This is a genomic window from Aureivirga marina (genome assembly GCF_015767265.1).
In the GTDB taxonomy this organism is placed as follows: domain Bacteria; phylum Bacteroidota; class Bacteroidia; order Flavobacteriales; family Flavobacteriaceae; genus Aureivirga; species Aureivirga marina.
The window spans coordinates 1-115,343 of the sequence record NZ_JADPIB010000006.1 but is presented as its reverse complement, the minus strand read 5'-3'; the positions used below and the strand labels follow the sequence as shown (position 1 = coordinate 115,343).

Below are 115,343 nucleotides of genomic sequence, written 5' to 3'. Positions count from 1 at the left end.
AAATAATATTCCAGGAATTTCTTATGGAATTGTTGTGGATGATTCTTTGGTATTTTCTTCTGTTAATGGATTTTCTGATTTAAATAATAAAACACAAGTTTCAAGTAAAACTTCTTTTCGAATTGCTTCTATGACGAAAAGTTTTACTGCTATGGCAATTATAAAATTGAGAGATGAAGGGAAATTATCTCTACATGATTTCGCTATAAAATATATTCCTGAATTAAAAAAAATGAAATATCTAACAAAGGATTCTCCAGAGATTACAATTGAAAATTTATTGACAATGACAGCAGGTTTTCCTGAAGATAATCCATGGGGAGATCGGCAATTAGATTTGTCAGAAAAGGACTTTTTAGAACTTGTAAATAAAGGATTTTCGTTTTCAAAACCTTCTTCTTTAGAATATGAATATAGTAATACAGGTTATGCTTTACTTGGTTTAATAATTTCTAGAGTTTCAGGAATTCCTTATCAAAATTATATCAAAAAGAACATTTTACTTCCTTTAAATATGAAAAATACTCATTGGGAATTTTCAAAAGTTTCTGCTAATAATCTAGCACACGGATATCGTTGGGAGGATGAAAACTGGAAAGAAGAAAAATTATTACATGATGGAAGTTATGGAGCAATGGGGGGATTGATTACGACAATGGAAGATTTTAGTAAATATGTTAGTTTTCATTTGTCTGCTTGGCCAGCAAGAAATGAAAAAGAGAATTCTATTTTAAAAAGAAGCTCATTACGAGAAATGCATACACCGAAATTTAATTTTTTAAATTCTTGGAATCGAGATTGGAATGATGAAGAATGTGCGAGTATGATTGGGTATGGATATGGATTAGGGATTTCAATGGATTGTAAACGAATCAAGAAAATATCTCATAATGGATCTTTACCTGGATTTGGAAGTAATTTTACGTTTTATCCTGATTATGGAATTGGAATTATTGCTTTTGGAAATGTAACGTATAAATCACCTTTTCCAAAGAATAAAATTGAACAATTACTTTTTGAAACATTAGAATTACAACCTCGTAAAAAAATGGTTTCAGAAATATTAAAACAGAAAAAAGAACAAATATTAGATTTAATTGTAGAAGGAGAAATTGATTTAACCAGTGATATTTTTGCAGAAAATTTCTTTTTAGATGAATCCAAAAATAGGAGAGAAGCTAAATATCAAGAAATTTTGAATAAAGCAGGTTTAATAAAAAATGTCGAGAAAATTTATCCTAGAAATCAGTTGCGAGGTGATTTTGTCATGGAATGTGAAAATGGAAAAATTTTAATGTTTTTTACATTAACTCCAGAAAGTATGCCAAAGATCCAGAAGTTAACATTGACTTTTTATCCAAATAAAAAATAAAAAGAATTAAAAAAGCTAATCAAATAAATGATTAGCTTTTCTTTTTTATGTTGGTGCGATTAAATAATTTCTTTAATTTCTTCGATAATCCTTTGTGCTAAATTATCTGCATTTTCTTGTGAATCACTTTCTGTATAAATACGAATGATTGGTTCTGTATTCGATTTTCTTAAGTGAACCCATTCTGTTGGAAAATCAACTTTAACTCCATCAATTGTAGAAACATTTTCGTTTTCATATTTCTTCGCCATGTTTTCTAATATCAAATCTACATTAATTTCTGGCGTTAATTGAATCTTATTTTTGCTCATAAAATAGCTAGGATAAGATTCTCTTAAAGCTTTACAAGAAACTTTTCTTTCTGCTAAAAGTGATAAGAATAATGCAACTCCAACAAGTGAATCTCTTCCGTAATGTGCAGCAGGATAAATAATTCCTCCATTTCCTTCACCACCAATAATTGCATTTGTAGATTTCATTAATTCTACAACATTTACTTCTCCAACAGCACTTGCTTGATAAGTTCCTCCGTGTTTTTCAGTCACATCTCTTAAAGCTCTTGAAGAAGATAAATTAGAAACGGTATTTCCACCATTATTTTTCTCTAAAATATAATCTGCACAAGCTACTAAAGTATATTCTTCACCAAACATAGAACCATCTTCACAAATTAAAGCTAAACGATCTACATCAGGATCTACAACAATTCCAAAATCTGCTTTTTCTTCAACAACTAAATTAGAAATATCCGTCAAATGCTCTTTTAAAGGCTCCGGATTATGTGGGAAATGACCATTTGGAGTACAATAAAGTTCGACACATTCTACACCTAATTTTTTTAATAAAGCAGGAATAGCAATTCCACCAGTTGAATTTACTCCATCTACAACAACTTTAAAATTAGCATTTTTAATTGCTTCTAAATTGATATAATCCAATTTGAAAATTTCTTCAATATGTGTATCAATTCCTCCAACGGCTTTATTATAAGAACCTAAATCATCCACTTCTGCAAAAGAATACGCATCATTTTCAGCGATTTTTAAGATTTTAGCTCCTTCCTCACCATTTAAAAACTCTCCTTTTTCATTTAAAAGTTTTAAAGCATTCCATTGTTTTGGATTATGACTTGCAGTAAGAATAATTCCACCATCCGCTTCTTCTAAAGGAACGATTGTTTCTACTGTTGGCGTAGTAGAAAGTCCTAAATCAATCACTTGAATTCCTAACCCAACAAGTGTATTAGCAACTAATGAACTAATCATTTTACCAGAAATTCTGGCATCTCGACCAATAACAACTTTAATTTCTTCTTTATTTCCACATTTATCTTTTAACCAAGTTCCATATGCAGCTGCAAATTTTACAGCATCCACAGGCGTTAGGTTATCATTCACTTTTCCACCGATTGTTCCTCGGATTCCAGATATAGATTTTATTAATGTCATTCTTTTTTGATTTTTTGATTAATCACATCTAAACTTTTTAAAAATCTAAATGAGCTCAGCAAATATAAGTTTATTTGAGAAAAAATTATCCTTTTGAATCCCAAAGATTCTTAGGTTTAGATTAGAAATAATTATTCCTTAATTTTAGTTTAATTCTAATAAGTTTTTTCCATTTTATGTTCCAATCCGAACTTCACAGTTTTCCATTCTGAATTAATAATGGAAAAAACAACGGTATCTCGTAAAACACCATTTTTTGAAATAGAGTGATTTCTTAAAATTCCATCTTGTTTTGCTCCAAGTCGTAAAATGGCATTTCGAGAAGCTAAATTATGCCAATGCGTTCGAAATTCTACAGCAATACAATTCATTTTTTCAAAAGTATATTGTAAAAGAAGATATTTACATTCTGTATTTACACCAGTTTTTTGGAAAGATTTTGCATACCATGTGTGGCCAATTTCCAAACGAAAATTTTCTGGTTCCATATTCATAAAACGAGTTGTTCCAATTACTTTGTTTGATTTTTTATCAATGATAACAAAAGGAATTTGTTCTCCTTTTTCTTTGTTTAATAATGCGGTTTTAATAAAATTTTCAGTAGTTTCTTCATTTGGAACGGAAGTATACCAAAGTTTCCATAATTCACCATCTTTAGCAGCTTCGATTAATTCTTTTTTATGTGAAATTTGAAGAGGTTCTAAACGAACAAGATTTCCATCTAAAATAATTTCTTTTTGCCAATTATTTTCCATTCATCATATGTTTTATAAATTACAATTTTACAAAATGAAGTTTTAAAAGTATGGATATTTTCCAAATTTTTATATTTGAATAAAATTAATGTTATGTCCTATTATCTTCAGAAAATTAAACGATATAAAAGACATTTTATTTGTGTAGATTGTCGAAAAGGTTTTAAGAAATCAAATGAAAAAGATTTTGCAGAAAAAAATGGTGAATTGTCCTTATTATTAAATGCTTTTTATTTTTCAAAACCTAAAAAGAAATTATCTAAAAAAGAAAAAGATGCTTTAAAATTAAAATATTTTGAAAGAGTTGAGGATTGTCCGCAATGCAATCAGAAAATGAAAGAAGTTTCGATGTCTTTTAAAGCACCAGCAAAAAATAAATTAAAAGAATGGAAAGAATTAATGAAAAAATAAAGTTTGAAATAATGAATTCCATTTTAATGATTCCTAAAAATAATTTTGTTTTTGTAATTGATCATTTTCTTTTTTTTAAATTTTGCTTATAATATATAGAAAATTAGTGATAATTTATAGGTAGATGTTAAATTTTATTGAGTATTTAAAATAAAATATAGATAAAATAGTTATTTTTTTAGAATAGAATTCGAAATGCTTTTGATTGTAAGAACAAGGTTTCTTATGAAAAAAAGATTACTCTTATCTTATGCCTTCTTTTTAAAGAAGGCTTTTTTTATTCATAATAAAACTAAATTAGCTACTTTTTCTTATAAAATGTTAGGATTTTACTATTATTGCTAAAAATTGAAAAAAATGACTAGGAAAGAACACTTACGTTTTTGCGAGAGATGCATAAAACGTGAATTAAACATGAAAATTGGTTTGGTATGTAATTTAACTGGAAAACATGCTGATTTTGAAAAAGAGTGTGAAAATTATGAATTAGACACTACGGTTGTTGAAACCAAAAATGAAACAGAAGAATTAGATCATGAAGTTGCAATGTCTAGATTATCTGAAGAGAATATTGAAAAATTTAAAGAAGAGCAAAATTTCTCTTTAGGTTTGATGACTTCTATCATTACTGGAACTATTTGTGCGATTCTTTGGGGAATAATTACAGTTGCTACAGGCTTTCAAATAGGGTATATGGCAATTGCAATTGGTGCAGCAGTCGGTTTCACGAATAGATTTTTTGGAAAAGGGATCGAACAAGTTTATGGGATTTACGGTGCTATAATTGCAATTTTAAGTTGTTTTTTAGGTAATATTTTAAGTATAATTGGTTTTGCAGCTCATGGTGCAGATTTAGGATATTTTGAAGCATTTATTCTGATAGATTTTGGTAAATTATTTGATATTGTGGGGGATACATTTGGTTTTGTAGATGTGTTTTTCTTTGCAATTGCAGGAATTGAAGGTTATAAATTATCTTTTAGAGCTTTTTCAGAAAAAGAAATTTTTGAACTGAATGAAGAGGAGTCTTAATGTTAAATTTTTTTAAAAAAAGAGTCTTAATAATAATATTATATTAAAAAAAGTGATTTTTAGTAGATTACTCGGAATATTAGTTTACTTTTGCACTTTATTTAAAACATACTTATGAATACAGGAACAATTAAGTTTTTCAACGACGAAAAAGGTTACGGATTTATCACTCCAGATCAAGGAGGAAGAGATGTGTTTGTACACATTAACGGATTAGTAGATGAAGTAGCTCAAGGAGACAAAGTTTCTTACGACGTTGAAGAAGGACGTAAAGGATTAAATGCAGTAAATGTAAAAGTAATTAACTAGTATATTATACAACATTTGAGCTAAAAGCCTACCAAATTATTTGTTAGGCTTTTTTTTTGCTAAATACGTCAGAAATGATTATTTCAATTAATGAGGAAGATTTAAACTTTGTAAAGTATAAATTTGAATCCTTCCATCTTCTAAGTTGACGTGAGATTTCTAGTTTTAAAACCTCAATATTTGTATTATCGGATTTAAATTTCAATAATTCATCATAGATTATATTTAAATGAATAGAATCCATGTGTTTATTTTCTTTCAGTAAATTCCCAAATTTTACTATCTGATTTACATCTTTTCTTTTAATAGCTATAAAAAAATTATACCAATCTGATTCAATTGTTTTTTTATGTCTTTTTGAAATTCTACTATTCTTATAAAATACGATACACATTAGGATAACAGGACTTATAAAAATTGATAATAATACAAAAACGTTTAAATTTGATGATGTATCCATACTTTTTCTTTTAAAATGTAATCTGTTGTAATTTTTTTAAATGATTTGTAAAATAAAAAAACAATCAATGTAGTTTATTTTGTAATTATGATTTTTCCCATTTAATTTTAACCGCAGAAATAAAATCCAATTCCAATTTTGTTTCAAATACACCATAAATAGAATCAAGATTTAAGTCAAGAGCTAATCGATTAATTTGTTTTTAGCATTTTTTTATTTAAGTTTTCAAATCTAAATCAATCGATAGAAGAAACCAAGAAAAATTCTTTAGATTTAAAAACTTTAGGAATTATATTTACAATAACACAAATTGTGCTTATATATAAGATTATTTAATTTCAATTTTACTTAAATCGAAATAACATTCTCTTACAGGATTTAAACCTGTTAATCCTTCATTACATGGTGTCTGTTCCTTTTTTCTTTCTTCAATTCCAGAATTAAAAAAGTCTTTTAATTCATATTCATTACTTATAGGATAAATATTTCCGATACCAACTTTATTTATATCTATATCTAATAATTCAATTTTCTTATAATTTTTTAAATCTTTAATTTGGATATAAACGAAATCTAATAAATCTAGACAAGTAGAATTAATTAAATTTTGAGGAATTTGTCTTCCGAATAATTTATTTTCGTTAATTGGGCATAAACCAATCCAAACTCCTGATTCATCTTCATTATAATCTAAAACAATAGATTTAATTTCAATATTCTCAATTTCAATAATTTGACCAAACTTTAAAGGCATTTTATTACTTTCTATATTTTGCCACTCTGGCTGCATATTAACTGGAATGTTTTGTGCGTTTTTTGATTTATTACATGAAATTATACTCAAAAAAAGAATAAAGATTAATTTTTTCATTTTAAATATCAATATAAGATTAAATTTATTTCCAATTTACTTCCTCTCCCTACGCTTCATACTTCCTTTAATCGCTTCTTCTTCCCAAGGTTTTTCTGGCCAAAAATGTTTTTTATAGCGCATTCTTAAATCTTTTCGAACCTCAAAATAAGCATTATCCCAAAAACTTTTAATATCTGAAGTAATCTGTACAATTTTAAAACCTGGAGAAAGTAAATGCATCAAAACATTTATTTTTCCATTGTTTACAGTAGGCGTTTCTTGCATTCCAAAACATTCTTGCAAACGAACAGCTAAAACAGGTTCACTACCATTTGCTTGATATTTTATTTTGATAAAAGAACCACTTGGAACTTCAATTTTACTTGGAGTAAGTGTTTTTATTTTCGACTGTAATTCTGGTTCTAAACTATATTCTAAAACCTCTTTTAGATTAATTTTCTTTAAATCTTCGGGTTTATTAATATCTCTCAAATACGGAGCTAACCATTTTCCATTTGTTTCCAATAAAGTTTTCATGCTCACATCTGGAAAACCAGCTTCTGGATTCCATTTTCTTAAAGATAAAACCTTATTTTTCCATTGTTCTACTTCTTCAGTCCAATCTAATAAATGTGCTCCTTCTTTTTTAATTACATTTGTAATTGCTTTTAAAACCAAATCTTCATCAGCATCTGCAATTGCCGTACTTTTCAAGACAATACTTCCAATTCGTAAATCTTCCGTAGCGATTAATCCTCCTTTTTTTGTATTCCAAGTAATGATTTCTTTTGTTTTAACTAAAGGCATCAAATCTCTTGGGTTTAAAGGAGAAGCCATAAATATTTTTCCAACACCATGTCGGTCGTTTACATGTGCAATTGCTAACCAAGATTCATGTGCTAAATCATCTCGATGTCCTGCGGTTGCAGATTTTCCATTCGCCATTTGAAATTGTGCATTATTTCCAGGTCTCGCACAGGCAATTCTTTCTGGATAAGCATAAGCCAATAAAATTCCAGTTTCATAATCATCAAATGTAGAATTATCAACAGGAATGTTAAGCATTTTTCGATATTGTGCTGCAATTTTTTCTATACGAGCTAACCGCTTTCCGCCAACTTTTTCACTTCTAAATCGTCTCAAAGCTTCAATTCTCAGATTGATATTAATTCCAATTTCTGTCGAAAGTGGATCTTTTTCTTCCAAAAGTGGAGCGATGTCCGTTGCTAAAGCAAGTTGTTTGTTTTCTTTTGCCTTAATCAACATATGCGCAATTCGAGGATGCGTCGGCAAACGATGTAATTCTTTTCCATGTTCTGTAATTTTATCCTGCTCCAAAGCTTCTAATTCATGTAGAAGTTCCGAAGCTTGTGCAATATGACCTTTTGGCGGAGGAGTAACCCAAGATAAATCTTCTGCATTTACAATTCCCCACTGTGCCATATCCAAAACTAAAGACGTCAAATCTACATCTTCAATTTCTGGTTTTCTTTGCTCATCCAATCTAGATTGTGTTGCAATAGACCACATTCGATAACAAGTTCCTGCACTCAATCTTCCAGCTCTTCCAGCTCGTTGATCTGCCGAATCTTTTGCTATTTGTATCGTTTCCAAACGTGATAATCCTGTATTTGGATTAAATTTGGCTGTTCGTTCAAAACCAGAATCAATCACTACTTTTATTCCTTGAATCGTCAAACTTGTTTCTGCAATATTCGTAGCTAAAACTACTTTTCTTTTTCCATTTTTATTTGGAATAATCGCAGCGAATTGTTTCTTTGCAGGAAGTTGTCCATACAAAGGATGAATCATGATACCTTTCAAACTTTGTTTTAAAATCTCCTCACATTTTTTGATTTCTCCTTGTCCTGGAAGAAAAACTAAAATATCTCCTTCATGATTTTTTATAGCATCTTTAATCACTTTTGAAGTAAGTTCAGGTAAAAGTCGCATATCACTTTCTCCTGTATAATGAATATCCACAGGATATTGTCGACCTTTACTTTCCACAATCGGAGAGTTCAACATCTTCGAAAGTTCAGGCATATCCATCGTTGCAGACATTACTAAAACTCTCAAATCTTCTCTCAAAATTGCTTGTGATTCTCTACAAAGTGCCATTGCAACATCTGCATGAATACTTCGCTCATGAAATTCATCAAAAATGACTATTCCTACATTTTCTAAAGCATTATCTTCATGAATCATTCGAGTTAAGATTCCTTCTGTCAATACTTCAATTTTAGTATTTGGCCCAACCTTACTTTCAAATCGAATTCGATATCCAACAGTTTCTCCAGCTTTTTCTCCCAATAAATCCGCCATACGATTTGCAATCGTTTTCGCAGCCAATCTTCTCGGTTCCAGCATCAATATTTTCTTGCCTTCCAACCAAGGTTCGTTTAATAAAGCCAATGGCAGCAAAGTACTTTTTCCAGCTCCAGGAGGCGCTTTCACAATTAAAGTATTAGAATTCTGTAATTTCTGCTGAATCTCAGGAATTACTTCTTTTACAGGTAAATCTATATTTTGGTATTCGAATATCAATTTTTTCTGTTTTATAAATAAAAATAATAAGATATCAATTGGTGACTGAGCGAAGTCGAAGTCACACATTGCGTTTCCAAGGATAATCCGATTTCGAGAGCCTCGATCTCCGAAATATCACACGGTGGTTGAGGTTCTCGAAGCCACACAATATTAAGAACTACAAGAAAGCATCGAACAGCCAGGTTTTACTCTTGCCCATTCTGGACGTTTTGCAAACCACTTTTCCGCACTTTTTTGTGTGTCGTAAGGTTTTTTTAGAAGTTCAGCTAATTCGTTTATGATGCTATAATCTCCTTTGTCTGCTGCTTCGATGGCTAATTGTGCCATATAGTTTCGCAACACATATTTAGGATTAACAGCATCCATTTTTTCTTTTCGTTCTTTGTCTGTTAAAGTCTCTTTTTCTAATCGGTTTAAATACATTCCAAACCAATCTTTCCAAGCAGTTAAAATATCTCCTTTAAGTTCTTCTGGTTTATAAAAAGCATCTTTAAAAGTCACTAAAAATTCATCAGAATTATCTTCTTCAATGTTTTGATTTTTAGAAATGTCACTCAAACGTCTAAAGAAAATAGTCATATCTGTTTCTGTCAGTTCTAAGAGATTTTCTAATTGTTGGATGAAAGTAAAATCATTTTCTAGCGTTTTTTCTAGACCTAATTTCGCATTCATCATCTGAATATATTTTTCAAAGAATTGCTCTTGATAAGCATTTAATATTTCCTCCAAAGGTGCAGCATCTTCAATCAGCGGATATAAAGCATTTGCCAATTTTACCAAATTCCAAAGTGTAATCTGAGCCTGATCTCCAAATTGATAACGTTTATGTTCTGCATCGGTAGTATTTGGTGTCCAGCCTCTCTCAAAAGGTTCCAACCAACCATAAGGACCATAATCAATTGTCAAACCAAGAATCGACATATTATCTGTGTTCATTACACCGTGTACAAAACCAACACGCTGCCAATGAATCACCATGTCCAATGTTTTCGTACTTACTTCTTTTAATAATTGAATATAACCTTCCTTATCACAAGAAAGTTGTGGATAAAACTCTTTAATGGTATAATCCACCAATTTCTTTAAAGTTTCAGTTTCTCCTCTAGAAGCAAAAATCTCATAACTTCCAAATCGTAAAAAAGAAGGAGCTACACGACACACAATTGCACCTTTTTCATAAGCTGCATTGCCGTTGTAAAACATATCTCTCAAAACTTCATCTCCTGACAATGCCAAAGACAAAGCTCTAGTAGTTGGAACTCCTAAATGAAACATCGCTTCGCTACACAAATACTCTCGAATAGAAGATCTCAACACTGCAAGACCATCTGCAGTTCTAGAATATGGAGTTGCTCCAGCACCTTTTAATTGTAATGTCCAGCGTTTATTTTTGTGTTCTACTTCTGCCAAATTAATTGCTCTTCCGTCTCCCAATTGTCCTGCCCAATGCCCAAACTGATGTCCTCCATAGCACATTGCATAAGGTTTTGATTCTGAGATAAGCGCATTTCCTGTAAATATATTCAAGAATTCTTCTGACTGTGTTTCCTTTTCTGAAATTCCCAATAATTCCGCTACTTCTTTAGAATGGTGTAATAGGAGTGGAGCTTTCGTTTTTGTTGGTTCCACAAAAGAATAACAGGCCTGACGTACTTGTCGTCTGGTATTTTCTACAATCGAATCACTTGGTAATGTGTCCGTAAAAGAATTATTGATCTGAAACTTCATTTTTGGAGTTTTGGTTCTTCGCAAAAATAAGGATTTCCATCTAATTTATTTAAAAATGAAGAATAGCTAGTTATATGAAAAATCAAAATTGTTGAAATTTCAATTAAAATGATTTTTTGACAGATAAAGGTGTAAAAAAATGTTAAAAAAAGTTAAATAATTTATTTTAATTGTTAAATAATGATATAATATTTAGTATTGTATAAAAAATTATTATTATGAATATAAAAAAAGAAGAAGTCGACTTAAATGTTGAAACAAAAAATGCTATTACGAAAACATGGCAAGATATCAAAGGAAACATTTTTACATATCCAAACATTTTAAATGAGTTACAAAATGGATTATTTTTTATAGATACTATAAAAGATTTAAAAATTGAAGGAGATTTTATAAAGGGAGAATTAGGTGTTTTAAATGATAAAATTGTTATTATTTTTGAATTAAATGATAAGAGTTTTAGAGCTTATGAGTTAAAAGAAAGTAATGAGAAATTTACAATATATGTAAAAAAAGTTATTGTAGAAATTGATGAATATGTTGTGGATGCAAATTTTAAAAATATAAATCATTTAAATAAAGTTTATTCTAATTCTGGATTAAAAGAACCTGATATTGATGCTTCTAATGCTATTAATCAGATTCAATTATGGAAAAGAAATTGTAATAATTGGTTTAATAATACTGAATCAAATGAGATTCCTAATTATTTTTTAATTCCAAATAGTGATATTAAAGAAAATTCTCTTTGTTTTTTTGGGTTTAGAAATGATTCAATTCTTAATAAAGATATTCCATCATTAATTTTTGTTGATAGAAATATTGAGGAAATAAATGTAGATACTAAAAGTTTAATTAGTTCAAATACTTCTGATTGGTCTATGCCTTCTCCTCCTTATGAAGAAGATTCAATAGAATAAAAATATTAAAATGAGTATGAAAAAAATAGCTCAAAGTTTTTTTCACTTTGAGCTATTTTTTAAATTATTTATACCAAAAACTATTTCTGTCCTGATTTCTTCTGAAACTTCTTATAAAGCTATATATGATGTGAGTCTAAACTAATATCACAACCAAAGAATAATTAAATTTGAATAATAATTAAAAAACTTATTTATAAATTGTAAGCCCTTTTAAAAATTCTTCAAATTTTCCAATGTTTATATCATAAGTTTTTGGAGTAGCAACAAATTGAATAAAAAGATATGCCGTTTTTGTTTTAAGCAGAACAAATTGATGATGGTAAATATTATTTTGCCAAAAAATAAAAACTTTTTGTTTGATTCCATTATCAATCTCAATGATATCTTTTTGCCCATACCATATATGAGAATCACTAAATAATGTTTTTTGTCCAAAACTATTTCCTGTAGAATAAGTGTGCTTAAATTCTTCAAAAGATTTAAAACTAGATTTTGAAAACTCTTGTATTGAGACAGCATTATAAATTCCTTTAACTTCACCATCAACTTTAGGCATAATCCCACCAATAATATTAGAATCTCCTGTTTCTTTTAAGGTTAACCATTTTGGAATAATAACTTCATAATTAAAGTTTTTATTTGCATATTTTAATTCTTCAATTTTATTTTCTTTAACTTTTTCTTTTAAATCTTTAATGTTATAATACGTCCTTTGAATTGTATCATTTTTTTGAGAAAAAATAAATAGAGATTGAAGAAATAAAATGGTAAAAAATAAGATCTTTTTCATAATTATTAATTGTATTGATAATATACATAGAATTGGATTCAAAAATAAACAAAAAACCTCGATATTATATTTAAATATCGAGGTTTCTTAGAAAGAAATAACAAGTCTATTCCTGTCCCAATTTCTTCTGAAACTTCTTATAAAGCTGCGTATGATGTGATTCTAAACTAATATCACGACCATCGATAAACGCTTTATAAATATCATTTCCGATAATATCTAGAGCATCTCCTTTTGAGATGAATAAAGTAGCATTTTTTCCAACTTCAATGCTTCCAACTTCTTTTTCAATTCCAAGAATTTTCGCAGTATTAGAAGTCAACATTTTTAAAGCTTCTTCATAAGGAACACCATAATTAATTGCAGTTCCAGCGTAGAAAGGTAAATTACGTGTTTGCATACGTTCCATATCTCCACTATTTTCAAAACCAACTAAAACTCCAGCATCCAATAATTTCTTTGGCAATTCAAAAGGTAAATCAATGGCATCATCTTCCGACATTGGAAGCGAATGCACACGATATAAAAGCACAGGAATATTTTTCTCTTTTAAAAGAGGAGCGACCTTATAAGTTTCATATCCACCAACAATTACCATATCTTTTACACCAAAATTCTCGAAGAAATCAATTGCTTCTGTCATTTCTTCTGCACCATGTACATGAATAAATAACTTTGCTTTTCCTTCTAAAATTGGTTGTACAGCTTCATAAACCAAATTTCTTTCTTTCGAATTCTTTTTATAATCTTTCGCTTTTGTAAAGAAATCTTTTAATTTTTTCTTATTTTTTTTATAAGCCGAAGAAGGTTCAATTTTATTTTTCTTATTCGCATAAGATTTTCCCCAGTTTACATGAATTCCATCATTTTCTGTGATAATCGCATCTTCATAATTCCAAGCATCTAACTGAACAATTGAAGAAGTTCCAGAAATCAATCCACCTCTTGGAGTTACTTGTGCAATTAAAACTCCGTTTGGACGAACAGTTTCCGTTACTCTAGATTCTGTATTATAAGCGATAATACTACGAATATGTGGATTAATTGCTCCAACTTCTCTTTCATCATCACTTGCAGAAACAGCATCAATTTCAACCAAACCTAAAGTAGAATTTGGCGAAATAAATCCAGGATACACATGATGTCCTTTTGCATCAATTACTTTTTGAAAATCATTCGGATTTGCTTTTGAAAGTTCATCTACAAACGTAAATTTCCCATCTTGAAATCCAATAGCGCTATTTTCAATTACTTTTCCATTTCCTAAATGTGCAGTTGCACCAGTAATCAAAATCGTTTCTGATTGCTTCGGAGCAGGAGTTTGTTGTGCATATATAGAATTGATACTAAGAAAAAGTATCAAACAAATCATTTTTAATTTTAGCATCTTCATCTTAGTGTTCTTCTGAATTACAGTGATACAATGTTTTTTTCTTTTGTACAGGCTTTTGTGTTTCTTCTCCTTTACCTTTTGCATCCAACATTTGCTGGATGATTTGTTTCTTTTCTTTCTGAATTTCTTCTCTTAATTCTTGATCTCTTTCCATATCAAAATAAAGAACTCCTTCGATAAACGTTTTTTCTGCTTTCGCATAGGTAGATAAAGGATTATGACTCCAAAGTACGATATCTGCATCTTTTCCAGCTTTGATACTTCCTAATTTAGCATCTAAATGTAAAAGTTTTGCAGGGTTTAAAGTCACAAATTTCCAAGCATCTTCTTGAGAAACATTACCATATTTTACTGCTTTTGCTGCTTCTTGATTCAATCTTCTTGACATTTCCGCATCATCCGAATTAAAAGCAACAATAACTCCTTCGTTATGCATTAAAGCTCCATTATAAGGAATTGCATCATTTACTTCATATTTATAAGCCCACCAATCTGCAAATGTAGAACCTCCAACTCCGTGTTCTTTCATTTTATCTGCAACTTTATATCCTTCTAAAATATGTGTGAAAGTGTTGATTTTAAAATCAAATTGCTCTGCAACACGCATTAACATTGTAATTTCGGACTGCACATAAGAGTGACAAGAAATAAAACGCTCGCTATTGATAATTTCTGCTAAAGTTTCTAATTCAATATCATGGCGCACAGGAATATTATTCTTTTTCTTAAAGTCATATTCTTTTGCTCTTTGGAAATAATCGATATAAACTTGCTCAACACCCATTCTTGTTTGTGGGAAACGAACTGAATATTTCTCTCCCCAGTTTGTTTGCTTCACATTTTCTCCTAAAGCAAATTTGATAAACTTTGGTTGATTTTCTACAATCATTTGATCTGGAGTTTCTCCCCATTTCAATTTAATAATCGCAGATTGTCCACCAATCGGATTTGCAGAACCGTGTAATAATTGTGCAGTTGTAACTCCACCAGCTAAGTTTCTATAAATATTTACATCATCCGAATTTACAACCGAATGAATCGCAACTTCCGCTGTGCTATTATGTCCAGATTCGTTTACACCATTTGAAATTGCAATATGCGAATGCTCATCAATAATTCCAGTTGTTAAGTGTTTTCCAGTTCCATCAATGATTTTTGCTCCAGAAGCTTTTAAATTCTTTCCAACTTTCGAAATTTTTCCATTTTTAATGTAAACATCTGTGTTTTCTAAAATTCCGTCTTTTTCATTTGTCCAAACTGTTGCATTTCTGATGATAAAATCATTTTGCTCTGGTTTTTCCTCAAACCCATAAGCCATATTTGGATAAGAAACTGCAACTAATTCTGGATTTTTCTTTGCTTTTTTCTTTTTATCCTTGTTTTTATGCTCTTTTGTTTTCTTAAAGTTTAAAGCAAATGTTTCATTTTTTGAAATATAATTTGCCATTGGCTCTTTTGCATTTCCAAAATAAACTTTAACTGCAACTTCTTCTTTCTTATTTGGTTTAAAATTGATGTATAACCAATCGTTTACCATTTTCGTAGTTGCTTTCACTTTCTTAGAACCTTGCATTATTTTCGCAGAAGGTTTTTCTTTTGTTCCAGCAATTTCAGCAGTATATTTTTTCTTTCCAATCTGAAAAGCATACGTTCCACGAACATCTTCTTTTGTGATGTCTTTGATTACATTTTGCTTTCCTTGAATCCAGTTTTCATAAATGATTGTTCTTTCTTCAAAAATATCTCCGTCTGTGATTAAAAAATTAGCCAAAGCTCCTTTTTTCAACGTTCCGATTTCATTTTCTAAGTTTAATAACTGCGCAGGAACTGTTGTCAATGCTGCTAAAGCTTTTTCTTTACTTAAACCATAAGAAATTGCTTTGCGAAGATTCTTGTGGAAATCTGCTTTTGATTTTAAATCAGCCGTTGTAAGCGCGAAATTGATTTTATTTTTCTCTAAAACATTTAAATTATTTGGCGCTTGATTCCAAGTTTTTAAATCTTCTAAGTTTACAATTTGTTGCACTTTTAAATCGCTAACATCATAAGCTTTTGGGAAATTAATTGGAATGATAAACGTTGTGTTTAAATCTTTAATTTCCGAAATTCTTTCATATTCATCTCCAGCTCCTTTGATGATGTAAGTTTCACCAAATTCGTTGGCAATTTTGTTTGCTCTAAAAATTTCTAATTTGTTTTTTACTTCAAAAACCTTAGGTAATTCTTTATTTTCGATAAAAGCTTTTAAAGAAAAATCAGCAACTTCTTCGTTTTGTTTTCCAAACCAATCCGCATCATGATTCATCTGACGAAGCAAAGCAATTGCTCCCATTTGCGAAGAAGGATATTCCTGTTTTGAATTTACACTTCTTTTAAAAGAAAAATGCTGTGCAGCTTTGTCCGAAAGAAGTCTTTCGTTGTTTTTTGCATCTTGATTTAAAGTTGTAACAAAAGAAGTTCCTCTTGCAATTCCGTCTTTATAATGTGAATTTACGGTTCCGAATCCAAGTTTGATTAACTCATCCGCATTTTTAGAATTAAAAAAGAAAAAATCTACACTATTTGTTTCTGGTTTTATATGTTCGTTCCAATAAAATCCGTTTTTGTGCGAATCATATTGTGGTGCTCTACCATGTTTGTGCTCATTTTTCGGAGCTTTCACACCAAAATCCGAATACATATCAATAAAAGAAGGATAAATATATTTTCCTTTTAAGTCTACAATTTTGCTGTCTTTCGGAATAGAAATATTTTTTCCTACAGCAATAATTTTTCCTTTTTCAAAAACCAACGTTCCGTTTTTAATTACTTGTTGAGAAGATACATATATTGTAGCGCCAGTAATTGCGATTTTTGAATTATCGGAGTTTTTTACTCCGTGATTTGTGGGGAAATACTCTTGAGCATGCAACAGACTTGCAAACAAAAAGAGTGTCAAAAAGATGATTTTTTTCATTCTTGAGTAATAAATGTTAATTGTTTTTGTTGTGAAGCTACCAAATTTAAGAAAATAATCGAATTGTAGGAGGGAAGGTGGATTTTTAACAGAATGTTGGGAGGGGAGAAAGTTGTTTAAGTAAATAGTTGGTTTTTTGAAAAAAAATAGAATTATTTTTTTGATTTTACGGAAAGTCGTAAAAATTGTTAAAAATATAGTGTTAATTTTGTTGAAAATTTTAAAATTATGATATATCATGAAGGTATTCCTATTTGGGAAGTAGATTTATTTATTATAGGATCTATCACAATTGATTCTCCAATTAGTTTTGATATAAGAAAAGAATTGGAACATAATGAACCATTTTATAGTAAAATTAAAATAAGGAATAATCAAAATGGTTTTAAGATAACTTTGACTGCATTTGCAAATAATTCTGATTTAGCTGAAAAAGCAGCTGTTCTATTTATTAGTAGGATGTTAGATGTTTTAGTTTTAAAATTAAATATACCAATAAGTTTAAATATTGATGGAAATTATTTTGTTTCTAGAAAAATACAAAATTCTGTCAGAAGGAAGGTAGATAAAAATATTTTTAATGATGCTTTTAAAGAGTATAGAAAATTACATTTAACTGATCATAAAACATATTTAAGAGCTTTGAGTTGGTTTAGAAAAGCAAAATGTACACAAGATCCAATAGATAAATTTTTAGCATTTTGGAATTCAATAGAAACAGTTTCTAATAAATATAACCCTTATAGAGAGAATTGTTCGGGAAGAGGTACTATTTGTCACATTTGGGAATGTTTTAAAAAAGTATGGGGAGATTGTGAAAATTGGGAATTTATAAATGGTAATTCTAATTGGATAGATGAATGTAATGAAATTAGAAGGAATATTGCTCATGGAATTATACCAATTGAAATACAAGAGATTGAAAAGATAATAAATAAAATTAATGAAGTTGAAAATGTTTCTCATAAATTCTTATCTGATTGGAGAAATGAATTATTGAATACACAAAATTTATCTTATGAGTTACAATCTCGTTTAGATTAAAAACAAATAAAAATATGTTTGAAAATTATAAAAATCATATTAATAAATTACTTCAAGAATCACTTTTTAGAGAAGAAGATATTTACTTTATTGATGGAGTCCCAAATGAACCAGAGTTTTTAGAATTATTTACATATTATTCAAAAGCTTTAATTATTGAAAACAAATATTATGATTTTGAACCCTTTTTTCTTTTTTTTAAAAATGATATTTCTGTAAATGCAATTGCGGGTAAAAATGAAAAAGTATTTTTTTTGGGTATAAATTCAGGGTTAATAATGCATTTAATTATTAATGTCCGTAATAAAACCTTCAAAATTAATGAAGAATTAATACCAACTTCTTTTATTAAAAATTTAGATACAAATCTAAATATGATTTTATATCAATTTTGTATTCATTTTACTTTTTATCATGAATTAGGTCATTTAATTCAATTTTCATGTAAAAAAGAAGAGAAAAGGAATTTTAATATAAATTATCAAGAAGATATTAAAAAAGAATTTAATCTAAGGAATCATTTTTTAGAAATTGATGCAGATGAATATAGTTCTCTATGTTTGGCAAATCATGTAATGAATTATGTTGAGAATAATTTAGATAATACGATTGAAAATTATATTTTTATGACAAAACTTTGTATATCTTCAATTATGATGTATATACAAAGTTTTTTTAATATTAACCAAGAATTTTATTTAAGAAAAAATAGTCATCCACATCCTGTTATTAGAATAATTAATGCAGCATCAGTTGTAAAAGCTTATATAATTAATGCATTAAAATTAAAAGGAATGGAAATAGAGAAAGAGCAATTCGACTTTATCTTTGATTCAATTATTATTGCAAGTCAGATGCCAATTAATAGATTTAATCCAAATAATTATAAGCAAATTTTATTGGAAAATAGAAATGATATAGAAAACTATTTAAAAGAAGTTAAAAAATATAACTCAAAATGTAGTGCAGTAAATAGAAGGAATGAATCTCTTTTAAATAATTAGTGTAATTTATTTATGATGTATAGAAAATTTTTTGAATTAGTTCTGTGACAAATAAATATAATTACTTATTATTTTAAAAAGTTTAAAAAACATAACCAGTTACCTAAAATTTTATATATTTGCATAACTAGTTAAGTAAATTAAAAATGGAAAACGATATTTTCAGAGAATTAAAGTATTTGGCATTTACAGCAAGATTAAAGCGAATCAGTGATAATATGCTTTATAATGCAAAAGATTTGTATAAAGAATTAGAATTGGATATTGATCCGAATTGGCATTTGATTTTTATGATGTTTAAAGAAAAAGACACTTTAACCATGACAGAAATTGCAGATGCTTTTCAGATTTCGCAACCTGCGGTGATTAAAATCATCAACAAAATGAAGCAAAAAGAATATTTGATTTCTACCAAAGACGCAACGGATAGTAGAAAACAATTATTACAGCTTTCTGCCAAGGCAAAGGAGAATTTGCCAAAATTGGAGAAAGTGTGGGAGGCAGGACGAAAATCGATTATGGAAATTTTGGAAGGAAACGAAACTATTTTAGAACAATTGGACGAAATAGAAAATCAGATTTCCAAAATGAATTACAAACAAAGAGTTTTAAAGAATTTACAAGATGATTAGAAAGGCAACTTTAGAAGATTTAAATGCTGTATGGAAAATATTTCATGCAGTAATTCAAACAGAAGATACACATGTTTTCTATAAAAATACACCCAAAGAAGATTTGCAAAAACATTGGTTTGCAACTTATATGTATACCTATGTTTATGAAGAAAATGAAGAAATTTTAGGTTCTTATTTTGTTAAACCAAATCAAATAGATTTAGGAAGTCATATTGCAAATGCGGGTTATATCGTGCATCCGGAAGCACAAGGAAAAGGAATCGGGAAGAAGCTTTGTGAACATTCTTTGGCTTTGGCAAAAGAAATCGGATTTATAGCGATGCAGTTTAATATTGTGGTAAGTACAAACAAAGTTGCTGTTGCAGTTTGGAAAAAGTATGGTTTTGAAATTATAGGTACAACTCCAAAAGGATTTAAGCATCCAGAATTTGGTTTTGTAGATACCTATATTATGTATAAAAGTTTGCTTGATGATTGATAGTTTTGCCTATTTAGCAATCGCAACAGGATTATATGCCATTTCGAAAAAAAAGATGCTTTCATTTCGTTTATGGCATATCGTCTCTTGTATTTCCTATATTATTTATGGAATTTTAAAACCAGCAATACCACTGATAATTTCTGGATTGTTGTTTTCCGTAATTCATTTGTTTCAGATTTATAAATGGAAAAAACAATTCGAAAAAAGAAAGATTTAAAGAACTTGTTTATCATGAAGATCGTTCTGGATTATTTTTTTGCGATTGTTGATTAACAATTGTAAGATTAAAAGAGCAAATAATAATGGAGCTATTATAAATGATAAAATATCCTTAAGATCAATTATACTAATTCCTTTTATGTTTGGATTAAATAGATATCTATCCAAAACAAAATAGACTGTTGTTAATATTATTAAAGTTAAAATAACAATTAATATTTTTCGTGTTTTTTTCATCTTTTTCTTTTTAATATTTCAAATTCTAAAATTTATAACGCAATTTTTTTCATCAATATCTACATCAAAATATTTTGTTTGAAAATAGAATTTCAGAGCAATAGATGCGCAAATATAGAAGAGAAATTAATTTTTAAAAACAGAATTTTCAGATTTAACGTTTTTTTGTAAATTCAAAAATCTTAATTAAACACAAAAGCAATTCAAGTTTCCACTTAAATCGCTTTTGCGCATTAGTTTACTCTTTTGAATGCAGTCCAATTGTATTTCCTTCTGTATCTTGTAAAATAGATACAAATCCAAATTCTCCAATTGGTGCTTTGAACTTAATAATTTTTCCACCTGCTTTTTCCACTCTATTTTCCTCAGTAATACAATCATTAGAAGTAAAATACACTACAGTATTATTTTCATGAGCAACATAGTTTTCTTTTTCAACAAGAGCTCCTGTTGCATTCGTTCCATTGTTTTCAAAAGGAAATGTAGATTGTTTTCCCCATTCAATAGGTAAATCAGTTAGCTTTATGTCAAAAACAATTTCATAAAATTTCTTAGCTCGTTCTAAGTTGGATACATTAATGTCAAACCAACAAACAGGATTTATAGTATTCATTTTGATAAAATTTAAATTTATACAAAGTTGAAGTTTGACCTGTATCTAAAATTGTAAAAATGGGACAGCGCTATTTTTTAGAATCAAAAATTAAAGACATTTTTAAATCTTCTCCGTAAAATTCTTTTGGTGTAATTCCTGTAAATTCTTTAAAGTCTTTGATAAAATGAGCTTGGTCAAAATATTCATTTTCGTAAGCCAAATTAGTCAATGATGTTTTTTCTTTTTGTAATAATGATTTTAGTGAATTTTGTAATCTTACAATCTTTGAGAGTTGTTTTGGACTTAATCCAACATCCGATGAAAACTTACGAGCTAACATTCTACGATTTGAATTAACTTGTTTTGAAAGTTCATTAACAGTAAGTTGTCCTTTGTGCTTTGAAATAATTTCTATCGTAGAACTTATAATTCGATCTTTTACTTCTTTACTTTTTAATAATTCAAGTAAAAAAGTTTCCGCAATATTTATTCGTTGACTTGTAGTTTGGGCATCTAAAATTTCTTGCTCTAATTTTACTCCTTTTTCACTAAACAATTCTTTTAAAGGGATAGGTTTATTTTCCATTTCTTTTAAAGGAATATTTGTAAAAGGTAAAAATCCATTTGGATGAAATCTAATGATAAAAGTTCCTGTTTTTCCAGTAGGTTCAACAACATAAGGTTTAGTTAATTGACCGATTAAAAAACTTCTTGGTTGTAAAAAGCTGTTTCCATTTTCAGGATGATGCCAATATAAATCGCCATAATGAAAAATCATTTTCATGGTTCCATCTGGAACAATTGTGTTTCTTTTAGGAGTTTCTTCTATAGAACTTTCCAATGTCCAAAAACATTTCACAAAGTTTGCTAAATCACTGTTTGGTTTAAATATTTTTGGATTCACTTAGTTTTATTTTTTGATTTAATGCCAAAGGTAAAATGTAAAATTCTCTTTCTAGTGCTATTTTGTAAATCGCGCTTAATTATTTTTTTGTATTTATGATGCTAATTGGAATTTTCATTAAATCTTGAGAATGTAAAAATTTAAATATTGTAGAGTTTTAAAATTATCAAACAGTGATTTTTAAATATTATGACAATAAGGTTTTAGTTTCTATTGTTGTAGGTTGTTTTTATTTATCGATATTTATTTTTTCAAAAGAAACTACACTAGCTCCAAAATATTGACCAATATCCTTTTTATAATGATGAAATTCCAACATCAACTTAATTTTATCAGGATTTTCAACTTTTCCTTTAAAGTCATAACCTCCATTATCGTTTAATTTCAAAAGCGAATCTTTTTTACCAGTATGGAATTTTACTATAGATTTTTCGTTGTATCCAACAAATACAAACTCCCCTTTGTATTCACTTCCAATTTTTTCTATGGAGTCTTTATCTACAATTAATCTAATAGAAGCATTATCAAAAATATATTTTGTGTTTAATGTGTCAATAATTGTTTTTAAGGAGTCTCTTTCTTTTTCTAATTTTTGTATTATTTCAAGATTATTTCTATCAGAATTACAGCTCAATAATAAGATAGAAGCTAGTAATAATATAATTTCTTTATTTTTCATTAATTATATGTTTAAAAAGGTGTATTAATTCATTTTCAATTGTTATTCTGTTTGGTACAAAATTTTTTCAATTTTTTCTTTAACGAAACCTTAATTTTGGCTAAAACTACTATTTTGATGGAAATAAATCAAATATAGAGGAGTTTTTAAATGAAATTTTTTTCTTAATCTGAGGTTTTAAAAAGTTGAGAAAAAATCAAAAATTTGTACCAAGATTGTCAAGCTCCCCTCTTGAGAGGGGCTAGGGGTGTGTTTTAGCTGAAATAAAATTTTTCATAAGACTTTAAACGTAATAATGTCTTATACAAAAACTGATTTTTTATTATAGAAATTCGCTAAGTGAGGAATTTTATATTCTATCAAGTAAACTTTTTTCATAGCTTGATGCAAAACCTATATAAGTTATTTTATCAATATTTATTTTTTCAGTTCTAACCCATTGAGCATTTTCATTCAACAATTCTAATTCTACATCATTCTCTGAAATATTTTTAATTTTCCCTACAAAATATGTTTTATCATGATGAAGGTCAAGATAGCAGTTTTTCTGTTTCTATAAGAGCATCTTTAAATTTATAAGGTCTTGAATTTGAATTTAGATAACTATTTTTACATTTATCGATCATTGAATTGATAGAATACAAATCTTCATTATTTTCTTCTAATTCTTCTTTTCTTTTGTCAAGTATTGATTTTACATTATTAAACTTTTCTTTAGAAGTAGAAATATTTGCGATATAATTAATTAAAAATTCTCTGTATATACCAGATTCGATATCATCAAAATTATTATTAAATATTAATTTGATAAGTTTTTCTAAATTATCAAAATTTTTAATTACGTTGTAATTTAAGTATTTAGTTCTCATTAATGATGGTACATTTTTCTTTTCTAATAATTCAATTAAAAAATCAATAACACTATGGTCATTAAGCTCGAATAATATATTTATTGCTTCATGACGATGTAATTCTTTTCCAGTTTTTAAATAGTCAATAGCCGATTTTCTACAAAATTCTATATATAAGTTCTTTTCAATCATTATACTAATTATTGACCAAAATTTATATTTTTTAAAAGCTTTACAACAATCAAGTAATAATATTTGATCACCAGTTAGTTCAATGTATTTTTTGATTTTTCTAATATCATTAGAAGTTGAATCAGAGCTAATGAATAAACTTCTTATTTTTGGGAAAGTAGCTTCTAAATTATTATTTAAAGCGTAATCGATATGTTTGGAAAGAGCAAAACTTGTTAATTTTTCATTATTAATGTTATGAATTATTTTATTATTAAATAATGTTTCATTATTAATTAATTCTTTGAATCTTAAAAAACTTTCATCGACTTCATAACTTCTGTCAAATTCATAGTATTGTATATAGTTGACGAGGAAATTTTGAGGAAAACTAAATTTAAACTTTTTTTGAAAGAAAAAGATTAAGTCAATTAATTTATAATTTTGACCATAATGAAATGTGTTTGGTTTGGAAATTATGACAATATTATCAAAGTCAATTTGTGAACACTTTAATAAACACCATTTTTCAATAATATTTACTTGCCTTTTTGAAACTTTAAATGATCTTTCATCCTTTTCATATTTAGTTATAACATCTCTGATTTTATTAAAAATTAAGTAATCATTCTCAAGATTTTTTTTTATAATGTCATATGAAATTGATTCATTTGGATATTCATATAAAAGAGTTTGAACAAGATTTAAAGATGTCTCAATTATATTTCCATGACCATTTTCTTTGTACCAATTTTGTGAAATTTTGTAAAATTCTTTTTTTCTAATTTCTGGACCATTTTTTCTAAATACCTTCTTTATTCTTTTTAATAATCTTCTTTTCTTAAAAAGAATATTCAAATTATCTTGAAGTCCTTTTTCATATTTCTTTTTGATTCTTTTTATTTCTCTTTCTGTGAATGCAGGTTCTTTAAATTTAATTCCTTTTCGTTTTATTAATTTTTCAAATTTTACACCTAATTTTCTATTGTTTAGATTGATAATAAAATTTCTGAAACGCTCAATTTTATCATCTGAAATATCTTTTTCAATTAATATATTTACTAAAGTAATTATTTCTGTTTCTGTAATTATTTCTGCTATAAAATAATCTACTTTTTCAAATTCATGATTATTTATTAAGTGAATTATTGCTGTTTTAATAGTGTCACTTTCAATTATTAAAATTGATAATAATTCATTATGGAGATTATAATCATTTTTATCAATTACGTTGTCAAAAATATTATAAATAAATTGAGGTTCTTGTCTAATAAAACCTGACATTTTTGAAATAACTTTTTGTAAATAATCATCACTTTTATAAATAGTAGAACTATTATTAAAAAAATATTTAGCAACCTCTAAAAAATTGTCTGCAGATGTTAATTTTAAAATTAATTCATTCGTGAGGATTTGATTTCCTCTAATAGTTTCATCAGGTATAAGCCTCTCTTTAATTTTATGTGCTCTTAAAAATTCTTCTTTTAAATAAACATAGAACGAATCAATATTGTCATTTTCACTTAATAAAAGTAATAGTTTGTAGTTTAGATCTTTGTGAGTTTCGTTTTTAAAAAGCTTAAAAATGGATTCTAAATACGTTTCGTCTTCATTAGTTATATTTTGATTTTTAATTAAATATAATATTTCAGATTTTATAGAAATGTGTAAATTTTCGTCATTTAATTTTTCAAATAATAACTTTTTTAAATCAGATAAAGAATCTTCAGGGATATTAAAAAAAGAAAGAAGACTTATTGCAGAAATTGTAGCTCTTATATGATAATCAGTACTGTTGGAAACTATATTAAATAAGAATTTGTAATTTTCGAAACAATTACCAAATTGTGCTATTTCTTTTATTTCAAATGTTCTATTTGTATTAATCCATAAAGTTTTTTCGACACACTCATTTTTAAAATAAGTTTGAAAAACTTTAATTTTTATTTCTAAATCGATTCTATTATAATCTGCTTTAAATAATAATTCAAGTTCATTTTCAATTAACCAATTAACCAATCCTTTGTATGTATCTGAATTATTATCTAGTAAATTAATAAGAAAAGTAATAGTATTAAAAAGAGAAGGGTGTGTTTTACCCAAATCTTCAATTTGTATGAAATTTAATATTTCATTTATACTTCTTTCTGAAATAGCTTTTGCTGCAAAATACTCTTGAATATTTCTATGTTCAAAAAAATATTCTTCTGTTTCCTTGTTTTTATCAATTAAAGGGTTGTTTTTAAAGTTTTTAAAGTCTAAAGAATTAGAATTTGCAATCTCAAATAATTCTTCATTTGAAATTGTATTTCTTTGCATTAATTCATTTATTAAAGAAGTTTTTATTGAAAGCCTTTTAATAAGTGGAATATTTAAACTTTTCTTTATTAATTTATGATTGTCATCATGTTTTAATCTTATGTTTATATAATTCTCCCATAATTCAGAGGAATTGAATGGTAATTTCTGATTTTCTTTTATATAGTCAGCTAATATATTTACTTGAAAAGGATTTTTTAAAAATTCTATAAATGTATTATCAAATGAAAGTTTATCGATAATACTACTTCCACATTTTAGCTTTAATAACTTTATACTTTCATTGTAATATAGATCTCTTAAATAGTAAACCTTGAAATCTGAAATGTTTTTAATTAAGCTTTCATAAACATTTGTTCGACAACTCAAAATGAATTTAAACTCAATTTCGTTAGTGTCTAAATAATAAATGAACGTTTCAAGTTTTGAATTGAAGTCTTGAATATTTTGAATTTCATCAATTCCATCGAAAATAAATATCAGATTTTTATATGATTCCCAATTTTTGAATAATACAGATGATTCGATATGATCGCTTGATGTAAAATTTTTTAAATTCCTATAAACAGGAATCAACTCATTATCTTTATCATTTATTAAATTTATTGCTAATTTTTTTAATTCAGTAGTTTTCCCTAGTCCTGGATTTCCTAATAAAATTATTTTATTTTCAGTTGAAATACATTTTTCCAATGTATCATCCAGAACTGTTTTTCCTATAAAAGAACTTAATAATTTGTTTTGATTTTTATTTGATTTAAAAATTTCCCTTTGGATTATATCTTTTTCATTTTCAATATTTCCAATAAGTATTTGAATATCCTTTTGAGTTAAATCTGTTTTTTCAACTTTATTTTGAAAAAGTAGTTTCTGAAAATCTTCACTTGAATTAATATTTACATTTTCAATTTTAGTAATCTCAACTTTAGATTGTTGATTTATATTTTTTACTTCAATTTTGTCACCTATAAATAAATTTCTCAAAAAATTACCCATTTATCTTCTCCTTACTTTAATTTCTGAATCATCCTTAATATCTGAAATATTAATATTACTATTGTCAGTAGACTTAACATCTATATCAACTTTTGATTTTGATACTTTTGAAATACCAATATTTGATATTTTTGATTCAAAAATTAGAGTAATTAGAACTAAAATTTGACTAATCATCACAATAAGAGGTTCAGGGCTTTTTTCTGTTATTAACCAATATATAGCAACTCCAAGTGTTATAATATTAAATGTAATTAATATAGTTTTTAAAAGTTTATTCATTTTATTCGGTATACATGTTATTTGTATGGTTAGCAATTTGTGTATAACTAGAATTCTGTTTACATTTTTTAAAGAAATCATTCCAAAAACATCTGTTTCATAATATATGTACTTTGTGAAAAAAATATTTAAAAAAAGTGTTAGATGCTCAAAAATAAAAGGTTCTTTATTTAAAAGCAAAAAATATTGTTGAATTTTATTTTTTATAATGAAGAAAAATAAGAATATTTTCGACTTCGCTCAGGCACCAGATGAGGTTTGGCTTAGGGATCGTAGTGGAAAGCTTTTTTCTTTTTCAAAATTTAGAAATTGTTTGGCAACGGAGGCGACCTAAGAAGCCCACATGTGCTTTAGAATTTCTTTTTTGATAAGGAAAAACTTGTAACGAAGAGCCCGACCTTTTTCTGTAGTTTTTACGGAAGAAAAAGGGAAGCTCCTGAAAATTTATAAAATCGCTTTGATTTTATTTCTTCAAGACCCCACCCAAAACCTTCAACAAATCCTCCTCAGAAAGAAACTGATTGTATTGAAAAATGATTTCATATTTTTCGTTTAAAATACACAGAGTAGGGTAAGCAATTTTTCCGTTTATAGTTCCTAATTGTTCTGCCAATTCATGAATGCCAGTTTTTCTTCCAGTAGGTTTGAATTTAAAAGTATGTCCAACAAATTCAATATCTCTTTTTTCTTCTGCATTAAAATCGATAAACCAAAAATGATTATTCAGTTTTTGTGCAACTTTTTTATTTTTAAAAGTAGTTTGTTTCATCGATTGGCAATATTTACACCAATCGGTATGTATAAAAACAATAATATTTCGTGGATTTGTTTTTTGTATACTATCTATTTGCTCAAATGTTGTAGTTTTTATTTGAGAAAAAGCCAATAGTGGCAATAAAGAAACCACTATTAGCATTATTATTTTTTTAAAAAATAGCATATTAAAAATTAATATAAAGTATATCGGAAACCTAAAAACCCTCTAATTCCTTGGTTTGGTGCAAAAACATAAGACGGATCAAAAGTCAATGCATTCGGATTATCAGAAGTTGGAATTACTTGTCCGTTTCCATCAAAAACTACATTTTCATCAAAAGGATCAAAAGCACGAGCAATACTATTTGCAGGAGGCGTATAATTCAACAAATTTTTCACGCCACCATAAAGTTGGAAATGCTCACCAAAATTTTTTGTCAATTGAATATTTTGAATACTCCACCAAGGTGAAAATTCTGGTCTATCATCCAATTCTCCTAAAACTGGCAAACGCATCGGCCCGTATAAATTACCTGTATAATCAATCGTTAAACCTAAAGATTTAATCGTGTATCCTGCGCTCCAAACTCCTTGAAATCTTTCAGTTAATAATTGTCTGTATTTTTTTCCGTCTTCTTCCACAGTTACATCCATTAAAGTTCCTCCAGCATTGATTTTTAAACCATTTTTTAAAGTTACATCCACATTCAAAGAAATTCCTTGTGAAACAGAAGAGCCATCTAAATTGCTATAAATAATCTTGTTTGGATCTGTTTCATAATCTGGTAAAATTTGATTGGAAAAATAGGTGTAAAAAGCACTTGCATCTAAACCGATAAAAGTTCCACCTTCTAAATAAATCTTTTTCACAAAATTGATATTTCCATTCCATGAAGTTTCTGGTAATAATTCATCTTCAAAAACCACATCTCTCGCTCCTGTAAGTGCAGCATGATCTTCTGTAAAAACATTTGCAACACGATATCCATTTCCAACACTTAAACGCAAGATATTTTTCTGGTTAGGAGAAGTCCATTTATAATTTACTCTTGGACTTAAAATTCCGCCATGAATACTATTATAATCATAGCGCATTCCTATTAATAATTTATGTTGCTGATTAAAAGTAATTTCATCCTGAACAAAAAAACCAGGTAAATGAGTAATTGCTGGATCATTTTCTAGATTTTCGCCTTTTGCTGTAGCTGGTGTATTATCATCATAATAAGTATAACGATAAGCAGCACCAGTTAAAATATCATGTTTTCCTAAAACTTTATTCCAAGTAAATTGACCAAAAGCAATGTATTGATCTGCTAGATATTTTGTGTCACCATAAACAGAGTTTTGATTGTGACCATTTGCGCTAAATTGAAAATTGATTAGTTCTGTTGTTGGTAATTGATAAATTCCAAAAGTTTCCCAGCGACTTGTATAAATGCTTTCACCATAAACTTCATTTCCTCCACGATATTTTGGTTCCCAGTTCATTTCTCCTCCCCATCTGTCTTCATAAACATAACGTCCAGCAACTGTAAAAACGCGATTGTTTTTCCTTTGAAAACTAAATTTATTAAAAAGAGAAATTCTATTTTGTAAAGTCACATCTGTAAATCCATCGTTATTATTGTCAATTGGATTGCTATAATTGAAATAATTTACACCTAAAAGCGCATCAACTTTTTTACCTAAATTATATTTTACACCAACATCTGCATTCACTTCTTCCCAAGTTGTTGCAAAAATATCTGTCGAAACCAAAGGAGCAGAGCTAGGTTTTTTAGTGATAATATTAATTAAACCACCAACAGCTTCTGAACCATAAAGCGTAGAAGCAGGACCTTTTACAATTTCCACTCGTTCGATTAAAGATTGTGGAATTCCAGTTAAACCATAAACAGTTGATAATCCACTTACAATTGGCATTCCGTCAATCAGAACCATCGTGTATGGACCTTCCAAACCGTTTATATGAATATCTCCTGTGTTACAAACATTGCAATTTAATTGTGGACGAACACCATTTACATTTTGCAAAGATTCGAAAATAGATGGAGTAGGGTTTGCTTTAAAGAATTTTGCTGTGTAAACTTCCACAGGAACTGGACTTGCCAATTTAGAAACTTCTTTCATCGTTCCTGAGATTACAACTTCATCTAAAACTGCATTATCTTCTTTTAGATTAAAATTTAAAGTAATATTCTCATTTTCTTTAAAAGTAATTGTTTTTTTCTCAGAAATAAATCCAACTGACGAAGCAATGATTGTATAAGTTCCTGCTGGAATGTTTTTTATTTGGAATTTTCCTGATGTATCGGTTGAGGTTCCTAGTTGTGTTCCTTTTAAATAAACACTTGCAAAATCAACTGGAGTTTTATTAGAAGTTATTTGACCTGAAAGAGTAGATTGTGCTTGAAAACTTAAAGAAAAGAGCATAAGTATTACAATTCCAATCCATTTTTTATGAATCGTAAAGTTTGTTAGCATTATTATGATTTTAAAATTTGAGTGGCAAATATATAAAGTTAGATAACTCTAACAAAATTTTGTTTTCTTTTTTATTATTTTTGTGAAAATTGAATTTTAAATGGTATCATCAACGGTCGAAAATTATTTAAAAGCACTTTATAAACTTGCTAATGAAAATGCAGAAGTAAATATTTCTGAGCTTAGTTCAGAATTAGAAGTGAGCAAACCAACGGTTAATGCAATGGTAAAAACCTTGCAACAACATGGTTGGGTGATTTATACAAAATATAAACCTTTGAAACTTACGGAAGAAGGAAGAAAAGCTGCTGCTTTGATTTTAAGAAAACACCGATTGACAGAAATGTTTTTAGTGGAAAAAATGGGATTTGGTTGGGAAGAAGTTCATGAAATTGCAGAACAAGTAGAGCATATAAAAGCACCTGCTTTATTTGATAGAATGGATGAGTTGATGGATTATCCAAAAGTAGATCCGCATGGTTCGCCAATTCCAGATAAAGATGGAAATATCATTCAGAAAGATTCTAAAAAATTGAGTGAACATGAAGTAGGAGAGAAAGTGATGTTGATTGCTTTAAATCATTCTTCTAAAGAATTTTTGGAATTTTTAGATAGTAGAGATATTTCTTTAAACACTGTTTTTGAGATTAAATCTGTTGAAAATTTTGATGATAGTATGGTGGTAAGTTATGAAAAACATCCATCAGAAACATTAAGTCAAAAGGTTTGTGAGCGATTGTTGGTGGAAAAGGTTTGAAATTAATTCTTAAAACATATCATAAAATTCTTCTCTGCTTTTTTCAAATTTTTTCAATTCATTCAATGTCATTTGTAAAAATATAGTTGCATATTTTTCATAATCTGTTCCAACTTTCTCTTTCAAGACTTTAATTATAATTTCGTAAGTATATGGATGATCTAAATCTTTGATTTGAAATGTAGAGTATCTTTTTTGAGACTTAGGATATTGTTTTTTAAAAGTTTGATATTGATTGTAATAATAATCAGCAACTCTTTTAGATACAGCATTAATTAAATCCTTGGAGATTTGTGTTTGACTCAAATTTGAATACTCTTCTTCAATAATATCTAGAAATTGTTTACGCTCTTTTTTTGCTCTTCTGTTAAATATTCCCATTTTATTTAAATGTTTATTATTGAGTATTATTCGTCTTTATTGAAAGTTCTTTTTTAATATATTTTGAAACAATATTTGGCAAGCTATCTATTATAACTACTTTTTTAGGTTCAGATTCTAAATAGATTAATGATTCATAATTTTCATCTTCTAATTTCTTTGTAAATTGAGTTTTTACATGTGTAGTATATTTATTTTTACTTTTATCTTCATATTGAAATACTAATTTATATACTCTTCTATCATTTACTCTTATTAATGTTGGAGATTTTTCAATTAATTTACCTTTATCAACAATTCCTTCAACCAATATTTTATAATTTTGAAGCCCTTTCTTAGTATTTAGATAAATTAGAATTAATCCTATAACTAAAGGAAAAAGAATAATTATTAAATAATCTTTTCCCAAGATAATATCCATGTCTGCAACTCTATTTGCACTTGGATTTCCTTCAGCATACTCAATTGTAACAAAATCTCCTTCTCTCAAATTATTGTTCGTTCCATACGATATTCCAGTATCTTCGAAATCGTCTAATTTGAATTTATATTCAATTCCGTAAAACTCATCTTCATTGATAGTCAAACCTGCATTATAAATATTAATTATTTCTCCAGTTTGTTTTTTAATATTTCCAAACTCTAATTCATAAACGGATTTTAGATGAAAACTTCCAATTACTTTACCTGAAGCAATTATTCCAAATATTAAGAAAAATAATCCAATAATAATTTTGTAACCGTTTAGAATTATTAGAATTTTCTCTTTTAAAGGTATATGTAAATTCATTTATTTTTAATTTTCAGTACTACTAAAACAGAAAATACTGTTTTTTTATAATATAAATTATTTATTATAAAAATGATTTTCACAGCAGCAGATTCGCAAATATAGAAGAATCTTGAGTTATTAACAAAAAAGGAATTACATTTAAAAAATACTCAAGATTATGCTTTCGCAAACAGAATATAAATTATTAGAAATAGACAAATCTTTTGAGAGATTTCAATTAGAAAATCATGAAAAAACATTAGAAGATTTTTTGAGTGTTGCTATAAAACAAAGTAAATTTGGATTGTTGAATTTGAAATTATATTTAAAAAGATATCATCAAATGGAATCTAAAGAAGCTTCGAAATTGTTAGCAAAGATTTCCATGAAAAATATGTTTTTTTTAAGCAAATAAAAGAATTAAAAATGATCAATTTAATAGAAACTTTAAAAGAAGTTGAAAATTACTTTTCTCCAAAAGTTGTTGGTGAAGTAAATAATGAATATATAAAAGTTGCAAAGATTTTAGGAGAAGAAATTCCTTGGCATAATCATGAAAATGAAGATGAATCTTTCTTTATTTTGGAAGGTGAATTATTGATGGAAATTGAAAATGAAACTCCATTTACAATGAAAAAAGGCGATTTATACGTGGTAAAAAAAGGAGTGAATCACCGAGTTTCTTCTAAAAAAGAATGCTTGATTATGTTAATCGAATCGAAAACTACAAAACATACAGGAGACGTGAAATCAGACATAACAAAATCGATAGAAGAGCAATTATGAAAATAAAAAATGGCGTTTGGAAATCGGTTGCAAATAATACTTTTTGGATTCATGTGATTGAAAACAAAGTTTTCTGGCTCGGAATGAATAGCAATACAGGAAAAGATTGGTGTCATGTCGGAAATGGAATCATAAAAGAAAATAAAATCTATTTAGATTGGTCTGATATTCCAGCTGGAGAAGGTGATTTACATGGAAATATCGTCATTGAAATTCTAACGGAATCAGAAATGAAAGTTATAGAAGATTCGGGTAATTTTGGTTTGTCTGAATGGAAATGGTTTGCTGAAAAAATGAATATTGGAGGAAATTAAAAACATTTTATTAATAGTTTAAGTTTCAGAAGCTTTTTGAAAACTTATTTGACATATTTTAGATTTAAAAAATACAAGTCTTGATTTTTTTGGTTTTTTTATCAAGAAAAAAATGAATAATCTGAAATATTGAACTTTTAGAGAAATTCTTTGACTTAAATCAAAAGAAAAAAGAAATTCTAAAAATAATTTTGTTATCTAAATTTTAATTTAAAAAAGAATGACAAAATTAGAAAAAGTAAATATGACAATAGAATGGATTAAATTTTCTGTTGTCATGTTGGTTTTTATGCTTGGGATGATTTATTTCACTTTAAGTGGAATTCATAATTGGATTTTCTGGACATTTTATATCATTGTTTGGTGGATTGTTGAAGCGAGAATTGCAAAAAGAATTCACCTTCATTGGTTTACCTGGATATTGATTATTGGAGGTTTAACTTTAATTGATTTATGGATTATTAGTTTGTTGCAATAAGCCGAATTAATTACTTTTTCTCTCTTGGTTTGGAGTGATTTTTTTGTGTTTTTTATAGAAATTAATAAAGTTAGAAGTGTCTTTAAATCCAAGAGTTAAAGAGATATTTTGAATACTTTCATCAGAATTTTTTAACAAACTTTTTGCTTCTAAAAGTATATATTCTGTAATGATATTTTTAGCGTTTTTACCTACCGTATTTTTCACGCATTCTGATAAATAAATCGGACTTACATTTAATTTTTCTGCATAAAAAGAAACTTTTTGATTCTTTTGTTTTGATTGAAGAATTAAGTTTTCAAATTGGTAGGTTATTTCAGCTTTTCTGGAAAGTTTTTGTGGAATGATATGAAGCTTTTTTTCAAGTTTTCTTTTCGTTTCAAATAATATTATTTTCAGAAAAGCTTTAATGATTTCTTCCGAGTTTTCATTTAAATCTTGAAATTCATTATAAATTCTTTCCATATAATGAATATACATTTCACTTACTTCTTTTTTTGTGTAAAATACAGATGAAAAATGAATATTAAAAAAAGGAAATTTTTTGATTATCAAATATTCTGTGGAAATAAAATCTAAAAAATCTGGCGTAAAATATAGAATAAAAGTGTTTTTGATATTCTTCGCTTTAGAACTATCTACATTTAAACCTTGACTTGGTGAAAGAAAAAGCAAATGATCTTTATCGGCATCAATATTTTTCTGATCAATTCCAATTTGTGTGTCTTGAGATTGTGCAAAAGTAATTTCAAAACAACCAATATTTTCAAAATTTAATTTCAAAGGAATTTCCTCTAAATGTTCTTCTAATTTTAAAATATGAAAATCTGAATGCTTTTGATATTTCTCCAAATTCATTTTGGAAAGTAAATCTTTAATTTTTGAATCCATTTTCTTTTTTTAGTAAAATTACCTAAAAATTTGCAATTATTACTTAAATAAACATATCTAAATAAGGTTTAAATGAATCTAATTTTGCTTCATAATAGTAAAACAAAGAAAAATGAAAACAAGATTTTTGATAGTTTTAAGCTTAATATTAAGTTTTTCAACAAGTGTTTTTGCACAAGGAAAGGAAGAATTTCATGGAGAACATAAAACACCAATTCCCATAGAAATTACAGCAGGAAATGAATCCAGTTTATACCAGATGATTGTTGCAAAACAATTTGGAAAAAAACAACAATTTGGATTTTTCAATTTGTTGAATTATGAAGTGGATTACGATTCGAAAACTCCAGATAATTATATTGTTCAAACTATTTTCTCTTATAATTTTTCTAGAAATTTTAGTTTGGGAGCAGGAGCAAATTTAAAAACGTTTGGTGGATTTAAACCTTTAATTGCCGGAGCTTATACTTTTTTCAATAAAGATTTTGGTTTGGTAATTCAGCCAAGTATCGAACTGGAAAAAGATGGAGTAGGAGAGCTTTTTACATTGTTTGAATGGCATCCTGTGAGTTCAAAAAAAATACATCCTTTTGCAAGTTTTCAAGGAGCAACTTCTTTTAAATCTAAAAACGGAAAACACGATTATAGTTATGTGTATTTAAAATTAGGAATTCAAACAGGGAATTTTAGAGTTGGTCCAGCATTAAATTTACAAGAAATTGGAAATGGAGATTTTGCTAAAAGTCATATCAATTTCGGAGGATTTTTAAGTCTATTAATCTATTAAAAATAAAAATTATGAAAGTGAATAGTTTTGTTTTTGGTTTAATTTTTAGTTCGCTCATCTGTATTGTGATGGCGCTAATTATGTCTTTTGTGGTTTTAGCTTTAAATGTTGGTTTTACAGAAGATTTCTTTCTAAGATGGATAACAAGTATTGGTGTAGAATTTCTGATTGCATTGCCTGTTTCGATGCTTGTAATTCCGATGATTCAAAAAGGTTTGTCTAAATTTTTAATTATAAAATAATCATGAAAAAATATAAAATAATTTATTGGATTTTTACCTCTTTTTTATGTTTGCAATTATTGATTTCTGTCGGTTTCTATTTTTTTGAAACAACATTTATGAAACAGATGATAATTGCATTAGAATTTCCAGCTTATTTGGTAATTCCAATGGGAATTGCAAAACTTTTAGCCGTCATTGCGATTTTTACAGGATTTCATAAAACGATTAAAGAATGGGCTTATGCAGGGTTGTTTTATAATTTGCTTTTAGCAGTTTCTGCACATATAAATAAAGGTGATAATGAATATTTAGGAGCTCTTATAAGTTTGGTTTTTTTAATTGGATCTTATGTGTTTTGGATTTTAAATAAACGAAAATGTAATTTAGTAGTAATTAAATAATTATAGAAATTAGTCATTCTTTGGCTAGTTTTTATTATTTAAATAGAATTAAAGAAATTGTTTTGTAAAATATTCAATGATAATAAATTAAGATTAAAAATAAATGAAAGAGAAAAATAGTGTTTTAACGAAAAAATAAAGTGAATATTAGATAGATTGTTAAAAATTTGTTAAATTGGTAATAGCTAAGAACCAATCAATTAACCAATTTAAATAAAATGCTAAAAAATCTATTATTAATTATCACTGCTGTTCTTTTATGTTCTTGTGGTGAAAACGAAGAAAAACACATTAAGAAATTAAGAAAAAAAATTGTCAATTTAAAAGCGATTGATTCTGTAAAAATTGAAGATGGAAGAGTTTTAAAAGTTACTTGTTTTGTAAAGAAAATTACAGATTCTATTTTCATCGAAAACACAAAATCTTTGGTAGGAATGGCGATTTTAGAAGAATATCATTCGAATACACTTTCTTCAAATTCTGAATTAGTTATTTCGATAAAAGATTCGGAAAACAAATTTTTTACTTCAGATTTGAAATTTCGTCAATTGTTTCAGACTAAAGAATATTTCCAGACAGCTTTACAACATTTAGAAGATTTTAAATTAAAGAAAGAAGGAAATCAAAAATTAGATACTTTATTTAAAAATGAAAAGTATGTAAAAATGATGAATAGTCAGCCTTTTGTAAATTCTTTAGTGAGTGGTGTAAGAAAAGTGAATTATTCTAAAAATAAGAGGAAAGAAGAGTTTTATGCTGCGACGCTTACTTTTTATGACAAAGACACGATTCCTTATGAATATCAAATACTATATGATGACCAAACTAAAATAGAAAAGATATTACTAAAGGAATAATCTATATAATTTTAGTTGTTTTGAGACAAAGAGACTTTTTTTAAAGTCTCTTTTTTTGTTGTTAAAATAAACTTTAGATTTAAAAAAGAAATTCATGAAAAAAATGATAAAAAGAATTAGTTGTTTCGTAGCTATTTTAATTTTGAGTAGTTGTGGTAATTTAGCTTTTGAACATTCTATTAAATATAATGCTTTATTTAGAGAGCATTATGAATTAATTGATAATAATATATTTCCTACATATATAAAAAACAAAAAATTTAGAAAAATATCAAAATACTTAAAGAAAAAGTATGATGCGAAATTAGTAAGATTAATATTATTATTTGAATCTGAAAGTATATATTATTGTGAGTTTTTAAATTCAAATAATAATTTTGATTGTTTGGTATTTGATACTGATTTCAATTTAATTTCTGAAAAAAATATACATATGGATTATTAAAATATTTTTTTAGAAGAATTAAAAAGATAAATAAAAAAAGCGTTTCCAAGTCATGGAAACGCTTTTATACATTTAATTCAAAATTTATTCCGTAAAATAAAGCTCAGTATTTGCTTTATTTTAATAAAAAGACGTGCAAATGTAATCTCATTTCAGAATAAATATTGTTAATAAATAGCTAATATTTACTATTCTAAGTGTTTTTGTGCTTTATAAGAAGAACGAACTAAAGCGCCACTTTCAACATGTCTAAAGCCCATTTCTTTTCCGATTTCTTCGTACTTTTTAAATTGTTCAGGAGTGATAAACTCTTTCACTGGAAGATGCTTTTTAGTTGGTTGTAAATATTGACCAATAGTAACAATATCAACTTTTGCATCTCGTAAATCACGCATTGTTTGAATCACTTCTTCTTCTGTTTCTCCTAATCCAAGCATAATTCCCGACTTTGTTCTACGTTGTCCATTTTCTTTGATATAACGTAAAACTTCTAAACTTCTATCATATTTTGCTTGAATACGAACTTCACGAGTTAACCTACGAACTGTTTCCATATTATGAGAAATTACCTCAGGAGCAGCTTCGATTAAACGATCAATATTTCTTTCGATTCCTTGAAAATCTGGAATAAGTGTTTCTAAAGTTGTATTCGGACTAGAACGACGAATTGCTTTAATAGTTTCCGCCCAAATAATCGAACCTCCATCTTTCAAATCATCTCTATCTACAGAAGTTAAAACAGCATGTTTAATGTCCATTAATTTGATGGAACGAGCAACCTTTTCTGGTTCATCCCATTCTACAGTGTCTGGTCTTCCAGTTTTTACACCACAGAAACCACATGAACGTGTACAAGTATTTCCTAAAATCATAAATGTTGCAGTTCCTTCTCCCCAACATTCTCCCATATTAGGACAACTTCCACTTGTACAAATTGTATTTAATTTATATTTATCTACTAATCCTCTTAATTCCGTATATTTTTTACCTACTGGCAATTTTACACGAAGCCATTTAGGTTTTTTAGTCTTAGTACTTGTTACAGTTTCTGACATATGAATATCCTTATTAATTCGAGCAACAAATTTACGAAGTTTAGTTGAGATAGTATAAAAAAGATATTTGTTTCTATAGGTTTAATGTGAAAGTCCGTAAATTATTTTCTAAAAATCCTGTTAAAAATAGATGTTTTTTATGTGAAATGATATTTAAAGTGTTGAATTTAAGATGAATGGTCATATCTTTATATTATGGTAAGGAGGAATCAAAATAAAGAAAAGCTTTTAGAGGCTGGTATGTCTTTAATTTGCGAAAGAGGAATTGAGGCCACCAGTATAAGTGAAATCACTGGAGCGGTTGATTTACCTAAGGGTTCATTTTATAATTATTTTAGAAGTAAAGACGAATTTGTATTAGAATTGGTCGAATTATATAAAAAAATTATTCTTTCCTACGACCATAAAGAACAAGACCCAAAAGAAAGATTAGAAAAAATATACGAACAACATGTCGATTTTTTTGTTGGAAATAATTTTAAAAGTGAATGTTTGACAAATGTAATGTGTCATGAAGTAAATGAAAAAAATGATTCATTTCGAACAATCACTAAAAATTTAGTTTACAATAAAAAATTATTGATGTATAAAATATATGAACTTTTACAAAAAGAACATCGATTATTTACTCATTTAAGTTTAGAAGATTTTATCGACTTAATGGATTCTGGTTTGCGAGGTGCAATGATTCGTTCTAAAATTATGAAAGATCAAAAGCCTTTTGATGTTTACATGAAGTTTTTATTTAAAGATTTGATTAAAGATGCGTAGAGAAAATGCACATACATATTATGGATTGGATTTGTCTTTGGAAGAGCAAATTCTTTTTAATGGAATCAGTGTGATTTGGCAAAAAGGATACGAAAATTCAAGTATTCAAGATATCATGGCAGCTTCTGATTTACCAAAAGGATCTTTTTACAATCATTTTAAAAGTAAGAGTGATTTTGCTTTAAAAGCATTGGATTTATACATTAAAATTGTTGTGAATATGGATGGGCAAGAAAAAGATCAGAAAACTCGTTTGATAAATTTATTCGATAAATATATTGAATATTTCAGTTCTTATGATTTTACAAAAGAATGTTTTGTGAGTGTTCTTGCTTTAGATATCTATAATCAAAATGAAAAATATCGTTTAAAATTAGAAGAAGCTTTTCAGAAAAGAGACCAGGCTTTGGTGGAAGCATTTACTTCTTTAAAAGAGGAGGGACGACTAAATACAGATTTGGAAGTTGATGAAATTGTGATTTTAGTAGATGCTTTTGTTCGTGGTTCCATGACAAAAGCAAAATTATTAAACGATAGTAAGCCACTTTTGAACTTTATGAAGTTTCTTACAGAAGATCTTATTCTGGATAAAAAATAAATATCATTTCTTCTGAAAACCTACTATTTTACTACAAAAAATGAAAATCAAAGAAAATTGCCTTTTTTTACTTTGAAATAAAATCAAGAATCTTCTTAATTCTGAGAGAAAGTTGAAAAAAACTTCTGAATAAAATAGTAATAAATTAAAAATCAGTTAAATAAATCATAAAGTCCGAAGTTGTTTTGGAGTTTAAGATGACCGGTCATAAATTTGTATTGTCGAAATGAAAAAACCTGTCTTTCAGTAAGATATATTTTTTTGATCCAATTTAAGACGAGCGGTCATTAAGGTAAAATTAAGAAACATTCAAAAACTAAATACATAATTATTAATCATTAAATTCAAATTCAAATGAAAATCAATCAGCTTACAGAAAATGCGTTCGGTAGTGAAATGGTAGCTGCTGCTGGATGTTGTTGTTCATGTTGTTGTTCTTGCTGTTTCTCAGTTAGCGCATAATGAATAACTAAAAAAATGTATTATTAATCCATTCAAATTCTAATAAAATGAAAATCAATCAGCTTACAGAAAATGCGTTCGGTAGTGAAATGGTAGCTGCTGCTGGATGTTGTTGTTCATGTTGTTGTTCTTGCTGTTTCTCAGTTAGCGCATAATTTCAAGGACTTTATTAGTTATAATCTATTGTTGAACAAGTAAAAAAGATTAAACCTTATTCTTCTTTTGAATAAGGTTTTTCTTTTTAGATAAATTGTTAAGAAACACACCTTATTTATATGTTGTTTTATTAAAATTAATAGAAATGGAAAAATAGAAGTGATTTGTTGTTAAGCTTTTCCAAAATTCAAGCTAATAATAAACCAAGAAAAAATATTAATGTGAAAAAAAAGAAAGATTCTTAACCAAAGAAATTTTTACCTTATATATTAAGGAGTTTTTGATAAAAAAATTACAAATCATTAAAAATCAATTAAAATAATCATAAAGTCATTTAGAATTTTGTAGTTTAAGACGACCGGTCATAACTTTGTATAGCAAATTAAGATAAGGTTGTTTTGTTCGAAACAATTTTTTTTGGAAAAAGAATAAGACGACTGGTCATATAAAGAAAAATAAAATCAATACAGAAAGTAAAATATTATAATTATTAACCATTTAAATTCTAATAAAATGAAAATCAATCAGCTTACAGAAAATGCGTTCGGTGGTGAAATGGTAGCTGCTGCTGGATGTTGTTGTTCATGTTGTTGTACTTGTTGTTTTACAGTAAATGCATAACATTGACAACCTAAGAGAACTTAAACTAAATTATTAATCATTCAAATTCGAATTCAAATGAAAATCAATCAGCTTACAGAAAATGCATTTGGTGGTGAAATGGTAGCTGCTGCTGGATGTTGTTGTTCATGTTGTTGTACTTGCTGTTTTACAGTAAATGCATAATGAAACAAATGTTAGAATGTACATAGAAAGAAATTTTCTATAAATAAAACGAAATATGATAGCCCTACTTTAAAGAGTAGGGTTTTTTTTATGTTTTAATTTTACAATTTAACTATTGAAAATTAATACAGAATTAAAATACAATAGACTTATTAGTTATTTAAAAAGAAGTATAAAAATTTTGAAAGTGTAAAAGAAAATTTTCTATCTTTAAATCACTGCTATGGAAAGTTTATTTTTTCAAAAAGAGAAAATTACTTGTAAGGATTCTCCAAAAAGTGCTACAAATTATATGTTAAATAAATCACAAAAGCTCTGTGAAGCTTAGATTATGTAAAAATCAAGAAAAAAACAGTGAAGATTTGTTAATAAAATGTTGATAAAAAAATTAAATACATTTTTTAAATCTTAAAAAAATATATATAACATAAAAATTAACATAAATTTTAATAAATTGAGGAAAAAATTTGTGTGAAACAATGACTGATTATAAATTTGTAATGCAAAAATGAAAAAGCTTGTGTATAAGTACGATACAAAGATTTAAGTTTGTATATTAGTAAGTATCCCAACCATTCATTTTTTATGTTCTTTGATTTAATTTTTAGATCAGAAGGCACATATAATAAAAGAGAAATACCATTTAAAATTCAAAATAAATAAAAATAATTATTAACCATTTAAATTCTAATAAAAATGAAAATCAAACAGCTTTCAGAAAAATCGTTTGCAAACGAGATGGTAGCAGCAGCAGGATGTTGTTGTTCTTGTTGTTGTTCTTGTTGTTTCTCAGTGTAAGCAACAGTAACACAACATTAGCCGTAGTAAATTAATTTATTAATCATTCAATTTAAATTAAAATGAAAATTAAACAGCTTTCAGAAAAATCGTTCGCAAACGAAATGGTAGCAGCAGCAGGATGTTGTTGTTCTTGTTGTTGTTCTTGTTGTTTCTCAGTAAACTAATAACAGGGTTGCAATAACGGTAAATTTCAGGTGCTTTCAAGGAAGGCATTTGAAGAAACAAAATATAAAGCTTTACTCCGTCAAAAGAGTAAAGCTTTTTTAATAATTAATCTATTATATTCGACCCAGAAAAAGAGCATTTACTAAACTTTTCCAGTAATCACGGTAAAAGCTAAATCCGATTTTTTGTTCAGAAAAATATAAGGAAGATTTATCAATACTTTAAGTAACCTGTTGTAAATCTTTTGTTTATATTTAATGTGCTAAAAAACGATTTAAGCATGGTGAGAAAAACCATTCAAATTCAAAAACTATAAAATCATGTTAGAAAAGTTTGATATATTCAAAGACAATGAGAACAACTGTTTTCAATTGAGAACAAAATCAGTTTCTTATACATTAGATTTCGATGACCCAGAAAAGGAATCTATATTTGTGGAACTTGTTGCGTTAGTTCAAGATAGCCCAAAAATTGGACTTGCTTCCTTAAAGAAGAAATTACAAAAGAAGTTTGATGATGCAAAAATTTTAGAAGTTTTAACCAATTTAAAAGATTATCAATTACTTAATTATCACTTAGTTTCTGAACTAAATAATCAAACAAAGAAAGAAGCAAAACAAGATGCTTCGGAATCTTTAGAAAGATTAAATCCAGAAAAGAATATACAGCTAGGAATTGTAGGAGAGAGTGAATTCTATGATTTAATAGTAAAACAAGCGAAGAAGAACAAATTTAAAAAAGTAATTTCATCTACTTATTCTTCCTTAAAATCAGATGCAGCGATTGAGAAATTTATAAAACAGGCTGATTTTATTTTAGTAGACGGAAATCAATGGAGTCCGTATCATATTGAAAAAATCAATGAAATTGCATTAAAAGAAAATAAACCTTGGTTATATATTGGAGGGTTAGAAAACAATGTTTTCAAAATCGGACCATTATTTTACGGAAAAGAAACAGGTTGTTATCACTGTTTACAAAGCAGAGTGAAAAGTAATCACTCTTATCCAAGTTTTATCAATGCGTACGAAAATCATTTAAGAGAAAATAAAAAAGTAGGAATGCCAGATTCTATTCCTACGGCAGAATATTACCATAATATTTTAATTCAAATTGCATTTTTAGAAGTAACAAAATTCTTCGAAAGTTGGTCTTTACCAGCGACTTGGAGAACATACTTATCTATTAATCCAATTGATTATTCACAAACACAACATACTTTATTAAAAGTACCTTATTGTGAAGTTTGTAAACCAGAATTGAAATATAATCCTGCTCCTTGGCTGGAAGCAATTACTTTAAAATAAAAGTATTATGAGTTTAACTGCCTTACAAAATGGGTTTCATTCTATTTCTAATGATATAGGAATATTGAAACAAATTATAAAACTTTCACGCTTAAACCAAGATCCAAATTTAATTAGTTATGGAATTGTTCCTTGTAACACTTTATTTTTAAATGGAGAAAATTTTGGAGGAAAAGGTTCAGGTTGTGGATATGCATGGGAACCAGCAATATTGGGAACAATTGGAGAAACTTTAGAGAGATATGCTCCTGCGTTTCATAATAAAGAAGAATCTATTTTTGGTTCATATGCAAGTTTAAATAAAAAAGCAATTCATCCAAGTGAGTTTGCATTATTTCATGACAAACAATTTGAGGATGAAAGATTTAAAATTAAAAAATTTGATGAAAATGTAGAAGTTTCTTGGTATCCAACCTTAGATTTAACAACTGGAGAAGAAACCTATATTCCTGGACAATTTATTTATATTCCTTTTACAGATGATAAAAATTATTTAACAGGATCAAATTCTACAGGATTGTCTGCACATACAAATTATCACGAAGCAATTTTAGGAGGTTTATATGAATCTTTAGAAAGAGATAGTTTTACTATTACTTGGTATCAAAATATTACACCACCTAAAATTAAAATTTCTCAAGATATTCAAGGATTTATAGACGAACATCATACAGCAAATTATGAGTGGCATTTCTTTGATGTAACTTATGATTTAAAAATTCCTACAGTTTTGGGAATTTGTATTGGTGAAGCAGAATTTGGAAAGTTTTTAGCTATCGGTTCTGCCACTCGTCAAACATTTGGAGAAGCAACGAGAAAAGTTGTTCAAGAAATTGATCAGGCGGTTCCATATTTCAGACATTTATTAGATAAGTTCAAAAAATGGAATCCAGATGACGATTATATTCAAGTTTTAGATTTTGATAAACATGCTATTTTCTATACGAAAAGACAAGATTTATGGCATGTATTTGATAATTGGAGAAATGCTGTGCCGAGTAGAGATATTGATTTTAATGAAAAACCTAAAAGAGATACAGTTACAGAGATTAGACATATTGTAAAAACTTTAAAAAATAAAGGATATAATGTGTTGGTAAAAGATGTAACAACTCCAGATTTAAGACAATTAGGTTTTTATAGTTTAAAAACATTTATCCCACAACTTATTCAGTTGGCTGGTGCTTATCCAATTTATTTCTTGGGAGGAAAACGACTTTATGAAGTTCCTGAAAAAATGGGTTATAAATTATATCCATTTGAAGAGCTAAATAAATATCCACATCCTTTCCCATAATAGTTAGCTAAAATTCTCGATAAAGAGATTTTAATTATTAACTAAATAAATGTAAATCAAATGAATCTAAAAGAAATAAAACAAAAATATGATGCTTTAGATAATTCGATGTATGGTGCAAAAAATATTGTGGATTCCTTAGCAATGTTATACCATGAGAATTCGAAATTTAATACGCATTCTATGAGAAAGCAAGGTGAGAAAATCTATGCTTTCAGTAATCCATATATTTTTGCAAGATCAAGTCAACCTTTTAAGTGTTATCCAAATGCGGAAAGAATTGACTTATCTGTTTATCAGCAAGAACTTCCAGAAATTGATATGTTCAAAATCATGCGTGAAAGACGTAGTTTGAGAATGTACAATCCTGAATATAAATTATCTTTAAATGAGTTAAATATCATTCTGCATCAAAGTTATGGTGTTCAAGAATGGTCTGCACCAATTGGATCAGAAAACGAAGGGAAATTTGGATTAAGAAATGTTCCTTCAGGAGGAGGTTTATATCCATTAGAAATGTATGTAGTGATTTTAAATGCACACATTCCAAGTGGTTTATATCATTTTAGACCAGATCAACAATCTTTAGAAGTGATTAAAGAAGGAGATTTTGCTGAAGAATTATTAGGTATAGTTCAAGCAGAACCTTATGTAAAACTTGGAGATGCATCTGCTGTTGTAATCACAACAGGAATGATTGAGCGTGTGATCATGAAATATGGGGATAGAGGATATCGTTTCTTGATGCAAGAATCTGGTTTTGTAGGAATGCAAGTTAGTTTAATAACAGAAGGAATCGGTTTAGGTTCTTGTATGCTAGGAGGTTATAATGATGATTTTCTTAATGAATTTTTAGGAATTGACGGTGTTTTTGAAACAGTTAACAACGTAATTACTATAGGAGGAAAACCAAAATCATAATAAAGCTTGAAATATGAAAGATATAGTTGTAAATAATATTTCATACAAAATTCATGGAAAACAAATTCTTCATGATATAAGTTTTGAAATAAACGAAAAAGAATCTTTTGCTTTATTAGGAGAAAATGGTGCAGGGAAATCTACTTTAATCGATATTATTTTAGATAATTTATCTCCATCAAATGGAACTGTTCATTTCTTTGAACAAGAGCAAAAAGACTTTAAAAATATCGGAATAATTCATGATCACCTTCCATTATTTGCTTTGCTTAAAACTTGGGAAGTTGTCGATTATTTCTGTAGTATTTATGGAACTTCTTTTCAAAAAGTAAAAGAAAAATATTTCGATATTTTAGACATACATAAAATTAAAGATAGTTTTATCAAAGAATTATCACAAGGAGAAAAAAAGCGTGTTTCTGTGCTTTTAACAGTAATGCATGATCCAAAAGTAATCATCATGGATGAACCTTTTGCAAATTTAGATCCGACGGTAATTGATAAAATTTGGACAATTGTAAAAGGACAAAATAGAACATTATTTTTCTCTACGCACAATTGGAAAGATGCAGAGTTTTTTGCAGACAAGATTGCTTTTATTCACAATGGAAGAATTGTGATGGAACCAAATTCTCCAAAGAATTATTTAGAAATGCTTCCACAACAACAAAAAATTATTGTGGAATACGCAGAGGATTTAGAACAATCATTAAAAGACATTCCTTATTACATTCATGATAAACATATTTATATTTTTTATGACAAACAGGAATCTTTAATGAAAACAATAAATTCTTTTACGAATAATTATTCTATCACAAAGGTAGATTTGAAAGATGTTTTCTTGTATTTCACTAAATCTAACAATCATGTTTAAAATTCTTGCAAAATCAACATATTATCAGTTTCTGATTTATATAAGAATGAAACAAGCTGTGTTTTTTTCTTTAGCATTTCCTGTATTTCTTTTAGTTATTTTCGGGAAATTTTGGGGAGCTGATAGTCCAGAATATATTTATTTTCTAATGACAGGTGTAATCGGAATGACAATCGCTAGTGATGGAATGTTTGCGATTGGTCCTGTTATTAAAGAATATTATGAAAATGGTTTGATAAAATATATGCGTAAAATGCCATTTAATATTCTTTGGCATTTTATGGGATTAATTTTAAGTCGAATTATTTCTTTATTTATCACTGTAATTGTCGTTTGCCTCACAGCTTATTTTGTTTTTGGTGTCGCTATTACAGGAGAACAAATTCTAAATTTAATTTATGGAGTATTTATAGGGTTATTTGTCTTTGCTTTCCTTGGCTTATCTGTTTCTTTTATTAGTATTTCTAATCTTTCAGATAAAGGATTGACCAACATCATTTATTTTGGTGTTTTATTTACAAGTAATGCTTTTTATCCTGTTTATGAATTTAATAAAAGCATAAGTTCTGTAGGAGATATGCTTCCTTTAAATCCAATTCTTGATATTATTCGACATGCGAATTTCCATTATGTTTTAATTTTTTGGATTATAGTTCCACCAATTCTTTTCTCTTTCTTATTTAAAAGAGTTAAATTTACTAGATAATGGGAATCAATGTTTTATATACAATATTGTGTTTATTTAGTTTAATCATCATTCATGAATTAGGTCACGTTATCAGTGCCCTAATTCTGAATTTAAAAATCACAAAAGTTGGATTTCAATGGATTCCATATCCACATGCTTATGTGAAAATAAAATGGACAAAATCAAAAATCAAAGCATTGATTTATTTGCTTTCAGGAAGTTTTATGACAATTGTACTTTTAGCAATTTCACTCATAAATAATTTTTTCGGATTGCAAGCTTTAGCAATGGCTTTTTTTATACAATTAATTATAGAATTTAATCCATTTTATTCTGATTTTACAATAATAAGAGCAATATTTTCAGATAAAAGCGAAGACCAAGAAACACACGCAGCATTGATGAAAGAGCAACTTTTTACACCACTTTGGTATGTACATTTTGTTGCTTGGGTATTTTTAATTTTTCAACTTAAAAAACTACTAATATGAAACTATTTTTGATGACGGTTGCATGTTTTCTTCATTTAAATTGTGCAAATTCAGCAAGTACAGAAGTAAAACCTAAACCAGAAGTAAGTACAGAAGCTTTTTCTACAGAAATTAAAGACAATCTTCTTGAAAATATTCAACAAAAAGTAATGGATGCTTTTGTAGGTTCTGTAATCGCAAAAAATCCAAATGCTTTAAACGAATTAGAAACAAAACTTAAAGATTTATATAAAGATAAAAAACAAGATTTAATTCTTTATTGGATTGGATATTTGGATTATTATAAATCGATTTATTACTACGAAGTTAAAAACTCAAAACTTTCTGAAGAAGCAGTTACAGAAGGAATTGCTAAAATCAAACAGATTAAAAACAAAAACACTGAATATTATGCAATTTTAGGATTATTGGAGAATTTCTCTCTGCAATATGCAAGAGGAATTAATGCCATGTCTCTTTCTAAAAGCGTAAAAGAAAGTGCAGATATGTCTATCGAATTAGATCCAAATAACGTTCGAGGATATTATGTTGCAGCTGTAAATGATTACTATACACCAGTTGATTTTGGTGGAAAAAAGAAAGCAGAAAAATTGTTATTAAAAGCAATTAGTTTGCCTGCACAAAAGATTAAAAATAGTTATATGCCTTCTTGGGGAAAAGAAGAAGCGTATGAGTTATTAATCAAATTTTATATAAGTACTGGAAATAAAGAAAAAGCAAAAGAAATCTACAAAAAAGGAATTGCTGAATATCCAGATAGTTATTTAATTAAAGAATTGGCTTCTAAGCTAATTTAAATTTATACAGAAATTTAAGAGAGTTTTATTTAAAACATTCATAACTTAAAGTAAACTTTAATAAACTTACTCATGAAAAAGGTTGTTTTGCTGTGTTTTTCAATGCTATTTCCTGCAATTATTTTTGCACAAAAAACAGTTTCAGGAACTGTGAAAGATGATAATAATGAACCGATTTTTGCTGCAGATGTATTTTGGAAAAATGCACCTTCCAAAGGAACAACAACAGATTTTGACGGTGTTTTTGAACTTCTAGTTTTAGAAAATTCAGATACCTTAGTCGTGTCTTTTATTGGATTTCAATCGCGTTATATTCCAATTAATACAGATGCAATCCCTAAAAATCTATCAATCATTTTACAGGAAGATGTGGAAACACTACAAGAAGTTGAAATCAAAGCAAAACAACCTATTTCTAAAAAGTTTTCTGTAATTAAACTACAGAAATCTGATATTTATTTAAGTCCAAATGCAGATAACGATCCATTAAAAGCAATTACAAATCTTCCTTATTCTACAAATACAGAAGAATCTGCAAATCCAACTTTACGAGGAAGTGATCCAGATCGTTCGAGAATTGTTTTGAATGGTGTTCCTGTATATCGTCCGGTTCGAAATAGTCAATTAAATGGAATTGGAAATTTTAGTTTATTCAATAATGAAATAATCCATGATCAATATGTGTATGCAAGTAATCCTCCGTTAACTTTTGGAAATACAACAGCAGGATTGGTGTCAATTCAAACACAAGACGAGATTGATAAAAATACAATTCAAATTGCAGCAGGATTGGCAAGTGTTGGAGCATTTATTTCTCAAAAATTAAATAAAGACACTTTTTTTCAGATTTATGGAAATTACCAGTTTCCAGATTTATATTTAGATGTAAATAAAAATAGTACTGAACAAATAAAAAGTTTTCATACAAAAGATATTGGTCTAAATTTTCATGCTAAAATTGAAGAAGACGTTACTTTTAATTCATTTACTTATGCAATTGATGAAGATTTCGATGTGGAAGATTTCCAATATGGATTTACTGGAAATTCGATTGCTTCTAAAAAGCGTTTGTTTACAGTGAATAATTTTTCATTCTTTAATAAAAAAGGAGTTACAAGTGTAAATACTGGATATAATACAAGTAATTCAGACTACAAATTCGGAAATATAGATAGTAAACTGGACATTCGACAAGTGTTTTTCTCTTTAAATTATAGAACGATTGGGATAGACAATTTTTCCTTAAAAACAGGAATCGATTTAGATTATAGTTATAATAAATTTTATGGTGATGAACCAGTTTATTTTTATGCACTTTCTCCAGATTCTCCAAATGTTCGAAATAGAAATAAAATTTCAAACGCAATTGTGGAACCTTATGTGTATTTAAATTATGATTTGAATGAAACATTTTCGCTAGGAAGTGGAATTCGTCCAAATATCCCAACTCAAGATCAAAAATCATATGTTAGTTACCAAGGAAGTTTAAAAACATCTTTCAATACGAGAAGTTCTTTATTATTAAGTGGAGGACATTATAATAGTTATCAAACTCCAGATTATTATAACCAAGCATTTAATCTTTTGAAAAGTGATCAATATGCAATTGATTATACATATGATACTTCCAAAACGTATTTAAATTTAGGTTTATATTATAAAGATGAAAGTGGAGATGTTATTACACCAGATGATTTTTTAATAACTGCAACGAAAACTTTTGGAGTTGAGTTATATTTTAAACAAGAAATCGGAAAATACTTTAATTTCTCAATATCGAATACTTATTTAGATCAGAAAATTACAATTAATGGAGAAGAGTTTACAAGTAGTAATGATTTAAATTATTTTGTAAAAGGTTCAGTTCAGTTTAACCATCCGAAAGTTTTTAACTTATCATTGAATTATGTAACGCGCCCAGGAAGTTTTTACACAGACGTGATAGGAGCGGAGTTTGAAAATAATGCAAATGCTTTCCGTCCAATTTTTGATACAAATATCAATGGAAGTCAATTTAATAACTACAATAATTTAAGCTTAAACATCAATAGATATTTTGCTTTTAAAGGAAATGGTTTGATTCTTTATGGTGTTGTAAATAATATTTTCGATACGGATAATGAATTTAGAGCAGTTTACAATCCTGATTATTCAGAGAAATTCTTTACAAATTACCAAAAACGAAGTTTTTATTTTGGAATGGTTTTACAGTTGAATCATTAAATAACATGAATAATTTTTTTAAAAATTTAAACAATAACTTTTTTCTATAAAATTATTAGTTTTAAGCTCCAAAAATAATTTTATGAAAATTGAAATATTTAAAAAAATATTTAAAACGGAATCCCATAAAAAAAAATATGATGCTATTTCAAGTTTAAAAAAAGAAGAGTTTACAAAAGAAGTTTTTGAAATTTTATGTAATGAATTAAATGCTGTAAACAATCAAGATAAATTTTTAGGACTTTTTTATTTGATAAATAATTACTCAGAAGAATTAAAAAATGCAGATGAAAAACTAGTTGATACTATTTACAATTTACTTTTTATCAAAGATGGAACGATAATAAGTAGAGCAATTTGGGCTTTAAGTTTAATTGGCGATAAAGCTTTAGATAGATTAATTTTTGAATATGAAAAAGAAGAATTAGAACAAAAGATAATAATTATACATGCTATTGGAAGAGGGAATTTTAGTGAAAGATCAAAAGATAGAGTTGAGGTTTTATTAAAGAGTTTAAGATCTGATGAAGATGAACTAAAATTTACTGGAATGTGTGAATTAATGTCAAATTCCAATCCAAATGAAACAAATGTTTGGTATCTAATGAACGATTCTACTATTGATATTAAAAAAATCCATGAAGAAATTTCAATTATAGCAAAAGAATTTATTAGAATAAACAACAAGGAATCTTATATCGATTTTTCCTTAAAATATATTGATGAAATTAAAAATTTATATTCAAATCAAATTCAACGAATATAAATCATAAGAATATTTCTATTAAATTAACATAATTTAACAAATACTTTATGTTATGTTTTATTTATTAATAATAAAACTGGTTTTTGTATAATAATTAACAAAAAATAATGTAAATGTTATATAATGTAGGTTTTTCCTTTTAATTTTGTTCCCTGAAAACAAAGAAAACCCTAATTATGAAAAAAATTACACTTATTGCGTCCTTATTTTTTGCATCTTTTTGTGCAAATGCACAAGTAAACGTTGGTGATGGAACTGAAATTGATCAGCATACACCGATTAATCCTTACTTTAATTATTCTTATTCTCAAAACATTTATTTAGGATCAGAAATTAATACATCTGGTAATATTTCTGGAGTAAAATTCTATTTAGATACTGAAATTACTGCTACTTTGACAATTTCTAAATCTGATGAATGGGAAGTTTGGATTGGACATACTTCAAAAACAAAATTTGATTCTTCAACGGATTTAATTCCTTTGACAGATGAAATGAAAAAATTTACTGGAACTGTAGCAATTACAAACACTAATGAAGTAGAAGTTACTTTTGATTCTGCATTTGATTATAATGGAACAGACAATTTATTTATCGCTGTAAAAGATAATAAAGATCTATTTAACAGTTCTCAAATAGCTTTTTATAATACAAATGTAACTGAAGAAAGGAGTATTTATAAGATTTCATCTTCTGCTTTTGATGAAGAAACATTAACTGAAGCAACAAATATTGATTTCTTTGTACCAAACATCACATTTTTGATGGGAGATACAGTTACAACAGAATGTGTTGTTCCAACAGAAGTTAATTCAGAGAATGTAACTACAACATCGGCAGATATTTCATGGACAGCTGAAGGAGAAGATTCATTTGAAATTAATGTAATTCCAAGTGCTGATACTATGCCAGAAGATGGAGTTGCAACTTCAACAAATCCACACAGTGTTTCTGATTTAACTCCGAATACAGAATATAAAGTGTATGTTAGAACAGTTTGTGAAGGAGATGTAAAAAGTGATTGGTCAGAAATGCACACTTTTAATACAAAAGAATTAGGAATTGAAGAAAACATTATCGAAGGATTAAAAGTTTATCCAAATCCATCAAAAGATATATTGACAGTTTCTGCAAAAGAAGTTATCCGAAAAGTAGAGATTTTCAATACTTTAGGTCAAAAAGTAATGGAAAGAGAATTAAATTCTACTTCAGGAAAATTGAATTTAGGACAATTAAACGAAGGTTCTTATACAATGAAACTTACAACAGACAAAACAGTAAGCTCAGTAAGAATTGTTAAAAATTAAAGTTAAGAAAGAGTTACGAAAACACGTAACTCTTTTTTTATATTAATTATTATCGTAATATTGCAATATTATAATAATAAAAAAGAAAGTGAAAACGTACATTGCTGAATTTCTTGGAACATTTGCTTTAGTTTTTTGCGGAACTGGAGCAATCGTCATTAATGATGTTACAGGTGGAGTAATAGGGCATGCTGGAATTGCTATAACTTTTGGTTTAATTGTCGCTGTGGTGATTTATACTTTTGGAAGTATTTCTGGAGCACATATTAATCCGGCGGTAACTTTGAGTTTGGCTTTAGGAAAGCAATTCGAAGCGAAAAAAGTACTTCCTTATATTATAGCACAATTATTAGGGGCATTTTTAGCTTCTTTAACAATGGCTTTTTTATTTCAACATGAAAATCTAGGAGCAACATTACCAAGAGAAACAGAAGCACAATCTTTTGTTTTAGAATTCATTTTGACATTTTTGTTAATGTTGGTCATTCTATTTGTAAGTAACAAGAAAGACATTAGTCATTTTACGGGTTTTGCTGTTGGTGCAATAGTATTGTTAGAAGCAATGTTCGCAGGACCAATTACGGGAGCTTCCATGAATCCAGCACGTTCAATAGCTCCTGCGATTGTTTCTGGAAATATCTCGAGCCTTTGGGTATATATTTTCGCGACTACTTTAGGTGCAATTGTTGCAACATTTACATGGAAATATCTTTTTCATGACAATAAAACAATTGCTACAAATTAATTTTTTAGGACGAATCCTTTTTTGTTTAAAAACTTAAAAAAGGTCGGGCTTTTCGTTCCAAGTTTTGTATTTCAAAAAAAGATTTTCTAAAGAAATCCGTGGGCTTCTTAGGTCGCCTCCGTTTTCAAAGAAAATCTAATTTTTATAAACAAAAGCTTTCCTCTACAATCCCTTTCGCAAAAAAACAAAGTTAACAAAATTTAGATTTTCAAGTTAAACAAACAATTTTCTTCTTTTGTTTATAAATAAAGTTTCTTCTATATTTGTGGGTCTACTGCTATGAATATTAAATTTTTACCTTAATTATTTTAGTATAGATTTCATAGAATAAAAAAATGAAAAGAAATTTACAAATATTGAAATCATTCTGGTTTCTTTTAGCACTAATACTTCTTCTTTTAAATGACTTTGTATTGAAAGGATTTTATAATAATTGGCTCACAGGAAAACTGTCAGACTTCGCAGGTTTATTTATCTTTCCACTTTTTTGGACAGCTTTTTTTTCAAAGCATAAAAGGATTTTATTTTGGTTGACAGGTCTATTTTTTATCTTTTGGAAATCACCTTTTAGTCAAATTATTATTGATACATGGAATAATTTTGGAATTTTCTCAATATCTAGAGTAGTTGACTATTCAGATCTAATTGCTCTGTTAGTTTTACCTCTTTCCTTTTACTTTGAATCAAAAAAAGAGAAAATAACAACAATTCGTTTATCTCCAATAATTCCTTTGACCTTTGCTATTTTTGCATTTGTTGCTACATCTAGACATCAAAAGATCATTAAAGAAAACCTTATTACTTTTCATATAAAACATTTTTCTAAAGACAGTTTAATAAATGTTATCAAGCAAAGTGAATTTAATGTAGATTTTGATGACCAACAAAATTCTAAATACAACGAAAAATATTTGATATTCCGTAAAATTAATAATCAAATATATGATTTAGTTGTCTCAATTGACGATTTCAATGAAGTAGATAGTACAGTTAAAATAACTTTATATTACTGGGATGTTGTTAGTGAAAAATCAGAAAATAAAGACAAAAAGAAAATACTTTTTAATCAAGAAAAAGAATATATTAAGAAAATATTTGAAGAAGAAGTGATAAAAAAAATAGAAAAAGATTATTATAAAAAAAACTAAATAATAAAAAATTAAAATGAAAAATAACAACATGGATCCTTTAGAAGAGTTTCAAAAAATATTGAATGAACAACATGAAAATGCAGTAAGCGGAATTAATCAAAAATTATTTGATGATATTATAAAAACTGCAAAAATTGCTGAAAAAACTGAAGATGATGAAGAGTTTAAAGATTTAACAAATAATCTACGTGAAAGATTTAAAAATGAAGACTTAAATCAAGTAACAGATTTGTTTATTTATTGTCAAGGATTTTTGTCTAGAAATGATGATCCAGTTCCGATGCCATCAAAACTTTGTATTTCTTTGGGAAAATTATTTACGGAGGAAAATCTGTATTATACTGCTTGTAAAATTTATGATCAAGATGAAATTGAAAGTGGTTGTGCTCTTTCTTTTTTAGGTTATTTAGCTATTTTTGAACAACACGAATCTTATATTTTTAATTTTCTAAATGAAAATTTTGAAGGTTTTTCTCAAAACAAAAAGACGGAATGTGTGTATCAACTAAAAAGCATTTTTCCTGAAAATGAAATTGCAAAAAAAATCATAGACAAAAGTGGAATTACCGAATACAAACTTGTCTTTAGTACTGATGAAGATTCTTCTTCAAAACCAATTACATTTAAATTGGAAAACGAGAAAAGGAATAAAGAAAACCAATCAACATCAGAATCTAAAATTTCTTCTGAAAATAATAAAAAAGATGATTTTATTAATAATACTGAAGAAAAGAAGAATCCGAAAAGAGTATGGTGGAAGTTTTGGGGAAAATAGATTAAACTATGAATATTGAATCTTTCTTAATAGGAACTGCAATTGGAGATGCATTTGGTGCAGGAGTTGAATTTCAAGATAGAGATTGGATTGCTAAAAATGTTGATTTTACAAAATTTGTAAATGCTAGAAATAAAATAAAAATTTCTGAAGATAAACTTGAATTATTTACAGAAAATTATACTTCTTGGGATTATACAGATGATACAGAAATGACAATTGGAGTGATGAATGCTTTAATTTCAAAACAAGATTTTTCGGAAGAACTTTTAATTTCAAAATGGTTAGAAGAATATCAAAGAGGAATTAAATTAAAAGGATATGGAAGAAATGGTCATGGTTCTATACGATGGTTTTTTTCTGATGAAAAAACAATAGAAGAAGTAAGAGAATTTCAAAGATATAGAAGTAATCCTGGAAATGCACCTGCAATGCGAGCAGTTCCAATTGGTTTTCTTGACGAAAATTTAATTAATTCCTATGCAGAAATAAATGCAAATGCAACGCATCCGAATGAAATTGCAATTATTTCAAGTCAGTGTATTTCTCGGGCAGCACATTATTTATTAATAAAAAATGAAGATCCAAAAAATATTATTGATTATTGTTTGGACACAGTAAATTGCAATGCTGAATATATTGATTATTTGAATAAAGTAAACCAAATTGATATTCATAAATCATTGACAGAAAAAGAATATTCAATTTTGTGTGGAAAACAACCTATTGAAAAGCCTTATTTTCTTCCAGGAATTAAAGGAGTTCCTTCAGATTCTAAATTGACGGTTGGTTGTGTTTTATATATTTTGAAAAAAAGTAAAACACCTTTTGAAGCTTTAAAATATTCTGTTTTATTAGGAGGAGATGTGGATTCTGTAGCATCAATTACAACAGGTATTTTGGCTGGTAAAATGGGACTCAAAAGTATTCCTCAATTTATGTTAGAAAATGTAGAAGGTGTTGATTACTTAAAAAATGTCGCTAAAAAGTTTAAAGATGGAATTAATTTAAAATGACATAATTAAAAAAATTAAAAGAATTAGAAAAGATGAGTAAAATATTTTTTACATCAGACCATCATTTTGGTCATAAGAATATTATCAAATTTTGCGAAAGACCTTTTGCAAATGTTGAAGAAATGAATGAAACGTTAATTGCGCGTTGGAATGAAAAAATAAAACCAGAAGATGAGGTATATCATCTTGGAGATTTTGGAATGACAAAAGACAATGAATTGATTGCTGCTATTTTAGATAGATTAAATGGAACAAAATATTTAATTGTAGGAAATCACGAAGGATCTGCATTAAATAATCGAAAGAAATTTAAATGGGTAAAAGATTATCATGAACTAAAAGTGAAAGATTCGGATTGTAAAAATGGAGTGCAAAGAATTATTTTATTTCATTATGCAATGCGTGTTTGGCGAAGTGATTCTAGAGGAACTTGGCATTTATATGGTCATAGTCATGGAAATTTACCAGATTTAGAAGATCGATTGTCATTCGATGTAGGAGTGGATTGCCATGATTTTTATCCTTTATCGTATGAAGAAGTAAAAGAAATTATGAAAACAAAAAATTGGGAACCTCCTTTTGATAAAAGAGAAAATTAAGATTTCTAAAAATTAAATATCAATAGTATAGAATTATACATGAATAAATTAAAATTAAATAACAATCAAATATTAGGATTGTTTACATGCAGTTTTGGAATCATTTTACAAGAGTTTTTTCAAAATTATATTGGTTTTCCAATGGCATTTTTTGGATTTATAGTCTTTTTAGTAAGTTCAAAATTGAATATGGCAATTATTGGTTCTTTTTTCCTGCTAGGTATAGGTTATTATTTAAGGATTTTACATTTATCTATGGGCAAAGAAATAATTATTTTCAGCTTGATAAGTCTTATAATTTTAAGCTTTGTTCAATTTATTCTTAAAAAATACAAATTAGATATCATTTTAATTTGGCTTTCTTTTATAATTCTTTTTATAGGTTTCTATTTAAAAATAGAACATCTAATCTTAGATAATGAATTAATGACAATAGGATATTCTTTGATTAGTATTAGTTACTTCTATCGATTTATTAAAAAGAAAATTAAAGTTTTTGAAGATTATAATAAATTACTATTAGTTTTTAGTTGGTCTATTCTTTCTATATTCAAAATGTTACATTTGGTAGGAAGTCAATTTTTATCTTATGTCTTTATAATTATTTTATGGAGTTGGTTAATTTTGTCTTTGATTAAAGATCTTAAATCAAATCATATAGCAAAATAAAATTAGTCTATTGATTAATAATTGTAGAAACTAAAAGAAAATTTTCAAATTTTATAAAACTAAAGTATCTTTGCGACAACAAAAATTACGACAAAATGGATAATGGATTATATGCTAAAATCAACACGTCAAAAGGTTCGATTTTAATAAACTTAGAATTTGAAAAAACTCCTGGGACAGTTGGAAACTTCGTAGCTTTAGCAGAAGGAAATATGGAAAATTCAGCAAAGCCTCAAGGAACACCTTATTATAATGGAATTAAATTTCACAGAGTGATTGAAGATTTCATGATTCAAGGTGGAGATCCTCAAGGAACAGGAGCTGGAGGACCAGGATATAATTTTGATGATGAGTTTCATCCAGAATTAAAACATGATAAAGCAGGAATTTTATCTATGGCAAATGCAGGTCCTGGAACAAATGGATCACAATTTTTTATCACACATGGACCAACTGCTTGGTTAGATGGAAAACATACTGTTTTTGGAAATGTTGTGGAAGGACAAGATGTTGTGGATGCTATTGCACAAGGAGATGAGATGGAATCAGTAGAAATTATCCGTGTTGGAGAAGCTGCTGAAAAATTCAATGCAATTGAAGCTTTCCGTACTTTTGAAGGTGCAAGAGAAGCAAGAATTGAGGCCGAAAAAAAAGAAAAGGAAGCAGAATTAGAAAAATTATCAGCTGGTTTCAAAAAAACAGCTAGTGGATTACGTTACCAAATGATTCAAGAAGGAAAAGGACCAAAAGCGGAAGCAGGAAAAATGGTTTCAGTTCATTATAAAGGGCAATTAGCTGATGGAACTGTATTTGATTCTTCTTACAAAAGAAAGCAACCAATTGATTTTACTTTAGGAATTGGTCAAGTAATCGCAGGTTGGGATGAAGGGATCCAATTATTAAAAGTTGGTGATAAAGCTAGATTTGTAATTCCATCTGACTTAGGTTACGGAAGTAGAGGAGCAGGAGGAGTAATTCCACCAAATGCAGTTTTAATTTTCGATGTAGAATTGATGAAAGTGAAATAAATTTAAATCAATTATAAAATATAGAAAAGCTATCTCTGCAAAATGAGATAGCTTTTTTTTTGAAATAAAAAATAGATATGAAATACACATTAATTAGCAATAATCCTGAAATGGTTGTTGCATGGAAAAAATTTTTTAGAAAAGAAGAAAATGTTGAAATTTTGGAAGGAAACATCATAACTGCAAAAGCAGATGCTATTGTAAGTCCAGCAAATTCTTTTGGTTTTATGGATGGTGGAGTTGATTTAGCAATTTCAATGCATATTGGTTGGCATGTGGAAGATGAATTAAGAAAAAGAATTCAAGAATTACCTGAAGGAGAATTATTGATTGGAAATGCAATGGTTATTGAAACAAATCATAAAGATTTCCCATATTTGATTTCTGCACCATCAATGAGAGTTCCGATGAGTTTTAATATTGCAACTTCGGTGAATACTTATTTAGCAATGAAAGCGACTCTAATCACAGCAAAAAATCATTCTAAAATTGAAAGTCTAACAATGACAAGTTTTTGTACTGGAACAGGAAGAATGAATTTTGAAATTGCAGCACATCAAATGTATGAAGCTTTTTTAGAAATCGAAAAAGGTAAAAAAAAGAGTTATAAAGAGTATGGAGATGCGCAAAAGTATCAATATGAATTGAATCCGAAAGGGATGATTTTTGATTATTAATTAAAGAAAAAGCTTCGATAAAAAAATAAAATTATGGAGGCTTTTTTTAGTTGTAAATTGAAAGAAATTAGAATGAAAATAAATAACTGATAAACGTCATTTTTTTATGAAAAATTAGGTGTTTTTTTTCAATTTTCAGAATAGTGAAAAAAGGATGATTATTTTTAAAGTACTGTTTTTAAGCGGTTTAAATTATTTGTGTTTAATAAAGAATAAAAGAATAAAAGGTGTTAAATGTTGATTATCATTGTATTATAATAAAACTATAAAAATTAATTAAAAATAAATGTTAAAATCATAGCTTTTAATACATTTGTAATACTAAAATATAATAATTTATTACAAATGATTAAAAAAATAATAATACAATTATTGTTTTTATTTGTATTCAGCAATGTTTTCTCACAAAAATTGGAGATTAATGCTGATAATTCCCCAAATAATTACGAATTGCTTAGCTTAGAAGAGTTGGTAGAAGAGGTTTTTATTGATGGCGATTGTGTAAACATCAGTTCAATTTCTACAGTTGTAAATCCATCTTTTTCACCCACCCAAAAAAATCAAAAGAATTATGGGTATTTTCAAAGACCAGATGGCGTAGATTTTCCTTTTGAAAATGGTATTATACTTTCAACAGGAAATGCTCACAAAATTGGAAACACAAATGTCGGAACACCTTCAAGTTATGGAGGAGGAGCATGGGAAAATGTTTCAGATCCAGATTTAGAAACGTTACTTCAAAGTCCATCTTTACACATTGAAAATGCAACAAGTTTTGAGTTTGATTTTGTTGCACCAGCAGAAAGTACATCTTTTAGATATATTTTTGGTTCTGATGAATATGCAAGTCAATTTTATGCTTGTGGTAATTTTGTAGATCCATTTGCTTTTATTTTAAGTGGACCTGGAATTCCAACGACTGTTGCATATGATCACGATTCAAAATCAACTACTCCAGATGTAGATTTAAATTTAGGTGGAGTAAATATAGCTCTAGTTCCAGGTAAAACAGTACCTGTAAAAGTTACAACGATACATAATTATAATTGTGCGGATGCAGCAGCTGATGGATTTGATAATAATTCTGCATTATTCGTAGATAATTATCCACAATTAAATACAGGAGGAGGAACTGTTCCGATGACTGCTATAATTGAAGGATTAGTACCTGGAAATACGTATCATTTAAAATTAGCTATTGGAGATGTACAAGATCATTATAAAGATTCTTTTGTGTTATTAGAAGGAGGAGGATTTAAACTTCAAGCTCCAGAAATTGAAGATATCACTCAATTAGTTTGTGAAGGAGATAGTTATATTTTAGGAGGAGATGATATTGGAGCTTCAGGAACATATCAGTGGGAATCTTATGATGCTGTAAGTGATACTTGGAATCCAATTCCTGGTGCAACACAACCAACACATGAGGTTTTTGTTGATGGAACATATAGAATTAATTATACTTATAATCCTACTTGTAAAGAATCAAATGAAATTACAGTAGATTTTATTCCAGAAATTGATATAAATGATTCTGTTGCAGATTGGACTGTTTGTGATGTTGATTTAGATTTTACTTTTGATTTAACAGCAAAAAATGCAGAAGTAAGTGGAACAAATGATCCAGCAGATGTTCATGTGACATATTATACAAGTCAAGCTGCAATGGATGATCCAGCAAATGCAATTACAGAATTACAAGTGACTTCTGCGACACCAGTTACAATTTGGGCAAAAGCTTCTCATATTGATGGAGGTGGAACAGTAGATTGTTTTCAATCAACTTCTTTTGATTTAATTCTTGTGCAATCTGCAATTTCTTCAGATTTAACTCCATTATTAAGTTGTGATGAAGTTTCAGGAGTAAATCCAGCAGGAGAAGAAATGTTTGATTTAGCAAATCCTACAACATTAGGAGAAATGTTAAATGGAGCAAATCCAGCAGATTTTGAAATTAAATACTATACAGATAATGCTTTAGTGAATGAAATCTTAACACCAAATGCATTTGTAAATACAACAAATCCTCAAACAATTTATATTGATATTAAATCAAAAGATGCTTCGGGGATGCCAATTGATGATGCTTGTAGCTCAACTATTCCTTTAGAATTACAAGTTGCAGATTTACCTACAGCAAATATGCCAGCAGCAACAGATATTTTTAGATGTGAAAGTGATGCTGATTTTAATTTTGATACTTTAAAAACACAAATAAATAATGCAGATGATATAACAATTACTTTTTCTTCAAGTGGAACTCCAATTACTACTTCAACATATGCAGGAACAGATGGAGAAGTCATTCAAGCAGCAATTGTAAATAATGCAACAGGTTGTACAACAACAATTGATTTCACTTTAAATGTTGGAGCTTTACCAACTTTAGCTGTGATTCCAACTGAAATTATGTGTGATGATGACGGAGATAGTCAAGTAGTTTGGGATTTAACTGTAAACACGACAACTTTATCAAATGGAGATTTATATGATGTAACATATCATACAGCAACTCCAGATGCTTCTAATCAAATTGCAATTCCAACTGCATTTTTAAGTGGAACAACAACAGTTCACTTTTTATTAGCAGACAAAACAACAGGATGTACAAATCAAGGAACTTTTGAAATTGAAGTAAATCCAACTCCAGTTGTAGATGCAGAATTTGATTTTGTTTTATGTGATGATGTTCCAATTGATGGAAATAGTTTATTTGATTTAACAACAATTAGTTCACAAATTCTAGAAGGAACAACAAACTTAAATGTACAATTTTATGAATCATCTTCATTTACGTTTGCTCCAGGTTCTTTTGCACCTTCTAATCCGATTACTGATATAGCAAATTATGTATCTAATACAAAAACAATTTTTGCTTATACATATAATACAGTTACAGGGTGTGGAATTACATCAAATGTGAATTTAGCTGTTCAAGATATTCCAATTAATTTAGGAGTAACAGATTATGAAGTTTGTGATGATGCAACAGATGGAGATGCTTCAAACGGAATTTATCAAGGATTTATTTTACAAGATAAAAATGATGAAGTTTTAACAACAACTACTGGAACTGTATCTTATTATTTAACAGAAACAGATGCAAATGCTGGTTCAAATGAAATTGATGCGGCAGCTCCTTTTACAAATCCAACTGCAAATTCTTCAGAAATTTGGGTTAGAGTTGATGTTGAAAATAGTTTAGGAGAAGTTTGTTCAGGAATTACAAGTTTTAATTTAGTTGTAAATCCAATTCCAGAAATAAATCCTGTTGAAAATTTAGAAACTTGTGTGAATTTAAGTGGTGTTGCAACTTTCGATTTAACAGAAGTAAATACACAATTATTAGGAGCGCAAACAGGGATTTCTATTTCTTACTTTACAAATGAAGATGCTGCAAATGCAGGAGATGAAACTGTAGCTGAATTTATTTCAAATCCTTCTTCATTTGAAACTTCAGAATCAGGATTACAAACAATTTATGCAAGATTACAAAATGATGTTACGAATTGTTTTTCTGTTGCAACTTTTGAATTAACAATTAATACATTGCCAGAACTTCCAGCAGAACCTGTTACTATGTTTGTTTGTGATGCTCCAATTAATGATGGAATCGGAACATTCAATCTTTTAAGTTTAGAATCTACTATTTTAGGTGGAAATACAGGTCTTGCAGTTACAGGATATTATGAAGATTTAGCATTAGGAGCAGATGGGTTTCCTACAGGAATGGCAATTATAGAGCCTTCTAATTTTAATTCTAGCTCTAAAACTATTTATGCTTTTATTCAAAATGTAGTAACACAATGTGGAATTTCAATTCCAATTGAATTAACTGTAGAAACTGTTGTAATTAATGAGGAAGAGATTTCTCATATTGAAATTTGTGATGATGATTTTGATGGTTTAGGATTATTTAACTTAACAGATAGAGAATCTGAAATTTTATTACCAGGAGCGAATCCTGCGGATTTTGTTATTAATTATTACAATTCAGAAGCAGATGCTTTAGCAAATACAAATGCATTAACTCCAGATGAGGTTGTAAATTACCAAAATGCAACAGAAAATGTTCATCAGGTTTGGGTTCGTGTTGGAACAGAAAATGCGAATTGTGCTGCATATACAAGTTTTTACACAATTGTACACCCAAAACCATTAATTAATGAAGTTGAAAATTTAGAGGCTTGTGATGATGGAGATGGAGCAGTGATTTTTGATTTAACACAAGCAAATGAAGATATTTTAAATGAGCAATTAGGAATTACAATTACTTATTTTGTGGATTTAAGTGAAGCAAATATTGGAAGTGAAACTTCTTGGGCATTTATTGATAATCCAACTGCTTTTGAAAATACAGTTACACCAGAGCAAACAATTTATGCACATTTAAAAAATGATGTGACAGGATGTTCAAGTGTTACACCATTTAATATTCAAGTAAATCCACAACCAGAATTACCTGAAGTTTATGAAATGATTGTTTGTGATGATGATATTAATGATGGAATCACAACTATTTATTTAAATAATGCAGATAATTATCACACATTTGATACACCTGGGTTTACAGTAACTTATCACCATGAAGAAACTGATGCAATTGCAAATACAAACGCAATTTCCTCACCATTTATCAATAACGCATATCCAAATGCTTTTGATGTTTTTGTTCGTATCGAAAATAACTTTACACATTGTTCTATTATCACAACAATGAATGTAGAAATTGTAAATTCACCAGAATCAACAATTCCAACTCCATTAAATGTTTGTGATCCAAATAATGATGGTTTTGCAGAATTTAATTTAACATTAAAAGACACAGAAATCACACATGCAATTGGACAAGTTTCTGTTACTTATTTTGAAGAATTAATCGATGCTGAAGAAATGGTTTTTGCAAATGCGATTGATACACCAGAAGCTTATGCAAATGTAGATATTAATACACAAACTGTTTATGCTTTAGTTAGAAATGAAATTACAGGTTGTACAGATATTGTTGCTTTAGATTTAATTGTAAATCCAACACCAACCGTTACAGAAGTAGAAGGACTTGAAAAATGTGATGATGATGTTGCAGATGGATTTACTTTATTTGATTTAACAATTAAAGAAGGAGAAATTGTTGCAGAAACAGGAATTACTTTTGAATATTATTATACAGAAGCAGCAGCAATCGAAGGAGATATCACAAATACTGAAGTTGGAACAGGATTTATTTCAAATCCGACAGGATTCGTTAATAATGTAAATCCGCAAACAATTTGGGTGCGTGCAGAATATAGCGATACAAATTGTGCGAATGTTGTTCCATTAACAGTTACAGTAAATGAAAGACCAGTTTTAGCACAACCAACTCCAATTGAGTTTTGTGATGATGCAGAAGATGGAGATGATACAAATGGAATTGTACAGCAATTTTTACTTTATGAAAAAGATGCAGAAATTTTAAATGGTACAACAGGAATTGTAGTGTATCATGAAAATTCTGTGGATGGACCAATTATTAATAAATTAGAATTATATGAAAATATTACTTCAGGTTCGCAAGCTGTATATGCAGTTGTAACAAATCAAGAAACTGGATGTATGTCCTATGTTGTTTTAGATTTAATTGTAAATCCACTTCCAGTTGTTAAGCCTCAGGAAATGCTTGAAGAATGTGATGATGATAGTGATGGATATGCTTTCTTTGATTTAACAGAAATTCAAGATTCATATTCTGGTTCAGATAATTACAAGGTTTCTTTCCATATTACAGAACAAAATGCTTATGGAGATGAATTACCTTTACCTTTAAATTATTATTCGGTTGCAAATACAATTTATGTTCGTGTGGAAAATGAAACTACAGAATGTTTTATTGTTCTTCCACTTGAATTAACTGTAAAAGGAAAACCAGAAATTTCTCCTATTGAAGATGTTGTATTTTGTGATGATGATACAGATGGACAAGGAATATTTGATTTATCAGTTGTAAGAGATCAAATTCTTTCAGATGATCCAACATTAGTTATTACAATGTATCAAACAGAAGTTGATGCTGAAAATAAAGATAACCCAATAGATATAGATGCTCCTTTTGTAAATGCAACACCAAATAATCAAACAATCTGGATTCGTGTAGAAAATTCAGCAGGATGTTATATTATAGAAAGTTTTGATTTAATTATTGAAGAAATTCCTACAACAATTACACAAAGTCAACTTCATTTATGTGATGATGATTATGATGGTTATACGGTTTTCGATTTATCACTAAAAGATGATGAATATTTAGTAAACCAATTAGGAGTTACAGTTACATATCATACAACAGAAGAAAATGCGAAAAATGATGTAGAAGATATTGCAGATTATACTTCATTTGTAAATACAACTGTTGATGCTCAAGAACTTTATGTTCGTGTGGAAAATGTAACTACAGGATGTTTTAATACTTCTACTTTAACTTTAGTTGTAGAGCCGCTTCCACAACCAAACTTTAATCCAGAAGCTTTAGCTGTTTGTGATGATAATTCAGATGGAATTGCTATTTTCGATTTGACACAAACGACAGCAGATATTATCAATGGACAAAACCCAGCAGGTTTAGAATTGAAATATTATGAAGATGAAGATTTAACTTCGGAAATCACAAACCTTTCTTCTTATGCTTCAGAGACAAAAACAATTTATGTAAAAGTTAGTAATGTTTACACTAATGATGATGTTACTGAAGAATATTGTTATGTAATTGTTTCTTTAGAATTAATTGTAAATGCTTTACCAGAATTAGAAATCTCAGATGAATTCTATTATTGTGTTTTACCTGGAGAAACAGAAACTACTTTCAATTTAAATGATATTACAGAAGATATTTTAGTTTCTACTACAGATATTTCAGTAAAATATTATTTCACACAAATCGCCGCAGAATCAAATAGTCATGCGAATATTGTAAATCCAATTACATTAACGATTACAAGTGAAACAACTATTTATGTAAGAGTTGAAAATGAAGTTACAGGATGTGTAAATGTGGATAGTTTCGTATTGAAATTAGGAGAGAAACCTGAATTATTAGATACAATTGATACTTATATTGTTTGTGGATTTAATGGTGTTGGAATATTTAATTTTGATACATTAAACTTTGTAGTTTCTCCAGCGATTTCTGATGTAAATATTACTTATTATACTTCTGAAGAAGATGCAGAGAACTTAGTAAATCCAGTTTCAAATACAGCTTATGAAAGTGCAGCAAGTACAATTTGGGCAAATGTTCAAAATATTGAAACAGGATGTTATACAGTTACTTCTTTCGAAATTGATGTAGAAGAAACTCCAGTTTTTGAAACAAATGAAACAGAGGTTATTTGTTTATACGAAAATCCAATCGATGGACAAATTGAAACGGAAATTTCAGTATTAAATCCAGAAGGAGATTATACTTATGAATGGACATATAATGGAACTGTTTTAGATGCTACATCGGAAGAAATTTTAGTAAGTGAAGAAGGAACCTATACGGTAAAAGCAACTAGTCAAGAAGGAACATTAGCTTGTGAAAGTGAAGTTCATACGATTGAAGTTGTAGGTTCTTATATTGCAAATCTTACAGCGGATGATATTGTAGTTTCTGGTTATATTGATGAAGCAGGGAATAATACAATTGCAATTAATACAACGAATTTAAACTTTGGAACTTATGAATTCTCAATCGACGGTGGAGATTCTTGGCAAACTGCTCCAGTTTTTACAAACGTTGGAGGAGGAGATTATGTATTAATGATTCGTAATGTTTTAGGTGGAGGATGTGACAATCCAACAATTGCTTTTGGAGTTGTTGATTTCCCTAAATATTTTACACCGAATAATGATGGAGTTCATGATACATGGAATATCTTAGGATTGAACAATGATTCTGTAATTAGTGCTGATATTTATATTTATGATAGATATGGGAAATTAATTACAAAAGTGCAAAAGAATTCTGACGGTTGGAATGGATTGACAAAAGAAGGAAATCCTTTACCATCTTCAGATTATTGGTTTACTTTAGAAATTGTGAAAAAAGTAAGACAAGCTTCTGATGGTTCAATTGTAACAAGAACTTACAGTAAAAAAGGACACTTTAGTTTGATTCGTAGATAATCATTCAAAACATATTTTAAAAAGGCTTTCTATTTTGGAAAGCCTTTTTTTATATTTGGAGAAATTTTACACCCTTGAATATATTACCTAAAAACTACAACCAATTCCAAAAAAATATCTTTTCAATGTTAAAAGGCTCGACTTTTTCACAGATGATAGGTATTTTAGGAGCTCTATATTTAGCAAAACTTTACGGTGATGAGGTGTATGGAACTTTTGCGATTTTTTCCAGTATTTTAAATATTCTCTTTATACTTTTTACATTAAACTTAGATAATGTTCTAGTACTTTCAAAAACAAAACGAGAAGCAAATACAACTTTAGTGAAAATAGTTTCTTTGGCTTTTCTATTTCTTTTTCTTGCTTTAGGAATTGTATTTGGAATAACGAATTTATTTCATCTCAAAGAAGAAATTTCTTCACTTCTTTATTTATCTGTTTTTGGTGGATTTATTTTTACATTAAAATCAAATTGTGAATACTATTTTACATTTGCTAAAAAGTTTAAAATAATCGCAAACGCAAAGATTTTATACGCAATTTTAACTTTAGTAACACAATTTATTTTTTACAAAATGAATCTTGAAAATGGATTGATTTTTGGGTTTATCATTGCAACTTGTATCGTGATTTTAAGTTATACATTTTTTTTAGAAAAAGAATATTTTTTGAAAAAAGAGAGTTATGCAAACATAAAATCTTTTTATAAAACAAATCATAATTTAATTCGTTTTGGTTTGCCATCTAATTTAATAAATGCATTTGCAAATCATATCTTAACAATTTTAATCGGTTCTTTTTTCTCTACTTCCGCAGCAGGAGTTTACGGAATTTGTATGAAAATTTTAAATATTCCTTTAGTGATTATTTCTTCTTCTGTTTCTCAGGTTTTTTATCAAAAAGCAGTAGATTATCATCAAAATGAACCTTCAAAACTATTTAATTTTACTAAAAAAATTATCCGAAATAATGTTTTGGCAATGTTAGGTGTGATTCTTTTGACAAATACTTTAGGTGGGTTTTTATTAGAATGGTTTTTCGGAAAATCTTGGGAAAACTTGAATTTATATTTAGCAATTTTATCCATTTTGGTGTTCGGTCGAATTTTCTTTAATCCTATCAGTAGTTTATTAGTGATTTTCGATAAATTAAAATTAGGTTTGGTTTTTAATTCTACTTTACTCGCAATAAATTTACTCGGAATTTATATCGGATATTTATTTCAAAATTTGGTTTATGGTATTACAATTCTTTCCGTTTTTGGAAGTTTTCTATATATATTGATTGCTTTTTATTTTTTAAAATTAATGAAGAAATTGCCTTATGAATTCAACTAAAATTTCTTTCAAACAAAAAATAGATTATTACATTTTTGGGAAAATTCTTTCTTTAGCTTTTCCAAAATTTGTTCGACCAAAATATGGTTATTGTTCCTATTTTCGCTTCTTTTTAAATTTCTTTATTCCACAAAAAGTATTGAGAATTAATGGAAAAGTTCCTTGGCCTGTTCATTATACTTCTAAAGTAAATTGTCCAGAAAATATTACAAAAGGAATTATGTGTGATCCAGGAGATAATTATGGAAATTACATTCAAGCAAGTAATGGAATTATTTTAGGAAATAACATTGAATTTGGTCCTGGTGTGAAAATTATTTCTTCAAATCACGATTTAGAAGATTTTTTGCAACATGTAAAAGGAAAACCAATTAAAATTGGAAATAATGTTTGGATTGGTGCAAATGCTGTGATTTTACCTGAAGTTGAAATAGGGAATAATGTGATAATTGGAGCAGGTTCTGTTGTCACAAAATCTATTCCTTCAAATTCTGTTGCTGTCGGAAACCCATGTAAAGTTATTCGTGAAAAAAAACCTTATAAAAAGGATATTTCTAAAATTGTTTTTAATCAAAAATCCTATTTAGATTAAGAAAAGACTTAGTACATTTGTAGAAATTTCAATTAAAAATGACAAAACTATCCTTAGAATATGTCGTAAGACAACCAAAAATAGCAAATGAAAATCCACCTCTTTTAGTAATGTTACATGGATATGGAAGTAATGAACAAGATTTATTTTCATTTGCAGACGAATTACCAGATGAATTATTGATCATAAGTGCAAGAGCGCCACAAACGTTGATGTATGGAAGTTATGCATGGTATTCTATAAATTTTGATTCGATTAATGGGAAATTTTCAGATTTAGATGAAGCTAGAGAATCTGTAGAATTAATTGCAAATTTTTTAGATGAACTAAAAGAAGAATTTACTTTTGATTCGAATAAAATGTTTTTAATGGGATTCAGTCAAGGAACAATTTTAAGTTATGCAATGGCTTTTAAATATCCAGAAAAAGTGAAAAATATTATTGCTTTAAGTGGATATATAAATCAAGATATTTTACCAGAAAATAGAAAACAAGAAGACTATAAGCATTTAGATTTCTTTATTTCACATGGAAGTGTAGATCAAGTTATTCCTGTAGAATGGGCGCAACAAGCTCCAGCTTTCTTAAACCAATATCATATTCCAAATGTTTATAGTGAATATCCTGTTGGACATGGTGTTGCTCCACAAAATTTCTTTAATTTCAAAAAATGGATGGAAGAGAGAATTTAAAAAACCTCGTCCATAAATTAAAAAAATAATAAATACATCAAAAAATCCTGTTCAAATTTTGTTTTTGAACAGGATTTTTCATGTAATATTTTCTAGGATAAATAAACTAAATCTCTTGCATTAAAGCTTCAATTTCTTCAATTTCAATTGGCATTTTTTCAGTAAGATTTAAAGGACCATCTTTTGTAATTACATAATCATTTTCAAGTCGAATTCCGATATTTTCTTCTTCGATATAAATTCCAGGTTCACACGTAAAAACCATTCCTTCTTGTAAATTCGTACTATAAAGTCCAACATCATGAACATCCAAACCAAGATGATGAGCAGTTCCATGCATAAAATATTTTTTATAGGCTGGATAATCAGGATCTTGATTTGCAATATCTTCATTCGTTAATAAACCTAATTTTTTCAGTTGATCTTCTACCAAACTTCCCATTTCTCTTTCATATTCTGCATGATTTTTTCCGACTGTCAAAAGTTTAGCTCCTTCTTTTAAACAATGTAAGACAGCGTTGTAAACTTCTTTTTGTCTTTTTGTAAACTTTCCATTTACAGGAATACACCTTGTTGTGTCAGAATTGTAATTGGCATAACAAACTCCGAAATCAATTAAAATCATATCACCATCATTACAAATAGCATCATTTGTGTTATAATGAAGAGAACAAGCATTGATTCCGCTTGCGACAATTGGTTTAAATGCATGACGAGTTCCTCCATTTTTTATTAAAGTATATGTAAGTTCTGCTTCCAATTCATATTCTTTAATATTCGGTTTACAAGCTTTTAAAACTCTATGAAAACCTTCAATTCCGATATCAGCAGCTTTTTGAATTAATCCGATTTCTATAGGTGATTTGATTTGTCTTAAATCACGTGTAATTTTCGCAACGCGATGGTATTCATGAAGTGGATATTTTTCTTTACACCAAAGAATCATTCGATCTTGTTGTGTTTCTATTTTTTCTGTAACACGTTTTGCATGTTCATTATGTCCAAGATAAAATCCATCTGCTTCAAAAGCGAAAAGCTGTAAAGTTGCATCAAATTCATGCAACCATTTTACATTTTTGATTCCAGAAATTTGCGTTGCTTCTTCTTTAGTAAGTTTATTTCCTTCCCAACGCTTGATAAAATCGTTTGTTTCTCTGATAAAAAGAATTGCTCGATTTTCTTTTTTATAAGCATCTGGATATAAAACTAAAATAGTTTCTTCTTGATCAATTCCTGATAAATAGAACAAATCATTGTTTTGTGCAAAACCCATCAAATCATCTGCATTTGTAGGCATTTCATCATTAGAAGTCAGAATAGCAATAGTATTTGCTTTCATTTTATTTGTGAAATTTTCGCGATTTTTAATAAAAAGTTCGGAAAGTATTTTTTGATATCTCATTTTAGTTTGATTGAAAATTGATAGTTATTTATAAATTTAAAAAAAGTAGACATTTTACGTTAAAAAGATAGAAAAAGAATAAAATAAATAAAGTTTTTAAGTTGCTATTTTAATATTTAAAGTTCTCTCTTTTTTTATTCATAAAACTGTTGTTTAAAGCTTTTTTTTAAGGATTATAATTTTTGTTTAGAATAGTTTTTATCTAGCTTGCGCCCTTTAAATATAAGGGATTCTTTAAATTTTAAAATAGAGAAAAACAGAAACTATGAAAATAAAAATTATGAAAAAAAAATACTTTTTAAATTATTTATTACTGGGGATTTTTATAATTACTCAAACTGTATTTGCACAAAAAGAAGCGAATAATTGGTTTTTTGGTTATGGTGCAGGAATTACATTTGAAACAGAGCCACCATCAGCAATTGATGTTCCAATTAATTACTCAATGTTAGAAGGATGTTCTTCTATTTCTAATGCAAATGGAGAGACGTTATTTTTTACAAATGGAGTAACTGTTTATAACAGAAATTATGATGTGATGTTAAATGGTGAGGATTTAAGTGGGGCTTCTTCTAGTTCACAATCTGCAATTATCATTAAAGCAATTAATTCAAATAGATATTATTACATTTTCACTGTAGACGAAATTCAAGATTATCCCGATGGTGATGGACTTCGATATTCTTTGGTAGATATGGAATTAGATAATGGTTTGGGTGGAATTGTTGAAACAGAAAAAAATGTATTATTAAATTTTGATTCTTATGAAAAGTTAACAGCTATTTATAATGAAGAAGCAAATGAATATTGGGTTGCTACAATTAAAATCGATAGTAATGAAATTCTAGCTTATAAAGTTGATGATTTAGGTGTAAATCCTGTTCCTGTAGTAAGTCATATGAACGAAATAAATGATGAACCAAATATTTTTGGTTATATGAAATTTTCTCCTAATGGGAAAAAAATGGCAGCTTCTTTATGGCAAAATGGAACAAAATTGTTCGACTTTGATAAAGAAACAGGAAGTTTTTCAAATCAAATTACGATAGAATCCCTTTCAAATCAACCTCCAGATGGACAAATTTTATTGTATAACTATGGTCTTTCATTTTCACCAAATAGTGAGTTTTTATATTTAACATATTGGAATACTGTAAATTTAGTAAGCCAATTTAATATAAACTATGAAACAGAAGAGGAAATTATAAATTCAAGATATGATTTAATTTTTCATGAAGATGGTTATCATTATATGAGTGCCTTACAAATTGGACCAGATTCAAAAATTTATATTGTTTCTAATGGTGATAATTCTATACATGTAATTCATAATCCAAATGAATCTGGTGAATCTGCTTCTTTAGAATTAAATTATATATCATTGGCTCCTAATAAAAAATCATTAAGTGGATTACCAACTTTTGTTTCTTCTATTTTTGAAGATTATGGATTTAAGTTTCATTATGATGAAGTTTGTTTTGGAACAGCTACAAATTTCACTTTTGATGAAACAGAAGTATCAAATATTCTTTGGGATTTTGGAGATGAAAACTCTTCTAATAATACATCTACAGAACAAAATCCAGTTCATGAATTTACAACTTCAGGAGATTTTTTAGTTAAACTTACTTTTGATAAAGATGGAGAAAGTTTTACATTGAAAAATACTGTTACTGTTTATGAAAATCTAATTATTGAACCAATTGATGAATTTTCTTTCTTAGGGGAAGAACTTATAGATTTTGATTTATTAAATCATGTTCAGGAAAATTCATTAGAAGTAAATTGGTCTAATTTTAATATTTATTTTTATACTTCAGAATTAGATGCTGAATTAGATCAAAATAGAATTGATTCAATTCAAACAGTAGATTTAGATACCACTTTTTATTTTAGAATAGAAAATTCTTTAGCAAATTGTTTTGATACAAATTCTTTTTTATTAAAAGTAAAATTAGAAGAAGATATTTTAGAAGAGGAAACCTCAGAAGAAGAATTAATCAACGGATTGTTTATTCCAGAAGGATTTTCACCAAACGGAAATGGTGTTAATGATTTATTTGAAATTAAAGATGTATTTGATTTATTTCCAAATTATCAAATTGACTTTTACGATCGTTGGGGAAGTTTAATCTATACAGACAAAAATGGAAATCCTTGGAATGGTCAATTAAAAGGAGATAAAAGTAGAGCTCCTGCTGGAGTTTATTTTTTTGTGCTTCACTTTAATAAAAATAATTTAAAACCATATCAAGGAAGATTATATTTAAATCGATAAGAATTAAATAAATTATAAAGTAAAAAGGCTAATCTAATTGCAGATTGGTCTTTTTTTGTTTTATAGAGTTTAAGTTTTTAATAATCTGTTATTTATGTTTTAATTCTTGCAAAATTTCACTAGATTTAATTCTCTAAAAATGAACTATTTCCAATCATTCTTCTACAAAAGATTGGAAAGCTATGAAAATTAAAATCTATGAAAAAACAACAACAATTAAGTTGGTTGGTATTATTTGTATTTATTACCAACACAATTACAGCATAAAAAGAAGGAAATAATTGGTTTTTTGGTCAAAATGCCGGAATTACTTTTAATTCTGAAACTCCAACTTCTATAGAAGGTGGGAAATTAAACGTTTATGAAGGTTGTTCTTCTATTTCAAATGCAAATGGCGAATTATTATTTTATACGGATGGAGTTACTGTTTATAACAGAAATCATGAAATTCTTTTAAATGGAACAGGCTTGGGCGGTGGAATTTCAAGTACACAATCTGCTTTGATTTTAAAAGCAATTAATTCGAATCGTTTTTATTATATCTTCACAGTCGATCAAATACAAAATTATCCTTATGGACAAGGTTTACGATATTCTAAAATTGATTTAGAATTGGATAATGGTTTGGGTGGAATCGTTTCTGATGAAAAGAATATTGTTTTAAATAAACATTGTTATGAAAAGTTAACTGCAATTTACAATGCTGAAAATAATGAATATTGGATTGCTTCTGTAAAGATTGATAGCGATGAAATTTTAGCTTATAATGTTATAGAAGCTGGCGTAAATCATCTTCCAGTTGTAAGTCATATGAGCGAAGAAAATAGCAGCGTGCTTTTTTATGGTTATATGAAATTTTCTCCTGACGGAAATAAAATGGCAATTGCTTTATGGAAAAAAGGAACAAAATTGTTCGATTTTGATAAAAATACAGGAATATTTTCTAACGAAATTAATTTTGATTCGTTTTTGAATGAACATGGTTCACAATCTACAAATTATGGAATCTCTTTTTCTCCAAATAGTCAATTATTATATGTTTCTTATTGGAATATTCCGAATAAAATCTCTCAATATAATGTTTCTCTAGAATCAGAAGCAGTAATCAAAAATTCAAGAATAGATTTAGGTGGGAATCTAGAGAATGAAAATTATTTTAAAGCTTTACAAATTGGACCAGATTCTAAAATTTACATTGCTGAATTCGGAAATTATTTAAGTGTTCTACATAATCCGAATGAAATTGGAGAAGAAGCAAATTTAGAATTAAATTATCTCAATTTAGAAACGAATTTTTCAAAAGCTGGTTTACCAACTTTTGTTTCTTCCTTTTTTGAAGAACAAAAATTTCAATTCGATTTTGAAAATGTTTGCTTTGGAAATCCAACTCATTTTTATTTAAATGAAGAAAATATTTCTGATGTTTTCTGGGATTTTGGTGACGGAAATGTTTCTTCGAATCAAAATCCAATACATAATTATGTTGATTTTGGTGAATTTGAAGTAATTTTAACTTTTGAAAAAGATGGAAGAAAATACGAAATTAGAAATACAATTTTAGTTTTGGAAAGTCCTTTTCTTGAAATAAAAAATATGGAATTGGAAGTTTGTGAAAATGAGATTAAACAATTGAATTTAAAAGATTTTATTTTAGAAAAATATCCAGAGTTTATTGATTTTGAATTGACTTTTTATAATTCAAATGATAATGCAATAGAAAAACAATATCAAATTGAAAAAAATCAAGAATTAGAAATCGGAAAACAATTTTTTATTCGAATTGAAAATTTGGAAACAAATTGCTTTGAAGTTCTTTCATTAAATATTGTAAAACAAAAAAGAAATTGTGATTTAGAAATTCCAGAAGGTTTTTCTCCAAATGGTGATGGAATTAATGATTTGTTTTTAATTAAAAATTTGGCTGTCAATTTTCCAAATTATAAAATTCAATTTTACAATCGTTGGGGGAAATTGGTTTATACAGATGAAAAAGGAAAGCATTGGAATGGACAGTTAAATAGAAATAAACAAAGAGTTCCTACAGGTGTGTATTTTTATGTAGTTAATTTTAACGATTCGAAAACCCAAGCAATTCAAGGAAAATTATATTTAAGTAGATAAATTAGAAAAGTGATTTTAAAACAACCTTAAGAAAGAAGTTGCTGCAATTTATTTAATTTTAAGAATAACAATTTTAAAAAGAATGTTTTGAGAAAAGAATTAAAACAAATTGTTATTTCAAATTTTAAAACTGAATCTGGGAAAAAGTATTCTAAAATTCCGTTGTCTTATCAAGTTTTTGGTCAAAAATTAGGATCTGCACCAATTATTTTAGTGAATCATACATTTACTGGAAATTCGCAAATTATTGGTAAAAATGGCTGGTGGGATAAAATTGTTGGAGAGAAAAAAGCAATAGATTTAAAAAAATATACGGTTTTAGCTTTTAATATTCCAGGTAATGGTTTTGATTATTTTTTAATTGATCGATACAAAGATTTTACATTAAAAGATATTTCAAAAATCTTTTTAATTGGTTTGAAAGAATTGAAAATAGATAAACTTTTTGCTAATGTTGGAGGTTCTATTGGAGGAAATCTAATTTGGGAATTACTTTTTAAAATTAATATAGAAAATTGTATTTGTATTGCTTCTGATTGGCGAGCTTCTAATTGGTTGATTGCAAATTTAAAAGTGCAAGAAATTTTATTAGAAACATCGAATTCTTCAATGTTTAATGCAAGAATTCATGCGATGAATATGTATCGAAATCCAGAATCATATAAACAGAAATTTTCTATAGATAAAAAACATTCTGAATTAAATGCATGGTTTGATTATCATGGAAAACAATTGGATGGGAGATTTCATTTAAAAGCGCATAAATTTCTGAATCATTTATTGATGACAACGTTTGTATTTGAAACAGAAAAAGAGTTTTTAAATCAAATTCAAAAAGTAAAAGGAAATATTCATATCGTTGGAATTAATTCCGATTTGTTATTTCCAGCAAAAGATGGCTTCGAAAATTATGAGAAAATTAAAAATGTGAAAAAGAATACTTTTTATCATGAAATTGATTCTATTCACGGACACGCTGCTTTTTTAATAGAAGATAAGCAGGTTTCAAGGATTTTAAAAGATATATTAAAAGTGAAAAAATAAATTTAAAACTTATTTTTAAGTTAAACTGTTGGAAATTAATTTTTCTTGTCTTTACTTTGTGTTTCGAAACCGTTCATTAATTTATTTAGTTGTTATAAAGAAAGGTGGAGGGAATAGACCCTTTGAAACCTTAGCAACCCTTTACGCTCCGTAAAGAAGGTGCTACATTCTACCAATTTTTTTGGAAAGATAACACAGAAAAATTTCTACAAGTATATTTTTTATACATCTGTTTTTTTCACAATTTTCTTTATGATTAAATATAAGCTTCCATTTTTGTTAACTGAATTTACTATTTAATCAATCCAACTTCTAAGTGTTTTTGAACATTTTTTAAAACATAAAAAATGAAAAATATTTTTCAAGAACTGACAAAGCGAATTTTAGTTTTAGATGGCGCAATGGGAACAATGATTCAGCGCTATAATTTTACCGAAGAAGATTATCGTGGAAAGCGATTTGCAGATTTTCCATATGATTTAAAAGGAAATAACGATTTACTTTCTTTAACACAACCAAAAGCAATTCAAGAAATTCATGAACAATATTTGCTTGCAGGAGCAGATATTATTGAAACAAATACATTTTCGAGTACAAGTATTGCAATGGAAGATTATCATTTGCAAGATTTGGTTTATGAATTGAATTTTGAATCTGTACGAATTGCGAAAGAAGTTTCTCAAAAATATTCTTCAAAAGAAAAACCAAGATTTGTTGCAGGTTCTATTGGCCCAACAAATCGAACAGCAAGTTTATCACCAGATGTAAATCGACCAGCTTTTCGTGCTATCAATTTTGAAACTTTACGAATTGCTTATAAAGAGCAAGTAAATGCAATGTTAGATGCTGAGGTTGATATTTTGTTGGTAGAAACAGTTTTTGATACATTAAATGCAAAAGCAGCTCTTTTTGCAATTGAAGAAATAAAAGAAGAAAGAAATTTAGAAATTCCAATTATGGTTTCTGGAACAATTACAGATAATTCTGGAAGAACGCTTTCTGGGCAAACTGTAGAAGCTTTTTTGACTTCCATTTCACATATTCCTCTTTTAAGCGTTGGATTTAATTGTGCTTTAGGTGCAAAACAATTAGAACCTTTTTTAGAAAGATTAGCGAAAGAAACAGATTTCTTTACTTCTGCACATCCAAATGCAGGTTTGCCAAATGCTTTTGGAGAATATGATCAAACACCAAAAGAAATGCAAGAAATTATTGAAGCATATTTAAAAGAAAATCTTGTAAATATTATCGGTGGTTGTTGTGGAACTAATCCAGAACATATAAAAGCAATTGCTGAAGTTGCAAAAAAATATGAACCAAGAAAAATTCCTCAATTGATATGAAAGCAGCAAAACAAAAATATTTAAAACTTTCTGGTTTAGAATCTCTTTATGTATATCCGGAAAGTAATTTCATCAATATTGGAGAACGTACAAATGTAACAGGTTCTAGAAAGTTTCTACGTTTAATCAAAGAAGAAAATTATGAAGAAGCGCTAGAAATTGCTAGAGAACAGGTAGAAAATGGTGCGCAAATTCTTGATGTAAATATGGATGAAGGAATGTTGGATGGAAAAAAAGAAATGATCCACTTTTTAAACTTAATAGCTTCCGAACCAGATATTGCAAAAATTCCGATAATGATTGATAGTTCTAAATGGGAAATATTAGAAGCTGGTTTGCAAATTATTCAAGGAAAAGGAGTGGTAAATTCAATTAGCTTGAAAGAAGGAGAAGAAGTGTTTAAGAATCATGCGAAGAAAATTAAAAGATATGGAGCAGCAGTTGTTGTCATGGCTTTTGATGAACTTGGACAAGCAGATACTTATGAACGCAGAATTGAAATTTGTAAAAGATCCTATGATATTTTAGTGAATGAAATTCATTTTCCTCCCGAAGATATCATTTTTGATCCAAATATTTTTCCTGTTGCAACTGGAATTAAAGAACATGAAACAAATGCAATTGATTTTTTTAAAGCGACAAAATGGATTCGTGAGAATTTGCCTTTTTCCAATGTTTCTGGAGGTGTGAGCAATGTTTCTTTTTCTTTTCGTGGAAATAACCAGATTCGAGAAGCAATGCATTCTGTGTTTTTATATCATGGAATTAAAAATGGGATGAATTTAGGGATTGTAAATCCATCTTTATTGGAAATCTATGATAATATACCAGAAAATCTTTTAACGCTTGTAGAAGACGTTATTTTGAATCGAAGAGAGGATGCAACAGAAAGACTTTTGGAATTTGCTGAGAAAAATAAAAAGCAAACTGCTAAAAGTGCTAATAAAGTTGCCCAAAATTTAGAATGGCGAAAATTGGATTTACAAAAGAGAATTAATCATTCCTTAGTAAAAGGAATTGATACATTTATTATTCAAGATGTAGAAGAGGCGAGGATTCTTTCTAAAAAACCAATTCAAGTAATTGAAAAAAACTTGATGGAAGGAATGGGAATTGTTGGAGATTTATTTGGCTCAGGAAAAATGTTTTTACCACAAGTCGTAAAATCTGCAAGAGTGATGAAAAAAGCAGTCGCTTATTTGCAGCCTTTCATTGAACAAGGAAAAGATGCAACTATAAAATCTGCTGGAAAAATTGTTTTAGCAACCGTAAAAGGAGATGTACATGATATTGGAAAAAATATTGTAAGTGTTGTTTTAGGGTGTAATAATTATGAAATAATTGATTTGGGAGTGATGGTTCCGCCAGAAAAAATTGTGGAAACTATTCAAAAAGAGAAACCAGATATTTTAGGATTAAGTGGATTAATTACACCTTCTTTGGAAGAGATGATTACAGTTTCAAAAGCTTTAAAAAAAGAACAAATTTCTTTGCCAATTTTAATTGGTGGAGCAACAACTTCTAAAGCACATACAGCTGTGAAAATTGCACCAGAAAATGAAACAGTTGTTCATGTGAATGATGCATCTAAAGCAGTAACTGTTGTTGGAAATTTATTGCAAAAAGATAATATAGATTTTAAAAAACAAATTAAAATTGACTATCAAGAGTTTAGAGAAAAATTTTTGAAAAGAAATAAAATAAAGCAATATGTTGATTATCAAGAATCTAGATGTAATAACTTAAATGTAAATTGGAATATTGATTTAATTAAAAAGCCACAAATAATTGATAATCAAATAATTAATGAGTTTAACTTAAAGTTTTTGATTAAATATATTGACTGGACTCCTTTCTTTAAAATATGGAATTTATTTGGAAAATTTCCAGCAATTTTAGAAGATGAAATTGTTGGGAAAGAAGCATCCGAATTGTATGAAGATGCACAAAAATATATTGAATTAATTTTAGAAAAAAAGCTATTAAAAGCGAAAGCAGTTTTTCAAATTTTTAAAGCAAATTCTGTTGGAGATTCTATCGAAGTTTATGATGAAAAAAATAAACTTTTAGATTCATTTATTACACTTCGTCAACAAGGAAAAAAAGCAGATGGAAAACCGAATTTATCTTTAGCTGATTTTATCGCTCCAAAAGAAACAGGTTTGGAAGATTACATTGGATGTTTTTGTGTTTCTACTGGTTTTGGATGTGATGAATTAGTTCAAAAATTTGAAAAAGAAAATGATGATTATTCCATTATTATGGTGAAAGCTTTGGCGGATCGATTTGCTGAAGCATTTGCAGAATATCTTCATGAGAAAGTTAGAAAAGAATATTGGGGATATGCAAAAGATGAAGTTTTTTCCAATGCAGATTTGATTAAAGAAAAATACAAAGGAATTCGTCCAGCACCAGGTTATCCAGCTTGTCCTGATCATTTAGAGAAAAAAACAATTTGGAAGTTATTAAATGTAGAAGAAGCAATTGGAGTGAAATTAACCGAAAATTTAGCAATGTGGCCTGCGGCAAGTATTTCAGGATATTATTTCGCAAATGAAAATGCTCGATATTTTGGTTTAGGAAAAATAAAAGAAGATCAATTAAAAGTGTATGCAAAAAAAAGAAATATTTCTGTTGAAGAAGCGGCAAAATGGCTTGCTCCAAATTTAGATATATCATGAAAGTTATAGAACATATAGAAAATAATAAAAATGGTTCTTTATTGTCATTTGAGATTTTACCACCTTTAAAAGGACAAAATATTCATTCGATTTTTGACAATTTAGAATCCTTAGTGAAATTCAATCCTGCTTTTATTGATGTAACTTATCATCGAGAGGAATATTTGTTTAAACAAGCTAAAAATGGCTTATTTAAAAAAGAAATAATTCGAAAAAGACCAGGAACTGTCGGAATTTGTGCTGCAATTCAAAATCGATATAATATTGATGCTGTTCCGCATGTTTTGTGTGGTGGATTTACTAGAGAAGATACCGAGAATTTTTTAATTGATTTGGATTTTCTAGAAATTGACAATGTTGTTGCATTACGTGGAGATCCTATAAAATCAGAGATTTATTTTGAACCAGAAAAAGAAGGACACGAATTTGCTTCTGATTTGGTGGAACAAATTTCAGATTTAAATAATGGAAAATATTTGAATTCGAATATTGAGAATTGTGCGAAAACCGATTTTTGTGTTGGAGTTGCTGGTTATCCAGAGAAACATATGGAATCGCCTAATTTGGATATTGATATTCAATTTTTGAAAAAAAAGATTGAAAAAGGTGCAGATTATATCATTACACAAATGTTTTTTGACAATCAAAAATATTTTGATTTTGTTGAAAAATGTAAGTTACATGGAATTTGTGTTCCGATTATTCCTGGTTTAAAGCCGATTGCAACAAAGCGTCAATTGAATTTGATTCCGCATCGTTTTCATGTGGATTTACCAGAAGCTTTGATTAAAGAAGTTTTGAAATGTAAGACAAATGAAGAAGTTTCAAAAGTTGGAAATGAATGGTGTATTGCACAGAGTAAAGAATTGAAAGAAAAAAATGTTCCGATTTTGCATTATTATTCTATGGGAAATGGGAAAAATATTCAGGAAATCGTAAAGAATGTTTTTTAAAAAATAGTTTTTTTATAGTTATGTTGTTGAAGTTTTTGGTTTAGGGATAGAAGCGGCATCCTTTTTTGGTTTTTTGAAACCGAAAAAGATATAGTGGATAGCCCGACCCTGAAAGGGAAAGCCCCAGAAAATTTTATTCAAAATTAGTGTTAGAAAACTCCTCAGATTTGAGGAGTTTTTAGTTTAATATTCTTGATTTATTATATTTTTCAAATAAGAATTATTAGGATATTCTTTTAAAACTTCTTTATAAAGTGGAATTGCTTTTTTGATTTTTCCTCTTTGTTTGTAGAATTCTGCTAAATTAAACGTTGTTTCAATTTTATCTGGAAATAATTTTACATTGAATTTATAGATTTCTTCAGAAATTTCAGGTAAATCAGACCAATCCATTTGCTTTGCTAAATCATGAATTAAGTCAGTATTTATAGAATAATTATTTTTAACTTTAGAATAATTTGCAATAGCTTCTTTTAAATTTCCATCAAAAATTGCTTTGTTTAAAACTAGAGAATATGGTTCTTTTTCTTTTTGATAAGAATCGAATAGGATAGAGGCGATGTTTTGAACAATATGATTTTTGGTTGCATAACTTATTCCATTATTTGAAAGAAGAATGATTGTGATATTTTCATCTGTAAATCGATAAATGATAGAACTATAACCTTCCATTTGTCCATCATAATTGCAATTTTGGTATTCTTTTTCATTTATTTTTATTTTAGAAACATTCCAACCATTTCGGTATTTTGGGTTGAATAAAATCTTTTTAGAATTTTCATTTAGCAATTTATTTGAATACAAAGCTTGATCTAATTTTAATAAATCTTCAGTTGTCGCATATAAATTTCCACCAGCTTTAAACAAATCAAAATTCATATACATTTGATTTCGATAACCTCCATTTTCTTTAAAACGATATCCAGAAGCCAAGTTTTTTAGCACTTTTGAATTTGCAAAAACACCAGTTTGATTCATGTTTAAAGGTTGAAGAATGTATTTTTGTAATGCATTTTCATAAGTTAGATTAGTTATTTTTTCAATAATTAATCCCAAAAGAAAATAATTAGAATTGGAATAATGATAACCTTCTCCAGCTGGAAAAATAAGTTCAAATTCGAAAATTAATTTTAAAAAATCTTCATAAGAAATGTATTTTCTAAATTCTCCTTTTATCCAACCATCTAACATAAAATAATTTGGAATTCCAGAAGTATTACTCATTAAATGATGAATTGTTACATCTTGAAATTCCTCAGGACATGAAGGGAAAAAAGTGGAAATTGGATCATTTAGGTTTAATTTTCCTTCTTGAATTAATTTTGTGATTAAAGTTGCAGTAAAAGATTTTGAGATAGAACCAATTACAAATTTTGTGTTATTTTCATTTGAAATATTCCAATTGTGATTTGCTTTTCCATAAGATTTTTGAAAAATTATTTTTCCTTTTTTTGCAACTAAAATATTTCCACTAAAAGTTTGAGAGTCTGCATAAGGCTGTAAAAATGTGGAGATTTGTTTTGTTTTTTGTTTTTGAGAGAAAGAATTTGTTACAAAAACAATACATAGAAATAAAAATAAAAAGGGTTTTGAATTCATTTTTTGTTTTTTAGGATTCCATAAAATTAAAAGACAAAAATAAATCAAAAACCGAACAGTTTTGTAAAAAAAAAAACTGCATCAAAAAAGATACAGCATTTAGATATATGTAGATTATAAAATTAGATTAATGTACTTCTAGCATTTCGCCATACACAGTATTCATTGAATTTAAATTATCTGTGATTTGTTTCATTTGATTGCTTATTTGCTCGATGTTGTCTAAAATTAGAAGATTAAGTTCGTTTTGTTTTTCAGATTTATCAAATTGTAATTGATACAGACTGTTTAAAGATTCTAATTTCGCAGCAGCAATATTAATATTATTTACATATTCGTTAGATTCATTCATCAAATGGAGTGAAGGTTGAATATGCGTAACCACATCTTTTAAATTAAAAATCTGGCTAGATAAACTTCTAAGCATAGCAACATCTTCGATCGTATGCTTCATGATAATTTCCAATTCATCAACAATTTCTTTAGTTTGTTGTTCTACTTTTTCAATTTCTTTTGATTTTGGTTTTTTCTCACCACCTGCAAGTTCAGGATAAACTAAAGTCCAATCATATTCAGATGGGATAGGTTCAAAAGCAGAAACAGCAAAAATAAATGCTTCTGTAATTAATCCAACTCCTAGCATTAACCCACCAGTTAAAGGACCGATTTTGAAATGTAAAATTTTAAACAAAGCTCCAATGATTACAATAGATGCACCGAAAGAATACATCATGTTCATTGCTTTTCTGTATTTTAATGATTTACTCATGTGCTATGATGTTTTATTCTTAAAAGTACAGAATTTATTTTAAATATTTGCAAATCAAGCAGTTTAAATAATTAAATTGAATTTATTTTTATTAAAAAAGTGAAGAAATAGAATTTTTAGATAAAAAAAGAAAGCTATTTCTAAGATTTCATTATAGAATTAAAATGAATTTTAGAAATAGCTTTATGTATATTTTAGGTTTAAAGAAAAACCTTTTTTAAAAAGAATTACGAGTTAAATTCTGTTGCAGGAAGTAATTTCCCTTCACAATCACCGAATCCAATTCTGATGTCTCCATTTTGACAGAAACCTCTCATAATTACAGTATCATTATCATTGATGAATTTTCTTTCAGAACCATCGTTCATTTGTAAAGGTTTTGTTCCTCTCCAAGAAAGTTCTAACATAGAACCGTAGCTGTCAGGAGTTGGACCAGAAATAGTTCCACTTCCCATCATGTCTCCAGCTCTTACATTACATCCGTTTACAGTGTGATGTGCTAATTGCTGCGCCATTGTCCAATACATATACTTGAAGTTTGAAGAACAAACTTTAGTTTCTTCACTATTTTCAGGTTTGATATAAGTTTCTAATTGAATATCAAAACTCTTATCTCCAGTTTGTTGTAAATATGGAAGAGGAGTAGGTTCTTGTTTTGGGCTTTCAACACGGAAAGGCTCTAAAGCATCTAAAGTAACAATCCATGGAGAAATAGTAGAAGCAAAGTTTTTCGCTAAGAAAGGTCCTAAAGGTACATATTCCCATTTTTGGATATCTCTAGCACTCCAATCATTAAATAAAACCATTCCGAAGATATAATCTTCTGCTTCATTTACTGGAATTCTTTCTCCTAAGTTATTAGAATCTGTTGTGATAAAAGCCATTTCTAATTCGAAATCAACTAATCTTGAAGGACCAAAAACAGGAGTATCTGCATCAACAGGTAAAGTTTGTCCTAATGGTCTGTGAACAGAAGTTCCAGAAACAACAATAGAAGAAGATCTTCCGTGATAACCTACAGGAATGTGTAGCCAGTTTGGTAAAAGTGCATTGTTTGGATCTCTAAACATTGTTCCAACATTTGTAGCATGTTCTTTACTAGAATAGAAGTCAGTATAATCTCCAATATTTACAGGAAGTAACATTTCAATTTCTGAAATATCAAATAAAACTTTTTCTTTGTGATCTTCATTGTTTTGTAAAGAAGTATTTTCCACATCGAAAATTTCAGCAATTCTGTTTCTTACTTCTCTCCAACATTTTTTTCCATGAGAAATAAAATCGTTTAAAGTATCTTGTAAGAATATATCTTCAGTTAAATCTATTCCATCGAAATAACCTAATTGGTGTAATGCAGCTAAATCAATTGCTTTATCACCAATACGAGAACCAACAGTAATGATGTCATCTTTTGTAATGAAAACACCGAAAGGAATATTTTGAATAGGAAAATCCGAATTAGCACTTACTTCAATCCATGATTTTCTATTTGGATTATTTGCCGTAATCTCCATATAATTTTTTAATTTTTAATTATTCCTCAAAGATATAAGATTCTTCTAATTTTCCACATTTCCTTTCTTGAATTATTTCAGAATGTTTTGTTCCTTTTTCTTAAAGAGAAATTAAGGTTTTTGAATTAATTTAAATTCAACTATTTATCAGAGATATAATTAATTCATTTTTATGATAAAAAGTATTAAAATATTTCCTTAAATACTGTGTGTTTCCTAGATTTTCTTGTAATATTGCTGCTTCAATTAATACAAAAAAAAATGTAAAATTATGAAACAAAAAATTACTTTAATTTTATTTTTAATCGCTTCTTTTTCTGGTTTTTCTCAAGATTATATGAAGGAAATTACAAATGAAACATGTAAATGTATTGAGAATTTAGATGAGGAAGTTTCTCGAGAAAAACTTACAATGGAGTTGGGTTTATGTATGATGCAAAATGCACTTAAATATAAAGCTGAATTAGAAAAAGATTATGGGATTGATTTAACTGGTGCTTCAAATCTTGAGAAAGAAGGTGAAAAATTAGGACAAGTGATTGCAATTGAATTAATGTCTTCTTGTCCAAAAGCAGTTGAACTATTTACAAAGCTTGCGGCATCAGAATTAGAAGAAGAAGCAATAGCTTCTGAAGCAGCTGTAGAAAACAGTATTTTAGAAACTTCTGGTAAAGTATTAAAGGTTGAAAAAGGTTCCTTTATTTATTATACTGTGAAAGAAGACAATGGAAAAACTTCAAAGTTTTATTGGTTAACTTTTGTTGAAAATGATTTAGACTTAGAATCTAATGAAAAAAACATTTTAAAGAAAAATGTAATCATTACATATGAAAAAGTTGAATTGTTTGATCCTAGAATTAAAGAATACAAAGAATTTAATGTAATTAATTCTGTTTCTTTAAAATAAAAAAGAGGTTATAAAAAAAGCTCATTTGTATCAAAGCCATAAACGATACAAATGAGCAATAACCTTAAATGAAAATTATTTTATGGTGAAATGATTATTTATACGTTTTTACTTCAATATTATTTTGAAGAATCATCTCACCATTATATGCTAAAGCTTCCAATTCGTCTTCTCCAGGGAAAACAGAAATCGGCGCAATAAATTCTGTATAATCTTTTAATTTAGCAATTACAAAATCGCTGTGGGCAACACCTCCAGTAACTAAAATTGCATCTACTTTACCTTTTAAAGCAACTGCCATACTACCAATTGTTTTTCCAATTTGATAACACATAGCTTCTAAAACTTCTGTTGCTTTATTATCTCCAGCTTCTATACGGTTTTCAACTTCAATCATGTTGTTTGTTCCTAAGTAAGCCGAAACTCCACCTTTTCCAACAATCATTTCGTGCATTTGTTTTTCTGTATATTTTCCGCTGAAAGCTTTTTTAATTAAATCACCAGAAGGAACAGTTCCACTTCTTTCAGGAGAGAAAGGACCTTCACCGTCATAACCTTGATTTACATCGATTACTTTCCCTTTTTGATGTGCTCCAACTGTAATTCCTCCACCAATATGTGTGATGATTAAATTTAAATCTTCATAGTTTTTATCAATTGTAGAAGCAAATTTTCTTGCAACTGCTTTTTGATTTAAAGCATGAAAAATAGAAATTCTTGAAAATTCCGGATGTCCAGTATAACGTGCAACATCTGATAATTCGTCTACAACCACAGGATCAGCAATGTAAGCTGCTATATTTTGTGTTTTAGCAATTTCATTAGCGATTAAAGCAGCCAAATTACTTGCATGAAATTTCGGTGCATTTGTCAAATCATGAATCATTAAATCATTTACTTGATACACACCAGAAACTACAGGTTTTAATAAACCTCCTCTTGCCATGATGATTGCAAGATTTGAAACATTATAATTATTTTCTTCAAGAACTTTAAAAATAATTTCCTTTCTAAAAGAGATTTGTTCTTGAATAGAATTTAGTTGTTCAATTTCTTCTCCATTGTGGTGAATATTTTTCTCAAAAACTAATTTTTCGTTTTCAAAAACACCAATTTTCGTAGAAGTTGAACCTGGATTTATGACTAATATTCCTTTATTTTCCATTATAATTTTGAAGTTGAAGCTGCTGCTAATAAAATACTGTTAAATTTTGTTTCCTCTGAATCTGCTCTAGAAGTCAATACAATTGGAAATGGAGCTCCTAAAACGATTCCACAAAGTTTTGCATTTGCAAAGAATACAAAAGATTTGTAAAGCATGTTTCCAGCTTCGATATTTGGAACTAATAAAATATCTGCATTTCCTGCAACTGGCCCACCTAATCCTTTTGATTCTTTACTTTCAAAACTAATTGCATTATCAAAAGCCAAAGGTCCGTCGATAATACAGTTTTTAATTTGTCCTCTTCTTTGCATAATTGAAAGAAGTGCAGCATCCGTTGTAGCAGGCATTTTTTGATTTACCATTTCTACAGCAGCTAAAGCAGCAACTGTTGGTTTTTCAACACCTAATTTTCTAGCAAAACCTACCGCATTATTTACGATTTCAATTTTTGCTTGTAAATCTGGAACTATATTAAATGCAACATCTGTCACACCTAATAATTTATGATATTCTGGAATTTCGAAAATTGCAAAGTGAGATAAGAAACGTTTTGTTTTTAATCCCCAATCTTTATTTAAAACACCTGAAAGTAATTCTTTTGTAGAAAGTTTTCCTTTCATTAAAATATCTGCTTCTCCAGTGGTTACTAAACTAACAGATCTCTTTACAATTGCTTGAATATCTCTTTCATAATAAGTAGTTACATTCGAAAGATCAAAATTGAAAACATCTGCTGTTTTTTCAACATCTTGTTTTTTTCCAACTAAAATTGGATCGATTAAACCTTTTTCATATGCTTCGATTACAGCACCTAAAGCGTGCTCATCACCAGCTGCACATAAAACCAATTTCTTTTTTTCTGGATGTAAATCTACTATTTTTTGTAAATCTGAAATATGTCTTAACTCCATGTAATTCGTGCTCTATAAGTTTGAGCAAAATTACTATTAAAATCTGAGTTTTAATAGTTGTTCTCTATAATAAAAGAACGATTTTTCGGTATGATAATGATTAGAATGAAGTTTTGAGAAATTATAATTAATGTTTATTTTTTCTTTTACTTATAATAGTAATATGAAGTAAAAATTATTAAAGAAGAAATTTAATTTTAATGAGAAATATTTATAAAATCTCATTTTTATTAAAAATACAATAATTTAAGTTGAATAAAATGCATTTTATTGAAGATAATTTAAATTAGTTTGCTGAAAAGAATCACTTTTAAATTTTAAAATTAAATAAAAATATTAATCAATTTCAGAAGCTATAATTGGTTTCTTTTCTTGTTTTGAAACTAGAATTACACCAAAAATAATAATAATCATGCTGATTAAATTTGTGATTGTAAAATGTTCGCCCAAATAAATGGTTCCTAAAATACTTGTAAAAACAGGAAGTAAATAATAAACAATAGAAGTTTTCACTGGACCAATATATAAAAGAGCTTTGTTCCATAAATAATATCCAGCTAAAGAAGCAAAAATTCCGACATATAGAATTGCTAAAACAGTTTTTGTATCAAAAAGAATTGCTGTTTTATAATGAAGAATTTCAAAGATTAAAAAAGGGATTGTGAAGATATTTCCAAGAATCATTGTATAAAAAATGATAAAATGATTGCTAAGTTCTTTTGGTTTTCTTTTAAAAAAAATGGAATAAATAGAAAAAGAAAATGCTGCGGCTAACATGTATAAATCTCCACTTTTAAATTCTAACATTAAGAGTTTTTCAAAAGAGCCACTTGTGATTAAATAAATTACACCAAAGAAAGTGATGAGAATTCCTAAAATTTCTCTAAAAATGATTTTATGTTTTAAAAAAAGAATAGAAATTAAAACAACAAAAATAGGAGCAGAGGTTTCAATCAAAGACAAATTGATAGCAGAAGTAGTTTGACTAGCTTTGTAAATAAACGTATTTAGAATTGAAACTCCAGTAATTGATAAAATGCTTAAAAAAAAGAAATGTTTTTTTAGTAAAACAAAATTTTTCTTATTGATGATTTTTATGCTGAAAGGTATTAAAACAATTGTTGCAACTACCCAGCGAAAGAAATTTAAAGTAATTGGGGGAATGCTTTCATGTATATCAATTGCAGCAATAAAATTTCCTGCCCAGAAAATTGTTGATACAATCCCAAAGGTATATCCCAAGAAAAATCTTGTTTTAAGTTTTGATTTGTTGACTTTTCTCAAAAGAAAAAGTTGCTAAAAATTCCATTATGAATCGCTTTCTACCCATTTCCATGCATTATTTGCATCTTGTAAATCAAAATGTTTTTCTGAAAAAGAAGTAAAAAAAGAATCAATTATAGAAGATGCTTTTCTTTGAGGTTTATTCGTCAAGTACACAACTTTATTCAATATATTCAGTTCGTTTAAATCAATTTTAAATTTCTGAATGTATCTGTTAATAATTGGATTTGAAGTATTAATTTTTATGAATAAATTCACATGCTTGTGTTTTTTCTCTTTATTCACAATTGCATTCTTAATTCTTAGCAAATCATTATTCGTAATTGCGTGATCAATTTCATAAACAAGAGTGTCTTTGCGGTAGCTATTTATTTGTTTCAACATAGTCAATAAGGTTTAGTTATTTAAAAAGTGATTTAAATTTACAATTATTCGTGAGAGGATTCCGATATATAAATGTAAAATAACTAATTTTTAACAGTCTTACAAATAATTGATAGTCAATATTTTAACTAAATTTTAAGAATAAAAAAAGCAGCTTCGGAAAAGCTGCTTTTAAACGATATATTGAAAGTGAAATCTAGAAATTAATACACGATTAATTTTCTAGATTCTGTAGAAGTATTTGTACTGATTTTCACAATATAAATACCTTTGTTTAAGTTCGAAATTTGGAAATCTTTAGCTTTAGTTTCAAAGGTTTGAATCAAACTTCCACGGATTGAATATACTTGAACTGAAGCTTTAGAAGTATTTTTTAAAGAAACATTAAAATTACCTGATACACTTGGATTAGGATATACAGTAAAAATTTCTTTTGTAATAATTGAATCTTCAACATCTAAAGAACCATCATTTTTTCCAACGATAGAGAAGTTGTCAATTAACCATCTTGTTGGAGTTCCATTTGAATAATATTTGAAAGCGATATAAACTTCACCAGAAATTGTACTAATATCAATATTTTCAAAGATTTCTTCTTTTTCATCACCACTATCAAAAATTGGTAAAGTAACATTAGGAACTGAAGTCCAAGTAAAATCTGCTGGGTTTCCTGCTCCATCATAATTAGAAGAATATACTAATTCTAAAGGAGAATTTCCATATTTATACTTTACTAAGAATCCTAATTTTTCTTCTGTATAATCATTAAAATTAATTTTATTTGTAGTAATTAACCAATCTTTACTAGCAACATCCTCTTGATAACCATTCATTTGATATTGATTTTGGTAACAATACCAATCTTTATCACTTGCTTCATTATAAGCTGTAAAAATGATATTATCACAATCACTAAAATCTTCAGAAGCAATTGAAACAAAATCAGAAGTAGTTGTAAAAGTTTTTGTTTGACTTGCTGTAGATTGATTATCATCAGCATCTTTTGCAACAATAAAAACAGTATAGTTTGTTCCTTCTGTCAAATTATCTAAAGAAACTGTTGTATTTGTTGTGTTTTCTAAAAGAGAACCATTTAAATAAACATCATAACTAACAGGTGTAACTTCTGTAGCTGTATATTCCCAATTTACAGTTGCAGTTGTGTGTGTAATTTCTGAAATGGCAACATTCACAGGAGCAGGGAAGTTTAATCCATTCCCCCAAATCATATTTACATATTCTGGGTGATCAATAAATGGATTTCTATTTCCTTGGAAATTATATCCAGCATTATTTCTATCAATTTCTCTTTGATTTACAGGATCTTGATTATGCCAATCTAATAAAACTGCGATAAACCAATCAGAATAAACTTGATCAGAAGTTCCATTAATCATTGCATGACTCCAGTTTCCTACTTGATCTTCATATCTTGTAGCAAAATAAAGCATACATCTTGCGATATCACCTTTAAATTCGTCGATTGGTTCGAAAACATCTCCAGAATATCCATCTGTAGTATTTGGACCTCTTTTTGAACCATTTTGTGTAGTTAAATTAGGATTTGAAACTTCACCAAAAGGTAAATTTCCTCTAAATCCATTAACTTTTCCATCTGAAGGAACAACATGATGGAAATCGTTTCTCATCGGTGAAGCTTGATTAAAAGTTCCTTGTGGAAATAAATGTTCTCTATTATAACAATCTCCTTCTACTGAATAATTTCCACATTTCTTAACTCCATGATTGTAGTTATATGGATCATTTCCTGTAGGATTTTCAGAATACATATCTAAAAGAGTTCCATCATTTTCATAATAGTTATCTGTATCTCCGTTTTCGTATGCTGAATATAAAGCACCATAACCTTGATCATCATGCCCGTTTGTAATAATATTCTTTAATTGTGTTTTTAAGGTATAACCAGTTCCTGTTGCACTATCATAATATCCATCTGGCGCTTGTGCAAACAAAGAATTAATACCTAAAAAAGATAAAAGTAAAATTCTTTTCATTAGTTTGAAATAAGTATTTGTTAATTGAATTCCAAGCAAAAATAGAAGTAAATTTAGGAAATCAAAAAAAAAGAAATGAAAATATGAGAGATATTGAAATTAATTCAATGTTTTTTGAGTTTATTGTAAAAATTTATTGTTAAAATAAAATGTAAATCATAAAAAAAAAGCATAATACTTAAAGATTATGCTTTTTTTTAATATATTTTGTGTGATATTTACATTAATAGGGTTATTCAGATTTCTCTAATAATGCCATGTAAAATCCGTCGTATCCTTCCGTTGCAGATACTTTTCTATCTTTTACAAATTTAAATTCTGGATGGTTTTCCAAGAATTTTTCCACTTGCTTTTCATTTTCAGAAGGTAGGATAGAACAAGTAGCATATACCATTTTCCCTCCAGGTTTTACCATTTGTGAATATCTATCTAAAATTTCAGCTTGTGTAGCGCGAATTCTATCTAAGAAAGATTCTTCTAATTTCCACTTACTATCTGGGTTTCTTTTAATTACTCCAAATCCACTACAAGGTGCATCAATTAAAACTCTATCCGCTTTTCCTTTTAGTTTTTTAATAGCTTTTGTAGAATCAATTACACGCGTTTCAATATTGTGAGCACCACTTCTTTTTGCACGTTTTTTAAGTTCAGCTAATTTATGTTTGTAAATATCCATTGCAATAATTTGTCCTTTATTTTCAGACAATGCAGCTAAATGAAGAGTTTTTCCACCAGCTCCAGCACAAGTATCTACAATACGCATTCCAGGTTTTACATCTAAATATTCAGCAACCAATTGAGAAGAAGCATCTTGTACTTCAAAATGCCCTTTCTTAAAGATTTCTGTCATAAAAACATTTTTACGTTCTACAAGTTCTAACGCTTGTGGATATTCGTCCAATGTTTTTGTTTGAATATCGATACTATCTAAATCTTTTTGTAAGAAAAGTTTATTTGTTTTTAAAGTATTTGTACGAAGAACAACAGGAGCTTGTTTGTTTAACGCTTTTAATTCTTTTTCCCAACGTTCTACACCTAATTCTTCTACAGCAACTTTATCCATCCATTCTGGAATAGACTCACGGATTGCTCTATTATTTTGAAATTCATTATTTCTTCCACGAATTCTTCTTACAGGTGTATTTTCAAAATATTTCCAATCTGGTAATTGAACTTCATTTAAAACTGCCCAAACTGCAAATATTTTCCAAAGATTTTCACGAGTAAAATGGTTTTTAGTTCCAGCAATTTCATTGTAAAGTCTTTTCCAACGTACAATCTCATAAATTGTTTCTGCAACAAAATGTCTATCTCTTGCTCCCCATCTTTTATCTTTTTTCAAGGCTTTTGATACAACTTGATCAGCATAATAACCTTGATTAAAAATAAGATCTAATGAATCTATAACTGTAAAAACTAAATTTCTGTGTAATCTCATTATTTTTTATTTAGAGCGCAAATTTAGTAAACTAATTTAAAGCATATAATTTTAAACGTACTTAATTTTATGAAAAAATATTTTTATAGATTTTATTTTTCATTTCTATTTTTTCTATGAATTTTGAAATTTTGAAAATCGAATTTCTTCAGAATAATTTGTAGATACTCTTTTTGGTCTATTGTTTGTAAATAGAATTCAAGAGAAAAAATGTTAAACAAAAGCTTGTATAACCAGAATTTACTTGCTTTTGCTTATTTTTAAACTATTGGGAAATGAAACTTTGGGATTATGCTTTATTTGAATAAAATTTCTGATTTGTCTAAAATTTTCGATGTGAAATTGAAGAATAATTCCATGTTTCAATTTTTAGATTTTTCAGATATAAAAATGCTAAAAAATCCAGAAATACAAATCAATTCTAATATTTATGGTGTAATTCTTTCTAAAAATGAATTTCAAGATAAAAAATATGGAAGAAATTATTTTGATTTTCGTTTTGGTTCTCTGATTTTTTTAAATCCAAACCAAGAATTTACCTTAACTTTTTTTGATGAAATGATTCTTTCAAAAAGTAAAGCAATCTTTTTTGAAAAAGAACAAATGGAAGAACTATTTCAATTTCCTTTTTTTAATTACAAACTAGAAGAAGCTCTTCATGTTTCTGAAAATGAATTTAAAATTATAGAAACATATTTTCAGCAAATAAAAGAAGATAAACAACATTTGATTAAATCGCATTTTTCAGATTTAATTAAAAAAATTGAAATTTTCTATGAAAGACAATTTACTACTCGCTCTGATTTTCATAAAGAACATATCGCTCGTTTTCAACAAAGTTTGAGTAATTATTATGACGGAAAGGAGGGAACGATTAATTACATTCCCAATGTACAGTTTTTTGCTACAAAACTTTCTTTCTCTTCTGCTTACTTAAATGAAATTATGAAAAAAGAAATCGATTTAAATGCGCAGGAATTTATTCATAAATATGTGGTAGAAAAAGCGAAAAATAAACTTTTATTTACAGATAATTCTATAACTAAAATTGCAACAGACTTAGGATTTGAATATCCTCAATACTTTATTACGATGTTTACAAATAAAGTAGGAATCTCACCAAAAGAATATCGTAATTTATGTTGATTTCTTTATTTTTGGTTCTCAATAGAATAAAGAAAAAATCTTAAAATATTCCCTTTTTTTGAATTTCTTTTCTGATTTATATCAAGGTATCTTGCATAGATTTTAATATATTTGATGATTATTTTAAAAGCCTTTAAAAATTAAAAAACAATGCAACACGATACAATAATATTTGATTTAATTCAAGACGAAAAAGAAAGACAAATTGAAGGATTAGAATTAATTGCTTCAGAAAATTTTGTAAGTGATCAAGTGATGGCTGCAATGGGTTCTGTTTTAACGAATAAATATGCAGAAGGTTATCCTGATAAAAGATATTATGGAGGATGTGAAGTTGTAGATATCGTTGAGAAAATTGCGATTGATAGAGCAAAAGAACTTTTCGGAGCGGAATATGTAAATGTTCAACCACATTCTGGTTCGCAAGCAAATGCAGCAGTTTATTTAGCGGTTTTAAATCCAGGAGATAAAATTTTAGGTTTTGATCTTTCACATGGTGGACATTTAACACATGGTTCTCCAGTAAATTTTTCAGGAAAATTATATGAAAATGTTTTCTATGGTGTTGATAAAGAAACTGGAAAATTAAACTACGATGAAATCGAAAGAATTGCAAAAGAAGAAAAGCCAAAATTAATTATCGCTGGTGCTTCTGCTTATTCTAGAGATATGAATTTTGAGCGTTTCAGAGAAATTGCAGATGCTGTTGGTGCTATTTTGATGGCGGATATTTCACATCCAGCAGGATTAATTGCAAAAGGATTATTATCAGATCCACTCCCACATTGTCATATTGTAACAACAACTACACATAAAACATTAAGAGGTCCAAGAGGAGGAATCATCATGATTGGTAAAGATTTTGAAAATCCTTTTGGTTTAAAATGGAAAAGCGGAAAATTAAAGAAAATGTCAGCTTTAATTAATTCAGCTGTTTTCCCTGGTTCTCAAGGTGGACCATTAGAGCATGTTATTGCTGCAAAAGCTGTTGCTTTTGGTGAAGCATTAACTGATGAATTCTTACATTATCAAGTTCAAGTGAAGAAAAATGCTGCTGCAATGGCAGAAGCTTTCGTGAAAAGAGGTTATGAATTAATTTCTGGTGGAACAGATAATCACATGGTCTTAATTGATTTAAGAAATAAAAACCTTACTGGGAAACAAGCAGAAGATGCTTTAGTAAATGCAGATATTACTGTAAATAAAAATATGGTTCCATTTGATACTGAGTCTCCAATGATTACTTCTGGAATTCGTGTTGGTGTTGCAGCTGTAACAACGAGAGGTCTGAAAGAAGAAGATATGGAAACGGTTGTTGCTTTAATGGACGAAGTTCTTTCTAATGTGGACAATGAAGAGGTGATTGAAAACGTTTCTAATAAAGTAAACGATTTAATGAGTGATTTACCATTATTTCAATAATTTAAAATAAATAGTTTAAAATAATTTGTTTTTAGAACAAAAATTTTAAATTGCTTTTTATAAATCTAAATAAATCTGGTTTGACATTTTGTTAAGCCAGTTTTTATGTCTAATTTTTTTAATCATATCTATTAAACTATGAAGAAATTTATTTTTACATTATTATTATCTATAATCACTTTAGGTGTAAATGCACAAGAAAAAACAGATTATGAGAAAGATACTAGAAAGCTTGTAGAAATGGTTTACAAAGCTTCTTACGAAAATAAAATTCAAGCAGTAGGGAAGTCCGTAAAGCAAAAATACCATAAAACTTTCTTAGGACAAGGAGAGAGACAAATGCATCTTTTGTTCAATAAATATACAGCTCATTATATGAGATTTATGTCTCATAGTGATATTAAAGCTACAATCTCAAAATTAAAATCTGGAAATACTTCTACACTTTTAGATAAATCAGAAGAAATTCAAGTTTTAGAAAAGAAATTTGAAAAAATGCTTGAAGGAACAGCAGCTAAATATAATTCTGCATCTTAATTCACTTATAGAAAATATACAATTAAAAGTCTGGCTTATTCGTCAGACTTTTTTGTTGGATGTGTATTAACATATTTTCCTACAACAACAGCTGTAATAATTACCATATAAAATTGACCTGATAAACCTAAAAGCATTGTTGCTTTTTGTGCTATTTGTGTAGAAGGAACAATATCTCCATATCCAATTGTCATCAATGTGATAAAACTATAATACAATAAACTTTCTGCGCTTGTTATTACATTATTTTGGGTAATTATGATTGCATCAAATGAATTTGGATTATAAACTTCTAAAATCATAAAAATAAAAAAACCAACTAATCCTAATGAAATATAACCACTCATAATTCCAAGAATTACGTTTTTACTTACCGTTTTAGTATTCCAGATTTGACGAATAATTTCGATGGTAAAAAAAGAATAAATTAAAAGGAAAATTAATAAAGAACTTAATTCATCTCCATTAGAACTTTCATCAAATAAATTATTGATAAAAACAAAAAGAATCAAGAACCATAAACTATACAAGATTTTCGCATTTCTATTTTGACGAATAATTAAATTAATTCCTGATATTAAATTTAGAATAAAGAAAAAAGTAGAAAATCGAGCAACATCAAATGGTGAAAAGAAAAGGGAACTAAATAAACTTAGGACGATAGTGAAAAAATATAATTCATATCGATAATGGTTAAATAGCTGATTTATTGCATGTAATATTTTCATAGATATTTAAAATAAAAAGCACTTCAAATTTACAAAATTTAAAGTGCTTTTTGGTTAAATTTAATCTTCTTTATAATGAACTTTATATAAAATACTATATAAAGATGGAATGAAAACTAAGGTAATGATTGTTCCGAAAAGTAAACCAACCATAATTGTAACTGCCATCGGTTCCCACATTGCTCCACCACCTAAATAAAGTGGAATTAATCCTAAAACAGTTGTAAATGCTGTCAAAAGAATTGGTCGGAATCTTTGTAAACAAGCTTCAACAATTGCTTTTTGTGGTTCTAATCCATTTTTTAATTCAATTTCAATTCGGTCAATGAGGACAATTGCATTATTAATTACAATTCCTGCAAGAGAAATAACTCCTAAAAATGCCATAAATCCAAAAGTTGATCGGAAAATGAAAAGTCCAATTACAACTCCAATAATTCCAAGTGGAATAGTGGTTAAGACCATAAAAGTTTTTCGAAAAGAATTAAATTGAATAATTAATAAGATTAGAATAATAAATCCAGAAAGAGGAAGGTATTTAATTACTGCTCCCATATTTTCAGAAGTATTTTTTGCATCTCCACCTAATTGATAGAAATAATTATTCGGCCAGTTTTTTGCTTGTTCATCTAACCAAGGCGTAACTTCAGACATAATTGCTGCGGTGTTGGCATTTTCAGTAATTTCCGATTGTACATTAATCGTTCTATTTAAATCCAAACGTTTAATTTTTGCATATTGCCATTCTGGAATAATCGAAGCAACTTCTAAAAGTGGTACACTTTTCCCAGAATTTTGAGCATATACACTTAAAGTTTCCAATAATGTAAGTGAAAGTTGTTGTCCTTCATTACTTCGCATAATAATTGGTATCGAAGTATTTTCTTCACGATATTCTCCAGTTTGGTAACCATCTAAAACAGTTTGTAACGAAGTTGCAATATCTTGATTTGTAATTCCTGCTCGTTGCGCTTTGTTCTGATCAATATCAATTACAAACTTTTTACTCTGTGGTCCCCAATCATCTTTTACATTTTTTGTTCCTTGAATAGAACTTAGTTTATCTTTAATTGCTTCTGATATGTTTGCTAATTCATCAGGGTTATCCCCTGAAACTTTAATCTCAATTGGCGTTCCTCCACCACCAGCTCCAAGAGGACCGACTTTAATATCTGCATTAGGATAGGTATAAAAACAATAATGATCTAATTTTTCAATTACATGATTATTATCTAAAAAATTGGAAGTATTGACAAGCATATGTGCATAACTTGAATTTGCTTCGTCTGGAGTATAACCTAAATCATAAGATTCTGGACCTTGACCAACGAAAGAAGACCAATTTAAAACACCTTTTTGTCTTTCTGTATTTACTAGAAGTGAATCAATGATATATTGCTCAATTTCTTGTACAATTTCTTCAGTTCTTTCAATTTTAGTTCCTAAAGGAAGATTAATATCTACGGTGATTAAATTTCGATCACTATCTGGGAAGAAAACAAAAGGAAGTTTTGTAAATCCCCAAATTGAACCGAAAAACAATACTACAATAGCAATGATAATTTTCCATTTGTTTTTAAGAGCAATAATGATGTATGTATTGTAAATTCGTTTTAAATAACTAATAAACTTATCAAAGAAACTTTCTTTTCCATTTTTTTTGATTTTAATAAACATATAACAGAAAAGAGCAACAACAGAAAGAGCGACTATCCAAGAAGAAAGTAGGGCAATTGTAATTACAACGAAAATTGGTCCTACAATATCTCCCATAGTTGATTCTGCTAAGAAAAAGGAAAGAAAAGCTGCTGAGGTTGTAAGTGTAGAAATTAAAAGTGGAACTAATAATTCTGAACTTGAAGAAACTGCTGCTTCTTTGGCGGACATTCCTTCTTCCATTTTAACAATGATGGATTCACTAACAACAATAGCATTATCCACCATCATTCCCAGAGCCATGATGAGCGCAGCGAGCGTAACCTGATTTAATCCAACATTAATAACACCCATAATCATCAAAGTCATGATTGTTACAATTGGAATTAAACTTGCAATGATAATTCCTGTTCTAAATCCAAGGAAAATCAGCATTACAGCCAAAACAATAATAATTGATTGTACAAGATTACTCATGAAATCGTCAATTTTGTTTTGAATGTAATAATCGATAGAAGCGATTCTTTTTAATTCCAAACCAATTGGTAAGAATTCCATGTTTTTATCAATTAATTCATTGATACTTTCTCCAAGCTGAATGACATTTGCTCCAGATTTTAGAGAAACATGAAGTGAAATAGCATTTTTTCCATCTACTGTTACAATTTGACTAGCAGGATCAATATAACCTCTAGAAATTTTTGTAATATCTTCCAAGTTTACTACCACAGAACCATCACCAACAGGAACTAAAGTTTTTTTAATATCATTTATAGAATTAAAATTTCCAGTTGGTTCTAAAATAATTCTTTCATCTTCTACATTAATTTCACCACCAGAACTCAAAATATTTGTGCTTTGAATAATATTTTGAAGAATACTAGAAGTTAAACCATATTCTTTTAGCTTTGCATTATCAAATTCGATAAAAACTCGTTCATCTTGTACACCTCCAAGTTCTACTTTTGCAGCATCTGGAAGTTTGATTAATTCATCTCGAATATCATCTGCAAAATCTTTCATTTCAGCATAAGAAATTCCATCACTAATTAAACCCAAACTAATTCCATAAACAACTCCTACATCATCATCTTTTAATTGCGGTTGTACATTTTGTGGAATATTATCTAAATCTGCTAATTTTCTTCGAAGTCGATCCCAAACAGCTTGTAATTTATCTGGTTTTACTTCATCTTTTAAAGTAACAGAAACTACAGAAAGTCCTGTTCTTGATGTACTTGAAACTTCTTTTAATTCTGGAAGTTCTTGTGCAACTTTTTCAATTTTATCTGTAACTAATTCTTCAACTCTTTCTGGACTAGCTCCTGGAAAAGACGAAACAACTGTTGCAACTCGAACTGTGTATGGAGGCATACTATCTCTAGAAAGAGATTGGTATAAAACAAGCCCCATAATGATAATGGTGAAAAGAATCGTAAACGTGATTCTATTTCTATCTATAGAGAATTTTGTAATGTTCATAAGCGAAAGTTTAATCTAAAAGAACTTTTTGTCCGTTCAACAATGATTGTAATCCAGCAGTTGCTATTTTATCTCCAAATTGTAAACCGTTTTCTACTTCAAAACCTTCGGCAGTTAATTCTCCAATTTGAATGTATTTTTTTTCAGCAATTCCAGTTTTCTCATCTGTTGATTTAATAAGAAAAACAAAATTTCCTTCACCATCTTTTCCGACAGCATTAATTGGAACAACTAAAACATTTCTATCTGTATTTGTTTCAAAATCAAAACTAACTTTTGCAACCATTCCTGAGCGAATATCATTTATTGGATCTAGGATTTTCACTTTAATTGGATATGTTGAGGTATTTTGATCAATTGCTGGTGTAATTTGTGAAACCACACCTTTAAAAACTAAACCTTCAAGAGAGGGGAAGGTGATTGTCACTTCCATATTCATTTGTATCTTATTAATTACATTTTCAGGAATTCCTAATCGAACTTCCATATCTCCACCTGCATTTAAAACCGCAATTAATTGTCCTGTACTTACTGTTTCATCTTTTTCTGCATCTTCTGAAATAATTGTTCCATCAAAAGGTGCATAAATAGAAGCATAACTAATTTGCTTTTTTTGAATATCAACACTTCTTAATGCAGATTGATAATTTGCTTTTGCACTTGCATAACTATTTTTTGCATTTTCATAATCACTTAAAGAATTTGTTCCTTTTTCATATAAAGTTCTCGTTCTATCTAAAGTAGATTGCATCGTATTTAATTGCGATTGCGCACTATTTAAAGAAGCTAAAGATTGCTCATAACTTAATGTTGTTTCTGCATTATCAAGTTTTGCTAAAAGTTCTCCTTCTTTTACTTTTTGCCCAGATTTTAAATTGTAATAGGTGATAATTCCTGGAATACGAAAACTTAAATTCACTTCTTTATTATTTCTAGCAACACCATCAAATGTTCTAGTTCTTTCTCCTCCAATAAATCCAACTTCTGTATATTTTACTGGACGAACTCGAATTTCTTCTTTTGTATTTTCTTTGCTTCCACATGAAACTAAAAAGCTAAAAAAACTACATAATATGATTATAAATGATTTTTTCATGTTGTGTCTTATTTATTTAAATACTCTTCAATTCTTTGAAATAATGCATTATTTTCTTCTTTAGAATGCAATAAAATATAATAGCTAATCAATCTTTCTAATTGAATAGAACTTAGTAAATAATTATATGTTGCATTTGCATTTGCTTGTTGTGCTTGAATATAATTTTGTTGTGCATCGATTAAAGTTGCAATTGGAATTGCTCCATTTGAATAGGCAATTTGATTTAATTCTAAGTTTTCTCTTGCAGAATTTAAAGCAACTTTTGTCAATTCAATATTTGCAATTTGATTGATAATATCTGTAACAACATTGTTTACATTTTGATGAATTACTAAAACTACATTATCACGATTTAAACCTAATTGTTCAATCTGAATCTTTGTTCTTTGTCGATTTAAATTTCGTTGTGTTCTATCAAAAATCGGTAGTGAAACATTAACTCCAACATTGTAATTATTTGTTGGTTGTGCAAAACCTTGAGGAGCAATAGAACCTTTTCCACTTCTATCAATATTGTAATTATATTGTGCTTGTAATCCAATAGTTGGAAGAAATTTTGATCTTTGATACAAATTTGCTGTTTTTTCAGAAGCTTTAATATTATAATTTAAAGATTTTAATTCAGGCGCATTATTAATTGCTTCTTCAACTAAAAAATCTACAAATTTTTGACGAGTTTCAGGAAAATCTAAAATAGTTTCTAATTGTTTGTATTCATAAGTTTTAAAAAGACCTTTTCCAAAATCTGCATCTGAAATATCTAACTTCGTTTCAATTGGTAAGTTTAATTCTTGATTTAAATTGAAAACAGCTTGCTTTAATGTATTTTGTGAAGTAATTAAATTTAATGTACTTGTTGCAATCTGACTTTGCCAACGAAGAACATCAGTTTTACTACTTTGTCCTGCATTGTAATTTTGTTCTGCAATTTCTAAGTTTTTTCTAGTTAATTTTAAATTTTCATTATCAATATTTACATTTTTTCTAGCAATTAATACATTAAAATAAGCAGAGCTTGCATTAAAAACTGCGTCTAATTCAGATGTATTATACGTTTCTTTTTGTGCTTTTAATAAATATTTTTGAATTGTAATTCCAGCAGTTGCTTCCTCAGAATATATAACTTGATCTAAAGTAAAAGCACCATTTGTATTATATTCTGGATTTTGTCCATTAGAAGCTTCTGCAAGTTTTGGATCCAGATATACAGAACTAGCAGATGCAGATGCTTTTGGAAAATAATTTGAAATTGCTAAATCAACTTCTTTATCTTGAATTTCCACATCTTTTTCGCTTGCTCTTAAAGTTAAGTTTTCTTGAAGAACTCTTTGCATAATTGAAAGAAGATTGAATTTTTCGCCATTTTCAAAAGCGTCCAATTCTCCATATAAATTAGCTTTTGCTAGTGTTGTATATTTTAAAGACAAATTTATTTTGGAAGCTGTTTCTACATTAATTGTTGGTTCCGTATTAATATTTAGAAAAACAGGAAGTTCTGAAGGATCTGTTCCATTTACAATTGCTTCCACATCTAAAGATAATCTTCTATAGATTTGATCAATATTTTCTTCAGTTGAATCTGCCATTAAAATTCCATGTTGAATGCTATTTTTCCCAATAGAAGCAAAGGAAGGAAGTTTTCTTTCTATCAATAAATTAGAAATATCTTCAATTTCTTCATCCGATAAATAAAATCCTCCGGTTAAATAAACAGCATCAATTTCTTGATTATTTTCAATTTGGTTTTCAATATCTTCTGCTGTAGAAAAAGGCATTAAAACATAATTTGCATCTTTATCTTTAAAATAATCATCTAAAACTTTTCGAATCGGAAGAATATCTGCAACTTCTCTTTCTACAAAAATTGCAACTTTTTTAAATGGAAATACTTCATGAAAAGCACTTAAATCGCGACTATAAGATTGAGGAAGAATTAAATAAGTTAAATTATGAATTCCAGAAGTTTCTCTTTTTTCTTCAATATCAATGAAATCTTGATTTACCATTCCAAAGACAATCGTTGGTTTTACATAATCATCTTTTAAATAGAGATAATAATTGTTGATTAATCCAGAAGCTATAATAATATCCACTTCCGGATTATTTACAAGGCTATTATAATTTTTTTCCGCCTTGTTCCAATCAAAATTGTTGGATAAACTATATTTTTCATTAAACACAATCGTAGCATCATTTCCAACGACGGATTTAACTTCTTTTTCAAAATTTCTTAAATGTTCTTGTGTGTCGGGAGTGATTGTGTCGTTAAGAAATCCAATGGTATAAGATTTCTTACTTTGTGCATTTGCAGAATAAATAAAGCTCAAAATGAGAGCAATATAAATGAAAGCGATTTTGTTCATTTTAAATGATTTCATTAGTTCTCTTATAAAACTAATAAAATTTTCCGCTACTTATTTATATTTAAAATGTTAATTTTTAATGAGATAAAAGAGAAATATAAATAATAAGAATTCTATTTTTTAATTAATTATGTAAATAAAAAAATAACTAATAGTTTAAATTTGTTTTCAAAAAGCTGCTAATTTTTGTAATTGCTAATTGATTATTTTTATTATTCCAAGAAGAATTTTTTGAAAAAATTGCTCCTTCATACATATCTAGTTTCACATCAACGCCAGATTTATTAAATCGTTGGTAATATTTTAAAAAACTCATATTTCCAACTTTTTTAAAATTAGCTTGAATTAAAGTAGGAGGAAACCCAATTTCGAAATTTTCATTTAAACAAGATTTTACGATTAAATCGCAATTTGGCGCACATAAAATCATCGCTCCAGGAATTCCCATTCCTTCATTTCTCATTTTTAAAACTGCCGCAGTTGCAATTCCTCCACCAAAATTATTTCCATAGATTCCGATGTTATCTAAATGATATCCTTGTTTTAATAAAAATTTGAAAGTATTTAAAACCTTATCAATTGTAGCATCTTGCTTATTGTTTTCATAATCAATACATATAACTCTTAAACCTGTATTGTAAGAAATTGGAACAGCATTTTTTAAAGAGCTAAAAACATTTTGATCGCCATGTAAATAAATTAAAACTTTTTGAGAATCATTTAATTTCCTTGGCTTGATATCTAAAGCTTTTGTATTATTATAATAAATCGCATGAATTTCTGGATCGTAATAATCCAACATATCTTTTTCTAAGCGAATATCTTTGTGGATATAATTCTCCTTATATATAATACGACAAGGAATATTTTTAAATGCAGTATAATTTACATCATCCGAATGATCCTTTTCATTTGATGAAATTAGAGTGTTCGTTCTAGACGTCATCACAATAATTTTGTCTGACGATGTTTGACAACCAAATAGCACAATGGCGACAAGGCTGATTAGTAAGGTATTTTTCACTTTCATTTTCATTGCTTTTAAGTTTTGTAGGTTACTGTAAACCTAAAAGGTTGATTTTTTATGCTATAGGAGAATAATATAATTTTCAAGTCGATTATTCCTGTTGCTAAATTTTTTCTAACTTGTTAAGAACCATGTTAATAAGTTTTTTAAAAAAACTTTTTCTATCACATTGAAATTACAAAAAATATTAATATAATATATTGTAAATCAGTTTTTTAACGTGTTAAATCTTTTCTTTTTTTCTTTTTTTGATTTCAATAATTATTAAAAATCACTTCTCAAATAATAAAATATCAAAACATTAATAAAATAATTAGATTATTTATAGTCAATTAGTTAAAAATAAAAAGAATGCATTTTTATTGTAAATTTTAACTAATAAGATTAAAATATTCATAATTATGTTAAATAGAATTTTATTTAGCTTCAAAAGAATTATGAAATATTTAAGAAAAGGAGGTAAGATTTGAAGAAGTTATTAACAAATAAAAAAGCTGCTTTGGAAAAAGCAGCTTTAAAAAAACTTACATCTAAAATAATAAAGTTATTGTCCAATTTTATAAAACTGTAGGATTCTAATAAAATTGTCACTTTAAAAAATTACTCTGATGCAAATATATACTTTTTTGTTTAAAAAAATACGTTTAGATTAAAAATGTTACGATAAAAACTGATAAAAAGTTAATGTTTATTATTTAACTAAAAATAAAATTAAGTTAATTCACTTATTTCTAGTTAATTTCTTAAATTTTTGAAGAATTGATAGAAAAATAAATAAAATTATTTTAACAAATTTTAACACATACTATAATTTAAATAATATGATAAAATAACTGTATTTAATAGGAAATCTGGCACCGATTTGAACTATAACGTAAAAATATCAAAAATATTTTTCAAAAAAGAAGTAAATTAGATAATAATCTTAAAAAAAAATCAGAAATGTCTGAAAGTATAAAACAATCAAAGAATTTACTTAAAGAATATATTGAACCTGTTTTTTCAGTTATATGTGGGATTTTTCTCTTCATTAGTTTTCTGATTGAAAAAATTAAAGGAGTAAGTATTGTAACGTTAACACTTTATATAATTTCCTATTTTTTTGGAGCTTATTTTATTTTTATAGAATCCGTTGAAAAACTGAGAAAAAAGAAATTTGAAATCGATTTCTTGATGATTGTTGCAGCAATTGGCGCTGCTATTCTTGGAGATTGGACAGAAGGAGCTTTGCTTTTATTTCTGTTTAGTTTAGGACATTCTTTAGAACATTACGCTTTGCATAAAGCTAAAAATACAATTACAAAACTTGGAAATTTACTTCCTAAAACTGCTATTTTAAAAGTTTCAGATTCTAAGAGAAAAAAAGTTTCTGTGTCAGATTTAAAATTAAATGATATCATTATTGTGAATCCAGATTCTAAAATTCCAATTGATGGTGTTGTGGTTTTTGGAACAAGTGCTGTAAATCAATCTACAATTACTGGGGAAAGTATTCCTGTGGAAAAAGAAGCATATGTTGGTTCGAAAGAAATTTTGTTTTCTGATTTAGATGCGAAAAATAAAGTTTTTGGAGGAACCATTAATGAAGATGGTGTTTTAGAAGTGAAAGTTTTAAAAGCTTATAAGGATACAGTTTTACAAAAAATGATTTATTTAGTGCAAGAAGCAAATGCTAAAAAATCTAAAACGCAGATTTTATCAAAGAAAATTGAAAAAATATTCGTACCAATAGTTTTGGTTTTAGTGTTTTTATTATGTTTTGCTTTTTTAGTTACACATGAAACTCCTTCGGAAAGTTTTTATCGAGCAATGTCTGTTTTGATTGCTTCTAGTCCTTGTGCTTTAGCGATTTCTACACCAAGTGCAGTTTTAAGTGGAATTGCCAGAGCTGCAAAGAATAGTGTTTTAATTAAAGGTGGAAGAGCTTTAGAAATTTTAGCATCCATAAATACGATTGCTTTTGATAAAACAGGAACAATAACTTATGGAAAACCTGTTGTTTCAGATGTTTTTTCTTTTCATAATTATTCGGAAGAAGAGATTTTACAATTGGTTTTTAATTTAGAAGAAGTCAGTAAACATCCTTTATCTAAAGCGATTCATAAAGAAATTCAACATAGAAAAATTACGAATAAATCTTTCGGATTTAAAAATATTGAACAAGTAAAAGGTGTTGGATTAAAAGCTTTTTGGAATGAAAAAGAAATTATTTTTGGTAAACAATCTATTTTAAAAAAACAACATGAGGATTTCACAAAAAAATTAAAACAATTAAATAAAGAAGGAAAAACAGTTTCAGTTTTGGTTTATGATGCTAAATGTATTGGAATTATTGCTTTTAAAGATTTGCCAAGAAAAACAGCCAAAAAAACAATACAACGTTTAGAGAAACATAAAATTCATTCTATTTATATTTTAACTGGAGATGCGCAATTGGTTGGAGAAGAAGTTGCAAAAGAAATTGGTGTAAAAAATATAAAAGGAGATTTGTTTCCTGAAGGAAAAGTTTTAGAAATTAATGCTTTAATTAAAGAAGGAAAAAAAGTTGCAATGGTTGGTGATGGTGTAAATGATGCTCCAGCAATGGCAGCAAGTCATATCGGAATTGCGATGGGAACTGCTGGTTCGGAAGTTGCCTTAGAAACTGCTGAAGTTGCTTTACTTTCAGATAAAATTCAAAAATTACCATTTGTTATTTCTTTAAGTCAAAAAGCAAAACAAATAATTCTTCAGAATTTAATTGTAAGTATTTCAGTAGTTTTAATTTTAATTCCTTTAGCTATGTTTGGAATTACTGGAATTGGAGAAACAGTTTTAATTCATGAAGGATCTACTGTGATTGTTGTATTTAATGCTTTGCGTTTATTAGCTTTTAAAGATAAAACATAAAAAAACCTCTGATTTTTCAGAGGCTTATTTTATTCTATTAATTCCAGAAATTTCTTTTCTTATTTAATTCTTCTTCCTGTTTTTTGAATTTTTCTAATTCTTCTACAGGAATTACTTTTAAGAAAGAAGGATGTTGCTCAATTGCAAATTCAATTTTCTTTACAATATCATCAATTGATTCATTTTCATAATCAATTTCCATTGGTTTTTTAATTACCATTGATTGTAAAACACCTCTTTTTTTAATCAATAAACCTTTTTTATCAAATGATCTTCTAAATCCATCAATTACAATTGGAATTACAATAGGTTTATGTGTTTTAATAATATGTGCTGTTCCTCTACGAATTGGATTAAATGGTTTTGTTGTTCCTTGTGGGAAAGTAATTACCCAACCATCGTCAAGTGCTTTTTTAATATTTGAAATATCCGACATTTTTACTTGTCTTTTCACATCTTTTCCAGCACTTCTCCAAGTTCTATCAATAGAAACAGATCCTGTATAAGCAAATATTTTTGGTAGCAATCCTGCTTTCATTGTCTCTTTTGCAGCAACGTAGTAAACATTTAATTTTGGATGCCAAATATATCCTACGTTTTTTAGAGAATCTACTCGTCCTTTTAACGAAGCATTAAATACGTGTAACATTGCAGCAACATCAGCGAAATAAGTTTGATGATTTGCGACAAAAAGAACATTATTGTGAGGTAAATCTCTAATAATTTCAGATCCTTCAATCTGTAATTTGTTGAATCCGTGATATCTTCTGTGAGAAACAATCCCTAAAACACGAATTAAAATCTTTTTTATAAATAGTATATGACCAAAAGGATTTCTTTTAAATAAAGTCATGTATGTTTCGATTCTTTTATGATTCAGTCTGCAAATTTACAAAAGAAATATCTATTTAAGGAATTTTATAAGATATTTGATTTCATTTAACATCATTGCTGTAGCTCCCCAGATGATATATTCTCCTAGTTTAAAACAAGGTACACTCATTTTTCCAGCATATTTTACTTCAATAATTTCATTTGTAAATAATTTTGAATCTAATAAATCTTTTACTTTTAATTCAATTGTTTTTACAACTTCATGATTATTGTGAAATTTTGGCTGTTTTTCAACATAACCTAAAAAAGGACTTACATAAAAATTACTTGGAGGAATATAAACTTTTGAAAGCTTTTTTACGATTTCAATTTCTTGAATTCCGACTTCTTCAAATGTTTCTCTTAAAGCAGTTTCTTTACTATTTTTATCTTCTTTATCTCTTTTTCCTCCAGGAAAACTAATTTGATTAGAATGTGTTCCATTATAAGAAGCGCGAAGTGTCAATAAAATACACGTTTCATTTTTTTCATTTGGATAAAAAAGTGCTAAAACTGCTGCTTTTTTTGCTTTTGTAAAATCGATTTTAGAATAATCAATTTTCAATCTTGTAGCAGGAGTCATTTCTAAAAAAGGCTTTTCAGGATGTAATTCTGCTTCTTTAATTTGTGAAGTTTTAGCTAAGAATTCATTAAATAACATATTATTTCTTTTTGTAAAATGTAGGTAAAGATAAATGATATTTTACAGCAACAATACGAATTGTAATGACAATAAAAATAGTTACTAAATAATTTATAATATATGGATGTTCGTAGGTTTTAAGAAGAAAATAAACACTTCCTCCAATAATACTTGCTGTAGCATAAATTTCTTTTCGAAAAATAATAGGTGTTTCATTACAAAGTAAATCTCGAACAATTCCACCAAAAGAAGCTGACATTGTTCCTAGAGCAATACAAACTATTGGAGATAATTTTGCATCAAATCCAAGTTTTACACCAATAATCGTAAACATTCCTAAACCAATTGCATCAAAAAGAAAAAAGGAGCGACTAAATCTACCAATGGATTTTCGAAAAATAATTGCAACGATTGTAGAAATAATTACAACATAAATGTAATTAACATTATGAATCCAACCAATTGGATTTCGATCAATTAAAACATCGCGAATTGTTCCGCCTCCAAGTGCAGTAACAAAAGCAATAATAAAAACACCAAAAGGATCAAATCTTTTTTCAATAGCAAACAAAGCTCCTGAAATTGCAAAAGTTGACGTTCCTAAAATTTCTAAAACTTCAAAAAAATCCATGTTTTAGTTCTGATTTATTTTAAAATATTTTACGATTCAAAAAGATACTATTTAAAAAATAGCGAGCAAAATTAATTAAAATTTTCTCTGTTTGTTTTAAAATAGAAACTTAAAAGTAAATAAAGTAGAAATGATTCCAAGAAGTAAAACCAATTTTGTGTATAAACTGATTTTTTTATAATGTATTTTTTTTTCTGCAACAGCAGTTTTATACATGATAAAAAGAATAGGAATAATAATCGCAACAGTAAAAAATATAGAAATTTCTAGGATATGCTCAAAAGTTTGAAATCCTAAACTTGTTGCTAGATAAAGAGAAATTCCACCAAAAAATAGAGAAATATATTGTGTTCTTTTTCTTCCTAAAACAATTGGAAGTGTGTTTGCGTTTATTTTATAATCTCCATTAATATCTTCAATATCTTTAATGATTTCACGAAAAATATTCAATGAAAAAACCAACAAAGTATATTCTAAAAAAAGCATAAAGATTTTATTTGAAGGATGGAAATGAATTTTTTCAAAAATAGGAATCATCAAAACGCTAAAAGCTAAAATAAAAGCAATTAATAAATTTCCAATAAAAAGTGTTTTTTTTAGAGTTTTAGAATAGAAATAAAGAGCTAAAATAATTCCAATAAAAAAGAAAGAATAAGCAATTTTATCAATTTTAAAACTTAAAATAATTCCAGAAATTAATCCAATACTATTTAAAAAAAAATACAATTGAAAAATTCTTTTTTTTGAAAAATAAGAAGTGATAATTGTCTTTTTAGGTTTATTAATTTTATCCGTTTCAACATCAAAATAATCATTGATTATATTTCCAGCTGCTGCAATACATATTGTTGCAATAATTAATAAACTAAATAAAAATGGAGGTAGAAAAGAAATTTTAGAAGTAGAGCTTTCTAATCCAATTTTAAAAAATATTTGCATTACAATCAAAAGGGCGATGTTCTTCCATCGAATAAATGAAAGGAATGCAAATATGTTTTTCATCGATTAAAATTTTTCTTAATTCTTGCTAAATCTCTTTTGTTATCACGATCTTTCATCGTTTCACGTTTATCGTGTAATTTTTTACCACGACATAAAGCGATATCTAATTTAGCCCATCCTTTTTCAGTGACAAATAAACGAAGTGGAACAATCGTTAAACCTACATTTTGCAGTTCTTTCTGAAGTTTTTTTAGCTCTTTTTTATTCAATAAAAGTTTTCTTTCACTTTTTGGTCTGTGATTGTAAACATTTCCATACATATATTCTTCGATATACATATTGATAACGAATAATTCACCTCGGTCATTAAATTCACAAAAACTTTCCGTAATACGAGCTTTACTTTCTCGAATAGATTTTATTTCTGTTCCAGTAAGTTTGATTCCAGCGGTATATTTATCCAAGATTTCATATTGAAATCTAGCCTTTTTGTTCTGTATGTTTATATTCTTTTGCATATGCTGCAAATATAACTAAGTTCCTCAAAACTTTGGTAAAACTACTCGAATTTAAATCGTTGTTTTTTCTAAAAATTCTAAGATTAATTAAAATTACCTTATATAAATGTAAGTTTTTGTTGTTTTTTAGCTCTTATTTTATAAAATACAAGTTGAATTTATATTTATATAATAGGTTGTTTTGCAAATGTTTAAAGATGTTTTTAAATTCAAAAAATATTGATTGATTAATTTATGAATACCCATTGCCGTTTTCTTAAAAATATAATTACATTTGAACTTTTGTGACTATATTTTTAGCAAATTGATAATTTATACCATTTAAATAATGTTTTATTAAAGGAAATCAAAAAATTCATGAAGCACAATTATTTAGTTTTAGTACTCTTTTTTTTAATTAAAGCAACTTTGTATGCGCAAGAGCCAACGGATGCAGAGAATGCAATCACTGTTTGTGGAGATTTAAATATGTCTTTAAATTCCAACGGAACAGGTATCAATGATTTTTCAAATCCCAATAATTTTCCTCCCGACTGTGGTTTTACTGAAAGTCAAAGTCTTTGGATTAAAGTTGTTATAAATACAGGAGGAACTTTAGGTTTTACCTTAACTTCAAACAACGGAACGGATGATTACGATTTTGCAGTTTACGGACCAAACGTAACATTTGATAATCTCGGAAGCCCAATCCGATGTTCCGCGACAAATCCACAAGCAGCAGGAGTTCCAGCATTGACAGGAATGAACGGAACAGAAACAGATACTTCTGAAGGTCCTGGAGCAGCAGGAAATGGATTTGTTCAATGGCTTACAGTAACTTCTGGAGAAGAATATTATTTACTTTTAGATAACTGGAATCAACAAGATGGAGCAACTTTAGAATGGACAGGAACTGCTACATTTCCAGATTCTCCAAACTTTTTAAATCCTTTAAATATTTCTTATGATCAAGAAAAGTGTGATACAGATGGATTGTTGAATAATTCAACTGAATTTGATTTAACTTTACATGAATCTACTTTTGTTGGAACACAAGCGAATGTTGCAGTTACTTATCATCAAACTTTAGATGATGCACAAATTGGTGATAATGCAATTTCAAATCCTACGACATACGAAAATCTTACAAGTCCACAAACAATTTATGTTCGAATGGAAAATACGATTATGGGATGTTTTAGTGTACATGAATTTCAGCTAGAAATTGAGGGCGAAATTGCTTTTACACCTGAAGATTTTGTTATTTGTGGAGATGGTGATTTTACAGAATTTAATTTGTCAGAATATACAACAGAACTTGCCAATTCTGTGACTTTTGATAATGCATCTTATTTTTTATCAGAAGCAGATGCTCTAAACAATTCAAATCCTCTTGCAAATTTTTATACAAATATTTCTAATCCTCAAACAATTTGGGTAAAATTAGATGCAAATAGTGGTTCTTGTTCAGGAATTAAACCTTTTGATTTGGTTGTAAATGAAAATCCTGAAGCAAATACACCGCTTGACTTGGAAACTTGTATGCAAGAAGGAGTTTTTCAATATACTTTTGATTTAACTTTTCAAAATGATGCTATAAATTCTGAGCCAAATACAGAAATTACTTATTTTGATAATCTTGGAAATGAAATTACAGACCCAGTAAATTATACAGTAACTTCAAGTCAAATTATTAATTTTTCGGTTGAAAATACTATTACAAATTGTAGATCTGTTGGAAGTTTTAATATTATCATTTTAGATGCTCCAACAATTGCAGATGCTCCAAATATTTTGGCTTGTGATTATAATGAAGATGGTGTAAATACATGGAATCTAACAGAATTTGAAGCAATTCTTACGGATGGTGGAAATTTTGCAATTAAATATTATGAGACTTTAGCAGATATTTCTACAGATAATTTTATAATTAATCCTTCTGTTTATATTTCTGGAAATGCTGAAATTTTCTATGTTTTATCAAATGCAGCAGCAGAATGCGATGTTACAGATAGCTTTTTCTTAATTTTAAATGAAATTCCTCAAATTGAAGATTCTTATAGTTATGATGAATGCGTAACTGTAGAAACGACAATTGTTCCTTTTGATTTACAAAGTTTTATTGAAGGAGAACTTTCTCTTCCTACAGGTACTGTTGTGGGAGGTTTTTACCAATCTTATGATGCTAGTTTACCAGATAATGAATTCCCACTTTCTGATCCAATCTTAGATACAAGTAACTATGTTTCTTCTGGTGAAACAATTTATTTTAGTGTTATAGATACAGCAACTGGTTGTTGGTCTATCGCTTCTTTATTTTTAAATATTCAATTAATTCCTCAAATCAATGATGATATTTCTCACTATGAAATTTGTGATGATGATTATAATGGTTTTGCATTGTTTAATCTAACTATTAAAGAAACAGAAATTTTACAACCTACAGAATTTGCAGAGTTTGCAACTGTAAAATATTATAATTCTGAAGCAGATGCTTTAAGTGATACTAATGAAATTACAGGAACAGATATTGTAAATTACCAAAATGCAACTGAAAATGTACATCAGGTTTGGGTTAGTGTAAGTTATGATGATAGTGAATGTTATGAATATACAAGTTTCTACGTAATTGTTCACCCAAAACCACTAATCAATTCAGTGAGCAACATCGAGATGTGTGATGATGGAGATGGAGCCGTAACTTTTGATCTTACAAATGGCGCTACAACAGCAGAGATTTTAAATGGTCAAAACGGAATTTCAATCACATATTTTACAGATTTAAACGAAGCAAATCAAGCAGTGATTGATGAAGTTGGCGGAAACACAGGTTCTTTTGCATACATTGCAGCACCTGATGCTTTTGAAAACACAATCACACCGATTCAAACAATTTATGCAGTGCTTAAAAATGATGTTACAGGATGTGGAACTGTAACGCCATTCAACATTGAAGTTTTACCACAACCAACACTT

96 protein-coding genes and 1 riboswitch (1 of these 97 running past the window's edge) are annotated in these 115,343 nt (G+C 27.9%); of the genes, 56 read left to right on the top strand and 40 right to left on the bottom strand.

Going from position 1 to position 115,343, the window contains the following annotated elements:
- Positions 1 to 1,372: the 3' portion of a serine hydrolase domain-containing protein gene (locus I1A51_RS13480; RefSeq protein ID WP_231374036.1), read on the top strand. The gene continues 209 nt to the left of window position 1, outside the view; 1,372 of the gene's 1,581 nt are visible here — the last part of the coding sequence; the start codon falls outside the window, past its left edge; the stop codon is at positions 1,370 to 1,372.
- A gap of 59 nt (positions 1,373 to 1,431) precedes the next feature.
- Here the strand turns inward: I1A51_RS13480 and glmM are convergent, their stop codons facing one another.
- Together glmM and I1A51_RS13470 are read right to left on the bottom strand one after the other, a co-directional pair.
- The gene (gene glmM / locus I1A51_RS13475) at positions 1,432 to 2,820 is read right to left on the bottom strand and encodes a phosphoglucosamine mutase (RefSeq protein ID WP_196894776.1); all 1,389 of its coding nucleotides are present in this window, start codon (positions 2,818 to 2,820) and stop codon (positions 1,432 to 1,434) included.
- Positions 2,821 to 2,975: 155 nt separating this feature from the next.
- Entirely contained in the window at positions 2,976 to 3,575 is a 600-nt protein-coding gene (locus I1A51_RS13470; RefSeq protein ID WP_196894774.1) for a GNAT family N-acetyltransferase, read from the bottom strand.
- Between the two features lie 93 nt (positions 3,576 to 3,668).
- Here I1A51_RS13470 and I1A51_RS13465 point away from each other — a divergent pair, with 93 nt between their 5' ends.
- The 3 genes from I1A51_RS13465 to I1A51_RS13455 all read left to right on the top strand — a co-directional run bounded on the left by I1A51_RS13465 (position 3,669) and on the right by I1A51_RS13455 (position 5,327).
- Complete coding sequence (locus I1A51_RS13465) at positions 3,669 to 3,986, top strand: hypothetical protein (RefSeq protein WP_196894772.1); 318 nt, start codon at positions 3,669 to 3,671, stop codon at positions 3,984 to 3,986.
- A gap of 357 nt (positions 3,987 to 4,343) precedes the next feature.
- Positions 4,344 to 5,018 (top strand): hypothetical protein, encoded by a 675-nt coding sequence (locus I1A51_RS13460; protein ID WP_196894770.1) that lies wholly within the window; start codon positions 4,344 to 4,346, stop codon positions 5,016 to 5,018.
- 114 nt (positions 5,019 to 5,132) lie between these two features.
- Positions 5,133 to 5,327 (top strand): cold-shock protein, encoded by a 195-nt coding sequence (locus I1A51_RS13455; protein ID WP_196894768.1) that lies wholly within the window; start codon positions 5,133 to 5,135, stop codon positions 5,325 to 5,327.
- Positions 5,328 to 5,370: 43 nt separating this feature from the next.
- Here the strand turns inward: I1A51_RS13455 and I1A51_RS13450 are convergent, their stop codons facing one another.
- From I1A51_RS13450 to I1A51_RS13435, 4 genes are all read right to left on the bottom strand, one after another.
- Positions 5,371 to 5,787, bottom strand: a complete 417-nt coding sequence (locus I1A51_RS13450; RefSeq protein WP_196894766.1) for a hypothetical protein — start codon at positions 5,785 to 5,787, stop codon at positions 5,371 to 5,373.
- Between the two features lie 328 nt (positions 5,788 to 6,115).
- The gene (locus I1A51_RS13445; RefSeq protein WP_196894765.1) at positions 6,116 to 6,658 is read right to left on the bottom strand and encodes a hypothetical protein; all 543 of its coding nucleotides are present in this window, start codon (positions 6,656 to 6,658) and stop codon (positions 6,116 to 6,118) included.
- A gap of 36 nt (positions 6,659 to 6,694) precedes the next feature.
- Entirely contained in the window at positions 6,695 to 9,187 is a 2,493-nt protein-coding gene (gene hrpB / locus I1A51_RS13440; protein ID WP_196894763.1) for an ATP-dependent helicase HrpB, read from the bottom strand.
- 153 nt (positions 9,188 to 9,340) lie between these two features.
- On the bottom strand, positions 9,341 to 10,918 hold the full coding sequence (locus tag I1A51_RS13435) for a protein adenylyltransferase SelO (RefSeq protein ID WP_196894761.1): 1,578 nt from the start codon (positions 10,916 to 10,918) through the stop codon (positions 9,341 to 9,343).
- A gap of 218 nt (positions 10,919 to 11,136) precedes the next feature.
- On the opposite strand from I1A51_RS13435, the gene I1A51_RS13430 reads away from it, so the two are divergent.
- The gene (locus tag I1A51_RS13430; RefSeq protein WP_196894759.1) at positions 11,137 to 11,838 is read left to right on the top strand and encodes a hypothetical protein; all 702 of its coding nucleotides are present in this window, start codon (positions 11,137 to 11,139) and stop codon (positions 11,836 to 11,838) included.
- Positions 11,839 to 12,028: 190 nt separating this feature from the next.
- Here I1A51_RS13430 and I1A51_RS13425 read toward each other — a convergent pair whose 3' ends face one another.
- The 3 genes from I1A51_RS13425 to I1A51_RS13415 form a co-directional block, all read right to left on the bottom strand.
- Entirely contained in the window at positions 12,029 to 12,631 is a 603-nt protein-coding gene (locus I1A51_RS13425) for a hypothetical protein (RefSeq protein WP_196894757.1), read from the bottom strand.
- 106 nt (positions 12,632 to 12,737) lie between these two features.
- Positions 12,738 to 14,024, bottom strand: a complete 1,287-nt coding sequence (locus I1A51_RS13420) for an amidohydrolase family protein (protein ID WP_196894755.1) — start codon at positions 14,022 to 14,024, stop codon at positions 12,738 to 12,740.
- Position 14,025: 1 nt separating this feature from the next.
- Positions 14,026 to 16,980 (bottom strand): amidohydrolase family protein, encoded by a 2,955-nt coding sequence (locus I1A51_RS13415; protein ID WP_196894748.1) that lies wholly within the window; start codon positions 16,978 to 16,980, stop codon positions 14,026 to 14,028.
- Between the two features lie 228 nt (positions 16,981 to 17,208).
- On the opposite strand from I1A51_RS13415, the gene I1A51_RS13410 reads away from it, so the two are divergent.
- The 5 genes from I1A51_RS13410 (at position 17,209) to I1A51_RS13390 (ending at position 20,361) form a co-directional block, all read left to right on the top strand.
- Entirely contained in the window at positions 17,209 to 18,024 is an 816-nt protein-coding gene (locus I1A51_RS13410) for a methylamine utilization protein MauJ (protein WP_196894746.1), read from the top strand.
- Positions 18,025 to 18,038: 14 nt separating this feature from the next.
- The gene (locus I1A51_RS13405) at positions 18,039 to 19,028 is read left to right on the top strand and encodes a hypothetical protein (protein WP_196894744.1); all 990 of its coding nucleotides are present in this window, start codon (positions 18,039 to 18,041) and stop codon (positions 19,026 to 19,028) included.
- Positions 19,029 to 19,174: 146 nt separating this feature from the next.
- Positions 19,175 to 19,660, top strand: a complete 486-nt coding sequence (locus I1A51_RS13400; protein WP_196894742.1) for a MarR family winged helix-turn-helix transcriptional regulator — start codon at positions 19,175 to 19,177, stop codon at positions 19,658 to 19,660.
- Positions 19,653 to 20,141 (top strand): GNAT family N-acetyltransferase, encoded by a 489-nt coding sequence (locus I1A51_RS13395; RefSeq protein WP_196894740.1) that lies wholly within the window; start codon positions 19,653 to 19,655, stop codon positions 20,139 to 20,141. Before I1A51_RS13400 ends, I1A51_RS13395 begins: the two co-directional genes overlap by 8 nt.
- On the top strand, positions 20,134 to 20,361 hold the full coding sequence (locus I1A51_RS13390; RefSeq protein WP_196894738.1) for a YgjV family protein: 228 nt from the start codon (positions 20,134 to 20,136) through the stop codon (positions 20,359 to 20,361). The genes I1A51_RS13395 and I1A51_RS13390 overlap by 8 nt, the downstream gene beginning before the upstream one ends.
- A gap of 477 nt (positions 20,362 to 20,838) precedes the next feature.
- Here I1A51_RS13390 and I1A51_RS13385 read toward each other — a convergent pair whose 3' ends face one another.
- The 7 genes from I1A51_RS13385 to I1A51_RS13355 all read right to left on the bottom strand — a co-directional run bounded on the left by I1A51_RS13385 (position 20,839) and on the right by I1A51_RS13355 (position 30,640).
- Positions 20,839 to 21,213 (bottom strand): VOC family protein, encoded by a 375-nt coding sequence (locus tag I1A51_RS13385; RefSeq protein ID WP_196894736.1) that lies wholly within the window; start codon positions 21,211 to 21,213, stop codon positions 20,839 to 20,841.
- A gap of 70 nt (positions 21,214 to 21,283) precedes the next feature.
- The gene (locus tag I1A51_RS17745) at positions 21,284 to 22,099 is read right to left on the bottom strand and encodes a DUF6597 domain-containing transcriptional factor (protein ID WP_196894734.1); all 816 of its coding nucleotides are present in this window, start codon (positions 22,097 to 22,099) and stop codon (positions 21,284 to 21,286) included.
- 229 nt (positions 22,100 to 22,328) lie between these two features.
- Positions 22,329 to 22,778 (bottom strand): hypothetical protein, encoded by a 450-nt coding sequence (locus I1A51_RS13375; protein WP_196894733.1) that lies wholly within the window; start codon positions 22,776 to 22,778, stop codon positions 22,329 to 22,331.
- Between the two features lie 530 nt (positions 22,779 to 23,308).
- Positions 23,309 to 27,103 carry an NACHT domain-containing protein gene (locus I1A51_RS13370; protein WP_196894731.1) on the bottom strand — a complete coding sequence of 1,265 codons (3,795 nt, stop codon included), beginning with the start codon at positions 27,101 to 27,103 and terminating at the stop codon, positions 23,309 to 23,311.
- 12 nt (positions 27,104 to 27,115) lie between these two features.
- Positions 27,116 to 27,397: a hypothetical protein gene (locus tag I1A51_RS13365; RefSeq protein ID WP_196894729.1), complete on the bottom strand. Its 282-nt coding sequence runs from the start codon at positions 27,395 to 27,397 to the stop codon at positions 27,116 to 27,118.
- A 463-nt stretch (positions 27,398 to 27,860) separates the two neighbouring features.
- Positions 27,861 to 28,313, bottom strand: coding sequence for a thioredoxin family protein (locus tag I1A51_RS13360; RefSeq protein WP_231374035.1), 453 nt, complete (start codon positions 28,311 to 28,313; stop codon positions 27,861 to 27,863).
- Positions 28,314 to 28,345: 32 nt separating this feature from the next.
- A complete protein-coding gene (locus I1A51_RS13355; protein WP_196894725.1) occupies positions 28,346 to 30,640 on the bottom strand; it encodes a TonB-dependent receptor in 2,295 nt (764 codons plus the stop codon).
- Positions 30,641 to 30,740: 100 nt separating this feature from the next.
- Between I1A51_RS13355 and I1A51_RS13350 the strand changes: the two genes are divergently transcribed.
- Entirely contained in the window at positions 30,741 to 31,397 is a 657-nt protein-coding gene (locus I1A51_RS13350; RefSeq protein ID WP_196894722.1) for a metal-dependent transcriptional regulator, read from the top strand.
- 9 nt (positions 31,398 to 31,406) lie between these two features.
- On the opposite strand, the gene I1A51_RS13345 is transcribed toward I1A51_RS13350, so the two are convergent.
- The gene (locus I1A51_RS13345; RefSeq protein WP_196894721.1) at positions 31,407 to 31,778 is read right to left on the bottom strand and encodes a hypothetical protein; all 372 of its coding nucleotides are present in this window, start codon (positions 31,776 to 31,778) and stop codon (positions 31,407 to 31,409) included.
- A 16-nt stretch (positions 31,779 to 31,794) separates the two neighbouring features.
- Positions 31,795 to 32,568 carry a hypothetical protein gene (locus I1A51_RS13340; RefSeq protein WP_196894719.1) on the bottom strand — a complete coding sequence of 258 codons (774 nt, stop codon included), beginning with the start codon at positions 32,566 to 32,568 and terminating at the stop codon, positions 31,795 to 31,797.
- 160 nt (positions 32,569 to 32,728) lie between these two features.
- Between I1A51_RS13340 and I1A51_RS13335 the strand changes: the two genes are divergently transcribed.
- The 4 genes from I1A51_RS13335 to I1A51_RS13320 all read left to right on the top strand — a co-directional run bounded on the left by I1A51_RS13335 (position 32,729) and on the right by I1A51_RS13320 (position 34,128).
- The gene (locus tag I1A51_RS13335; RefSeq protein ID WP_196894718.1) at positions 32,729 to 32,965 is read left to right on the top strand and encodes a hypothetical protein; all 237 of its coding nucleotides are present in this window, start codon (positions 32,729 to 32,731) and stop codon (positions 32,963 to 32,965) included.
- 11 nt (positions 32,966 to 32,976) lie between these two features.
- Positions 32,977 to 33,336: a cupin domain-containing protein gene (locus tag I1A51_RS13330; protein ID WP_196894716.1), complete on the top strand. Its 360-nt coding sequence runs from the start codon at positions 32,977 to 32,979 to the stop codon at positions 33,334 to 33,336.
- Positions 33,333 to 33,650: a hypothetical protein gene (locus tag I1A51_RS13325; RefSeq protein WP_196894714.1), complete on the top strand. Its 318-nt coding sequence runs from the start codon at positions 33,333 to 33,335 to the stop codon at positions 33,648 to 33,650. Before I1A51_RS13330 ends, I1A51_RS13325 begins: the two co-directional genes overlap by 4 nt.
- A 220-nt stretch (positions 33,651 to 33,870) precedes the next feature.
- Positions 33,871 to 34,128 (top strand): hypothetical protein, encoded by a 258-nt coding sequence (locus tag I1A51_RS13320; protein ID WP_196894712.1) that lies wholly within the window; start codon positions 33,871 to 33,873, stop codon positions 34,126 to 34,128.
- 6 nt (positions 34,129 to 34,134) lie between these two features.
- Here I1A51_RS13320 and I1A51_RS13315 read toward each other — a convergent pair whose 3' ends face one another.
- A complete protein-coding gene (locus tag I1A51_RS13315; protein WP_196894711.1) occupies positions 34,135 to 35,019 on the bottom strand; it encodes a helix-turn-helix domain-containing protein in 885 nt (294 codons plus the stop codon).
- A gap of 112 nt (positions 35,020 to 35,131) precedes the next feature.
- Between I1A51_RS13315 and I1A51_RS13310 the strand changes: the two genes are divergently transcribed.
- The 5 genes from I1A51_RS13310 (at position 35,132) to I1A51_RS13290 (ending at position 37,733) form a co-directional block, all read left to right on the top strand.
- Positions 35,132 to 35,806 (top strand): hypothetical protein, encoded by a 675-nt coding sequence (locus I1A51_RS13310; RefSeq protein WP_196894709.1) that lies wholly within the window; start codon positions 35,132 to 35,134, stop codon positions 35,804 to 35,806.
- An 11-nt stretch (positions 35,807 to 35,817) separates the two neighbouring features.
- On the top strand, positions 35,818 to 36,048 hold the full coding sequence (locus I1A51_RS13305; protein WP_196894707.1) for a DUF2798 domain-containing protein: 231 nt from the start codon (positions 35,818 to 35,820) through the stop codon (positions 36,046 to 36,048).
- A 2-nt stretch (positions 36,049 to 36,050) separates the two neighbouring features.
- Positions 36,051 to 36,431, top strand: coding sequence for a DoxX family protein (locus I1A51_RS13300; protein WP_196894705.1), 381 nt, complete (start codon positions 36,051 to 36,053; stop codon positions 36,429 to 36,431).
- 218 nt (positions 36,432 to 36,649) lie between these two features.
- Positions 36,650 to 37,288, top strand: coding sequence for a hypothetical protein (locus I1A51_RS13295; RefSeq protein WP_196894703.1), 639 nt, complete (start codon positions 36,650 to 36,652; stop codon positions 37,286 to 37,288).
- A 94-nt stretch (positions 37,289 to 37,382) separates the two neighbouring features.
- Entirely contained in the window at positions 37,383 to 37,733 is a 351-nt protein-coding gene (locus I1A51_RS13290) for a hypothetical protein (RefSeq protein ID WP_196894702.1), read from the top strand.
- A 188-nt stretch (positions 37,734 to 37,921) separates the two neighbouring features.
- On the opposite strand, the gene lipA is transcribed toward I1A51_RS13290, so the two are convergent.
- Positions 37,922 to 38,788: a lipoyl synthase gene (gene lipA / locus I1A51_RS13285; RefSeq protein ID WP_196894700.1), complete on the bottom strand. Its 867-nt coding sequence runs from the start codon at positions 38,786 to 38,788 to the stop codon at positions 37,922 to 37,924.
- Positions 38,789 to 38,983: 195 nt separating this feature from the next.
- Between lipA and I1A51_RS13280 the strand changes: the two genes are divergently transcribed.
- The 24 genes from I1A51_RS13280 to I1A51_RS13165 all read left to right on the top strand — a co-directional run bounded on the left by I1A51_RS13280 (position 38,984) and on the right by I1A51_RS13165 (position 70,624).
- Complete coding sequence (locus I1A51_RS13280; protein ID WP_196894698.1) at positions 38,984 to 39,559, top strand: TetR/AcrR family transcriptional regulator; 576 nt, start codon at positions 38,984 to 38,986, stop codon at positions 39,557 to 39,559.
- Complete coding sequence (locus I1A51_RS13275; protein ID WP_196894696.1) at positions 39,552 to 40,157, top strand: TetR/AcrR family transcriptional regulator; 606 nt, start codon at positions 39,552 to 39,554, stop codon at positions 40,155 to 40,157. Before I1A51_RS13280 ends, I1A51_RS13275 begins: the two co-directional genes overlap by 8 nt.
- 2,690 nt (positions 40,158 to 42,847) lie before the next feature.
- A complete protein-coding gene (locus I1A51_RS13270) occupies positions 42,848 to 43,834 on the top strand; it encodes a TOMM precursor leader peptide-binding protein (RefSeq protein ID WP_196894694.1) in 987 nt (328 codons plus the stop codon).
- A gap of 7 nt (positions 43,835 to 43,841) precedes the next feature.
- Complete coding sequence (locus I1A51_RS13265) at positions 43,842 to 45,131, top strand: YcaO-like family protein (RefSeq protein ID WP_196894678.1); 1,290 nt, start codon at positions 43,842 to 43,844, stop codon at positions 45,129 to 45,131.
- A gap of 60 nt (positions 45,132 to 45,191) precedes the next feature.
- The gene (locus I1A51_RS13260) at positions 45,192 to 46,052 is read left to right on the top strand and encodes a SagB family peptide dehydrogenase (protein ID WP_196894676.1); all 861 of its coding nucleotides are present in this window, start codon (positions 45,192 to 45,194) and stop codon (positions 46,050 to 46,052) included.
- Positions 46,053 to 46,065: 13 nt separating this feature from the next.
- Entirely contained in the window at positions 46,066 to 46,929 is an 864-nt protein-coding gene (locus tag I1A51_RS13255) for an ABC transporter ATP-binding protein (RefSeq protein WP_196894674.1), read from the top strand.
- A complete protein-coding gene (locus I1A51_RS13250) occupies positions 46,922 to 47,635 on the top strand; it encodes an ABC transporter permease (RefSeq protein WP_196894672.1) in 714 nt (237 codons plus the stop codon). The genes I1A51_RS13255 and I1A51_RS13250 overlap by 8 nt, the downstream gene beginning before the upstream one ends.
- Positions 47,635 to 48,108, top strand: a complete 474-nt coding sequence (locus I1A51_RS13245) for a hypothetical protein (RefSeq protein ID WP_196894670.1) — start codon at positions 47,635 to 47,637, stop codon at positions 48,106 to 48,108. Before I1A51_RS13250 ends, I1A51_RS13245 begins: the two co-directional genes overlap by 1 nt.
- Entirely contained in the window at positions 48,105 to 48,905 is an 801-nt protein-coding gene (locus I1A51_RS13240; protein WP_196894668.1) for a tetratricopeptide repeat protein, read from the top strand. The genes I1A51_RS13245 and I1A51_RS13240 overlap by 4 nt, the downstream gene beginning before the upstream one ends.
- A 72-nt stretch (positions 48,906 to 48,977) precedes the next feature.
- Entirely contained in the window at positions 48,978 to 51,128 is a 2,151-nt protein-coding gene (locus I1A51_RS13235; RefSeq protein WP_196894666.1) for a TonB-dependent receptor, read from the top strand.
- 82 nt (positions 51,129 to 51,210) lie between these two features.
- Positions 51,211 to 51,894: a hypothetical protein gene (locus tag I1A51_RS13230; RefSeq protein ID WP_196894664.1), complete on the top strand. Its 684-nt coding sequence runs from the start codon at positions 51,211 to 51,213 to the stop codon at positions 51,892 to 51,894.
- A 176-nt stretch (positions 51,895 to 52,070) separates the two neighbouring features.
- The gene (locus I1A51_RS13225; protein ID WP_196894662.1) at positions 52,071 to 53,201 is read left to right on the top strand and encodes a T9SS type A sorting domain-containing protein; all 1,131 of its coding nucleotides are present in this window, start codon (positions 52,071 to 52,073) and stop codon (positions 53,199 to 53,201) included.
- 88 nt (positions 53,202 to 53,289) lie between these two features.
- Positions 53,290 to 53,946: an MIP/aquaporin family protein gene (locus I1A51_RS13220; protein WP_196894660.1), complete on the top strand. Its 657-nt coding sequence runs from the start codon at positions 53,290 to 53,292 to the stop codon at positions 53,944 to 53,946.
- A 335-nt stretch (positions 53,947 to 54,281) separates the two neighbouring features.
- Positions 54,282 to 55,094 carry a hypothetical protein gene (locus tag I1A51_RS13215; RefSeq protein WP_196894658.1) on the top strand — a complete coding sequence of 271 codons (813 nt, stop codon included), beginning with the start codon at positions 54,282 to 54,284 and terminating at the stop codon, positions 55,092 to 55,094.
- A gap of 16 nt (positions 55,095 to 55,110) precedes the next feature.
- Positions 55,111 to 55,872: a hypothetical protein gene (locus I1A51_RS13210; RefSeq protein WP_196894656.1), complete on the top strand. Its 762-nt coding sequence runs from the start codon at positions 55,111 to 55,113 to the stop codon at positions 55,870 to 55,872.
- Positions 55,873 to 55,880: 8 nt separating this feature from the next.
- Positions 55,881 to 56,888 (top strand): ADP-ribosylglycohydrolase family protein, encoded by a 1,008-nt coding sequence (locus I1A51_RS13205; protein WP_196894654.1) that lies wholly within the window; start codon positions 55,881 to 55,883, stop codon positions 56,886 to 56,888.
- A gap of 32 nt (positions 56,889 to 56,920) precedes the next feature.
- On the top strand, positions 56,921 to 57,487 hold the full coding sequence (locus I1A51_RS13200) for a metallophosphoesterase (RefSeq protein ID WP_196894652.1): 567 nt from the start codon (positions 56,921 to 56,923) through the stop codon (positions 57,485 to 57,487).
- A 39-nt stretch (positions 57,488 to 57,526) separates the two neighbouring features.
- The gene (locus I1A51_RS13195; RefSeq protein WP_196894650.1) at positions 57,527 to 58,156 is read left to right on the top strand and encodes a hypothetical protein; all 630 of its coding nucleotides are present in this window, start codon (positions 57,527 to 57,529) and stop codon (positions 58,154 to 58,156) included.
- Positions 58,157 to 58,251: 95 nt separating this feature from the next.
- Positions 58,252 to 59,184 (top strand): peptidylprolyl isomerase, encoded by a 933-nt coding sequence (locus tag I1A51_RS13190; RefSeq protein ID WP_196894648.1) that lies wholly within the window; start codon positions 58,252 to 58,254, stop codon positions 59,182 to 59,184.
- A 77-nt stretch (positions 59,185 to 59,261) separates the two neighbouring features.
- The gene (locus I1A51_RS13185) at positions 59,262 to 59,861 is read left to right on the top strand and encodes a macro domain-containing protein (RefSeq protein WP_196894646.1); all 600 of its coding nucleotides are present in this window, start codon (positions 59,262 to 59,264) and stop codon (positions 59,859 to 59,861) included.
- A 345-nt stretch (positions 59,862 to 60,206) separates the two neighbouring features.
- A complete protein-coding gene (locus I1A51_RS13180) occupies positions 60,207 to 68,003 on the top strand; it encodes a T9SS type B sorting domain-containing protein (protein ID WP_196894644.1) in 7,797 nt (2,598 codons plus the stop codon).
- 74 nt (positions 68,004 to 68,077) lie between these two features.
- Positions 68,078 to 69,340, top strand: a complete 1,263-nt coding sequence (locus I1A51_RS13175; protein ID WP_262895829.1) for a lipopolysaccharide biosynthesis protein — start codon at positions 68,078 to 68,080, stop codon at positions 69,338 to 69,340.
- Complete coding sequence (locus tag I1A51_RS13170) at positions 69,327 to 69,932, top strand: DapH/DapD/GlmU-related protein (protein WP_196894640.1); 606 nt, start codon at positions 69,327 to 69,329, stop codon at positions 69,930 to 69,932. The genes I1A51_RS13175 and I1A51_RS13170 overlap by 14 nt, the downstream gene beginning before the upstream one ends.
- Positions 69,933 to 69,970: 38 nt before the next feature.
- Positions 69,971 to 70,624, top strand: coding sequence for an alpha/beta hydrolase (locus I1A51_RS13165; RefSeq protein ID WP_196894638.1), 654 nt, complete (start codon positions 69,971 to 69,973; stop codon positions 70,622 to 70,624).
- 106 nt (positions 70,625 to 70,730) lie between these two features.
- Here the strand turns inward: I1A51_RS13165 and I1A51_RS13160 are convergent, their stop codons facing one another.
- The gene (locus I1A51_RS13160; RefSeq protein WP_394369309.1) at positions 70,731 to 71,963 is read right to left on the bottom strand and encodes an aminopeptidase P N-terminal domain-containing protein; all 1,233 of its coding nucleotides are present in this window, start codon (positions 71,961 to 71,963) and stop codon (positions 70,731 to 70,733) included.
- 343 nt (positions 71,964 to 72,306) lie between these two features.
- Here I1A51_RS13160 and I1A51_RS17650 point away from each other — a divergent pair, with 343 nt between their 5' ends.
- The 6 genes from I1A51_RS17650 to metF all read left to right on the top strand — a co-directional run bounded on the left by I1A51_RS17650 (position 72,307) and on the right by metF (position 82,446).
- A complete protein-coding gene (locus tag I1A51_RS17650) occupies positions 72,307 to 74,304 on the top strand; it encodes a T9SS type B sorting domain-containing protein (protein ID WP_231374034.1) in 1,998 nt (665 codons plus the stop codon).
- A gap of 468 nt (positions 74,305 to 74,772) precedes the next feature.
- A complete protein-coding gene (locus tag I1A51_RS13150; protein ID WP_196894634.1) occupies positions 74,773 to 76,425 on the top strand; it encodes a T9SS type B sorting domain-containing protein in 1,653 nt (550 codons plus the stop codon).
- Positions 76,426 to 76,512: 87 nt separating this feature from the next.
- On the top strand, positions 76,513 to 77,469 hold the full coding sequence (locus I1A51_RS13145) for an alpha/beta fold hydrolase (RefSeq protein WP_196894632.1): 957 nt from the start codon (positions 76,513 to 76,515) through the stop codon (positions 77,467 to 77,469).
- 89 nt (positions 77,470 to 77,558) lie between these two features.
- A riboswitch (SAM riboswitch) is annotated at positions 77,559 to 77,665 on the top strand.
- Positions 77,666 to 77,816: 151 nt separating this feature from the next.
- The gene (locus I1A51_RS13140) at positions 77,817 to 78,812 is read left to right on the top strand and encodes a homocysteine S-methyltransferase family protein (protein ID WP_196894630.1); all 996 of its coding nucleotides are present in this window, start codon (positions 77,817 to 77,819) and stop codon (positions 78,810 to 78,812) included.
- Complete coding sequence (gene metH, locus I1A51_RS13135) at positions 78,809 to 81,493, top strand: methionine synthase (protein ID WP_196894628.1); 2,685 nt, start codon at positions 78,809 to 78,811, stop codon at positions 81,491 to 81,493. Before I1A51_RS13140 ends, metH begins: the two co-directional genes overlap by 4 nt.
- Entirely contained in the window at positions 81,490 to 82,446 is a 957-nt protein-coding gene (gene metF / locus I1A51_RS13130) for a methylenetetrahydrofolate reductase [NAD(P)H] (RefSeq protein WP_196894626.1), read from the top strand. Before metH ends, metF begins: the two co-directional genes overlap by 4 nt.
- Positions 82,447 to 82,629: 183 nt before the next feature.
- Here the strand turns inward: metF and I1A51_RS13125 are convergent, their stop codons facing one another.
- The 3 genes from I1A51_RS13125 to fahA all read right to left on the bottom strand — a co-directional run bounded on the left by I1A51_RS13125 (position 82,630) and on the right by fahA (position 86,328).
- Entirely contained in the window at positions 82,630 to 84,045 is a 1,416-nt protein-coding gene (locus I1A51_RS13125; protein ID WP_196894624.1) for a serine hydrolase domain-containing protein, read from the bottom strand.
- Positions 84,046 to 84,172: 127 nt separating this feature from the next.
- Complete coding sequence (gene porL, locus I1A51_RS13120) at positions 84,173 to 84,814, bottom strand: type IX secretion system motor protein PorL/GldL (protein ID WP_196894623.1); 642 nt, start codon at positions 84,812 to 84,814, stop codon at positions 84,173 to 84,175.
- A 227-nt stretch (positions 84,815 to 85,041) separates the two neighbouring features.
- Positions 85,042 to 86,328 carry a fumarylacetoacetase gene (gene fahA / locus I1A51_RS13115; RefSeq protein WP_196894621.1) on the bottom strand — a complete coding sequence of 429 codons (1,287 nt, stop codon included), beginning with the start codon at positions 86,326 to 86,328 and terminating at the stop codon, positions 85,042 to 85,044.
- A gap of 271 nt (positions 86,329 to 86,599) precedes the next feature.
- Here fahA and I1A51_RS13110 point away from each other — a divergent pair, with 271 nt between their 5' ends.
- Positions 86,600 to 87,235, top strand: a complete 636-nt coding sequence (locus tag I1A51_RS13110) for a hypothetical protein (RefSeq protein WP_196894620.1) — start codon at positions 86,600 to 86,602, stop codon at positions 87,233 to 87,235.
- 94 nt (positions 87,236 to 87,329) lie between these two features.
- Here the strand turns inward: I1A51_RS13110 and buk are convergent, their stop codons facing one another.
- From buk to I1A51_RS13080, 6 genes are all read right to left on the bottom strand, one after another.
- Complete coding sequence (gene buk / locus I1A51_RS13105; protein WP_196894618.1) at positions 87,330 to 88,400, bottom strand: butyrate kinase; 1,071 nt, start codon at positions 88,398 to 88,400, stop codon at positions 87,330 to 87,332.
- Positions 88,400 to 89,311, bottom strand: a complete 912-nt coding sequence (locus I1A51_RS13100; RefSeq protein ID WP_196894616.1) for a bifunctional enoyl-CoA hydratase/phosphate acetyltransferase — start codon at positions 89,309 to 89,311, stop codon at positions 88,400 to 88,402. Before I1A51_RS13100 ends, buk begins: the two co-directional genes overlap by 1 nt.
- A 336-nt stretch (positions 89,312 to 89,647) precedes the next feature.
- On the bottom strand, positions 89,648 to 90,553 hold the full coding sequence (locus I1A51_RS13095; protein ID WP_196894615.1) for a DMT family transporter: 906 nt from the start codon (positions 90,551 to 90,553) through the stop codon (positions 89,648 to 89,650).
- Positions 90,554 to 90,619: 66 nt separating this feature from the next.
- Positions 90,620 to 90,979, bottom strand: coding sequence for a SpoIIAA family protein (locus I1A51_RS13090; protein ID WP_196894614.1), 360 nt, complete (start codon positions 90,977 to 90,979; stop codon positions 90,620 to 90,622).
- 203 nt (positions 90,980 to 91,182) lie between these two features.
- On the bottom strand, positions 91,183 to 92,994 hold the full coding sequence (locus I1A51_RS13085; RefSeq protein ID WP_196894612.1) for an endonuclease: 1,812 nt from the start codon (positions 92,992 to 92,994) through the stop codon (positions 91,183 to 91,185).
- A 232-nt stretch (positions 92,995 to 93,226) separates the two neighbouring features.
- Entirely contained in the window at positions 93,227 to 94,432 is a 1,206-nt protein-coding gene (locus I1A51_RS13080) for an RsmB/NOP family class I SAM-dependent RNA methyltransferase (RefSeq protein ID WP_196894610.1), read from the bottom strand.
- A 336-nt stretch (positions 94,433 to 94,768) separates the two neighbouring features.
- Between I1A51_RS13080 and I1A51_RS13075 the strand changes: the two genes are divergently transcribed.
- From I1A51_RS13075 to I1A51_RS13065, 3 genes are all read left to right on the top strand, one after another.
- Positions 94,769 to 95,578, top strand: a complete 810-nt coding sequence (locus I1A51_RS13075; protein ID WP_196894608.1) for a helix-turn-helix domain-containing protein — start codon at positions 94,769 to 94,771, stop codon at positions 95,576 to 95,578.
- Between the two features lie 150 nt (positions 95,579 to 95,728).
- The gene (gene glyA, locus I1A51_RS13070) at positions 95,729 to 97,000 is read left to right on the top strand and encodes a serine hydroxymethyltransferase (protein ID WP_196894606.1); all 1,272 of its coding nucleotides are present in this window, start codon (positions 95,729 to 95,731) and stop codon (positions 96,998 to 97,000) included.
- A gap of 138 nt (positions 97,001 to 97,138) precedes the next feature.
- A complete protein-coding gene (locus I1A51_RS13065) occupies positions 97,139 to 97,537 on the top strand; it encodes a Clp protease/crotonase-like domain-containing protein (protein WP_196894604.1) in 399 nt (132 codons plus the stop codon).
- Between the two features lie 35 nt (positions 97,538 to 97,572).
- Here I1A51_RS13065 and I1A51_RS13060 read toward each other — a convergent pair whose 3' ends face one another.
- The 5 genes from I1A51_RS13060 to I1A51_RS13040 form a co-directional block, all read right to left on the bottom strand.
- Positions 97,573 to 98,265: a potassium channel family protein gene (locus I1A51_RS13060; RefSeq protein ID WP_196894602.1), complete on the bottom strand. Its 693-nt coding sequence runs from the start codon at positions 98,263 to 98,265 to the stop codon at positions 97,573 to 97,575.
- A gap of 60 nt (positions 98,266 to 98,325) precedes the next feature.
- Entirely contained in the window at positions 98,326 to 101,403 is a 3,078-nt protein-coding gene (locus I1A51_RS13055; protein ID WP_196894600.1) for an efflux RND transporter permease subunit, read from the bottom strand.
- A 10-nt stretch (positions 101,404 to 101,413) separates the two neighbouring features.
- Positions 101,414 to 102,499 carry an efflux RND transporter periplasmic adaptor subunit gene (locus tag I1A51_RS13050; RefSeq protein ID WP_196894598.1) on the bottom strand — a complete coding sequence of 362 codons (1,086 nt, stop codon included), beginning with the start codon at positions 102,497 to 102,499 and terminating at the stop codon, positions 101,414 to 101,416.
- Between the two features lie 8 nt (positions 102,500 to 102,507).
- A complete protein-coding gene (locus I1A51_RS13045; RefSeq protein WP_196894596.1) occupies positions 102,508 to 104,865 on the bottom strand; it encodes a TolC family protein in 2,358 nt (785 codons plus the stop codon).
- Between the two features lie 148 nt (positions 104,866 to 105,013).
- Positions 105,014 to 105,811 carry an alpha/beta hydrolase gene (locus I1A51_RS13040; protein ID WP_196894594.1) on the bottom strand — a complete coding sequence of 266 codons (798 nt, stop codon included), beginning with the start codon at positions 105,809 to 105,811 and terminating at the stop codon, positions 105,014 to 105,016.
- Positions 105,812 to 106,834: 1,023 nt separating this feature from the next.
- Here I1A51_RS13040 and I1A51_RS13035 point away from each other — a divergent pair.
- Positions 106,835 to 108,781, top strand: coding sequence for a heavy metal translocating P-type ATPase (locus I1A51_RS13035; RefSeq protein WP_196894592.1), 1,947 nt, complete (start codon positions 106,835 to 106,837; stop codon positions 108,779 to 108,781).
- A gap of 37 nt (positions 108,782 to 108,818) precedes the next feature.
- On the opposite strand, the gene I1A51_RS13030 is transcribed toward I1A51_RS13035, so the two are convergent.
- The 5 genes from I1A51_RS13030 to smpB all read right to left on the bottom strand — a co-directional run bounded on the left by I1A51_RS13030 (position 108,819) and on the right by smpB (position 112,388).
- Positions 108,819 to 109,634 carry a lysophospholipid acyltransferase family protein gene (locus I1A51_RS13030; RefSeq protein WP_196894590.1) on the bottom strand — a complete coding sequence of 272 codons (816 nt, stop codon included), beginning with the start codon at positions 109,632 to 109,634 and terminating at the stop codon, positions 108,819 to 108,821.
- A 51-nt stretch (positions 109,635 to 109,685) separates the two neighbouring features.
- Positions 109,686 to 110,315 (bottom strand): NUDIX hydrolase, encoded by a 630-nt coding sequence (locus I1A51_RS13025; protein WP_196894588.1) that lies wholly within the window; start codon positions 110,313 to 110,315, stop codon positions 109,686 to 109,688.
- 1 nt (position 110,316) lies between these two features.
- A complete protein-coding gene (locus I1A51_RS13020; RefSeq protein WP_196894586.1) occupies positions 110,317 to 110,928 on the bottom strand; it encodes a trimeric intracellular cation channel family protein in 612 nt (203 codons plus the stop codon).
- Positions 110,929 to 111,024: 96 nt separating this feature from the next.
- On the bottom strand, positions 111,025 to 111,930 hold the full coding sequence (locus tag I1A51_RS13015; protein WP_196894584.1) for a geranylgeranylglycerol-phosphate geranylgeranyltransferase: 906 nt from the start codon (positions 111,928 to 111,930) through the stop codon (positions 111,025 to 111,027).
- Positions 111,927 to 112,388 carry an SsrA-binding protein SmpB gene (gene smpB / locus I1A51_RS13010; protein ID WP_196894582.1) on the bottom strand — a complete coding sequence of 154 codons (462 nt, stop codon included), beginning with the start codon at positions 112,386 to 112,388 and terminating at the stop codon, positions 111,927 to 111,929. The genes I1A51_RS13015 and smpB overlap by 4 nt, the downstream gene beginning before the upstream one ends.
- Positions 112,389 to 112,745: 357 nt before the next feature.
- Between smpB and I1A51_RS13005 the strand changes: the two genes are divergently transcribed.
- On the top strand, positions 112,746 to 115,343 hold a 2,598-nt coding region (locus I1A51_RS13005; RefSeq protein WP_196894574.1), incomplete at its 3' end, for a hypothetical protein.

Bases quoted from the DNA above. Each gene is read 5' to 3' on its own strand.
- glmM (WP_196894776.1), bottom strand. From the start codon at position 2,820: ATGACATTAATAAAATCTATATCTGGAATCCGAGGAACAATCGGTGGA.
- I1A51_RS13470 (WP_196894774.1), bottom strand. From the start codon at position 3,575: ATGGAAAATAATTGGCAAAAAGAAATTATTTTAGATGGAAATCTTGTT.
- I1A51_RS13465 (WP_196894772.1), top strand. From the start codon at position 3,669: ATGTCCTATTATCTTCAGAAAATTAAACGATATAAAAGACATTTTATT.
- I1A51_RS13460 (WP_196894770.1), top strand. From the start codon at position 4,344: ATGACTAGGAAAGAACACTTACGTTTTTGCGAGAGATGCATAAAACGT.
- I1A51_RS13455 (WP_196894768.1), top strand. From the start codon at position 5,133: ATGAATACAGGAACAATTAAGTTTTTCAACGACGAAAAAGGTTACGGA.
- I1A51_RS13450 (WP_196894766.1), bottom strand. From the start codon at position 5,787: ATGGATACATCATCAAATTTAAACGTTTTTGTATTATTATCAATTTTT.
- I1A51_RS13445 (WP_196894765.1), bottom strand. From the start codon at position 6,658: ATGAAAAAATTAATCTTTATTCTTTTTTTGAGTATAATTTCATGTAAT.
- I1A51_RS13435 (WP_196894761.1), bottom strand. From the start codon at position 10,918: ATGAAGTTTCAGATCAATAATTCTTTTACGGACACATTACCAAGTGAT.
- I1A51_RS13430 (WP_196894759.1), top strand. From the start codon at position 11,137: ATGAATATAAAAAAAGAAGAAGTCGACTTAAATGTTGAAACAAAAAAT.
- I1A51_RS13425 (WP_196894757.1), bottom strand. From the start codon at position 12,631: ATGAAAAAGATCTTATTTTTTACCATTTTATTTCTTCAATCTCTATTT.
- I1A51_RS13420 (WP_196894755.1), bottom strand. From the start codon at position 14,024: ATGAAGATGCTAAAATTAAAAATGATTTGTTTGATACTTTTTCTTAGT.
- I1A51_RS13415 (WP_196894748.1), bottom strand. From the start codon at position 16,980: ATGAAAAAAATCATCTTTTTGACACTCTTTTTGTTTGCAAGTCTGTTG.
- I1A51_RS13410 (WP_196894746.1), top strand. From the start codon at position 17,209: ATGATATATCATGAAGGTATTCCTATTTGGGAAGTAGATTTATTTATT.
- I1A51_RS13405 (WP_196894744.1), top strand. From the start codon at position 18,039: ATGTTTGAAAATTATAAAAATCATATTAATAAATTACTTCAAGAATCA.
- I1A51_RS13400 (WP_196894742.1), top strand. From the start codon at position 19,175: ATGGAAAACGATATTTTCAGAGAATTAAAGTATTTGGCATTTACAGCA.
- I1A51_RS13395 (WP_196894740.1), top strand. From the start codon at position 19,653: ATGATTAGAAAGGCAACTTTAGAAGATTTAAATGCTGTATGGAAAATA.
- I1A51_RS13390 (WP_196894738.1), top strand. From the start codon at position 20,134: ATGATTGATAGTTTTGCCTATTTAGCAATCGCAACAGGATTATATGCC.
- I1A51_RS13385 (WP_196894736.1), bottom strand. From the start codon at position 21,213: ATGAATACTATAAATCCTGTTTGTTGGTTTGACATTAATGTATCCAAC.
- I1A51_RS13375 (WP_196894733.1), bottom strand. From the start codon at position 22,778: ATGAAAAATAAAGAAATTATATTATTACTAGCTTCTATCTTATTATTG.
- I1A51_RS13365 (WP_196894729.1), bottom strand. From the start codon at position 27,397: ATGAATAAACTTTTAAAAACTATATTAATTACATTTAATATTATAACA.
- I1A51_RS13360 (WP_231374035.1), bottom strand. From the start codon at position 28,313: ATGCTAATAGTGGTTTCTTTATTGCCACTATTGGCTTTTTCTCAAATA.
- I1A51_RS13355 (WP_196894725.1), bottom strand. From the start codon at position 30,640: ATGCTAACAAACTTTACGATTCATAAAAAATGGATTGGAATTGTAATA.
- I1A51_RS13350 (WP_196894722.1), top strand. From the start codon at position 30,741: ATGGTATCATCAACGGTCGAAAATTATTTAAAAGCACTTTATAAACTT.
- I1A51_RS13345 (WP_196894721.1), bottom strand. From the start codon at position 31,778: ATGGGAATATTTAACAGAAGAGCAAAAAAAGAGCGTAAACAATTTCTA.
- I1A51_RS13340 (WP_196894719.1), bottom strand. From the start codon at position 32,568: ATGAATTTACATATACCTTTAAAAGAGAAAATTCTAATAATTCTAAAC.
- I1A51_RS13335 (WP_196894718.1), top strand. From the start codon at position 32,729: ATGCTTTCGCAAACAGAATATAAATTATTAGAAATAGACAAATCTTTT.
- I1A51_RS13330 (WP_196894716.1), top strand. From the start codon at position 32,977: ATGATCAATTTAATAGAAACTTTAAAAGAAGTTGAAAATTACTTTTCT.
- I1A51_RS13325 (WP_196894714.1), top strand. From the start codon at position 33,333: ATGAAAATAAAAAATGGCGTTTGGAAATCGGTTGCAAATAATACTTTT.
- I1A51_RS13320 (WP_196894712.1), top strand. From the start codon at position 33,871: ATGACAAAATTAGAAAAAGTAAATATGACAATAGAATGGATTAAATTT.
- I1A51_RS13315 (WP_196894711.1), bottom strand. From the start codon at position 35,019: ATGGATTCAAAAATTAAAGATTTACTTTCCAAAATGAATTTGGAGAAA.
- I1A51_RS13310 (WP_196894709.1), top strand. From the start codon at position 35,132: ATGAAAACAAGATTTTTGATAGTTTTAAGCTTAATATTAAGTTTTTCA.
- I1A51_RS13305 (WP_196894707.1), top strand. From the start codon at position 35,818: ATGAAAGTGAATAGTTTTGTTTTTGGTTTAATTTTTAGTTCGCTCATC.
- I1A51_RS13300 (WP_196894705.1), top strand. From the start codon at position 36,051: ATGAAAAAATATAAAATAATTTATTGGATTTTTACCTCTTTTTTATGT.
- I1A51_RS13295 (WP_196894703.1), top strand. From the start codon at position 36,650: ATGCTAAAAAATCTATTATTAATTATCACTGCTGTTCTTTTATGTTCT.
- I1A51_RS13290 (WP_196894702.1), top strand. From the start codon at position 37,383: ATGAAAAAAATGATAAAAAGAATTAGTTGTTTCGTAGCTATTTTAATT.
- lipA (WP_196894700.1), bottom strand. From the start codon at position 38,788: ATGTCAGAAACTGTAACAAGTACTAAGACTAAAAAACCTAAATGGCTT.
- I1A51_RS13280 (WP_196894698.1), top strand. From the start codon at position 38,984: ATGGTAAGGAGGAATCAAAATAAAGAAAAGCTTTTAGAGGCTGGTATG.
- I1A51_RS13275 (WP_196894696.1), top strand. From the start codon at position 39,552: ATGCGTAGAGAAAATGCACATACATATTATGGATTGGATTTGTCTTTG.
- I1A51_RS13270 (WP_196894694.1), top strand. From the start codon at position 42,848: ATGTTAGAAAAGTTTGATATATTCAAAGACAATGAGAACAACTGTTTT.
- I1A51_RS13265 (WP_196894678.1), top strand. From the start codon at position 43,842: ATGAGTTTAACTGCCTTACAAAATGGGTTTCATTCTATTTCTAATGAT.
- I1A51_RS13260 (WP_196894676.1), top strand. From the start codon at position 45,192: ATGAATCTAAAAGAAATAAAACAAAAATATGATGCTTTAGATAATTCG.
- I1A51_RS13255 (WP_196894674.1), top strand. From the start codon at position 46,066: ATGAAAGATATAGTTGTAAATAATATTTCATACAAAATTCATGGAAAA.
- I1A51_RS13250 (WP_196894672.1), top strand. From the start codon at position 46,922: ATGTTTAAAATTCTTGCAAAATCAACATATTATCAGTTTCTGATTTAT.
- I1A51_RS13245 (WP_196894670.1), top strand. From the start codon at position 47,635: ATGGGAATCAATGTTTTATATACAATATTGTGTTTATTTAGTTTAATC.
- I1A51_RS13240 (WP_196894668.1), top strand. From the start codon at position 48,105: ATGAAACTATTTTTGATGACGGTTGCATGTTTTCTTCATTTAAATTGT.
- I1A51_RS13235 (WP_196894666.1), top strand. From the start codon at position 48,978: ATGAAAAAGGTTGTTTTGCTGTGTTTTTCAATGCTATTTCCTGCAATT.
- I1A51_RS13230 (WP_196894664.1), top strand. From the start codon at position 51,211: ATGAAAATTGAAATATTTAAAAAAATATTTAAAACGGAATCCCATAAA.
- I1A51_RS13225 (WP_196894662.1), top strand. From the start codon at position 52,071: ATGAAAAAAATTACACTTATTGCGTCCTTATTTTTTGCATCTTTTTGT.
- I1A51_RS13215 (WP_196894658.1), top strand. From the start codon at position 54,282: ATGAAAAGAAATTTACAAATATTGAAATCATTCTGGTTTCTTTTAGCA.
- I1A51_RS13210 (WP_196894656.1), top strand. From the start codon at position 55,111: ATGAAAAATAACAACATGGATCCTTTAGAAGAGTTTCAAAAAATATTG.
- I1A51_RS13205 (WP_196894654.1), top strand. From the start codon at position 55,881: ATGAATATTGAATCTTTCTTAATAGGAACTGCAATTGGAGATGCATTT.
- I1A51_RS13200 (WP_196894652.1), top strand. From the start codon at position 56,921: ATGAGTAAAATATTTTTTACATCAGACCATCATTTTGGTCATAAGAAT.
- I1A51_RS13195 (WP_196894650.1), top strand. From the start codon at position 57,527: ATGAATAAATTAAAATTAAATAACAATCAAATATTAGGATTGTTTACA.
- I1A51_RS13190 (WP_196894648.1), top strand. From the start codon at position 58,252: ATGGATAATGGATTATATGCTAAAATCAACACGTCAAAAGGTTCGATT.
- I1A51_RS13185 (WP_196894646.1), top strand. From the start codon at position 59,262: ATGAAATACACATTAATTAGCAATAATCCTGAAATGGTTGTTGCATGG.
- I1A51_RS13180 (WP_196894644.1), top strand. From the start codon at position 60,207: ATGATTAAAAAAATAATAATACAATTATTGTTTTTATTTGTATTCAGC.
- I1A51_RS13170 (WP_196894640.1), top strand. From the start codon at position 69,327: ATGAATTCAACTAAAATTTCTTTCAAACAAAAAATAGATTATTACATT.
- I1A51_RS13165 (WP_196894638.1), top strand. From the start codon at position 69,971: ATGACAAAACTATCCTTAGAATATGTCGTAAGACAACCAAAAATAGCA.
- I1A51_RS13160 (WP_394369309.1), bottom strand. From the start codon at position 71,963: ATGAAAGCAAATACTATTGCTATTCTGACTTCTAATGATGAAATGCCT.
- I1A51_RS17650 (WP_231374034.1), top strand. From the start codon at position 72,307: ATGAAAAAAAAATACTTTTTAAATTATTTATTACTGGGGATTTTTATA.
- I1A51_RS13140 (WP_196894630.1), top strand. From the start codon at position 77,817: ATGAAAAATATTTTTCAAGAACTGACAAAGCGAATTTTAGTTTTAGAT.
- metH (WP_196894628.1), top strand. From the start codon at position 78,809: ATGAAAGCAGCAAAACAAAAATATTTAAAACTTTCTGGTTTAGAATCT.
- metF (WP_196894626.1), top strand. From the start codon at position 81,490: ATGAAAGTTATAGAACATATAGAAAATAATAAAAATGGTTCTTTATTG.
- I1A51_RS13125 (WP_196894624.1), bottom strand. From the start codon at position 84,045: ATGAATTCAAAACCCTTTTTATTTTTATTTCTATGTATTGTTTTTGTA.
- porL (WP_196894623.1), bottom strand. From the start codon at position 84,814: ATGAGTAAATCATTAAAATACAGAAAAGCAATGAACATGATGTATTCT.
- fahA (WP_196894621.1), bottom strand. From the start codon at position 86,328: ATGGAGATTACGGCAAATAATCCAAATAGAAAATCATGGATTGAAGTA.
- I1A51_RS13110 (WP_196894620.1), top strand. From the start codon at position 86,600: ATGAAACAAAAAATTACTTTAATTTTATTTTTAATCGCTTCTTTTTCT.
- buk (WP_196894618.1), bottom strand. From the start codon at position 88,400: ATGGAAAATAAAGGAATATTAGTCATAAATCCAGGTTCAACTTCTACG.
- I1A51_RS13100 (WP_196894616.1), bottom strand. From the start codon at position 89,311: ATGGAGTTAAGACATATTTCAGATTTACAAAAAATAGTAGATTTACAT.
- I1A51_RS13090 (WP_196894614.1), bottom strand. From the start codon at position 90,979: ATGTTGAAACAAATAAATAGCTACCGCAAAGACACTCTTGTTTATGAA.
- I1A51_RS13085 (WP_196894612.1), bottom strand. From the start codon at position 92,994: ATGAAAAGAATTTTACTTTTATCTTTTTTAGGTATTAATTCTTTGTTT.
- I1A51_RS13080 (WP_196894610.1), bottom strand. From the start codon at position 94,432: ATGAGATTACACAGAAATTTAGTTTTTACAGTTATAGATTCATTAGAT.
- glyA (WP_196894606.1), top strand. From the start codon at position 95,729: ATGCAACACGATACAATAATATTTGATTTAATTCAAGACGAAAAAGAA.
- I1A51_RS13065 (WP_196894604.1), top strand. From the start codon at position 97,139: ATGAAGAAATTTATTTTTACATTATTATTATCTATAATCACTTTAGGT.
- I1A51_RS13060 (WP_196894602.1), bottom strand. From the start codon at position 98,265: ATGAAAATATTACATGCAATAAATCAGCTATTTAACCATTATCGATAT.
- I1A51_RS13055 (WP_196894600.1), bottom strand. From the start codon at position 101,403: ATGAACATTACAAAATTCTCTATAGATAGAAATAGAATCACGTTTACG.
- I1A51_RS13050 (WP_196894598.1), bottom strand. From the start codon at position 102,499: ATGAAAAAATCATTTATAATCATATTATGTAGTTTTTTTAGCTTTTTA.
- I1A51_RS13045 (WP_196894596.1), bottom strand. From the start codon at position 104,865: ATGAACAAAATCGCTTTCATTTATATTGCTCTCATTTTGAGCTTTATT.
- I1A51_RS13040 (WP_196894594.1), bottom strand. From the start codon at position 105,811: ATGACGTCTAGAACGAACACTCTAATTTCATCAAATGAAAAGGATCAT.
- I1A51_RS13035 (WP_196894592.1), top strand. From the start codon at position 106,835: ATGTCTGAAAGTATAAAACAATCAAAGAATTTACTTAAAGAATATATT.
- I1A51_RS13030 (WP_196894590.1), bottom strand. From the start codon at position 109,634: ATGACTTTATTTAAAAGAAATCCTTTTGGTCATATACTATTTATAAAA.
- I1A51_RS13025 (WP_196894588.1), bottom strand. From the start codon at position 110,315: ATGTTATTTAATGAATTCTTAGCTAAAACTTCACAAATTAAAGAAGCA.
- I1A51_RS13020 (WP_196894586.1), bottom strand. From the start codon at position 110,928: ATGGATTTTTTTGAAGTTTTAGAAATTTTAGGAACGTCAACTTTTGCA.
- I1A51_RS13015 (WP_196894584.1), bottom strand. From the start codon at position 111,930: ATGAAAAACATATTTGCATTCCTTTCATTTATTCGATGGAAGAACATC.
- smpB (WP_196894582.1), bottom strand. From the start codon at position 112,388: ATGCAAAAGAATATAAACATACAGAACAAAAAGGCTAGATTTCAATAT.